Genomic DNA, 106,675 nt, shown 5'->3' with positions numbered 1-106,675 from the left:
GACGCTGTACGTGCACGAGGGTGTGGGGCACTACCCGTGGGTGGAGGACCCGGAGCGGGTGTCGGCGCAGATCGCGGCGTTCCTGGGCCGCTAGAAGATCTGGGCGGTGGCGACGCGGTCGCGGCCGTTGCTCTTGGCCTGGTAGAGCGCTTCGTCGGCGGCGAGCAGCAGGGGGCTGAGCTCGGTGGCGGTGTCGGGGTAGACGGCGGCGCCGACGGAGGCGGTGAGGCCGGCGACGACCTGGCTTTCGCCGAGGCGGTCGAGCACGACGATGTGCAGGCTGGCGATCTCGAAGCGGATGCGTTCGGCGGTGGCGCGGACCTCGCCGTTGCTGACGCCGGGCAGCAGGACGGCGAACTCCTCGCCGCCGAAGCGGCCGACGAGGTCGTAGGAGCGCACGGAGTGTTTGAGCGCGTCGGCGACGGCGCGCAGGACGCGGTCGCCGGCGAGGTGGCCGTAGGTGTCGTTGATGAGCTTGAAGTGGTCGAGGTCGATGATCAGGACGCCGACGGTGGAGGTCAGGCGGCGGGCGCGTTGCAGTTCGCGTTCGGCGACGTCGTGCCAGAAGGTGGCGTCGACCAGGCCGGTCTTGGAGTCGGTGCGGGCGGCGACGCGGAACTGGGGCAGCAGCAGGCCCATGTGCAGGGCCAGGACGGTGAGCAGCAGCATCGGGGTGAGCCAGGGCCGCCAGTTGAGGATGATGGCGACGCCGGAGCCGAGGCCGACGGAGGCGAGCACGATGAGCACGTCGGAGGCGTTGCCCAGGGCGGTGCGGACGGGGTTCTGGCGGTTCGTGAAGTAGATCGCGGTGACGACGAGCGCGTAGTTGATGAACCAGTAGAGGAATCCGGCCGTAACCAGTGCCAGGAGACCGAGTGGTCCGTCAACGTCAACAGCGCGGTCGGGGAACCAGCCGAGGACGAGTTGCGCGGCGGCACTGCCCAGGACGACAGTGGCCGCGGAGAAAACCTTGCGGAACAGGACGGCCCGTCGCTTGTAGACCCGGAACCACGAGTGCGTGTAGCTGATGACGATCAGCGCCACGAGCAGTGGCATCGGTAGTACGAGCACGCCCGCGAACAGCCACACGGACTGCATGTGGGCGTGTGGCGATCCTTCGGCGCCGATTTCGCGGATCCGCTCGATTCCCCGTGCCGCTTCCAGGTGCAGTACGGCACCTCCGGCGAGCAGCAGGAACCAGGTCGGGTTCAAGGCCTCGGCAGGGGTACGCCATGCGGTGGCGAGCGTGACGAGGGTCGCCGAAACAACCACCGTCACGACATAGGCCAGCACCACAGGAGGAAGCGACCATAACTTCCACCGGCGCGGGTCGAGCCAAGGCACGCTGCCACCCCCACACCACCGTCCAGGAACCAACCACTGTAGCTACCGGGTCACGCAAAGTCGTGGCTCCATGTGGGGGACCTCACCGTGAGTAATCCTCACAGTTCGTGCCCTAAGTCCTTTCGCAGTTCCCGCACAACGAACACCCATAGGAGCAGTCATGATCAACCGTGTCTCCGCCGCCGGCCGTCCCGTTCGTCCGACCGACTGGAACCGCCCCACGGACTGGAACCGTCCGACCGACTGGCGTCGCTGAGCCGCCACAGGGTTGCCGCACCGCCTGCCGCGAGCACTCCGAGTGCTCCGGCGGCGGCGACGACCTGGTGGGCGGCGACGGTCTCGGCCGCCAGGCCCGCCAGCGCCACTCCGAGTCCCTGGGACACGCGCAGCGCGGTGACGGCCAGGCCGAACGCCTGTCCTCGTGAGGAGTCCGGTACGGCGCGCACGAACCGCGTGTTGGCGACCAGGTGGTAGGCGCTGGCCGCTCCGGACAGGGCGAACATTCCCACGCTGACGACCAGGCCCGGCCGCAGTGCGGCCGGGACGAGTACCGCGCACGCGGCGATGGCCAGCCACGGCATCATCCGCAGCTGCCGTCGTTCGCTCAGGTGCGCCACCACGAGCATGCCCGCGGCCGCGCCCGCGGCGTAGGCGCCGAAGAGCAGGCCGACGCCGGCCGGTCCGGCGCCCAGCGACGCGGCGTAGGGCACGGCGAGGGCCTCGCCGACGATGTAGAAGCCCGAGACGCAGGCGAGCGCGACCAGTGCGCGCAGCCGCCGGTCGCCCCACACCAGTTTCGTGCCGCCGACGAGGTCGGTGGGCCACGCCCGCACGTGCGCCCGTGCCGGTGCGGGCCGGTCGAGCAGGTAGGTCCCGGCCAGCAGTGCGGAGATCCCGAAGGTCAGGGCGTCGGCGACGAGCACCGGTGCGGGGCCGAGCCAGGCGACCAGGGCGCCGCCGGTGAGGAACCCGGCGACCTGCGCGGCCTGGGTGAGGGTGCTCAGGACCGCCTGGCCCATCGAGTAGCGCTCGTCGGGCAGGATGTGCGGCAGCAGCGCCGCCCGTGCCGCTCCATGCGGTGCCCCGGCGAACTGCACGAGCACGACCAGCGACGCCAACGCCCACAGGGGCAGTCCCGGCACGGCCATGACCAGCAGCAGCGCGGCCCGCACGAGGTCGGCGGCGACCATGACGCGTTTGCGGGCGAACCGGTCGGCGAGCCCCGAGAGCAGGGGCCCGCCGAGCAGGTCGGGCAGGAACGTCAGCGCGTAGGTCATCGCCGTGAGGCCCGCGCTGGCGGTGCGGTCGTAGACGTGCACCGTCAGCGCGACCCTGGCGAACTGGTCTCCGGCCACCGACACCACGTGCGCCACGAGCAGGGCGCGGAACTCGCGATCGCGGGCGAGGTCGCGGTAGCCGGGCATGCGCTACAGGATGGACGACCAGAACCCGCACTGGTGATCTCGGGAGAAATCGGCGGGTCCGATCTTGCCGGCGGCGAGTGACTGCACGCCGGCGCGCCATCCCGGGTGGCCGGTGCGGGCGAAGCGGCCCCACGCGGTGATCATGTAGTCCGACAGCTCCCGCTGACCCGCCGTCAGCGGCACGCCGAAGTCGAACAGCAGCGGCAGCTCCGAGGCGTGGAACGCGCCGTAGCCGCCGGGGAACGGCGGCATGCCGGGCAGGAACATCGGCACGTCGCGGTCGGCGAACTCGTATCCCGACACCGGTGCGTGCCTGCCCAGTTCGCGGCGGGTCACCTGCGAGGTGCACGACCAGGACCTGTCGGTCAGCAGCCGGGCGATCTCGTCGCGCGCGTCGCCGTTGCCGTTGACGGGGTAGCGCGCCGCGACCTCGTCCGCGTTCGGGCCGAACAGGGCCGTCAGGGTCGTCGCGTAGGCCTGTTCGGGTATGGGCTGCGGGAAGATCAGTGGTGCGAACAGCGTCATCTCGTCGTGCGTCGTGCCGACCATCGCCGGGACCCGGTGCATGCGGCCGGTGCGCTGTGCCACGACCGGGTCCACGGGCAGCAGCGCCGTGTCGTAGGCGGGGGAGGAGAACGTGTCGTGCACCGGCAGCAGTTTCTCGACCGGTTGCGCGCGCAGGCACGCGAGGTCGGCACAGCCGGCCGTGCCCACGCCGAGCTGCTCGACCTCGGTGCGCGGTTTCCACAGGTGCTCGAACTCGCCCGGCCGGGTGGACGAGGGCGAGTCGACGCCGCACGGACCGGACTGGATGATCGCCTTGGCGAACAGGCCCGCCGCGCGGGGTGAGGCGAGCTGGGCGCAGATGCTCAGCCCGCCCGCCGACTCGCCGAACACCGTGACGTTGCGGGCGTCGCCGCCGAAGGCCCGCGCGTTGCGCTGCACCCACCGCAGGGCCGCCTGCTGGTCGGCGAGCCCGAACGTGCCGGAGCCGGGCAGGCCGGGGTGGCCGAAGAACCCGAACACGCCCAGCCGGTAGTTGACGGTGACGACCACGGTGTCGTTGCGGGACGCGAGCCACCGGGCGTCGTACATCGACGCGCCTCCGCTGGTGAACGACCCGCCGTGGATCCACACCATCACCGGCCGCGGCTTGCGCGCGGTGCCGGCCGGGGTGGTGACGTTGAGGTACAGGCAGTCCTCGGTCTGCGACGGCGGGGAGCCCAGCCCCGCGGCCTGCGCGCACATCGGCGCGGGTGTCGTCGCGTCCCGCACGCCCTGCCACGGCGTGACCGGCTGCGGGTCGCGCCACCGGTTGTGCCCCACCGGGGCGGCGGCGAACGGGATGCTCCCGAACGTCCGCACCTGCTCGGACACCGTTCCGCGCACGGCGCCCTTGTCCGTGCGCACCACCTCGGCGTCGCCTCCGGCCGTCGCCGCAGGCGCCTGGATGACGGTGAGCGTCATCGCGGCGGCCAGTGCCACCGTTGCGATCTTTGCCATCAGAACCCCCTTCGGACTCGAACGTAGCGAGGCCGGGCAGGCGCGGAAACCGCACAAAGACCACATCTCGGGGCATCGAAAGGCGAACTCGGGGATCACCTGTTGCCGACATACCGACCGGTCGGTACCCTCCGAGTCGTGGGTGACTCAACAGGCAACGACCTCCCCGGCGGCCAGCGGCCCGAGGTCGACGCGCTGATCTTCGACTGGGGCGGCGTCCTGACCGTCTCCGTGCCCGAGTTCGTCGGCGCCTGGCTGCACGCCGAGGCCATCGACCGCGACGTCTACGGCCGCATCATGCGCGACTGGCTGGGCCGCGACGCCCTGCCCGGCAACCCCGTGTACCGCCTGGAGACCGGCGAACTCACCGTGCCCGAGTTCGAACGGCTGCTCGCGGCCGAGCTGATCACCACCAGCGGCGCGGGCATCGACGAGAACGGGCTGCTCAAGCGCATGTTCGGCGGCGCGACCCCCGACCCGGCGATGGTCGAGCTCGTCCGCGGGGCCCGCGCCGCCGGCCTGCACACCGCGCTGCTGTCCAACAGCTGGGGCGAGGGCTACCCGAAGGACCTGCTGCTCGAACTGTTCGACACCGTCGTGATCAGCGGCCGGATCGGCCTGCGCAAACCCGACGAACGCATCTACCACCACACTCTCGAGCAGGTCGGTGTCCCCGCCGCACGATCGGTGTTCTTCGACGACGCCCCCGTCAACGTCGAAGCCGCCCAGGCCGTCGGCATGCACGCCTTCCGCCACACCAGCGCGGACAGCACCCGCGCCCACCTCGCCACCCTCGGAGTGAACCTGTGACCGACCTTCCCGGCCTCGACCTGCAGGCCCTGGCCACGCACCTGGGCACGGGCCCGCTCACCGGCGAGCTGTTCCGCGGCGGCCGCTCCAACCTCACCTACCGCATCAGCGACGGCACCCGCACCTGGGTCCTGCGCCGCCCGCCGCTGGGCCACGTCCTCGCCACCGCCCACGACATGGCCCGCGAGTTCCGCGTCATCTCCGCGCTCGCCGACACCACCGTCCCCGTGCCCGGCGCCCACCAGCTCGTCGAGGACACCTCCGTCATCGGCGCGCCCTTCTACCTCATGCAGGAGATGCCCGGCGCCGCCCTGCGCGAACGCGGCCAGTGCCCGTGGCTCACCCCCTCCGACGCCCGCACCCTGTCCGAACGCCTCGTCGACGTGCTCGCCGACCTGCACTCCGTCGACCCCGCCTCCGTCGGCCTGCAGGACTTCGGCCGCCCGGAGGGGTTCATGGCCCGGCAGGTCAAGCGGTGGGGCAAGCAGCTCGACGCCTCCCGCAGCCGCGACCTGCCCGGCATCGACGAACTGCGCGACAAACTCGCCGACACCGTCCCGGACTCGCCGCGCGCCGCGATCATCCACGGCGACTACCGCCTCGACAACGCCCTGGTGACGCGGGACCCGCTCGCCATCAGCGCCGTCCTGGACTGGGAGATGGCCACCCTCGGCGACCCGCTCGCCGACCTCGGCCTGCTCTACGTCTACTGGGCCGGCCTGGGCGTCGACAACGACCCCATCACCGGCAGCGTGCCGTCCCTGCCCGGCTTCCTCACCGCCGACGAGCTCGTCGCCCGCTACACCGCCCGCACCGGCACCGACACCTCCGGCCTGGGCTGGTACATCGCCTTCGGCTACTTCAAGCTCGCCGTCATCGTCGAAGGCATCCACTTCCGCTTCGCCAGTGGCAAGACCGTCGGCGCCGGCTTCGAAAAGCTCGGCGCGTTCACCGTTCCCCTCGTGCGGCAGGGACTCGCCGCCGCCCACAAGGAGCTCTAATGGACTTCGCCTACGACGCCAAGACCGAGGAACTGCGCACCAAGCTCCTCGCGTTCATGGACTCCCACGTCTACCCGGCCGAAGCGGTCCTCGAACAGCAGCTGCACGACGCCGCCGACCCGTGGGAACGCCAGCCGATCCTCGAGGAGCTCAAGGCCGAGGCCCGCCGCCAAGGCCTGTGGAACCTCTTCCTGCCCGACGCCGAGCACGGCGCGGGCCTGACGAACCTGCAGTACGCGCCGCTGGCCGAGATCACCGGCCGCAGCCCCCACCTCGCCCCCGAGGCGCTCAACTGCGCCGCCCCCGACACCGGGAACATGGAAGTGCTCGCCATGTTCGGCACCGACGAGCAGAAGAAGCAGTGGCTGCAGCCCCTGCTCGACGGCGAGATCCGCTCCGCGTTCTGCATGACCGAACCCGAGGTCGCCTCCTCCGACGCCACCAACATCGCCACCCGCATCGAACGCGACGGCGACGACTACGTCATCAACGGCCGCAAGTGGTGGTCCTCCGGCGCGATGAACCCCAACTGCGCCATCTTCATCGTCATGGGCAAGACCGACCCCGACGCCGAACGCCACCGCCAGCAGGCCATGATCCTCGTCCCGCGCGACACCCCCGGCGTCACCGTCCAGCGCGCCCTGCACGTCTTCGGCTACGGCGACCACGCCCACGGCGGCCACGCAGAGATCCTGTTCGAGGACGTCCGCGTCCCCGCCTCCAACCTCATCGCGGGCGAGGGCGAGGGCTTCGCCGTCGCCCAGGCCCGCCTCGGCCCCGGCCGCATCCACCACTGCATGCGCCTGATCGGCATGGCCGAACGCGCCCTCGAGCTGATGTGCCGCCGCGTGTCCTCGCGCGTCGCGTTCGGCAGGCCCATCGCCACCCAGGGCGTCGTGCACGAGTGGATCGCCGAGTCCCGCGTCCGCATCGAACAGGCCCGGCTGCTCGTGCTCAAGACCGCGTGGCTGATGGACACCGTCGGCAACAAGGGCGCCCACACCGAGATCCAGGCCATCAAGATCGGCGTCCCGTCGATGACCGAATGGGTCCTCGACAAGGCCATCCAGGCCCACGGCGGCGCCGGCGTCAGCCAGGACTTCCCGCTCGCCGAGCTGTGGGCCGCCACCCGCACCCTGCGCCTGGCCGACGGCCCCGACGAGGTCCACCGCATGTCGCTGGCGAAGAGGGAACTCAGGAAGTACGTGTAAGGACAGGAAGACCACGCCAGACAGACCGACGTGCTGGCGATGCTCGACGACACGGGTGGCACCCCGACGCGCTCTTCGCCGAGGGGGTCACCCGTGTCAGAGGTGGCCCGGTCGCCGGGACCCTCGGCCGTTGCTGCCGCCGACGGAACAGCCCAGGTGCGGTGATCACGAGCGTTGTTGACAGGCCTTGATCATGGCCTTCGCGTCCCAGCGCATCTCCCGCGCGACCGCCGACGAGTGGATGCGCCGCTGGCTCACCAAGGGCGAGACAGGACTGCGCGACCGCTCCAGCCGTCCGCTCACGACCCCGAACCGCACCGCCCCACGACTCGAGGCTCAGGTGTGCCGGCTGCGGCAGACCCGCCACCACCGACCGGCGCCGCACTCGCCGGCCAACCACCCATCAGCCGGGTCAACAACCCTGCGGATCAACGCACCTACTCCACGAACAGGCAGAACGGGTGCCCGTCGGGATCGATGAGCACCCGCACGGTCTCCTGAGGCTGGGTCCCGGCGAGCACCGCCCCGCACGCCACCGCGTGCCGCACCGCCGCGTCGAGGTCGTCGACCTGCACGTCGAGGTGCTGCGACGCCGTCTGCTCACCCGCCGCGCTCGGCCACACCGGCCGGCGGAAGTGCCGTTCGCGCTCGAAACCGAGCGAAAGCCCGCCCTCGACGCGCACCAGCGCCCAGCCGTCGTCCGCCGTCTCGACGGTGGCGCCGAGCAGCCGCGCGTAGAACGCGGCGAGCTCGCGGGGCTGCGACGTGCCGACCGTGACCGAGGTGAGGGAGAGGCGCACGCCGCTCACGCTAGTGGTGCGGCCGCCGGTTGTCGGGCGTTCAGTTGTTCAGCGCCTCACGCGCCGCCAGGGCCGCCCGGCAGGCGTGCACGAAGTCCCAGAACACCTCGGTCGTCGTGTGCCGCCGATCCGACCGCGAGTTCTCCTCGAACATCGCCGAGCGCAGGGGAGTCGTCAGCTCCAGCTGCCCGCCCTGCCGCCCGCGGGTGCGGTTCGCGATGTTGGCCCGGTCGTAGCCGCCCAGGACGGGGTGGTCCACCGCGTCGACCGTGTGGAAACCCGCCCGCCGCAGCCGCGTCAGCAGCTCCAGGCGCAGCAACGCGTCGCGGCCGCCGACCAGCACCGCCCGGTCGTGGTCCTCCAGGCCCGCCGCGGCCGCCGTGCACCCGTGCAGGCCCAGCGCGTGCGAGGCACCCGACACCAGCTGCCGCGCCACCCGGTCGTCGCAGTTCGACGACGTCACGTGCAGCTCGTCGTTCGAGGCCGTGCGCAGGCCCTCGAACATCCAGTAGTCGTGGGTCTGGCCGATCGGCACCCTCGTGGAGGGGTGGAATCCCGCGATCGCGAGGCACAGCTCCGAGGTCCCGACCTCGATGCCACCGCCGTGCGGGGCGAGCACGACCGACGGGGTCCGGGGCCGGTGCCGCTTGAAGCGACGCCGGTAATCCACCCGTTCCACCAGTCGGGGATCTGCGTAAAGGTCGGAATTGGACGCGTAGACGTCCAGCGCCGTCCACTGGGGCTGCGGTCTCATGGCGGGCGGAAGCCTACCGGGCGTCACCCGGACGGCCGCCGCCCGCCGGGGGGATCAGGCGTCGATCTGGCGCGGCGCGTCCTCACCCGCGGAGATCGCGATCTTGCGGGGCTTCGCGCGTTCCGCGATCGGAATCCGCAGCGTCAGCACACCCGCGTCGTACTTGGCGTCGATGTGGTCGGTGTCGAGCGAGTCACCCAGGAACAGCTGCCGCGAGAACACGCCCAGCGGCCGCTCCGACACCTGCATCTCGACGTCCTTGCCCACCGGCCGGCGCTCGGCCTTGACGGTCAGCACGTTGCGCTCGACGTCGAGGTCGATCGCGTCCAGTGCCACGCCCGGCAGGTCGAAGGACACCACGAACTCCTCGCCGTCGCGGTAGGCGTCCATCGGCATCGCCGTGGGCCGCGACCACGTCCCCGCGGTCCCCATCACCTGCTGCGTCAGCCGGTCCAGCTCGCGGAACGGGTCAGTGCGCATCAACATCTGACACCTCCAGTCATCACTCGTAGGACTGTCAATGCGCTGCACCACTGTTGTAGCATGTCGTCGGAACGATGACAAGTCCCGAGCGTCATCGGGAGGATGACATGACGAACGACTACGACGCGGTCCGGTCCGCGGCCGCCGCGCCCGGTGACGCCACCGAGGTCCTCGCGGCGTTGATGCTGCTCAGGCAGCTGCGCGACGAGCTGTCCGGCTGGGAGCCCCAGCTCATCGAGGCCGCGCGGGCACTGGGCACGAGCTGGGCCGACCTCGCCCCGGCCCTCGGCGTCGCCAGCCGGCAGGCCGCCGAGAAGCGCTACCTGCGCGTGCGCCGCACCGGCGAGGGCGGCACCGGCGACGAACGCGTGCAGGCCGAACGCGACCGGCGTGCGGGAGACAAGGCCGTCACCGCGTGGGCGCAGAAGAACGCCACCGTGCTGCGCACCCTGGCCGCCCAGGTCGGTCCGCACGACCCCGCCGTGCAACAGGCGCTCGCCGGCGAGGACGCGGCCGGCCTGCTCGGCCCTCTGGCACAGGCGGGGCCCGGACTGCGCGACGGGCAGCCCGGTCTCGCGCAGCAGATCGCCGACATCGGCCGGCACACCGACCAGCTGCGCGCCGACGCCCGGCAGGGCCGTATCCGGTGAGCCGGAGGACGGCCACGGCCGGCAGACCCGGACACGCGTGTCCGGCTGTTCCGGCGGTGCCCGGCTCACCGGGCACCGCCTACAGCAGCGTCAGCCTCGCGGCGGAGGCGTCGAGCTCCGCGGCCACCCCCAGGGGCAACGACCACGAGCCCGCGCAGTGCCCGAACCCGAAGTCACCCAGGATCGGCACCCCCAGCCCCGACAGCCGGTCCGCCAGCACCGCCGACACGTCACCGCAGTCCGTCCACGACCCCAGCACGATGCCCGACACCGGCTCGAACCAGCCCGCCCGCAGCAGCTGCGTCAGGATCCGGTCCAGCCGGTAGGGCTCCTCACCGACGTCCTCCAGCAACGCGATCGCCCCCGGCACCGGCGGCGCCCACCGCGGCCCGCCGATCGAGGCCGCCAGCAACGCCGCGTTCCCGCCCGTGAGCACCCCTCGCGCGGTGCCGCCCACCACCGGCGTTCCCGCCGTCCACGACCGCGTGCCCGCGAACAGCACCTCGCGCAGCCGCGCCTGGGCCAGCGGGTCGTCGACGAAGTCCGAGGTGCCCGGCATCGGCCCGAACACCGTGGACTGCCCCACCGCGTTCAGCTCGGCGTGCAGCACCGTCACGTCCGAGGACCCCACGAACACCCGCGGCGGCAGGTCCTTCCACGGCACCAGGTCCGTCATCCGCAGACACCCGTAGCCGCCGCGCACGCTGAACACCGCCGTCACGTCCGAGCACCACGCCGACACGAACTCCGCCGCCCGCGCCTCGTCCGACCCGGCCAGGTACGGCAACGACCACGGCGCCACCACCGGTGCGGTGACCTCCAGGCCCCACGACCGCAGCACCTCCGCGCCCGCCGTGATCCTCGGAGCCAGGGCCGGACCGGCCGGGGACACCAGCGCGACCCGGTCCCCGGCGCACAGCAGACTCACTCCGACAGGTCCAGCACCGGCACACCCGCGGGCACGAACCCGAACGCCTGCCCGTAGAACGACAGCTCCGCCTCCAGCGCCGCCTTGATGTTCTCGGCCATTCGGAACCCGTGCTGCTCACCCTCGAACCTCAGGTACGCGTGCGGGATGCCCGAGCCGGCCAGGTCCGCGGCGAACCGGTCCGCCTGCTCCGGCGGGCAGATCTCGTCCTCCAGGCCCTGCAGCAGCAGCACCGGACCCGACGCCTGACGCGCCTTCGTCGACGGCGACCGGTCGCGGTAGCGGTCCGCGGCCTCCGGCAGCGTCCCGACCAGGCCCTCGACGTAACGCGACTCGAAGTCGTGCGTCTCGCCGCCCTCCGACGTCCAGCCGGCCAGGTCCAGGATCGGGAACGCGACCATGCCGCACCGGTAGACGTCCGTGGACGTCAGCGACGCCGCCGACGTCCAGCCGCCCGCCGAACCACCGCGGATCCCCAGCCGCTTCGGGTCCGCCGTGCCCTCCGCCGCGAGCTGCTGGGCGACGAACGCGCAGTCCTGCACGTCCACGACACCCCACTGCTCGCGCAGCCGCTCGCGGAACGCCCGCCCGTAGCCGGTCGACCCGCCGTAGTTCACCGCCACCACGCCGATGCCGCGGCTGGTCAGGTAGGCGATGTCGCTGTCGAGCTTGGGCAGCGCACGCCCCGTCGGCCCGCCGTGCACGTGCACCACGTACGGCGGCAGCTCGCCCTCGGGGCCCGCGAAGTCCGGGTTGGACGGCGCGTACACGTACGCCGGGATCTCGCCGAACATCCGCTCCACCGGCACCGGCAGGTACGCGGCCTCCGCGGAAGGCACGGTCTCCGAGCCGGTCAGGTAGGTCAGCTCACCGTTGGACAGGTCCAGGCGCACCACGGCGAAGTCCGACGTCGGCCCCGCCGCCGCGCACACCACGACACCGTCGCGCACCGACAGGTCCGGCGCCCACGTCGGCAGGTCGGTCTGCACGTCGGTCACCGTCGCGGACCGCTCGTCGAGCACCGCCAGGTGCCCCGAGCGCACCACCAGGTAGCGGCCCGGCGAGAGCGTCGCGAACCAGCGGTTGCCCAGCCGCCACATCGGGCCGCCCAGCTCCTCCTCGCACGGCGCCAGGTTCGTGCGGGTGCCGTCGGGGGAGACGCGGAACAGGTTCCACCAGCCGTCCGGGTCGGTCAGCGCCAGCAGCGAGTCGCCCTCCCACTCGAACTGGCACACCGCCTCCGTCGCCGACCCCGAGACCACCTCGTGGGTGGACGAGCCGACGTCGGCGACGCACAGCTCGGTGCCGTCCCACGGCATCTGCGGGTGGTTCCAGCCGATCCACGCGAACCGCGTGCCGTCCGGGCTGATCTTCGGGCCGGTCATGAAGTGGTGCGAGGCGCCCAGCACGCGGACCTCGCCCGCCGCGGTGATCGCCACCAGGTCGCGGCGCACGTCGGTGCGCGCGTCACCGGTGACGGTCTCCCGCACGCACCACACCTCGCCGTCCGGGCCCGCCGACAGGTCGGAGTAGCGCACCCCGTGGTGCCGGTGCGGGGCCTCGGTCAGCGGCTTGGGCTCGGGGGAGTCCGGGTCGAACACGTACACGCGCTGGTCGTCCCAATGCGTGAACGCCACCCGGTCGGGCGCCAGCACCACGAACGGCCGGCCGCCGTACTCGTGCACCCGGTTGCGGGCGTTCCACGGCGCGGGCAGCACCTCCACGCCGTCGCGCACCAGCGCCACCCTGCCGCCCTCGGCAGGCCGGCTCTCCGCCCACCACACCTGCTCGCCGTGCAGGTCGGCCCACTGGAACCCCCCTCCCGGCTTCGAGGTGTCGCCGGCGCTGATCGGCGAGGTCCAGGTCCCGTACGAAGCGATCTTCACCACAGCCCGACCCTATACGCGCGGTGTTTGGTGGGGGAGGACCTGCCGACGATCTCCGCGTGGCCTAGGGTCGTAGGTGCCATGGCTCGCGTCATTCACGTATTCCGCGCACCCGACCGGTTCATCGCAGGAACCGTCGGGCAGCCCGGCGACCGCACCTTCTACCTGCAGGCCTCCGAGCAGAGCAGGTTGATCAGCGTCGCCCTGGAAAAGCAGCAGGTCCAGGTCCTCGCCGAGCGCATCGGCTCGTTGCTCGAGGAGGTGCATCGCCGCTTCGGCACCGACGTGCCCGACGACGCCCCGCCCGACGACCTCGACACCCAGCCCCTCGACGTGCCCGTCGAGGAGGAGTTCCGCGTCGGCACCATGGGACTGGGCTGGGACGCCGAGTCCAAGGCGGTCGTCATCGAGCTCCTCGCGGTCTCCGAGGAGGAGGTCGACGAGGCCGTCGTGCTCGACGACACCGAGGAGGGCCCCGACGCCGTGCGGGTCTTCCTGTCCCCGTCCGCCGCCCGCGCCTTCGCCGAACGCGCCGACCGCGTCGTCAACGCCGGTCGCAAGCCCTGCCCGCTGTGCAACGAACCGCTCGACGCGGACGGCCACATCTGCCCCCGGCAGAACGGCTACCGCCGCACCGAAGAAGACTGACGTGGACACCTCGTCGGCCCTGCGGTTGCTCGAACACGGCCGCATCGAGGTCGAGGGCCGCCTCGTCGACGCCTCCAACGCGACGTTGTTCTGCAAGATCTCGCTGGACGGCGTCGACGCCCAGTGCGTCTACAAGCCCGTGCGGGGCGAGCGGCCGCTGTGGGACTTCCCCGACGGCACGCTCGCCGGCCGCGAGGTGGCCACCTACCTGATCTCCGCCGCGTCGGGCATGGGCATCGTGCCGCCCACCGTGCTGCGCCCCGGCCCGTTCGGCGCCGGCATGGTCCAGCTCTGGGTCGAGACCCGCGAGGAGGACGAGCTCGTCGACATCATCGGCGTCGACGACGTCAAACCCGGCTGGATCCCCGTCTTCCACGCCCACGACCGCTTCGGCGACCCGGCCGTCCTCGTGCACGCCGACCACCCGCGCATCGCCGAGATGTCCGCCTTCGACGTCGTCGTCAACAACGCCGACCGCAAGGGCGGCCACGTCCTGCACGCGCTCGACGGCGCCGTGTACGGCGTCGACCACGGCATCTGCCTGCACACCGAGCCCAAACTCCGCACCGTGCTGTGGGGCTGGGCCCGCGAACCCCTGCCCGAGCAGGTCGTCGAGTCGCTGCGCCGCCTGAGATCCGAGCTCGACGGAGCCCTGGGGGAGTCGCTGCACGACCACCTCACGCGCGCCGAGGTCCGGGCCGTGGGCGAACGGGTCGACAAGCTGCTGGCCGCCGGTGTCTACCCCGAGCCGTCCGGAGACTGGCCCGCCATCCCCTGGCCCGCGTTCTAGATCAGCCCTCGGCGTCGCCACCGCCGGTGCCGTGTGTGATCTGCACGGCGATCCGGCGCCCGGCGCCGGAAAAGGCCGCATCCCGCGCGCGCCGCGTCACTACGCTCGGCGACCATGCAGTTGATCAACCCGCCCAAGCCCCGCCCCGGCGACCGCGTCGCGATCGTGTCCCCGGCCTCCGGTGTGGCAGGCCTGTTCCCCCAGCCCCACGAACTGGGCCTGCGGCGCCTCGAACAGGACTTCGGCCTCATCCCTGTCGAGTACCCGGCGACCCGCAAGATGGGCTCGACCCCGCGGGAACGGGCGGACGACCTGCACGCCGCGTTCGCCGACCCGGACATCAAGGCCGTGATCGCCACGATCGGCGGCGACGACCAGATCACCGTCCTGCCGCACCTGGACGAGGACCTGATCAGGGCCAACCCCAAGCCGTTCTTCGGGCACAGCGACAACACCAACCTGCTGACCTGGCTCGCCAACCGCGGCATCACCGGCTTCTACGGCGGCAGCGTCATGGTCCAGTTCGGCCGGCCCGGCGCGATGCACCCCGTCACCGCGGACTCGCTCCGGGCCGCGCTGTTCACGCCGGGGCGGTACCGGCTGACCGAGACCACCGCCTACGGCGACCAGGAGGGCCCCTGGGACGACCCGCGCACCTTCGACGCCGAACCCGTCCTCGAACCGAGCGGCGGCTGGATCTGGCACCAGCCCCGCGGCGTGGTGCGCGGCCGGTCGTGGGGCGGCAACCTGGAGGTCCTGTCGTGGCTGCTGATGGCAGGCCGGGAGATCCACGCCCCCGAGCGCTACGACGGCGCGGTGCTGTTCTTCGAGACGAGCGAGGAGATGCCGTCCGCGACCGAGGTGTACCGGATCCTGCGCAACGCCGGTGAGCGCGGCCTGCTGGGGCGGTTCGCGGCCGTGCTCGTCGGGCGCGCCAAGGCGTGGTCGTTCACCGACCGGGACACCGGCCGCGCCGCCTACACCACCGCGCAGCGCGAGGCGGTCCTGCGGGCGTTCGCGCAGTACGCGCCCGACACGATGATCGTGTTCGACGTCGACCTCGGCCACACCGACCCGCAGGTCGTCATCCCCGTCGGCGGCACCGTCGAGGTCGACGGCCCGGCCCGCACGATCACCGTCACCTACTGACGGTGGCGGCCATCCGGAAAATATTCCCCGCCCATTGAGATCTTCCAATTGAGACAGTTCTGGGGTTTGACGGCGGATCATCGTGCCCCTATCTTCTGGGAGGCGTTCTGACCTGCATAAACATTCAAAGCTTGAATGCGGGACACGGGTGACATGACCTATTTCGAACGAATCGTCGTGGTGGGTGCCGCCGATCTCGGCGCCTGGGCGGCCACCTGCCTCGCGCGCCGGTTCGGACCCGTTCACCTGATCGGACCCGGCGCCGAGACGCTGGCCGACATCGGCATCCGGCGCTACCCGCACGCGGTCGTGCGCGACCTCGACCTCGACACGCCCGCCGTCATCGTCGACAACGACGGCGGGCGGCTGCAGCGCCTGGTGTGCGACCGGCTGCTCATCGCCGGGTGGCCCGTGCCGCTGCTGCCGGTCAACAGGTGGGTCGTGGACGGCAAGGTCGTCGTCGCCGGCGACGGGGCGGACCTGCGGCTGCTCTCGACGTGCTTCGACGCCAACGCGCTGTGGCGCCCGGCGCTGGCCGACTACCAGTTCCGCCGCGAAACGGGAGCGAACTCGCTAATCTGAGTTGAGTGATCGACGACGAGGCCAGATCCCGGCTGATCCGACGCTTCGGCACCGAGGTGACCGGGTGGATCGACGCCCTGCCCGACCTGGTCGCCACGCTCACCGCCCGCTGGGGCCTCACACTCCTGCACCTCATGCCCGGCGGCACCGGCGCCACGTTCCTGTGCACCGACGCCGTCCTCAAGCTCACCCCCGACCACGACATCGCCCTGCACGAGGTGCGGGCGCTGACCGCCTGGGCCCACACGCCCGCCATGGTCGACCTCCTCGACGCCGACCTCGGCCGCGGCGCGCTGCTGCTGCAGCGCATCCGGCCCGGCACCCCCGCCACCGACCCCGCGACGGTCGTCCCGCACCTGCACGAGGCGAAGCCCGCCGGATTCCCGCCGCTCACGGCACGCGTCGACTTCCTGTTCGAGACCGTGCTCACCCGCCGCACCGGCACCTACTACGCCACCGAACACCACCGCGCCCGCAAACTCGCCGCCGACAACGTCAAACCCGTGCTCCTGCACGGCGACATGCACCCCGGCAACGTCCTGCAGGGCCCGGCCGGCGCGGTCGCGATCGACCCGCGCGCCTGCGTCGGCGACCCGGCGATCGACTGGCTCGACTTCGTGCACGGAGGCCACGACCTGCACGGCGCCGACGTGGACCTCGACCGCGTCCACGAGTGGCTCACCGCCTTCAAGCCGTTCTACGGCTAACCTTGCGAGCCGTGCGTTCCCACGACTACGGCCGCGACGTCCTCTCGACCCCGAAGCGCAAGAAGGTCCCCGAGATCGCGGCCGAACCCGGCCTCGTCGTCGAGGACCCCGCCAGCGGCTTCTGCGGAGCCGTCGTCAAGTTCGAGTACGGCCAGGTCGTCCTGGAGGACCGCCACGGCCGCCACCGCCTGTTCCCGCTGCGCCCCGCCGGGTTCCTCGTCGACGGTCGTCCCGTCACCCTGGTCAAACCCGCACCGCAGGCGCCCAAGCCGAAGATCACCGCGTCCGGCTCGGTCAAGGTCGAGGGCCTGCGCGCCCGCACCGCCAAGGCCAGCCGCATCTGGGTCGAAGGCAAGCACGACGCCGAGCTCGTCGAACGCGTCTGGGGCCACGACCTGCGCGTCGAGGGCATCGTCGTGGAACCCCTGCACGGCGTCGACGAGCTCCCGCAACGCATCGCCGAGTTCGGCACCGCGCCCCACCGCCGCCTCGGCGTCCTGGTCGACCACCTCGTCGCCGGCTCCAAGGAACAGCGCGTCGTCGACCAGATCCGCGACGACAACGTGCTCGTCACCGGCCACCCCTACGTCGACATCTGGCAGGCCGTGAAGCCCCAGGCCGTCAAGATCAAGGCCTGGCCGGTCGTGCCGCGCGGCGCCGACTGGAAGACCGGCGTGTGCGCCCAGCTGGGCTGGGGCGAGCCCTGGGAGGGCTGGCAGCGCGTCCTCGCAGCGGTCTCCAGCTACCGCGACATCGAGTCCGACCTGCTCGGTGCCGTCGAACGGCTCATCGACTTCGTCACCGTCCCCCAGGACTGACCACGCCTCACCGCCGGCCGCACCTCACTCGGGGCGGCGCGGCGGAGTCCACGCGATGAAGCTCGTGCCGAGCGCACCGACCGCCAGCACGCCCAGCATCACGCCCAGCACCCAGAACACCTGGTCGTTGTCGGCCAGCGCCGCGTCCACCACCCGGCCGTCGCGCAGGTCGTACCGCACCGCCACGCGCGTTCCCGGCTGGTGGGCGGACCCGTTCTCCGACAGCGTCGCGACCTGCTTCGAGCCGTCGGGCAGCGGGTACTCGACCTTCACCGAGGCGCTCTTGCCCGACTTCAGCCGCTCCAGCACCGTCCCCTCGGCACTGGCCCAGGACCGCTGCTCGGCCGAGGTCTGGAGCACGATCACCAACCCCACGACCGCGCCCGCGAGCATGAGCCCGGACAGGACCCGGCCCGTGCGGGACTTCACCGACTTCGCCATCACGCCTCCTTCGCCCAGATCATCCGCCGTTGATCGATTTCGTTACGGTCCGGGGCCCAGCACGGTGAATCTCGGCGTCCGGTGCTCCCCGTTGGTGTATGCATGGGGCCATGGCCGCCCTGATCTGGCTGATCGTCGGGATACTGCTCGTCGTCGCCGAGGTTCTCTCCGGTGACTTCGTGCTGGTCATGCTCGGCGCCGCCGCGCTGGCCGCGGCAGGGGCCTCCGCACTGGGTGCCGCCGACCTGGTGAGCGTGCTCGTCTTCGCGGCGTCGTCGGTGGGCCTGATCGTCGCGGCCCGGCCGCTGCTCAAGAAGCGGCTGCAGCTCGGCTCCGGCATCCGGATGCACCACGAGGCGCTGCTGGGCGGCAGGGCCGTCGCGGTGACGAAGGTCGACGAGCACGGCGGGCAGGTCAAGATCGGCGGCGACACCTGGAGCGCGCGCACCCTCGACGGGTCCGTGGTCGAAGAAGGCGAAGCCGTCACCGTTGTCGAGATCTCGGGCGCCGTCGCCGTGGTGATAGCCGCGGTGTGAGCGCCCGCAGGAGGGTGTGAACCGAGTTGGACCCGATCACCGCTGTGATCGCCGCCGTCATCGCGATCTTCGTGCTGACCATCGCCGTCAAATCCGTGCTGGTCATCCCGCAGGCGCAGGCCGCGGTCATCGAACGCCTCGGCCGCTACCGCAACACCGCGGCACCCGGCCTGAACATCATGGTCCCGTTCATCGACAAGGTGCGGGCCCGCATCGACCTGCGTGAGCAGGTCGTGTCGTTCCCGCCCCAGCCGGTGATCACCCAGGACAATCTGACCGTGTCCATCGACACCGTCGTGTACTTCCAGGTCACCGAACCGCGCTCCGCGGTGTACGAGATCTCCAACTACATCGTCGGCGTCGAGCAGCTCACCATCACGACGCTGCGCAACCTCGTCGGTGGCATGAGCCTCGAGGAGACGCTGACCTCGCGCGACCACATCAACGGTCAGCTGCGCGGGGTGCTCGACGAGGCGACCGGCCGCTGGGGCCTGCGCGTCGCCCGTGTCGAGCTCAAGTCCATCGACCCGCCGCCCTCCATCCAGGACTCGATGGAGAAGCAGATGCGCGCCGACCGCGAGAAGCGCGCCATGATCCTCACCGCCGAGGGCCAGCGCGAGTCGTCGATCAAGACCGCGGAAGGCCAGAAGCAGTCGCAGATCCTCGCCGCCGAGGGCGGCAAGCAGGCCGCGATCCTGTCCGCGGAGGGTGAGCGGCAGTCGCAGATCCTGCGGGCGCAGGGTGAACGCGCTGCCCGCTACCTGCAGGCGCAGGGTCAGGCCAAGGCCATCGAGAAGGTGTTCGCCGCGATCAAGGCGGGCAAGCCCACGCCGGAGGTGCTGGCCTACCAGTACCTGCAGACGTTGCCGCAGATGGCTCAGGGCGACGCGAACAAGGTCTGGATGATCCCCTCCGACTACGGCAAGGCCCTCGAGGGGTTCGCCCGCATGCTGGGCGCGCCCGGTGAGGACGGGGTGTTCCGCTACGAGCCGCCGGCCACCGAGGAGGGGCAGACGCCCCGCCCGGAGGACGAGGACGAGTCGGTCGCCGCCTGGTTCGACCTCAAGTCCGACCCGAAGGTCGCCGAAGCCGTCGCCGCCGCGGAGGCGGTGGCGCGCCAGGAGGTGCCCGGTCCGCTCAGCGGCATGCCGCGCCCGGTCGCCGGCACCTCGCCGCTGCCGGAGCTGGCCGGGTCCGACTTCGAGGCCGAGCAGCCCCGGTCGCTGCACCAGCCGGGCGACCAGGTCTGACGAAACGACACGACCGAGCGGCCCATCCCGATCACCGGGGTGGGCCGCTCGGTCGTGTGACCAGCGCGAACAGAAAAGGTTCAAGAATTTCGGCGTCATGTGTCGATCGAACGCCCCGCCTGTTCGACCTGAGCGTGAAAGGGTCCACAACGGACCCGCACGAACCCACTGGGAGAGACCGAAATGAAGTTCATGCTGATCTGGCGCGTGACCTCCGACGAGGCCTGGGGCAACCTCGGTGAGATCGACTTCGACCAGATGCTCGAGACCGTCGGCAGGTTCAACGAGGAGCTCATCGAGGCCGGGGTCCTGCTCGCCGCCGAGGGTCTCGCCCCCGCCGAGGAGGGCGTGGTCGTCGACTTCTCCTCCGAGCCGCCCGTGGTCACCGACGGCCCGTACGGGGAGACCAAGGAGCTGTTCAACGGCTTCTACCTGATCAACGTCCCGACCATCGGGGACGCGGTCGAGTGGGCCAAGCGCATGCCGATGAGCGTGGCCGGGTTCAAGACCGAGATCCGCCGCGTGCCCACGATCGACGAGTTCCCGCAGGACAACGAGTGGATCAAGAAGGAACGGGCCTGGCGCGAGTCCACCGGCCAGCTCTGAGCCCACCGCCCTGATCTATTTTGGGCAGCATGAGCGACCCCACGGGACGCAAGGCAGTGGCGGCGGTGTGGCGCATCGACTCCGCGAGGATCATCGGTGCGCTCACCCGCTACACCGGCGACTTCGCGCTGGCCGAGGACCTGGCGCAGGAGGCGCTGGCCGAGGCGCTGGTGACCTGGCCGCGTGAGGGAGTGCCGAACAACCCGGCGGGCTGGCTGCTCACCGTGGGCCGGCGCCGGGCGATCGACGCGTTCCGCCGCCGCAGCGCCCGCGACGAGAAGTACGCCGCGATGGCGCACCACCTGCCCGAGGGCGGCGCGCTGACCGGCGCCGAGCCCGGACCCGCGCCCGACGACGTGCTGTGGGACCCCGACCAGATCGACGACGACACCCTCGCACTGATGTTCACCTCGTGCCACCCGGTGCTGTCGCGGGAGGCCGGGGTGGCGCTGACGCTGCGCGTGATCGGCGGTCTGACCAGCGACGAGATCGCCCGCGCGTTCCTGGTGCCGACGGCGACCGTGCAGGCCCGCATCACCCGCGCGAAGAAGACCCTCGGCGCGGCCGGTGTGCCGTTCGAGGTGCCGCCGGTGGCGCAACGGCCCGCGCGCCTGGCCCAGGTCCTCAGCGTCGTCTACCTGATCTTCACCGAGGGCTCGTCGGCGAGCTCGGGCGAGGAGGCCATCCGCTTCGACCTGGCCGGAGAGGCGCAACGGCTCGCGCGGATCCTGTCGCGGCTGATGCCGGAGGAACCCGAGGTCCACAGCCTGCTCGCGCTGCTCGAGCTCACCGCCGCCCGCTTCCCGGCGCGCCGCGGCCCCGACGGCGAGATCGTGCTGCTGGAGGACCAGGACCGGCGCCGCTGGGACCGGTCCGCCATCGCCCGCGGCCGCGCCGCGCTCGCGAAGGCCGCCGACGCCGGCCGCGGGTACGGCTACTACGGGCTGCAGGCCGCGATCGCCGAGTGCCACGCGCTGGCGTCGTCGGTCGAGGACACGAACTGGGACCGCATCGTCGCCCTCTACGACGGCCTGGGCCGCCTCGCCCCGTCGCCGGTCGTGGACCTCAACCGGGCCGTCGCCGTCTCGATGGCCCAGGGACCCGCCGCCGCCCTGCCGATCGTCGACGAGCTGGCGTCGGCCGACGCGTTCAAGGACTCGCACCAGCTGCCGGGCGTGCGCGGAGAGTTGCTGCGCCGCCTCGGCCGCCTCGACGAGGCCCGCACCGAGCTTGAGCAGGCCATTCGATTGTGCGGCAATGAACGCGAACGGGCCGTGCTGACGCGGAAGCTGGCGCAACTGCATCCATCTGACCACAGAGGGTGAACCTTAAATCGTTAGGGCGACATCGGTAGCACTCGACCGGGTGACGCGGGAATGATGTTGCGATGGACTCGCTGCCCGCCACCGTGGCCTCCGCGCTCATCGAGGCCGACAGCGAGACCACGGACTGGCCGGCGCGCTGGCAGGCGCTGACCGCCGTGTCGGTCGAACTGCAGTCGCTGCTCGTCACCGACCCCGGACCGCAGCTGGTCGCGTTGATCGAGGAGATCGTCACCCAGCTCGCCGACGGCGTCGCCACCAGCCGCCGCCATCGCGTCGAGCTCGCCGAACTGGCCCACCGCGTCCTGGGCATCCACGCCCGCGCGTGCGCCGAGACCGGCACCGACCCGCGGCGCCTGGCCGACTGGCTGCTCGACCTGCAGCTGCAGCACCCCGACGCCCCCGACGTGAGCCTCGCCGCCTACGCCGGCGCCCTCGACGACGAAGGCCTTGCCCGCTACCGGGAGCGGGCCGTGGCGCTGTTCGAACCGCTGCCGGTGATCGGGTTCGGCGAGACCGGCCGCTACGACCGCGCCCGCTGGGCGTTGCTGCGCGTCATGGAGGAGCTCGCCGAGTACACCGAGGACGTCGACCTGCAGCTGCTCGTGCTGTCCAAGGACCTCTCCTCGGGCTGGCACTACCTGCAGGTCGCGACCGTGCTGCGCGACAACGGCCGCTCGGACGAGGCGTTGGAGTGGGTGGAACGCGGGCTGCGCGCGGTGGGCGGGCGCGGCGCGTCGCTGCGGTTGATCGACCTCGCGGTGGAGGAACACCTGCGCCGGGGCGCGCCGCACCGCGCGCTGGAGGTCTGCCGGGAGGCGTTCTTCGCGCGGCCCAACCTCGACGTGTACCTCAAGATCCGGGCGCTGGTCGTGCACACCGACGAGTGGCCGCCGCTGCGCGCGGAGCTGGTGCGGCACCTGGTGCAGGACGGCAGCCGCCTGGCCGTGGAGGTGTACCGGCGGATCGTGGAGGTCGAGCTCGCCCGGCGGGGCATCGAGGAGCAGGACCTCGTCATGGATCTGCTCGAACAACTACGCGGACTGCAGCCCGACGCGTTCGCCGACTACCTGGACCACATCAAGTCGCGGCACGTGGCCGACCGCGAACTGCTCGACGAGTTGTCCAAGCGCGGATTCTGATAGTTCCCGGCTCGGATAGTCCGTTCTCGTAATATCCTAGTTCGCATGATCGAGGCCGGAGGGGATCCGGTCCGCCCACGGCCGGGCGCGCTCCAGCTGGGCGGACACCGACAGCAGCGTGCACTCGTCGTGCTGGCGGCCCACGAGCTGCACCGCCAGCGGCAGGCCCGCCGACGTGCGACCGGCGGGAACCGAGGCGGCGGGGTTGCCGACGATGTTCCACAGCGGCAGGAACGTCGTGTAGTGCGAGGCCGCGAGCAGCGCCGTGACGACGTTGCGGCCGTCCCACTCGCCCACGCGGATCGGCGGGCGGGTCAGCGCCGGGGTGAGCAGCACGTCGATCGAGGCGAACACCCGGTTCGCGTGCGCGGTGAGCGCCGCGTCGTCCTTGGCCGCCCACCGCACGACGCCGCGCGGCAGGCGCCGGCCCAGCTCGCCGATCGCGCGGGTGCGGGGCTCGAGCAGGTCTGGGAGTTCCATGTCCGTGCGCGCCAGGTAGGCGTTGTGCACGTAGCGGGCGGCGAACTGCGTGGAGGCGGTGACGTCGCGCATCGGCGGGTCGAGCCGCACGACGTCGTGACCGAGGTCGGTGAGCAGCGCGGCGGTGTCCTGCACGACGTCGCGGACCTCGTCGGCGATCGGGATGCCCGGCCCCCACGGCCGCAGCGACACCCCGATCCGCAGCCGGCCCGGATCCGTGCGCGCGGCCTGCGTGAAGCTCATGCGCGGCGGATGCGCGACGTGCGCGTCACCGGGTGCGGCGCCGTGGATCTGGTCGGCGACCAGCGCCCAGTCCAGCACCGTGCGGGTGATCGGCCCCGCCACCACGAGACCGCCCCACACCTGCGGCTCGGGTGCGAGCGAGATGCGGCCGCGCTGGGGCTTGAGCCCGAACAGGCCCGTCACGGCGGACGGGATGCGGATCGACCCGGCGCCGTCGGTGCCGATCGCGGCCGCCGCCAGTCCCGCCGCCACGGCCGCGGCCGACCCGCCGCTGGACCCGCCGGGGGAGTGCGCGAGCGACCACGGGTTGCGCGTCGGGCCTGCCCACGAGCTCTCGGTGAACGGCCACAGGCCCAGCTCCGGCATCCGGGTGCGGCCGATGATCACCGCCCCGGCCGCGCGCAGCCGTGTGACGATCGCGGAGTCCGCCGGCTGCGGGGTGCGCGCGGCGTTCGTGCCCTTGGTGGTGGGCAGGCCGGCCAGCGCGATGTCCTCCTTGACCGCGATCGGCACCCCCAGCAGCGGCAGGTCCTCGCCCGCGGACCTGCGCGCGTCGGCGTGCTCGGCCTGCGCGAGGGCCTGTTCGGCGAAGACCATCCGGAACGCGTTGAGCCGCGGATCGATCCGCTCGATGCGGCGCAGGTGCTCGGCGAGCAGGTCGCGGGCGGTCACCTCACCGGACCGCACGGCGTGTGCCTGCCTGGCCACCCCGGCGAAACACAGCTCCGTCAGCTCCATGAACCGACCCTAAGCGCCCGCAGCTGATCTACGGAATGGGAGTAGCGCACATGAGAGTCCTCGCGATCGCGGCCGCCGCACTCGTCGCCCTGAGCACCCTGGTGTCCCCGGCCTACGCCGCCGGGGCGCCGATCTACCGCTACGAGATCATCGACCGCGCCAACAGCTGGCTGACGGCCAACAACGGCACCCGCGTGCCCTACGACCAGAACCGCAAGTGGACCGACGGCTACCGCATGGACTGCTCCGGCTACGCCTCGATGGCCGCGCGCCTGGACAAGGTCCCGGACGCGCCCAACACCCAGGCGCTCATCACCACCACCTGGACGTCCCCCATCGCGATGAGCGAGCTCAAGCGCGGCGACCTGGTCATCGACGCGATCGGGGACGGCGACAACCGCCACGTCGTGATCTTCGACCGGTGGACCGACTCGACCAGGACCCGCTACTTCGCCTACGAGCAGCGCGGCGGCTGGGGCACCGACTGGCGCAGCCACACCTACGGCCTGGAGGCCAACTCCGAGTACAAGGCCCGCCGCCTGCTCAACGTCATCGACAAGTGAGCCCGCCGGGCCCGGGTCGTGCCGATCACGCGGACTGGGCCCGGCTGCGGTGGTTCGCGACGGCGACGCGGTTGGCGCACTTGGTCGAGCAGAACCGCCGCCTGCCGTTGCGGCTGGTGTCCACGAACACCGTGTCGCAGCCGTCGCGGCCGCACGAGCCGATGCGCCCCGCGTCCTCGCAGAACAACGCCGCCATGCCCGCCGCCGTGTACGCCTTGAGCCGCACGTCGGTCGGTTCGTCCTCGCGGGCGTAGTGCAGGTGCGGGGCGCGTCCGTCGTGCGTGGAGATGTAGTGCGTGGTCGAGGACTGGGCCAGCAGGTCGTTGAGCAGCTCGACCGTGGGGGCGCGGAACACCTCGCGCAGCCGTGCGATCCAGTCTCGTACGTCACGTTCCTGCCGTGCGTCGAGCGAGCCCAGGGGCTTGTAGTCCGACGCTTTCAGCACGTCCAGCAGGTGCGCGGACGGGTCGGCGTTGACCAGGGTCGCGGCGAGCTCGGCAGCCGTCCCGCCGTAAGGGTTGAAATGCACTAGACCATGACATCAGGCTTGGCTCATGATCGCCACCTGCCCCGCCTGCGACTGGCCGTGCACCTCCGCCGTCTCCTCGCACGGCGCCGTCGCCTACGTCCGCTGCGTCTGCGGCCTGTTCCTCGTGCTCGAACGCGGCGTCGTCATCGCGACCGCCGGGACCAGCACGTTCGCCCCGATTCACCACACCTGTGGTGATCTTGCTAGTGTCCCGGACCGTGAGCCGTCGTGATCTGCTGTGCGACACCGCGATCCAGATCCTCGCGGTGGAAGGCGGCCGGGGCCTGACCCACCGCGCGATCGACCGCGAGGCCGGCGTCCCCATCGGCACCACCAAGAACTACTTCCCGACCCGCGAGGCCGTCCTCACCGCCTGCGCCGCCCGCATGACCGCGCTGCACCGCGCCGCCGTGCAACGCCTGCGCGAGACGACCCCGGCCGACATCAGCGCCACCGACGTCGCCGAGCTCTACCCGGCCCTGCTGCGCCGCGCGGTCGCCGACGACCCGACGCAGATGCTCGCGATGGTCGAGCTGTACCTGGAGGCGGTCCGCCGCCCCGGTGTGCGCGAGGCGCTGTCGGGCATGGTCCTCGCGAACGCCGAGGCCGCCGCCGCGCTGCAGCAGGCGGCCGGCCTGCCCTCGACGGTGCGCGACACGGGCCTGCTCGACGCCTACTTCCTGGGTGTGGCGATCTCGCTGCTCGCGCTGCCGGCGGAGACGCTGCAGACCGTCGGCCTGGACGACCCGTACGCGCTGGGCATCGGCGTGTTCTCCGCGACCGCGCCTAGCGCCGGCCCGTCACCAGGACGGCGATCAGCAGAATCAGGCTGATCACCGCCGGCGTCGTGAGCGCCACCGCGGGCTGGGCCATCTCGAGGGGTTCACCGCTCTTCTGCGCGACGATCGCCCAGGTCGCGACACCGCCGCACACGAGCGTGATACCGCCCAGAACGACCGCCGCGCGCCTCTTGTGCCTCCTGCGCACCGGTTCGCGCCGCGCGTGGGGGCAGCGTGTGGTCAGCGCCGCGACGACGGCGCGGCTGTTCTCGGTGCGCCCGCTGACGTGCAGGAGCTGCCCGTCGGTGAACCGGACGGTGCAGTCGGAACCGTCGTAGGAGTACACCTGGGGCTCGGCGATGTCGAGGACCGCCACCTGGTCCCACCTCCACGACCGCCTCACGCCGCCGAGGACGTGCGCGATGCCGTTGTCGTCGAGTTCGAGCAGCTCGGGCTTGCCGGGTGTGCTCAGCAGGAGCACCGCGGAAGGCACGAAGAGCAGCAGCGCGATCACGGCGAGGACCAGCCCGTCCTCAGCGCCGCCGAGGTCCACCACGAACCCCGCGGCCGTCAGCGCGGCGCACGCGAGCGCCATGACCGACAGCACGACGCCCAGGACGCGTCTCCGGTCAGCGGGGACGGTGTGCGTGCTCTGCATCCGATCAACCTACGTCCAGCGCCGCTCTCAGCCTGGCGTAGGTCTGCTCGACCTCACCGGTGGCGTCGAGGACCGTGGCGGCCGGGGTGAGGTAGGCGGTGATGCGCTCGTGGCTGTGCCGGACGACCTCCGCGCCGCCGAGCGCCTCGACGACGTGGTCGATGTGGTGCTCCCGCCGCCGGTACCGGTCCATCGCCGTCTCGGGCGGTGCGAGCAGCACGAACTCCAGGTAGTCCGCGCCCGCGGAGGTGGCCGCGGCGGCGAACCTGTCGCGCTCGCCGCCGCGCATGATCAGCTGCGGCATCACGACGTCGTGGCCCGAGGCCAGGTGGGTGGCCGCCATGCCCAGCACGAGCGGACGCACCAGGTCGACCGCGCCGTGGAAGTCCTCGCGCCAGCCGCCGACGAGCCGGACGATCTCGTCGGCGTCGAGGTCGAGCGTTCCGGGGTGGTCGGCGGCGTAGCGGGCGGCGATCGTGGACTTGCCGACGCCGGTCGGGCCGTTGAGGTGGATCAGCCGGGGCACCCGGCCGAGGCTAGCGGCGCCGCCAGCAACGCCGGCGAGGTGATCCACGCCCAGCAGGACGCCGATCTTCGGGTCACGCCCTCAGCGGCAGACCTTCGCCAGCTCGTCGATCGCCGTCGCCACCAGCGCGATCGCGATGTCCGGCGACTTGCCGCAGCTCGCGGGCCGCGGTGGCACCGGCTGCTCGGTCAGCGCCACCCGCCACTCCCGCCCGTCGGCGTGCCGCACCGTGGCGGAGTCCGGGGTCTCGGCCACGACGGTCAGCACGTCGCGGGTCTCGCTGATCTTCTCGCGCACGGCGACCTCGGCAACCTGCCCTCGCGGGGTGAAGCAGGAGCGGCCGCGGCAGCGGTCGGCGACGATGCCCTCCGTGACGACGCGCTGGGCCAACTGGTGGTCGAGTCGTCCGTACAGGTGACCGGTGGGCAGCAGCACCCCGGTGGGCGCGAAGCGGTGGCCGCCGGTGTGGGTGCACTCCCACAGGTTCAGCGCGGTGGCGATCGGGCGGCCGTACAGGGCGCAGCAGACGTCGCGCTTGCTGTTGGTGCAGATCAGCAGCAACGGGTCGCGGACCGGGGTGCCGAACGCGGTGGAGCGGCCCGCTCCCAGCGCCTCGAAGTCGAGCTCGAGGGCTTCCTCCGGCGTGGCCAGGTCGGCCTGTTCCAGCCAGGAGGCGCCGGGCTTCGCCGAGGCCAGGTACAGGCGGCGGGTCGTGGGGACGTGGTCGTCGGCGTGCCTGCCGGGACGGCGGATCAGCAGGATGCGCACACCGGTGCCGGCGGCGCGGCGCTGCAGCTCGGCGCCCAGTTCGGGGTCGAGGTGGCTCTCCGTCAGGGCGTCGCGGCCCCAGGGGCCCGGCTGTTCCAGGCACAGCCACGCCGTCGCGGTCGCGGCCGTACCGGCCAGCGGTTCGCCCGCGAAGCCGGAGAGTGTCGAGCACCTCATCTGCACACTCTATACGGCCGTTCGGGTGATGACTAAGGCGACCCTTAGTTGATCTGTGAGTTGCGGCATCTCTGGTTGGCCTCCCTGGCGCGGGGCTAGGTTCTCGGTCATGAACGTCGCGGTGTGGATCGTGTCGGGTGTGCTGGCTGCCCTGTACCTGATGGCGGGCTTCACCAAGCTGGTCAAGGCCAAACAGGACCTGCTGGCCGAGCCGAGGATGGCCTGGGCGGGAGATTTCACGTCCGGGCAGGTCAAGGGCATCGGCGCGGTCGAGGTCGCGGGCGCGCTCGGGCTGGTGCTGCCGTGGCTGACCGGTGTCGCGCCGATCCTCACCCCCATCGCGGCGCTCGGCCTGGCGCTGGTGCAGGTGGGTGCCGCGATCACACACATCCGTCGTGGTGAGGGCGCCACGGTGCCGATCAACCTGGTGCTGTGCGCGCTGGCGGTGTTCGTGGCGGTCGTGCGCTTCGGTCAGCTCTGAAACCGCCGCACCCGGTCGCGCATCGACGCCTCGAGCTTGGCGCGGTAGCCGAGGAACAGCTTGTTCGCCAGGTAGGGCGCCCAGTTGCCCTGCCTGGCGATGTTGTAGACGCGGTGGCGCAGGAGCGCGCCCTCGGGATGGGGGTGCAGAGTGTCCTCGCCGCGGTACCACCAGTCGCCCCAGTAGGCGATCACGCCCTGCTCGCGGTCCACGAGCCGGTGCGGCCCGGACTCGCCGGCGTCGGCGAACATCCGCGCGCGCACGTCCTCCAGCGGCGCGTGCACCACGCCGGTCACTTCGAACAGCAGTCTCATCGGTGTCTGTCCTCCCAGTCGTCGTAGCCGCCGACGGTGCCCTCGCGGGTGGCGGTGGCGAACCAGGCCAGCCAGGCGCGTTCGGCGCGCAGCACGGCCATCCGGTAGTCGAGCTCGATCCACGCGAGCTGCGGCAGTCCCATGCCGGCGAGCTTCTCCAGCAGCACCGCCAGCGCGGCGAGCTGCTCACCGACGGCGGCTTCGCGCTGCTGCACCAGTTCCAGCGCGTCGGCCGGGGGCAGCAGGCCGACCAGGGAGATCCCGGCCTCGAAGCGCGGGTACTCCTTGGCGGGCACGGCGATCAGGTCGCGCAGCCAGTCGTGCAGCTCGGCCGTGCCCGCGGCGGTGACGGCGTAGACGGTGCGCTCGGGGCGGTTGCCGGCCTTCTGCACGGCGGAGGCGGTGATCAGCTCGTGGCCGCGCAGTGACTCCACCACCGTGTACAGCGAGCCGTAGTTGAGCTTGATGACCTCCTCCTGGTGGCGTTCCCGCATGGTCTGCGCCATCTCGTAGGGGTGCATGGGCCGCTCCGACAGCAGGGCCAGCACCGCCAGGGCCAGGGGGTTCGTGCGCTTGAACGTCATATCCGCTCCCGTATATCCGGTGCCGAGTATAGGCTGGGCGGCATGACTACGGTGATCACCGGGGGAAGCCGGGGTATCGGGGCCGCGACCGCGCGCAGGCTCGTGCGCGACGGGCACCGGGTCGTGATCAGCTACCGGCGGGCCGAGGACGAGGCGCGGGCGCTGGAGGCCGAGCTCGGCGTGCTCGCCGTCCGGGCGGACACGGCGGACGAGGCCGATGTGGCGCGCCTGTTCGACGCGGCCGGGGACGACATCACCGGCGTGGTGAGCAACGCCGGCATCACCTCCCCGTCCGGGCCGCTCGCGGAGCTGCGGACGGAGGACCTGCGCCGGGTGGTGGACGTCAACCTCGTCGGCGCGATCTTCGTGGCCCGCGAGGCGGCCCGGCGGATGAGCCGCGGCGCGATCGTGAACGTCTCGTCCGGGGCGGCGACGCTGGGCAGTCCGGGGGAGTACGTGCACTACGCCGCCACCAAGGCGGCCGTGGACGCGCTGACGATCGGCCTGGCCAAGGAGCTGGCGCCACGCGGGATCCGGGTCAACTGCGTGCAGCCCGGCACGATCCGCACCGACATCCACCACCTGTCCGGCGACCCCGGCCGCCCCGATCGCGTCGCCGCCCGGATCCCGCTGGGCCGTCCCGGTGAGTCCGGCGAGATCGCGAACGCCATCGCGTGGCTGCTGTCGGAGGAGGCCTCGTACACGACGGGCGCGATCCTGCGGGTGGCCGGCGGCATGTGAACCTGTGGCCTTTCGCCTCTGCGGCCGGTGTTCGCGCTGCCCCTAAGCTTCTCCGTCATGTCCGCGCCCACGCTCACCGACTTCGTGCTCGCCCACACGACGCTGGCCCCCGTGCCGCTGGTGCCCGAGGTGGCGCTGCACAGCGCGGCGGAGGCGATGGGCCTGTGGGAGCTGACCCGGCACGACCAGCCGCCGTTCTGGGCGTTCCCGTGGGCGGGTGGGCAGGCGCTGGCGCGGCACCTGCTCGACAACGCCGGGCTGGTGCGGGACAGGAAGGTCTTCGACCTGGCCTCGGGCTCGGGTCTGGTGGCGATCGCCGCGGCACTGGCCGGGGCGGACGTGGTGACCGCCAACGACATCGACCCGCTGGCGCTCGCGGCGGTGCAGCTCAACGCCGCGGCCAACGGCGTCGCGGTGAGCACGCTGGAGGGCGACCAGCTCGACAGCGACGCGCACGGCGCCGACGTCGTGCTGGCCGGGGACGTGTTCTACGACGCGGAGATCACCGCGCTGGTGCTGCCGTTCCTGAGCAGGGCCGCGGCGCGGGGTGCAGTGGTGCTGCTCGGGGACCCGGACCGCGCGCACCTGCCCCGCGACCGGTTCACCGTGTGCGCCCGCTACGAGGTGCCGGTGCCGCTGACGCTGGAGAGCACCGAGACCCGTTCCGCCACGGTCTGGCGCGCCTAGCTGGTCACCAGGCAGAACGGATGCCCGGCGGGGTCGGCGTAGACGCGGAACCCGGCGTGCCCGGACGAGCCCTCGAGCAGGGTCGCGCCCAGGGCCAGCACGAGCGGCTCGGCGACGTCGAGATCGGCGACCAGGACGTCGAGGTGGATCTGCTGGGGGTGTTCCTGGCCGGGCCAGCGCGGCGGCGAGTAGTCCTCGACGCGCTGGAACGACAGGCGCCGGCCGCCGGCCGTGACGAGCGTGGTCCAGTCGCCGTCGGAGTCGGTGATCTCACCGCCGACGACCTGCCGGTAGAACTCGGCGAGCGCGCCGGGGTCGGGGCAGTCGATCACCACGTCGTAGAACTCACCGATCACCACACCGGGGAATCTAGCCCAGCCGCTCCACCACGAACGCCGTGAGGAAGCCCGCGGTGGTGCACAGCCCGGTGTAGAGGCGGGCCCGCTCGTAGGCCTCGGGGATCATGGTGTCCGCGATCATCGCCAGGATCGCCCCCGCCGCGACCGCGGTGATCACGGCGATGAGCTGCGGTGACGCGCCGTCGAGCAGCAGGTTCCCCAGGGCGGCGGACAGCCCGCTGGCCACGGCGATCGCACCCCACACCCCGAACACGTAACCGGGCCCGCGACCGGCCTGTTTCATGCCGGCGACGCTGGAGAGCCCTTCCGGGACGTTCGAGATGACCACCGCCGCCAGCATCGCCACCCCGACGCCGCCGCCGCTGAGCAGCGACACGCCCAGCACGACCGACTCGGGGACGCCGTCGAGCAGCGCTCCCACGGCGATCGCGGTGCCGCTGCCCGCCTGCTCGTCCTCGGTCGGCTGGTTGCTGCTGCGCTTGCGGTGCCGCGCCCCGCGCCGCGCGAGCACCAGGTTCGCCAGCACGTAGCCGACCGCGCCACCGAGGAACCCGGCGGAGGTGGCGAGCAGACCGCCGGTCTTCTCCGCCTCGTCCATCAGCTCGAACGCCGCCGCCGCGGTCAGCACCCCGGCGCCGAACGCCATCACGACGGCCACGACGTCGCGGGGCACGCGCAGGAACCAGGCGACGAGCGCGCCCGCCACGAGCGCGCCGCCACCGGCCAGTCCCCAGATCCCCGCCTCGATCCACTGCGGCATGGCTACATCTTCGCGAAGAACACCTTCAGGTCGCCCGCCAGCAGTTCCGGCGAGTCGTGCCCGGAGTAGTGCCCGCCGGTCTCGAACTCCGACCAGTGCACGATGTTGCGGTGGTCGCGTTCGGCGAAGCGGCGGATGGTCTGGAAGTCGTCGGGGAAGATCGCGACACCCGTCGGCACCGTCGTCGGCTCCGCGGGCTGGTCCTCGCGGTGCGCGTCCTCGAAGTACAGCCGCGCGCTGGACCCCGCGGTGCCGGTGAACCAGTAGATCGCCACGTTCGCGAGCAGGAAGTCCCTCGTCACGGCCGGTTCGCCCATCAGCTGCATCGTCCAGGCGAGCTGGCCGACGGGGGAGTCCGCGAGCGCGAACGCCACGTTCTGCGGCCGTGACTGCTGCAGCTTCGCGTACCCCGACATGGTCTCCCAGAAGTTCTGCAGCACCCCCAGACGCCGGAAGTCGTCCTCGGTCAGGCCCTCCATCTCCGCCGGGTCACCCGAGGGGAACGAGAAGATCTGCGTGACGTGCACCCCCACCACGTGCTCCGGATCGGCCTGTCCGACCTGGGGCGCGATGATCGCCCCCGCGTCGTTGCCGTGCACCCCGTAGCGCCGGTACCCCAGCCGCGCCATCAGCTCCGCGAACGCCGTAGCGACGCGCCCGGAGTGCCAGCCGATCCGCGTCGTCGGCCCGGAGAACCCGAAGCCCGGGATCGACGGGATCACCAGGTGGTGGTCCTCGCGCAGGTGCTCGACGACGTCGACGAACTCCATGACCGAACCCGGCCAGCCGTGGATCAGCAGCAACGGCAGCGCGTCCGGGTTCGGGCTCGTCACGTGCAGGAAGTGAACGTTCGTGCCGTCGATCTCGGTGACGAACTGCGGGAACGAGTTGAGCCTCGCCTCCACCGCCCGCCAGTCGAACTCCTCGGCCCAGTACCGGGCCGTCTCCCGCACGTCCGCGACGTCGTCGCCGTAGCGCGACCCGGCCCCCGCGACCTGGTCGGTCCACCGCGTCCGCGCCAGACGAGCCCGCAACTCCTCGATGTCGGCGTCGTCGACCGCGATGTGGAATTCCCTGATCTCCGTCATAACCCGAGGCTAACGAGCCTTGCGGCCAGCCTCTGTCCTAAAGTGTCGGTCCATGTTGGAAACCTCGGCGCGCCTGCTGCGCCTGCTCGCCCTGCTGCAGTCACGCCGCGACTGGCAGGGCAGCGAACTGGCCGACGAACTGCAGATCAGCCCCCGCACCGTCCGCCGCGACGTCGACCGACTGCGTGAGCTCGGCTACCCGGTCAACGCCACCACCGGCTCGTTCGGCGGCTACCGCCTCGGCGCCGGCGCCGAGCTCCCACCCCTGCTGCTCGACGACAACGAGGCCGTCGCCGTCGCCGCGGCCCTGCGCACCAACGCCGTCACCGGCCTCGAAGAGGTCTCCCTGCGCGCCCTGCTGAAACTGGAGCAGGTCCTGCCGTCCCGCCTGCGCCACCGCGTCTCCGCCCTCGAACAGGTCGAGTCCGTCCCCCGCGACTCCCCGGCACCCGCACTGGACCCGGAACTGCTCTCGACCCTCGCCGCCGCCTGCCGCGACAGCGACACCCTGCGCTTCGACTACCAGGCCCACGACGGCACCGCGACCCGCCGCCGGGTCGAACCCCACCGCCTCGTCAACTGGGGCCGCCGCTGGTACCTCGTCGCCTGGGACGCCGACAAGCAGGACTGGCGCAGCTTCCGCGTCGACCGCATCACCCCACCGCAGCCCCCGTTCGGCCCCCGCTTCACCCCACGCGACCTCGACGCCACCACCTACGTCGCCTCCCGCGTCACCCAAGCCGCCTGGCGCTTCCAGGCCCGAGTCCGCGTCCACGCCCCGGCCGACGCCGTCGCCGCCCGCATCCACGCCGCCATCGGCACCGTCGAAGCCGTCGACGACACCACCTGCGAACTCGTGACCGGCTCCGACTCCGTCGAAACACTGGCCGTGTGGATCGGCATGCTCGGCTACGACTTCGAAGTCACCTCACCACCCGAACTCGTCGAACACGTTCGCTCTCTTGCGGCCCGCTACGCCCGGGCCGTACAAGACTGAGCATGGCCATCACCGGACGTGACATCGAGCGCCTGCTCTACACCGACACGCCCGACCCGATCCTGGTCGTGCACAACGGGAACACGGAGATCGTGGCCGCGGCGGAGCTGGGCGGCCACACCGGCGCCGTGGTGGTGTGCTCCCGCACCGAGGTGCTGCGCAAGGTGGGGGAGCGCGACCTCAGCGATCAGGACCTGACCGCGATCGCCGGTTCACTGTCGGCGGCCATACGAGACCCAGGTCAACCGCCGCCGCCTTGGCCCGCTTGACCAGATCCGGTCGTTCCGCGAGCCCGTGACCGGAGACGACGGGAAGCAACTCCTCCGTGGAGAGGTAGGCGCGCCCGGCCGGGAACCGGAAGCCGCGCTCGTGCAGCCGCAACCACGCTTCCAGCACCGGGACGCTGCCGTAGTCCCACTCCTCCGCGAAGGCCGAGAGGATCGCCAGGTCGTCGCCACCGACCCCGATGCGAGCACAGGCCTCGCGATGCCGCAAGGAGTCATCGACCAGCCGTCGCAGCACCGGCACACACCTCGACACGGGTGTCGCGGCCAGCTCGACGAGGGTGATCGCGTCATCGATCGAATACGCGGACGTCAAGGGCCGCATCGCGTCCCGCCAGGTCAGGCTGACCTCGTCCAGGGTCACGTACGGCTCCGACATCAGCAGCCAGCCCGGATCCGCCTCGGCTCCTGCTCCCTTGTGCAGGCTCAGGTAGAAGTGCTGCTCGCGGTCCCGCGTCATCCACACGCACCGCACGAAGCTCGCCCACTCCGCGGCGGACAACCGCGACTTCCAGAACAGCGTCGCCCGCCTCCAGTCGTCGACGCTGAACCGCAGATCGGGCGCGTACACCCTGTCCCGCAACACCAACGTCAAGGCCACCAGGTTCGCCGCGTACTTCGCCTCCCTCGCCGAGTCCGGCAGCGGGACCGGCTCGTACGCCGACCGTGCCACGCGGCGGTCGTCTCTCGTCTCCAGCAGCCGCACCAGCATGTCGAACATCCGGTCGTCGTCCGCGAACTCCCGCAGGAAGTCCAGCAGCGGCTTGCTCGTGGTCAGCGCCATGAACGACAGCACCGCGTACAGCTCGGTGTCGTCCACGGTGGTCTTGCGCCGCGACCTGGCCGCGTCCTCGCGCGCCAGCTCCGTCAGCGTCCGCCAGATGAACCGCGCCACCAGGTACTCGCCGAAGGTGGCGTGCAGGAACTCGTAGGTCGCGAGCTTCGTGTCGTCGCCCCGCACCGCCTCCGTCTTCTGCACGAAGAAGAACCGCCCCAGCGCCAGGTCACCGGAGGACAGGGGAGTGCGCGCACCCACGGACCTGTCCGCCGAGCCGACCTCGAGCAGCGCGGCGAGGTCAGCCGTCACCTGGTCCCCGGTCACCCACTGCACGCCGCGGTTGAACATCGCGAGCGCCACCACCGACAACCGGTCCAGCTCGAACTCGACATCGGAGTCCAGGTCCTCCTCGGTGCGCTCGACGGGTGACTTCTCGACCTCACGCCGGGCGAACCGCCCCAGCAGCCGCTCGTAGAGCTGCCCCCGGCTGATCTGCTGGTGGTCGCGCCGCAACGCCCCGTCCACCGCGTCGTACAACGCCAGCATCAGCAACAGCAGCGGCTGCTCGGCCAGCTCCGGGTACTCCAGCGCCACCTCGGCCGGCAGCGGCGAGCCACCCGCGTTCCACACCTCCAGCCACTGGCGCACCTGGTCTTCGGAGAACGGCAGCAACCGCACCACGTGCGACATCGCGGGCAACGCGAGCCCCGCGCACACGCTCAACCTGCTCGTCACCACGAACGCGGCCGGCCGTCGCTTGTCGGCCAGGTCCTGCTGGAGCTCCGCGACCGCGGTCAGGTACCGGTTCTGGCTCACGCCCGTCGCCTGCATCAGCTCGTCCAGACCGTCCAGGACCACCACGGGCACCGAACCCCCGGTGGCGCGGGAGAAGGCGGCCCAGCCGACGGGCTCGTCGAGCAACCGCTGCAGACCGTGCTCGATCTGCTGCCGCACGTCCGAGTCGGCCGGCACGTTCCTCAGCTCCACCCGCACGACGGGCGTTCCCGCGGCCGACAACCGCGCCGCCATCATCTCCGTGAGCACCGACTTGCCCGACCCGGGATCGCCCAGCACCAGCAATGGCGCGAACCAGGCCTCCACCGACGTCAGACGGCCCGCCAGGTAAGCGTAGAGGTCGGTCCGCTCCGGCATGTCGCTCCAGTACTCGGCCGTCGCGGGCACCGTCTCGCGGCCACTGTCCACCAGCAGCTGGAACCGCGGGTCGACGTACGCCTCACCGAGCGCCGGGATCCGGGACCCGCCCCCGGAGGGGACCAGCGGCCGTCGCAACGCCGCGGAGTACACCGCGGCCAGCTCCGTCAGCCGCACGTCCTCGACCCGCACGGCCGTCATCTCGCGCAGCACGTCCTCGAGCCGCGCGAGCGCCAACCTGGTGGCCCTGTGGTCCTCCATCGAGGACCAGAAAGCCACCTCCGGACAGTCGACCGCGAGCTGCCGGAAGAGCTCCTGGTAGCGCCGGACCGCCCGATCGGGCAGCACCCGGTACGACGCGAACGTCCGCTCCTGCTCCGCCGCGGTGAGCCGGTCCCACGTCGCCGATCCCGTCGTGACCCACTCGAGGTCCTGGTTCAACGCCTCGTAGAAGGTGCGGATCGAGACCAGGTTCGCCTCGTGGCTCAGGCCGGCCGACGGCATCGGCAACGGCTTGTCGAACGGGTTCCCGGAGTCCAGGAGGTTCTCGTCGTCCGCGGAGAACGAGAACGGCAGCTCGAGCTCCCGCAGCGCCTCGAAGTACGCGGTCATCACGACGACCGAGTGCGCTGCGTACAGGCGTTGCGTGCGGTCGTAGCGGTTGAGACCACGGCGCTTCTCCGACACCTTCGTGACGAGTTCGGAGAACAGCCGGGCGAAGTCGGGCTTGGCGTCGAACAGGTCCAGCACCTGTCCCAGCCCCAGCGACCCCACCAGCAGCGCGCCGCCGAGCACCTTGTCCATGGCGGCGACCACCGGGTGGTTCTGGCCACCGAGGATCTTCACCGCGTCGACGTAGCTGTAGCTGTAGGTCCTGCTCACCGGAAGTGTCTACCTGATCTTGCGCGTGCTCATCCCGAGAACACCACCAAAAGACCAATCACGACCAGCACGACCGGCAACGCGACGTGGCCCCACCTGGCGAGCGCCTTCGCCACCACCTGACGGGAGGCCAGGAACCACCCCGCCAGGCACCACACGCCGACCAGCAGCAGGAACACCACGACGTAGACCCACAGCGAGTCCGTCACGGTGAAGACCGGCACGTAGACGCCGATGTTGTCGCCGCCGTTGGCCAGGGTCACACCGGCCATCGCGAGAACACCGGGAGCGGCGTCCGGCTCGTCCTCGTGATCCGTGCCCCGCCACAGCGACCACGCGGCCTTGAGGCCGAGCGCCAGGGGGATCAGCCCCAGCCACGGGCGGAAGTGGGCGGGAAGCAGGGACGCCCCCAGCGCGCCGACCACGGCCAGCGCCAGGATGGCGGTGAAGCCCAGGTACTGGGCCGTCACCACCTGCCAGGCCGACCTCGCCCGCGCGAAGAACAGCGCGAGGAGCACCAGGTCGTCGACGTTCGTCACCGCGAACATGCCCGCCGCCTGGCCGATCACCCCGAGATCCACAGCGGCATTCTCGCCCGCGTGAAACGGATAGCTAATCCGCATGTGTGCTAGCGTGGCCACAAAGCGGATCACCTATCCGGATTGGGGAGTGTCATGGCACGCAGAGCAGTGATCACCGCGGGAACCGGAGGCATCGGGCTGGAGACAGCCCTCGGACTCACCGAAGCCGGCTACGCCGTCACCGTCGTCGGCCGCAACCCCGAACGAGGCGCACGAGCCGTCGACACGATCAACGCCAGGGGAGGGGAGCCCGCACGGTACCTGCGTGCCGACCTCTCCAAACTCGACGAAGTACGCGCACTCGCCGCACAGATCGCCGCCGAGGGGCAACTGGACGTACTCGTCAACAACGTCGGCGCCATGTACCCCGACCACACCCGCATCGACGGCGTCGAAGCCTCCTTCGTCGTCAACCACCTCTCGCCCTACCTGCTCACCGAATCCCTGCTGCCGGTGCTGACCGGACGCGTCGTGAACGTGACCTCCGGCGCCGTCACCGCCGCCAAGAAGGTCTTCGACGACACCGAACCACCCGGCGGCTACTACGGCTTCCACTGGTACGGACGAGCCAAGCTCGCCAACCTCGCCTACACCCTCGACCTCGCCCAGCGACAGACCACCGTGACCGTGCTCGCCGCCGACCCCGGCGGCGCCGCCACCGACATGACCGACGGCACCCTGCGCTCACCCAAGATCGTGTCACCCGGCCTGCGACTGCTCTGGCCACTCGTACGCCGCACCTTCGAACGATCGACCTCCGGACCCGCCTCCACCGCCGCACGCCCTTCGATCCGCGCCGCCACCGACGACACACTCGCCACCGGCACCGTCATCGGCCCCCGCGCCACCCCGGTCACCCCCCACCGCGCCGCGGCCGACCCACGCGTCCAGCACGCCGTGCGCCGACTCAGCCAGCGCCACGCACCACTCGGCCACGTACCGGATGGCATATCCAATTAGTCTGGAACACATGACCCCGCAGCGAAAGGACGCCGCCCGCAACTGGGAGCACATCCTCACCGTCGCCAGAGAACTCGTCGACGAAGGCACCCCGCTGCAACTCAACGACGTCGCCCGCCGCGCAGGACTCGGCGTCGGCACGGTCTACCGGCACTTCCCGACCACCGAAGCACTCCTCGAAACCGTCGCCACCCCCTGCCTCGAAGCACTCGCCGGCCGCGGCGAACAAGGCCTCACCCACGACGACCCCTGGACCGCCTTCGCCGACTTCCTCACCAAGGTCGTCGAAGGCCAGGTCACCGACCCCGCACTCGTCAAAGTCGCCGCCGCCACCCAGGACGTGCTCCCACGCACCACCGAACTCAAAGCACAGATCCTCGACACCGGCGCCAAACTGCTCGCCCGCGCACGCGAAGCCGGAGCCGTCCGCCCCGACGTCGACGACGCGGACCTCGTACCGCTCATGTGCGGCATCGCCTACGCCACCTACGTCCACAGCGCCGGCCCCGCCGAACGACTCACCACCGCACGCCGCTACCTCGACACACTGCTCCGAGGCCTACACACCTGAACGCGGGGGACCGGCAGCCACGAACGCCCGCAACTCATCAAGCCCCCGCGCACCACCATCGGTCAGCATCCACGTCACACCGGCCGCCTCGTACTCACCCGCCTCCGGTAACACGGCACCGCCCCACAACACGACATCACCATCGGCCCGACCACCCGACGCCACGAAATCCGCCTTCAACCGGGCGGCATCCGCGGGGGAGAGCACCACCAGACCATCAGGCCCGAACGTCGCCGGCACCACACCCGCCGCATGCTCCGCCGCACGAAACGGCGACGACCGCGGCCAGCTCCCACCCACCCAGATCGGCACCTCCACCGGCGAAAACCGCACCCCCGACACGTCGAACAACGCACCGTGGTGCTCCACCTCGGCACCCGACAACAACGCCCGCACCAACCCCACACCCTCCGACATCGCCTCCGCACGCGACCCGCGCTCGCCGAAGGGGGAGTAGTCCTGCGGCACACCCGCACCCACCCCGAGCACCAGCCGCCCACCCGACAACCGCTGCAACGTCGACGCCTCCAACGCCACCTTCCACGGACGCCGACGCCCCAGCGACGTCACCAACGGCCCCAGCGAAACCCTCGACGTCCGCGCCGCCACAGCACCCAACGTCACCCACACATCCGAGACGACAGGCTCACCCGGCACCACCACGTGGTCCCACAGGAAGAACCCGTCCCACCCCGCCGCCTCCGCCTCCACGGCGAGCGACACCAGCACGGACGGATCACCCAGCGACGAACCGAACGACGGCACATAGATCGCATAGCGCATGACCCGAGTGTGGCAAGCACCCCCGACAAGATCATTTCAACGCGGAGGAGCAGCGGAAACAGCCCTCAACGCCCCTCACCGGTCGCACCGTCGAGCTGCTCCCGCAAGATGTCCGCGTGCCCGGCATGCCGCGCGGTCTCCGTCACCACGTGCACCAGCACGTTGAACAACATCACCTCAGGACGCGGCCACCACGGCACATGACCAGGCGAATCCACCGCAAGCGCAGAAATCGTCGCATCCGAATGCGCCCACACACGCCGATAGCGACCCACGATCTCCTCACGCGACTCCGACTCGTCCGCCCGCATGTCCGACCCGCGCGCCGCCAAGTCGTCCCACCGGGGCAACGGCTCGGGGAACGGCCGGCCGAACACCTCACCGAAGTACCGCGACTCCGACAGCGCCAGGTGCTTCACCAACCCCAGCAAGTTCGTCCCCGAAGCCGTCAAAGGACGCCGCGCGTCCACATCGGGCACGCCCTCGAGCTTCCACAGCATCACCTCGCGCAACTCGCGCAGATCGCCGTGCAGGTAGTCCTTGGCGAACTCATCGATCATGAGCGAGCACCCTGCCATCTATCGCCACGGTGACGTAAGGCCACGAGGTCGCCAGGAGCGGGTGCTCGCGGACACCGGCTCCATGGCTGCCTCGGGAAAACCGGCCATGGAGCGGCGGGCGTCCCGACGACCTGACGACAGCGGGGTGCGGAAGCGCCGTGCGACGGCCGAGGAAGCGGACTTGGGGCGTGAGCGGCGCCGGGGGCGGCGGGAGAGCGTCTCCCGGCGGCCGGATCCACGTTACTTGACATAATGTAGATTATCGGCGAAACGGCGACCTGCGAAGATCGCTCCGGAAGGGGCCGCAACGCCCGTGTTGGCGCGTCTGCAAGTCGCAGCCAACGGGCAGGCCGGCTGCACTTGCAGACGCCACAACATCAGAACCACGGCGATGTCGGAGCGCGGTCGACACCGACGTGTCGTCAGTGAGACGTACGTAGCGAGGCGCCATTACGCTCACGATCCCCGACAAGTGACGCCACCTGGTCCAGCACCGTCCTGACCCGATCAGAACCTGGCGAAACGGACATTTCATGCATAATCGCCATTATCCAGCACAGAACAGGTCTTCAGGCCCGCGTGTGTGCATCGCCGTGCGCGAACCTCGCAACAACGCGTTCCGGTGCTGCCCCTCCGCCGGGACGACGCCCCACGCCACCCCCTGACCTGCGATTCGGAAGCCCTCCACGATCGCTCGTGCGCGACGACCGGCGAGCACTCCCCTCCCCTGTGCCGCCGCCGCGTCCGGGATTGTCGGTGGCGTGCGGTACAAGATCCATATGCACGTGCTCGCCGCTCAGGACGCCTTCTTCCTCGCCCGCCGGACCCGCAAGGACTCGCCGCACACAACGGCCGCCTACCAGCGGGATCTCGCCGGCGTGAACGCGCTCCTGGCCGAGACCCTCTCCTGCCCGGTCGAGGACCTCGTCGTCGCTCAGCTCACCGGGGCCCATCTGCGCAACGCGTTCGGGTTGTTCGCGGACGGCCACGCCAAGAGCTCGGTGCTGCGGGCGTGGTCGACGTGGAACCAGTTCCTGACGTTCTGCGTGGCCGAGGACCTGATCGCCGGCAACCCGATGGGGGCGGTCGCTCGTCCGAAGACGCCTCCGCTGGTGCCGAAGCCGTTGCGGGGTGAGGACACCCCGGAGCAGTTGCTGACGGCCGCGGCGGAGGGTGCGCGCAAGGGTCGTGATCCGTGGCCGGAGCGGGATGTGCTGGTGATCGCGCTGGGGCTGGTGGCGGGGTTGCGCAGTGCGGAGATGCGGACGCTCACGCTGGCGAGCATCGTCGGGCGGGAGGGTGATCAACGGTTGCACGTGAAGGGCAAGGGGAACCGGGATCGCAGTGTGCCGATCGAGCCGCCGATGGAGCGGATCGTCGACGCGTACCTGAAGAGTTGCCGGCGGCGGTTTCCCCAGGGGCGTTTTGATCGGGAGTCGGCGTTGCTGCGGGATCGGCACGGTGAGCCGATCGGGCGTGGTGGGCTGGAGTACCTGGTGAAGTCGTGTTTCCGGTGGGCGGGGTTGAACGACAGGGTGCCGACGGGGGCGAACCTGCACGCGTTGAGGCACACGTTCGCGACGCGGCTGGCTGAGGACGGGGCGTCGGCGAGCGAGATCATGGCGTTGCTGGGGCATGCGAGTCTGGCGACGAGTCAGAACTACATCGAGGCGACGGCGCGGGAGCGTCGGGCGGCGGTGGCGAGCAACAGGACGTATCGGGCGCTCAAGGACATCTAGCGGTGTTCGACCGCGGTGCGGGACCCTCGGTGGTGACGCGTGGGCCGGGGGTCGCCCGGTTGCCGGTTCGTTAGGCCGAGTGGGTGACCTGGTGGTGCGAAAACCGCATTTCAGGGGTACCCAATGAGAATGAGATCCGTGTGGCGTGGGGCCATCTCGTTCGGCTTGGTGACGATCGCCGTGCGCCTTTACACGGCTGTCGAGGAGCACGACTTCCGGTTCAACCAGGTGCACCGGGAGGACGGCGGGCGCATCAAGTACAAGCGCGTCTGTTCGGTGTGTGGTGAAGAGGTGGAGTATTCGGAGATCACCAAGGGCTATGAGCTGGACGACGGCCGGATGGTGATCATGGAGAACGAGGACTTCGAGAAGTTGCCGGTGAAGACCGACAAGTCGATCGACGTCCTGGAGTTCGTGCCTGCGGAGGAGATCGATCCGATCTACTTCCAGAAGACGTACTACCTGGAGCCGGACAAGGCGGCGGCGCGTCCGTACGTGTTGTTGCGGGATGCGCTGGTGAAGACGGGTCAGCTGGCGGTCGTGAAGATCACGATTCGGCAGAAGGAGACGCTGGCGACGATTCGGGCTCGTGATGACGTGCTGGTGATGCACACGATGTTGTGGCCGGACGAGATCCGCAAGGCGGAGTTCGACTTCCTGGACCAGGACGTGGAGGTGCGGCCGCAGGAGTTGAAGATGGCGACGTCGCTGGTGGAGTCGATGGCGGGTGACTTCGATCCGGACACGTTCACCGACGACTACCGGGACGCGCTGGAGAAGGTGATCGCGGCGAAGGCGGAGGGTGCGGAGTTGCCCGAGCAGCCGGAGACCGAGGAGAAGGGCGATGTCATCGATCTGATGACGGCTCTGGAGCGCAGTGTGGAGAAGGCGAAGGCCGGGCGGAAGGGCGCTGAGAAGAAGGCCGCGCCGAAGAAGAAGGCTTCGTCGGCGTAGATGGCCGGGCTCGACGAGTACCGGCGCAAGCGGGATGCGGCGAGGACGCCGGAGCCCGTGCCGGGTGCTGGGGCGTTGCCGTCGGGGAACGATGACACGTTCGTGATTCAGGAGCATCACGCGAGCAGCCTGCATTGGGATGTGCGGTTGGAGCGTGGTGGTGTTCTGGTGTCGTGGGCGGTGCCGAAGGGTTTGCCGCCGACGACGGACGTGGTGAGGCTCGCGGTGCACACCGAGGACCATCCGCTGGAGTACGCGGAGTTCTCCGGGGAGATCCCGAAGGGTGAGTACGGCGGCGGTGAGATGTTCCTCTGGGATCGCGGCCGCTATGAGACGGTGAAGTGGTCGGACCGCGAGGTCGACGTGGTCTTGCACGGTGGTCGTGTGCAGGGTCAGTTCGTGTTCTTCCGTTCGGGGAAGGACGGGAAGAACTGGATGGTGAAGCGCCGGCACGCGCCGGCGCGGCCGGACTGGCAGGTGTTGCCGGAGCTGCTGAAGCCGATGCTCGCGGTTCCTGGTCCTCTCCCCCACGATGATGATGATCAGTGGGCGTACGAGTTCAAGTGGGACGGTGTCCGGGCGATCTTGAGGGTCGAGGGCGGGCGTGTTCAGGCGTGGTCGCGGCTGGGCAACGACATCACGGTCGCTTATCCGGAGTTGCAGGGTGTGGGTGGGCAGCTGGGGTCGACGGAGGCCCTGCTGGACGGGGAGATCGTCGCGTTGCGGGACGGGCGGCCGAGTTTCAGCGCGTTGCAGAACCGGATGCACGTGACGAAGTCGGAGGCGGCGCGGCGGGCGGCGCGGCAGTTCCCGGTGACGTTGTTGTTGTTCGATCTGCTGCACCTGGACGGCAGTTCGACGCTGCAGTTGCCTTTTCGGCGGCGGCGTGAGCTGTTGAGGGGTCTGGAGCTGCGGGGTCCGAACTGGATGACTCCCCCGTCCTACGACGAGGACGGGGCGTCGGTGCTGGCGGCGAGTCGTGAGCAGGGTTTGGAGGGTGTGGTCGCGAAGCGGCTGGATTCGCCTTATCAGCCGGGTGTGCGGTCGCCGGTGTGGCGCAAGATCACGGACCTGATGGCGCAGGAGGTGGTGATCGGTGGCTGGCGGATGGGTGAAGGCAAGCGGGCCGGGGTGATCGGCGCGTTGTTGCTGGGTATTCCGCAGGACGGCGGGCTGGCGTTCGCGGGGTCGGTGGGCACGGGGTTCAACGACGCGGAGCTGGCGGTGCTGACGCCGCGGTTGGAGGCGTTGGCGCGCAGGTCGTCGCCGTTCGTGACGGAGATGCCGCGGGAGCGGTCCAGGGGCGCGAGGTGGGTGGAGCCGGAGCTGGTGGCGGAGGTGGTGTTCCGGCAGTGGACGCCGGACGGTCGGATGCGGTTTCCGGCGTGGCGCGGGTTGCGGCCGGACAAGACGCCGGAGGAGGTGCGTCGGGTTGTCGAGTGACGCGACGGTGCGGGTCGAGGACCGGGTGTTGAAGCTGACGAACCTGGAGAAGGTGTTGTACCCGGGGTTCGGGTTCACCAAGGGTGAGGTGATCGATTACTACACCCGGATCGCGCCGGTGTTGCTGCCTCATCTGAAGGACCGTCCGGTGACGTTGAAGCGGTTCCCGAACGGGGTGGACGGGAAGTGGTTCTTCGAGAAGAACGCGCCGGAGCACCGTCCTGAGTGGGTGCGGACGATGCGGTTGGAGTCTCCGGGCAGTGCGAAGGGCAACGAGACCGTCAACTACGTGATGGTGGACGAGCTGGCGACGTTGGTGTGGCTTGCGAACCTGGCGGCGCTGGAGTTGCACGTGCCGCAGTGGACGGTGGGGCCGCGGGGTGGGAAGCGGGATCCTGATCTGCTGGTGTTCGACCTGGATCCGGGTGCGCCGGCGACGGTGGTGGAGTGTTGCCGGGTCGCGGAGCTGGTGCGGGTGGTGCTGGACGACGACGGTGTGGATTCGTGGGCGAAGACGTCGGGCAACAAGGGGATGCAGGTGTACGCGTACGCACCGGCGAAGGACACCTCGGAGTACGCGAAGGCGGTGGCGCAGCGGTTGGCGCAGGAGCATCCGGCGTTGATCGTGTCGACGATGGCGAAGGCGCAGCGCACGGGGAAGGTGTTCATCGACTGGTCGCAGAACAACCCGGCGAAGACGACGGTGGCGCCGTATTCGTTGCGGGCTCGGGAGCGGCCGGCGGTGTCGACGCCGGTGACGTGGGACGAGGTCGAGGACTGCGAGGTCGTGGAGGATCTGGTGTTCACGGCGGACGAGGTGCTGGAGCGGGTCGAGAGCGCGGGTGACCTGTTCGGGAGTTGATGTTCTGGCCGACTGCCGATCTGGGGGTTTGCCGTGGACATCGAGCTCGCCGAGTACGACTCCGCCTGGCCCGGTCTGTTCGAGCGGGAACGGGTGCGGAGCTGGAGCACGTGGGGTCGACGTCGGTGCCGGGGTTGTGCGCGAAGCCGTTGATCGACTTGATGCTGGTGGTGGACGACCCGCTGGACGATCCGCTGGACGAGGTGCCGGCGCTGCGGGTGTGCCCAGGTGCGGCGGCATCTGCTGTTCCGCGACTGGTTGCGGGGCATTGCCGAGGATCGTGAGTTGTACGCGTCGGCCAAGCGGGAGCTGGCGGGGCGGTCGTGGGGTCGGGTGCAGGACTACGCGGACGCGAAGACGCGTGTGGTGGAGCGGATCATTCTGCGGGCGCTGGGCTGAAGCGGCGCCGGTAGTCCGACGGGGTGAGGCCGGTTTCGCGGCGCATCAGGGCGCGGAGGTTGGCGGCGGTGCCGAGGCCGGTGCGGCGGGCGACGACGTCGAAGCGCCGCTCCCCCAGTTCGATGAGCCGGCACGCGAGGGCGACGCGTTCGCCGGTGAGCCACGCGAGTGGTGTGGTGCCCAGTTGTGCCTGGAAGCGGCGGTGCAGGGTGGCCGGGCTGACGGCGGCGCGGGCGGCGAGGCCGGTGACGGTGAGCGGGGTGTCGAGGTGCTGCTGTGCCCAGGCGAGGACGGGGGCGAGTGACTCGTCGGGCAGGTCGGGTACGGGGCGTTCGACGAACTGGCGCTGGCCGCCGTCGCGGTGGGCGGCGAAGACGAGGCGGCGGCTGACGGAGGTGGCGATCTGGGCGCCGTGGTCGCGGCGGACGAGGTGCAGGCCGAGGTCGAGGGCGGCGGCGCTGCCGGCGGAGGTGAGGATGTCGCCGTCGTCGACGAACAGGACGTCGGGTTCGAGGTGCACGGCCGGGAAGCGGGCGCGGAAGTCGTCGGCCCACTGCCAGTGGGCGGTGGCGCGGCGGCCGTCGAGGACGCCGGCTTCGGCGAGGGTGAAGGCGCCGCTGCAGAACCCGACGAGGCGTGCGCCGCGGGTGTGGGCGCGGCGGATGGCGTCGAGGACGTCGGGGCGCCGGGGTGCGTCGACGTTGGGGCGGTTGGGGACGATGAGGGTGTCGGCGTGGTCGGCGGCGCCGAGGTCCGCGACGCCGGTGAGGGTGAAGAATCCGTCGCGCATGGTGGTCGTGGGTTCGGGTGAGCAGAGGCGGAAGTCGTAGAGGTGGCCGCCGATCTCGGGGCGGTGCAGGCTGAAGATCTCGGTGGCGCAGCCGAGTTCGAAGGGGTTGGAGTTCTCGTCGACGATGACGACGACGCGGTGCGAGGATTCTTGCGGCATGTGCGATTCCTAGCACTCACGTCCGGGTCGTGACAGCGGCGAGGCTGTGAGTGTGACCAATGAACCCATCGCCCTCGACGACGCCTTCGCCTCTTTCGACGCTCTGTGGAGTCCGCGGATCGTGTCCCGTGTCAACGACTACGACGTGCGCGTCACGAAGGTGCGCGGCGAGCACGTCTGGCACGTCCACGACGACACCGACGAGTTCTTCCTCGTGCTGGACGGTGAGCTGCGCATCGGGTTGCGTGAGGCCGGGGGCGAGCGCACGGTCGTGTTGCCGGCGGGTTCGGTGTTCACCGTGCCGCGGGGAACGTTCCACAAGCCGTCGTCGCTCGATGGTGCGCGGATCCTGCTGTTCGAGCCCACCGGAACGCTGACCGTGGGCGATCGGCACGACGAGGTCCCGGCCCACGTGGACGCGACGACGGGGCACGAACTGGGCTGACACGTTCCGGCCTCGCCTCTGTCCGGACTCGGGAACAATCATGTTCTGTGAAGTTCGGGGTGCTCGGTCCGGTGCTGGTCGACGGTGTGGAGGTCGCGGCGCCGCGGCAGCGCGCCCTGCTGGCGATGCTCGTGCTCGACGCCGGGCGGATCGTGGGGCACGACCAGCTGATCGGCGGCGTGTACGACGAGCCGCCCGCCGGTGCGGCGAACGCGCTGCAGTCGCAGATCTCGCGGCTGCGCCGGGCCGTGCCGGGGCTGGTGGTCGAGCACCACCCGGCGGGCTATCGGCTGGTCGCCGAGCCGTCCGACGTCGACCACCTGCGGTGCGTCGAGCTGCTCGAGGCCGGACAGGCGGCGCAGGCGCTGGCGTTGTGGCGCGGACCGGCACTGGCCGACGTCGACGCGCCGTTCGTGCCGGAGGCGAGGCATCGGCTGACCGAGGTGTTCCTCCGCTGCGCGATGTCGGGTGGGACGAGCGAGCAGCTGCGCGGCCTGGTGGCGGAGCAGCCGTTGCGGGAGGACGTGCGGGCGGCGTTGATGCGGTCACTGCACCGCGACGGCCGCCAGAGCGAGGCGCTGGAGGTGTTCGCGCAGGGGCGGGCGCTGCTGGCGGACGAGCTCGGTGTCGATCCCTCCCCCGTGCTCACGGCCGCTCATCTGGAGGTGTTGCGGGCGCAGGCGCCGCACCGGGGTGTGCCCGCGCAGCTCACCAGCTTCGTGGGCCGCGACGAGGACCTGCGGCGGGTGTCGAAGTGGCTGCGCGACAACCGGCTGGTCACGCTCATCGGTCCCGGTGGCACCGGCAAGACGCGGCTCGCCGTCGAGGTCGCGCACCGCGAACCCGGTGAGGTGGCGTTCGTCGACCTCAGCGCCACCGCCGACGTCGCCCGCGCGCTGCTCGACGGTCTCGGGATCCGCGAGGCCGGGCTGCTGTCGGCCGGCCCGCTCAGCGTCGAGGACCGGCTGCGGGCCGCGTTGGCGGCGCGCGAGGTCGTGCTGGTCGTGGACAACTGCGAACACGTCGTCGACGACGCCGCCCGCGTGCTCGGCGACATCCTCGCCGCGTGCCCGGACGTGCGGGTGCTGGCGACGAGCCGGGAACCGCTCGGCATCACCGGCGAGATCCTGAGCCCGGTCACGGCGCTGGACGACGAGGCCGCCACCCGCCTGTTCCTCGACCGCGCCCAGGCGGTCCGGCCGGGGTTTCACGCCGATCCCGGCCTCATCGCCGAGGTGTGCCGGCGACTGGACGGCATCGCGCTCGCCATCGAGCTCGCCGCCGCCCGCGTCCGGTCCCTGCCGCTGGCCGAGATCACCGCCCGCCTCGACGACAGGTTCCGCCTGCTGTCCAAGGGCAGCCGCACCGCCGCGCCCCGCCACCGCACGCTGCACGCCGTCGTGGAGTGGAGCTGGGAGCTGCTGACCGACGCCGAACGCGACCTCGCCGCCCGCTTCACCGTGTTCTGCGGCGGAGCGGGCCTGGACGCCGTCACCGCGGTGTGCGAGTCCGATGTGGACACGCTGACCTCGCTGGTGGACAAGTCGCTCGTCGAGGTCGTCGGCGACCGCTACCGGATGCTCGACACCATCCGCGCGTTCTGCGCCACCCACGCCCCGGACCTCGCGGCCGCCCACGCGCGCTGGTTCCTGCACCGCGCGCAGCACGCCGAACCGCACCTGCGCGCCCACGACCAGATCGAGTGGATCGCCCGCCTCGCCGCCGACCACGACAACCTCGTCGCCGCCGTCACCTGGGCCACCCGCCACGACGTGCGGCTCGCGCTGGAGCTCGTGGCCGCGCTCGCCACCTACTACTGGTTCCGCGGCCTGCGCACCGAGGCCGCCCAGCAGGCCGACGCCGTGCTGCACGCGTGCGGCGAGACCCCGCCGCCCGGTCACGAGCAGGAGTACGCGCTGTGCCTGCTGAGCGCCTGGCCGGTCGCGACCGGGGACCAGAGCGCCCGCATCCGGCAGGCCGACGCGCTGATGGACGGGCTCGCCGCCCCGCCGCGCTACCCGATCATGACCATGATGTGGGGCATGGCGCTCGGCGCGCCCGAAGGCGACTCCCAGGTGTGGCAGCGCCGCAACCGGCTGCTCGGCGACGACCCGTGGAGTGCCGCGCTCGCCCTGGTCGGCGACGGTCTCGTGGCCCGCATGGCAGGCGACTCGGAGAAGGGCGCCGACCTGCTGGCGCGGGGCGCGGAGGCGTTCACGCGGATCGGCGACCGCTGGGGCGCGGCACTCGCGTTCAACCAGCTCGGCGAGATCGCCCTGGCCCGGGGCGACGCCGCGGGCGCCCTGGCGCACGTCGAACGGGGCCGCGGGCTGCTCGACGAGCTCGGCGCCACCGAGGACACCGCCGAAGCCGTCATCGGACGCGCACAGGCCGCCCTGCTCGCCGGCGACCTCGACGGCGCGCGCACGGACTTCGCCCTCGCGCTCACCCTCGCCCGGCGCGCCGGGGCACTCGTGGTGCAGGCCGGCGCCCACCTCGGCCTGGCCGGGCTCGCCCGCGTCACCGGCGACTACGCGATCGCCCGCGCGGAGTGCGACCGGGCGTGGGATCGCTGCCCGGGCGGCTGGTACGGGCCTGACCAGATGCGCTGCCACATCGCCGTGGAACGCGGCCGCGTCGCGAAGGCCGAAGGCGACCCGGTCCTGGCCCGCCGGTACTTCGAGGAGGCACTGCGGCGGGCCGAGGGGCAGCGCGACCGCGTAACCGGGACCGCCGTGCGCGCGGAACTCGCCGCCCTGGCCGTGACCTGATCCGCCGCCACCACAACCACACCGGCAGCCTGTGGTGCGCGACGAACGTCCACAGGTCGTCCTCGGCGACCTCGTCGGGGTGGCGGCGCAGCACCTCCAGGCACTCCCGCGACACCACCCCGTGGATGCGCGCCACGTGCGCGAGCGCCGTCGCACCCTGGCGGCGGACCTCGATGCGGTCGTGGTCGAGCGCGCGGGCCACCCGCCGCGACACCACCGCGGGGTCCGGGTGCGACAGGGCCAGGCCGATCACCGCCACGCCGACCATGTCCTCGCCGCGGTCGAACGCCGCGTCGACCTCCTCGGGGCGGGCGATGCCCATCAGCGCCGAGCAGTCGTGCCAGTTCATGCCCTCGCCGCGCATCGCCCGGTCCAGCAGGAACCGCTGCCGCCCGTCGGAGCGTTCCCCGGTGTGCCCGAAGTCGGCGGCCAAGTAGCGCCACACGGCCGCGGTGTCGGCACGGGAGGTCGAGGCCAGGATCCGGCACAGCTCCAGCACGTGCTCCGGATCGCTCGCCCCGGCGAGCTCGCCCAGGACGCCGGGCGGGCGGCCCAGGTCCCGCCACGCCAGCCGCGCCAGCGCCGGCACCTCGTCCACGGCCACCCAGCCGTCGGCCCCGCCCCGCCCGATCTCGGCGGGCGTCAGCGAGGCCCGGCACCGGGCGTGTTCGAGCGGGATCACCCTCAGACCTGCGGCACCGCGCGCAACAGGGCACGCGTGTACTCGTGAGACGGGGTGAGCAGGACCTGGTCGACTGTGCCTTGTTCCACGATTTTCCCCTGATGCATCACCGCGACCCGGTCGGCGATCTGCCACGCCAGCCCTAGGTCGTGCGTGATGATCAATGAAGCAAGGCCCAGTTCCCGGCGCAACCGGAGCAGCAGCGCCACGATCTCCCCGCGCACCGAGGCGTCCAGCGACGCGACGGGCTCGTCGGCCACCAGCAGACGGGGTTGCAGCACCAGTGCTCCGGCGATCACCACCCGCTGCTGCTGACCCCCCGACAGCTCGTGCGGCAGCGACTCCAGGTACAGGCTCGCCGGACGCAGCTCCGCGCGTTCGACAGCGGCCGTGACCAGGGCTTCCTGCTCGTCGGCCAGGCCGTGCACGCGCAGTCCCTCGGCGACCGCGTCGAACACCGTGTGGCGTGGGTTGAGCGCGCTGGACGGATCTTGGAGCACCAGCTGCACCTGGCGCCGGAAGGCCTTGAGCGCCTTGCCCGTGCGGCCCACCTCGGCCTCGTCGAAGATCACCCGACCGGAGGACGGCTTCCGCAGCCCCATTATGGTACGGGCCAGTGTCGTTTTGCCTGATCCGGACTGGCCGACCAGCGCCACGATCTCGCCCCGCCCGATCGTCAGGTCCACCCCGTCGACCGCGCGGGTGCGCCCGTAGTCGACCACCAGATCCCGCACCTGCAGCAACGGCTCCGGCTCCGGCGCGGGCTCGGCCCAGCGGTGCGCGGGGTCGCCGATCACCGGGAACGCCGCCGTCAGCGCCGCGGTGTGCGGGTGCCGCGGGTTCGCGATCACCTCACGGGTGCGGCCGCGTTCGACCAGCTCGCCGCGATGCATCACGGCGAGGTCCTCACACGTCTCGGCGAGCACCGACAGGTCGTGGCTGATCATCAGCAACCCGAGGTCCTGCTCGGCCACCAGGCGTTTCATCACCGCCAGCACCTGCGCCTGCACCACCACGTCCAGCGCCGTTGTCGGCTCGTCCGCGATCACCAGGCGCGGCCCGCACGCCAGCGCCATCGCGATCATCACCCGCTGCCTCTGCCCGCCCGACAGCTCGTGCGGATACGCCCGCGCCTTCTCCCGCGGCAGCTCCACCTGCTCCAGCAGCTCGGCCACGCTGCCGTGCGTGCCGTGCAGCCGCATCGGCTCGGCGATCTGGTCACCGACGCGGCGCACGGGGTTGAGCGAGTGCATCGCGCCCTGGAACACGATCGACGCCGCCGCCCACCGCACCGCCCGCAGCCGGCCCCACGACATCGTCCGCACGTCGTCGCCGTCGAGCAGGATCTCGCCCTCGACCCGCGCGGTCCTGGGCAGCAGCCGCAGCACCGACATCGCCACCGTCGACTTGCCCGACCCCGACTCGCCCGCCAGACCGAGCGTCTGTCCCGGCGCGAGCGTCAGGTCCACCTCGCTCACGACGCGTTTCGGTCCGTAGTGGACGGAGAGGTTCCTCAACTCCAGCACCGGATTCACCTCCTCGGCGTCACAACGGCTTCCAGCGCCCGCCCCACGAGGGTGAACGCCAGCACGACGGCCACGATCGCCAGGCCCGGCGGCAGCAGGTACCACCACGCCTGCTGCGGCACCGCCCCGTGCAGCTGGGCCTGGTGCAGCATCGCGCCCCACGAGATCCGCGTCGGATCACCCAGCCCCAGAAACGCCAGCGTCGACTCGGCCACGATCGCCGACGCCACCGCCAGCGTCGCGTTGACCAGCACCAGCGGCACCACCGACGGCACCACGTGCCGCCCGATGACGTGCACGTGGCCGCCGCCGAGCGCCCGTGCGCGTTCCACGAACGGCCGGGCCTCGATCGTCAGCGTCTGCGCCCGCACCATCCGCGCCGTCGACGGCCAGCTCGTCAACCCGATCGCCAGCACGATCGTGCCCAGCCCGCGCGGCAGCACCGTCGACAACGCGATCGCCAGCACCAGCGCCGGCAGCACCAGGAAGAAGTCCGTGACCCGCAGCAACGCCCCCGCCAGCAGGCCACCGAAGTGACCGCTCACGATCCCGACGAGCGTGCCGATCCCGACCGACAGCACCGCCGCCGTGAGCCCGACGAACAACGACGTGCCCGTGCCCTGCGCCATCAGCAACGCCACCGACCGTCCCGTGTGGTCGGTGCCCAGCCAGTGCCCCGCGCCGGGTGGTTGCCACGCGTCCGCCGTCACCCGCGTGACGTCCAGCGACTCCGCGTCGATCAGCAGCGGCGCGAGCACCGCGACCAGCGCCGCCGCGGCGAGGACCGCGGCACCCGCGAGACCGGACCTGTCGAACCTGCTCATACGACCTTCACCCGTGGATCGAGGACCCCGTGCAGCAGGTCGGCCAGCAGGTTCATCACCACGACCGCGCCCGCCGTCACCACCAGCAACCCCTGCAGCAGGAAGTAGTCCGGCCCGGTCAGCGCGTCGTAGAACAGCAACCCCAGGCCCGGCCAGGAGAACACCGTCTCCGTCGTGATCGCCCCGGCCACCACCAGGCCGAACCGCAGGAACACCAGCGTGATCGCCGGCAGCACCGCGTTCGGCACGGCGTGGCGGCGCCGCACCAGGTCGTCGCGCAGGCCCTTGGCGCGGGCCGTCGTCAGGTAGGGGGCGTGCATCTCCTCCAGCAACGACGACCGCATCACCAGCGCGTACTCCGCGCACACCACCGCGACCAGCGTCACCGACGGCAGCACCAGGTGATGGCCCACGTCCAGGGCCTGCGACACGAAGTCCGGCGCCGTGTCGGTGTCGCGCATGCCCCGCGACGGGAACAGGTCCCCCGTCACCATCATCAGCAGCATGCCCAGCCAGAACGTCGGCACCGCCCACAACGTCAGCGACACCCCCGTCGTGACCTTGTCGAACGCCGAGTCACGCCGCCACGCCGCCCGCACCCCGAGCCACAGCCCCAGCAGCACCGCGATCAACGTCGCCGTGCCCACCAGCAGCAGCGTCGGCCCCAGCCGCTCCCCGATCACCTCCGCGACCGGGCGGCGGAACGTGAACGACGTGCCCAGGTCACCCTGCAGCAGCGAGGTGAAGTAGCTCCAGAACTGCTCGTGCAGCGGACGGTCCAGGCCGAACTGCGCACGCAGCTCGGCCTGCATCGCCGCCGTGGTCGGACGGCCGCGCGTCATCGAGACCACGGGGTCGCCCGGCACCACCCGGAACAGGAAGAAACCCAGCACCGCCACCATCAGCAGGCTGAGCGCGGCACCACCGAACCGACCGGCCAGACGCACTTACTCGCGCTCCCCCGCCGTCGCCGCACGCCGCCGCGCCAGCACCACGAACGCCAGCACCACCGCCGCGATCGCCGCACCGGCCGCGGCGAACCCGGCCCACCCCATACCGCCGGTCTGCGCGGTGCGCTGCGCCGGTTCGGCGCCGTAGTAGCCCCACATGCCGTTCTGCGCCATGATCACGCCGCCCTGCGCGGGCTGCGTCGTGAACCGCGCGAAGTGGTCGGACCGGTAGCCCTCCAGCGCGTTCTCGTAGGCCAGCACCACGGCGGGCACCTGGTCGTAGAAGCGGGCCTGCATCCGCTTCACGATCTCGACCCGCTTGGCCTCGTCGAACTCCGAGAGCTGCTCGGCGTAGAGCCGGTCGTAGGTCTCGTCGCAGAAGTAGGTGTCGGTGGTGCCGCCCTTGCCGTCCGCGCCCGGCCGTTGCGCGCAGGTGTGCAGGCTCAGCACGAAGTCCGGGTCGATGTTGGTCGACCAGCCCGAGAACGCCAGGTCGTAGGTCGCGGCGGTGGTGGACTCGTTGAGCTGGTTGTCCGACACCAGCCGCACGTCGAGCGGGATGCCGATGTCGCCCAGCGACCGCTTGAGGTACTCGCTGGCCTGCTCGTCGTAGGCCCGTCCGGCACGGCCGACCAGCCGCAACGGGAAGCGGGTCCCGTCGGCCTTGCGCGGGTACCCGGCGGCGTCGAGCGCCGTACCGGCCGCGGCCGGGTCGAACCTGCGCAGCTCGGCCTCGGACGGCTGCCAGTGGTACTTGCCGAACACCGGCGGCACGAGCCCGGCGCCCTTGTCCGCGTAGCCGAGGTTCACCCGCGCCACCAGGGCGTCGAGGTCGATGGCCTGCGCGATCGCCCGCCGCACGCGCACGTCGCGCAGCACCGGGCTGCCGTCACCGATCGGCTCACCGGTGCGGGTCTGCGCGCCTGGGTTGATCATCAGCTCGGTGAAGCGGCGGCCCATCGCCTTGTTGCGGGTGACACCGGCCTTGCCCTCCAGCGAGTCGAACTGCGCCGGCGCCATCCGGTTGACCAGGTCGACCTCGCCCTTGCCCAGCGCCTGCACCGCGGCATCGGAGTTCTGGAAGTACACGAAGTGCAGCTCGTCGTACTTCGGCGCACCGCGCCAGTAGGTCCTGTTCGCCTTGAGCTTGATGAACTGCCCCGGCACGTGCTCGGACAGCACGAACGGCCCGGAGCCCACGACCGGCATCCGGTCGTTGGAGTAGTCCTTGATGCTGCCGACCTTCGACCACACGTGCTCCGGCACGATCGGGACGTCCAGCGCCAGCATCGTCACCTGCGGCGTCTTGGTCCTGATGACGACCTTCTGGTCGGTCGGGGCGCTGACGTGGTCGAAGTTGGTGACGAAGCTGCCGTTGGCGGTCCTGGCGACCTCGTCGGTCAGCATCAGGTTGTAGGTGAAGGCGACGTCGCGGGCCGTGATCGGCACGCCGTCGGACCACTTCTTGCCCTCGGGGACCGTGAACGTCCACGTCAGCCGATCGGGTGAATGTTCCCATCTGTTCGCCAGGCCCTCGGTGACCGACTGGTCGTCCGCGGTGTAGGCGGTCAGGTAGTCGTACATCAGCCGGTTGATCTCGGTGCTCGACTGGAACACCGCGAGGAACGGGTTCATCGAGTCGATCTGCTGCACGATCGCGACCTTCAGGACCACCGGCTGCTGCGCCGGTGCCGGAGACGCCGAAAGGCCCAAAGTCATTGCTGCAGCAAGCAAGGCGCACAACTTCACCCGCACGAAAACCCCTCTTCCCCAGCAGCCCACCGCTAACTTACCGAGATGTGCGGATCATGATCTCGGCGGACATGGAAGGCGCCACCGGAGTCACCTGGACCGGGGACGTCGTTCCCGGTACCGAGCAGTGGCAACGGTTCCGGCGCCTGTTCACGGCGGACGTCAACGCGTGCGTCACCGGCCTCGTGGCGGGCGGAGCGGAGCAGGTGATCGTCAACGAGGCGCATTCCTCGCAACGCAACCTCCTGCTCGAAGACCTCCACGAGTCGGCGCGCCTGCTCACCGGCCGGCACAAACCGTTGTCGATGATGCAAGGTATCGACTCCGATGTGGACGGAGTGGTCTTCCTCGGCTACCACACGGCCGCGGGCACCCGCGGCGTGCTCGCGCACACGTACCTAGAGAACTCGATCACCGGCGTGTGGCTCGACGGCGTGCTCGCCTCCGAAGGCCGCCTCAACGCCGCGCTGGCCGCCGAGCACGGCGTTCCCGTGCTGCTCGTGACCGGTGACGACCTCACGTGCTCCGACGCCGCCTCCTACGCCGCCTCGGCGTGGACCGTGGCCGTCAAGGAGTGCGTGTCGCGGTACGCGGCCGTGTGCCTGCCACCCGCCGTGACTTCTTCACACATCACAGAAGCGGCCACCGCGGCGATGGCCGCGGCAGGGCGTCACGCCGGGGTCGTGGCACCCCATCGCATCGAGGTCGAGTTCGACGCCTCGCACCTGGCCGACGCCGCCGCGGTCGTGCCGACCGTCGACCTGATCGGGGTGCGCCGGGTCGGGTTCGACGCCGCGTCGATGACCGAGGCGATGAAGGCGTTCAAGGTCGTCACACACATCGCGGCCGCCGCGATCGAGGACCTGTACGGCTGACTACAGGTCCGCCAGGAGCAGCAGCAGTTCCATCTGCTCCAGCGGCAGCCACGGTGAGCCGGCCGCGCGGTGAACGGTCCAGTCATCGGTGTCGTCCAGCAACGCGATCAGCGACGACTCCGGGAGGTTGCGGTGCTGGGCGACCGCGCGCCGCACGGTGTGGTCGGGATCCGCCGCCAGCCCGGCGGCGAGTTCGGCGGGCAGGTCGGGGTCGCGCGGGGCGAGGCAGCGCATCCGAGGATCGGCGTCGGTGGCGAACCGGCGCAGCACCTCGGGCGGGAACGCGAGCACGTCGGCCGGCCGCCAGGTCGTGTGCTTGACCGGCCGGAACTCGCGGTCGATGCGTTCCGCCGTCGCCACGTCCACCAGGTGCGGGGCCCGCTGCGCCATCTGGGTGCGCACCTCGCTCTCGTCGTCGGCGAGCAACCGGGCAACGGCCGCGGGTGGCAGTGGTTCACGCGTGGCGGCCGCGGAAGCGCGGAAACACGGGTAAGGCGAGTCGACGTGCGGCAGCGGGTCGGCCATCACCCACTCCAGGCGCATCATGTACAGCTCGGACACCAGGACGCTGCGCATGAGCGCCAGTTCCATCTCCTCGTCGTCCAGATCGGGATCTACGTCGATCGGATGCGGCGCGGCCTCGAACCAGGCGTGGATGGCCGCTCGCAACGGCTCCGGCGTGTCCTGCCGGGCGTAGACGCCGAGCCGGACCCGCGCGCTGGGGTCGGTGCCGAGCACGGCCGCGGCAGTTCTGGCGGCAGCTGGGGGTGACGGGCCAGCTGGGCACGGACCTCCGGGTCAGGATCCGCCGCCAGCCGCGCGGCAGTGGCGGCGTCGAGGCGGAGGTGCCGGACCGCTCCCGCCCTGGTGACCGGATCGGCGATCAGGGCCGGCCGCAGGTCCGGAGGCGGAACCGGATGCGAGAACCGGGAGCGGTAGTTCACGCACGCGGCTGCCCGGACCTCGTCTTCCGCGTCGGTCAGCAGGAGACGCCTCACGTGCTCGGGCGCCTCTGCCCACCAGCGGCCCAGCGCCGCCCGGACCAGCGGGCTCGGGTCGGCCGCGAGGCTTTCGCGCAGGTCGTCCGGCAGGGCGTCGCTCTGTGCCAGGTACACGCGGGTCTGCGGCTCGGGATCGGTGAGCAGCAGCTCGAACACCTCACGCACCGTTCCCCGGTCGCAGCCCTTGACGAGCGCGGACCGGACGGAGGTGTCGGGATCGCGGGCCAGCCGCAGCCGTGCCGGGTCGGGAAGGGCCCGGTTGAGCGCCAACGTGTGCAGCAACCAGTGCCAGCCGGTGTCGATCATCTCGTCGGCCAGCTCGGGCGTCAGGTCCGGCCGCTTCCCGACCTCACCGCATCCCCGGCGCCAGGCGATCAGGCGGCGGACCATGTCCTGCGGCAGCGCCGGGTTGAGCGCGAGACCGTCCAGGGCCATCTGCAGGTGCACCGGTGTTCCCCCATCACGATCGGCACAGGGCCGTCACAATTCCACAGGACGGCGCCGGATACGGTGGCATTCATGCCGCTGGACGTGGCGCAGCTCTGCGCGCAGCTCATCCGGTTCGACACCACCAACCGCGGCGGCGGGGACTCCGCGGGCGAGCGGGAGGCCGCCGAGCACGTCGCGGCGATCCTGCACGACATCGGGGTGCCACCCACGTTGCTCGAACCGGCCCCGCGGCGCACCAACGTCCTCGCGCGCGTGCCCGGCACCGACCCGTCGCTGCCCGCCGTGCTGGTCCAGTGCCACCTCGACGTCGTGCCCGCCGATCCCGCCGAGTGGAGCTTCGACCCGTTCGGCGGCGAGATCCGCGACGGGTTCGTGCACGGCCGGGGCGCGGTGGACATGAAGGACATGGCGGCGATGACGCTGGCCGTGCTGCACCGCTGGCACACCGAGGGCCGCCGTCCGCGCCGTGACGTCGTGCTGGCGTTCGTCGCCGACGAGGAGGACCAGGGCGCCTACGGGGCGCATTGGCTCGTCGAGCACCACGCCGCCCACTTCGCCGGGGTCCAGGCCGCGATCAGCGAGTCCGGCGCGTTCTCCTTCGACGTCGACGGCGTGCGGCTGTACCCGATCGGCACGGCCGAGCGCGGCACGTCGCACATGAAGCTCACCGCCACCGGCCGCGCCGGGCACGGGTCGCGGCGCAACGACCAGAACGCGGTGACGGCACTGGCCACCACCCTGGCGCGGATCGCGGCACACCAGCACCCCGTGCGGCTCACCCCGACCGTCGAGGCGTTCCTCGTCGGCGCCGGCAAGGCACTGGGCGTGGAGGTCGACCTCGACGACGTCGACGCGACGCTGGCTCGGCTCGGTCCCGCCGCGAAACTCGCCGAGAACACCGTGCGCTGCTCGACCACGCCGACGATGCTGCAGGCCGGGTACAAGGTCAACGTCATCCCCGGCACCGCCACCGCGCAGCTCGACGTCCGCACCCTGCCCGGCACCGTCGACGAGCTCGTCGCCACCATCGACTCGCTGCTACCGCCTGGGGTGACCCGCGAGTTCCTCGAGCACCAGCCGCCCGTCGAGGCCCCCGTCGACACACCGTGGTTCACCGCGATGGCCGAGGCCCTGCGCGACGAGGACCCCGCCGCGGCCGTCGTGCCGTACTGCCTGGGCGGCGGCACCGACGCCAAGGCGTTCAGCCGGCTGGGCATCCACAACTACGGCTTCTCGCCGCTGCGGCTGCCCGCGGACTACGACTACCGGGCGATGGCGCACGGCGTCGACGAACGCGTCCCCGTCGCGGGCCTGGAGTTCGGCGTGCGCGTCCTAGACCGCTTCCTGTCGAGCTGAGCGCCGCTCGACGAGCTCCTGCACCGCGCTGGGCAGCGTCGTCTCGAAGTCGATCAGCTTCGCCCACGTCGGCGTCACCACGATCCGCACCATGCCGTCGTAGAGTGAGCGGACCTCGCGCTCCCACTCCACCCGCTGCTCCGCGCTCATCTCGTAGCTGCCGTTCATCCGCAGGTACTCCTGCGGGATGCCGTCGACCTCGTCCAGCTCGACCGTGCCGCGGATCAGCAGGATCTTCGGCGGGTGCACCTCGGTGTCGATCGTCAGCGCCACCACCGGATTGGCCCGCAGCGCGTGCAGCTTCGGCGCGTTCTTCGAGGTGCACAGCACGATCTGCTCGCCGTTCCAGGTGTGCGCGATCGGCACCGCGCGAGGCGTGCCGTCCTTCGCCACGTACGCCATCCTGAGCAGGTCGCGCTGCAGCAGCTCCCTGCTGTACGGGCGGTTCAGGACCTCGGTGATCTCGCTGTGCGTCATCGTCGTCATGTCCGGGGGACGGAGCCGTGACGACGTTCTCGACATCCCCGCCGAGGACACCTCTCAGCGGGGCGGCAGCGGCAGCTCCATCGCGGGCAGGCCGTCGATGCTCGCTATGTTGTACGGCTTCTTGTTCGTGTACTCACGAAACTCCTCGTCGCTCTTGCGGCCGAAGTAGTCCGCGTGCAGCTCCCGCTCCGAGCGGTAGTCCATGAACGGCACCGCGAACCCGCAGGTGTCGCTGATCAGCTCCGCCGTCACGACGATCACCGCCCGCAACGCCGGCCCGTCCGCCTCCCCGAACCCCGCCACCAGCTCGGCGAAGCGCGGGTCGTCGCGGAACACCGGCTCACCCCGGCCGTGCACGCGCACGATGTTCGGCGGCCCCTCGAACGCGCACCACATCAACGTGATGCGCCCGTTCTCCCGCAGATGCGCGATCGTCTCGGCGTGGCTGCCGCCGAAGTCCAGGTAGGCCACCGTGCGGTCGTCGAGGATCCGCAGCGTGCCCTGCCGGCCCTTGGGTGAGAGGTTGACGTGCCCGTCACCCGCCAGCGGGGCGGTGGCCACGAAGAACACCTTCTGGTTCTCGATGAACTCCCACAGCCGCGGCTCGATCCGCTCGTATTCCTTACCCATGCTCAGCAGTATTGAGCGCCTCGCGGGGCCTGTCAGCCACATTCCCAGGTGCTGAACGGGCACGACGCCGGCGTCGCCGTCAGTCCTGGCCTGAGGCCTTGCGCGCCTCCAGCTCGACCCGGTCCCAGTGCGCCTGCCAGTCCTGCTGCGGCAGGTTCGAGTTGCCCGCCCGCAGCCCGGCCACCCCGTCGAGTCCCTCGCGCAGGATGTCCGCGTGCCCGGCGTGCCGGTTCACCTCGGCGATCTCGTGGACCAGCAGCAGGTGCAGGGTCACGTACTTGCGCTCCTCCGGCCACCACGGCACCACACCGGGGGCGTCCAGCGGCAGCTCCTCGATGCTGGTGTCGGCGAACGCCGTCGCCCGCGCGAACAGCCCCAGCACGTCCTCACGCGACTCGTCCGCGGTGGCGAACATGTCCGAGTTCGGGTCGGCGTCCACGTCGAAGGGCAGCTTCTCGGGGAACGGGCGGCCCAGGCAGTCGCCGAAGTAGCCCGCCTCGACACCGGCCAGGTGCTTGGCCAGGCCCAGCAGGTTCGTGCCCGTCGGCGTCAGCGGACGGCGCACGTCGTATTCCGACAGGCCCTCGAGCTTCCACAGGAAGGACTCGCGGGCGGCCTTGAGGTAGCGGTGCAGGTCGGCTTTGGGATCAGAGGCCATGGCCCTCACCCTCGCAGAGCCGGGTCCGCCGCGGCGGCGATTTTCTCCAACCGGGCGTGGTGCGCCCTCCACCAGGCCCGGTCCACCGCGGGCATGTTCGTGTTGCCGTCCTGCATGCCCACCGCGCCGTCGACCAGCTCCCGCACCACGTCCGCGTGCCCGGCGTGGCGGTGCAGCTCGACGATCACGTCCAGCAGAACCTCCCGCAACGTCACGGCACGACGGCTCTCCGACCACCACGGCACCACCCCCGGCGCGTCCACCGGCAACGCCGCGATCGTCTCGTCGGCGAACGCACGCACCCGCCCGTAGAAGCCGACGACCGACTCCCGCGTCTCGTCAGGCGCGGCGTACATGTCCGAGGCGGGTAACGCCTGCGCGGTCGACCACAGCGGAGGGTCGGGGAACGGGCGGTCGAACACGCGGCCGAAGTAGTTGAGCTCCACGCCGGCCGCGTGCTTCACCAGACCCAGCAGGTTCGTGCCCGTCGGCGTCAACGGGCGGCGCACGTCGTACTCCGACAGGCCCTCGAGCTTCCACAGCAACGCCTCGCGCGCCTCGTTCAGATACCGGTGCAGCAGCGTCTTCTCGTCCACACCCCGCAGCGTCTCAGACGGCACCGACAGTTCTGAGGACCAGCAGGTCCAGGTGGTCCACCACCGGCCCGGACTCGACCGCGGCCGCCGCCAGCAACCGCTCCCTGCCCGCCGCGAACTCCTGCGCCGACAGCGACCGCAGCAACGTGTCCGCCTCCTGCCTCAGCGTCGAGGCCTTGTCCGCCAACGACGACGCCGTCACCTGGGGCACCGCCTCCAGCCGCTGCACCGCGAACCCCAATCCATCGGCCACCTCGGTGACCGTCGGAAACCCGGACAGCGCCCTCGCGGCCTCGGGGAAGAACCGGAACAAGCCGATCCCGTGGTGGCGCTCGCGGAACAACGACCGCAGCACCACCACACCGCCCGGCCGCAGCACTCGCCGCAACTCCGCCCCGGCGGCGGCCAGATCGCGGACGTGGTGCACCACAGTCGACATCCACACCACGTCCACCGACGCGTCCGGCAGCGGAACCGCGCCGGCGTCCCCGGTGAGCATCGGCAACCCCGACGCCTGCCTCATGTCCGCGGAGGGTTCCACCGCCACCACGGACACCTCCGAGAACCACGTCCCGAACGCCCGCACGAACAGTCCCGTCCCGGCGCCCAGGTCCAGAACAGTGCGCCCTGGCACGAAATAGGGCGCCACCGCGTCCCGCCACGACGACAGCCCCTCGAGCGAAATCTCACGGGCCACCCGGTACGAGGTGGCCTCCTCAACGTCGTAGCGCGTCATCCCACCAGGTAACCCCATACGTATGGCGGGATGACAGTGAGCCTTCACACGGACTACACATTGCGGAAGCCATGTCCCTGCCGTGGTTCGAAAGGGTTGCCCTGCATGCGAAAGAGCCATCTCAGACCCCTGATCGGGGTCACCGTCGCCGCGAGCGTCGTGTTCGCCATGGGAGGCGTGCCCACCGGCGCGGCCCCCGGCGCCGAGGAGCTGTCGACGAACTACCAGGTCAGCAACGTGCGCACGGTGGAACAGCGCACCAAGCTCGCCAAGTCCGGTGCCGCGATCGACTCGATCGAGGAGCACGGCATCGTCGTGATCACCGCGACGGAGCGCGAGGCCAAGAACCTGAAGGCACAGGGGTTCGAGGTCACCGAGCTGCCCAAGCGGATGGAGGCGAACTCGGCCATCGGCCCGTTCGACTTCCCCGCGGCCGACTCGAACTACCACAACTACGCCGAGATGACGGCCGCGATCAACAACGCGGTCGCGGCGTACCCGAACCTGATCAGCAAGCAGGTCATCGGCAAGTCCTACGAGAACCGCGACATCGTCGCCCTCAAGATCAGCGACAACGTCGGTGTCGACGAGGCCGAGCCGGAGGTGCTGTTCACGCACCACCAGCACGCCCGTGAGCACCTCACCGTCGAGATGGCGCTGTACCTGATCAACCAGTTCACGACCCAGTACGCGAGCGACGCGCGCATCAAGGGCCTCGTGGACACCCGCGAGATCTGGATCATCCCGGACGTCAACCCCGACGGCGGCGAGTACGACATCGCGACCGGCAGCTACCGGTCCTGGCGCAAGAACCGGCAGCCCAACGCCGGCTCGGCCAACGTCGGCACCGACCTCAACCGCAACTGGGCCTACAAGTGGGGCTGCTGCGGCGGTTCCAGCGGCAGCACCGGTTCCGACACCTACCGCGGGCCGAGCGCGGAGTCCGCGCCCGAGGTGAAGGTCGTGGCCGACTTCGTGCGCAGCCGCAACGTCGGTGGCAAGCAGCAGATCGGCGCGTCCATCGACTTCCACACCTACAGCGAGCTCATCCTGTGGCCGTGGGGCTGGACCTACGACGACGTCGCACCGGGCCTGACCCAGGACCAGCGCGACACGTTCGCCACCATCGGCCAGCAGATGGCCGCGACGAACAACTACACGCCCGAGCAGTCCAGCGACCTCTACATCACCGACGGGTCCATCCCCGACTGGCTGTGGGGCACGCAGGGCATCTTCGCCTACACCTTCGAGATGTACCCCGGCAGCGCCGGCGGTGGCGGCTTCTACCCGCCCGACGAGGTGATCCCGGCGCAGACCGCCCGCAACAAGGAAGCCGTGCTGCAGCTGCTGGAACGCGCCGACTGCCCGTACGAGGCCATCGGCAAGGAAGCGCAGTACTGCGGCACCACGCCGCCGCCCACCGGCAAGTACTTCGAGAACGCCGCGGACTTCCAGATCCGCGACAACACCACGATCAACTCCCCGATCGCGGTGGCGGAGGTGGCCGGCAACGCCCCGTCGACGCTCAAGGTCGCCGTGGACATCAAGCACACCTACCAGGGTGACCTGAAGGTGGACCTGGTGGCGCCGGACGGCACCGTCTACGTCCTGCACAACCGCTCCGGCGGCGGCACGGACAACATCAACACCACCTACACCGTCAACGCCTCCAGCGAGGTCGCCAACGGCACCTGGCAGCTGAGGGTCAACGACAACGCCAACCAGGACACCGGGTTCCTCGACAAGTGGAGCCTGCAGTTCTGACCGGCTGAGCGTCAGGGCGCCGCGGTCGCGGTGCCCTGACGCCCGTAGTCCTTCACGCGCATCGAGTCGTGCATCCGCACGCCCTTCGAGTTGAGCTTGGCCAGCGGCCGGATCAGCCACGACGGCAGCGACGTGAGCAGCTGTGCGCCTCTCAGGAGCGCCGACACGCCCAGTCGTGTGGACGGGATCAACGTCTTCGCGGTGCCGAGCGCGAACGCCCTGCTGGTGTGCACGATGTCGCGCATCTCGTCCGCGTAGCGCGTGAACGCCGCCTCGTGGTCCGCGCCGGTGGACAGCTCGCCCGCCAGCACGTACGCCCCCAGCACCGCGAGGCTCGTGCTGCCGCCGATCGCCGGGCCGGGGCAGTAGGCCGCGTCCCCGACCAGCGCCACCCGCCCGCGCGACCACGTGTCCTCGCGCAGCTGGGTGATCGAGTCGAAGTAGAACGCCCCGTCGCCGTCCAGGTGCTCCAGCCACGAGTCGACCTCGCGGTGCATCCCCGCGAACGCCTGCCGCAGCAGCTCCTTCTGCCGCGCCACGTCCCGGTGGTGGTACGCGAGCTCGGGCGAGCGGAACAGGAACACCGCGCGAGCGTCGTCCAGGTGCCGTGCGCCGTACACAGCCGCGGAACGCCCAGGCCCGATGTGCCCGGTCATCTCGCCCGGCACACCCAAATCCCGCGGCACGGACAACACCGCCAGATACGCACCCACGAACGTCTTGCCGACCTCGCCGAACACGAGCCGCCGTACGTTCGAATGCAGCCCGTCCGCGCCGATGACCAGGTCGAACCGCCTCGGCGCACCGACCTCGAAGACCACCTCGTCACCGATGGACGCGATCGAGTCGCCGAACACGTACTCGACGTCCGCGCGCGTGGCGTCGTAGTAGATCTCGCTCAGGTCGTCGCGCATGACCTCGACGTGCCGGTCCGACGCGGCCGCGAACAACTTCGTCACGTCGGCGCTGATCGGCTTGCGCGTGCCCTCGCGCAGGTAGCTCAGCCGCGTGGTCCCGGTCGCCAGCGCCTCGATGCGCGGCAGCACGCCCATGCGTTCGGAGATGTCCATGGCCGGCTTGAACAGGTCGACCGCGTGCCCGCCGGTCTTGCGCAGCGCCGGCGACCGTTCCACCACCGTCACCTCGTGCCCGTGCCGCGTCAGCCAGTAGGCGAGCACAGGACCGGCGATACTGGCCCCGGAGACGAGTATCCGCACGTCACAACCCCTTACTTAACGGTCGGTAAGTCATGTGGCCGACTGTAGCACCGCGACTTACCGATCGTTAAGTAACATTCCTCCCGTGGCACGGCAGAGCGACACCAAGCAGCGGATCATGCAGACCGCCCGGGAACTGTTCGCACACCAGGGCGTGCAGCAGACCAGCCTGCAGGAGATCGCCGACCGCCTCGGCATCACCAAACCCGCGCTCTACTACCACTTCGCCTCGCGCGAGGACCTCGTCCGCAGCATCGTCACCCCGCTGCTCGACGACGGCGAGGGGTTCCTCACGCGCATGGAGCAACGCCAGGACGTGTCACCGGTCGAGCTGATCGAGGGCTTCTTCGACTTCCACCACCGCCACCGCAAGGACATGATGCTGCTGCTCACCGAGCTGACCACGCTCGCGGAGCTGGGCCTGATCGACGTCGTGCTGTCCTGGCGCGCCCGCCTGACCCGGCTCGTGTTCGGCCCCGAGGCGACGCTGGAACAACAGGCGCGCGCGGTGCTGGCGTTCGGCGGCATGCAGGACTGCACCATGCAGTTCCCCGACACCCCCGTCGAGGAGCTGCGCGCGGCCACCGTGACGGCCGCACGCGCCGCCCTGGGCGTATAGCTCCACAAAAGCCGCCGTTCGGTCGCTGTCGGTGGACGCCGTGAAGGACGAACATCACGCGGTGCCCCTCCGCCGTGCATGGGTGCTGCCGCTGACGCCGACCACCGCCGTGCTGCTGATCGCGATCGCCCTCGTGCCGGTCACCGGCTCCCTCGAAGCCTGGCTGCCCGCCGTTCCGGTCACCGCCGCACTGCTCGCGGCCGTGGTCGCGGCCGCCGCCGGCCGCGTGTCCGGCGAACCGGCCGGGCACCCGTGGCCGATGGCCGTCGCCACCGGCGTGATCACCGCGAGCGTGCCGTTCGTGATCAGCGGCCTGCTGGGCGAGCCCGCGCCGGCACTGGTGGTGGTGCCCTGGCTGATCTTCGGCCTCGGCGCCGGGTACTGGCAGCTGCACCTGTGCGAGGGAGCAAGATCACGGCCTCTGCACGCCGCCATAGGATTCAGCAACACCTTCGTTTTCGCCGCCGTGACGCTGCTGTTCGCAGTGGTGTCCGCGCGGCTCGCCGACTAGATGAGAACGGACTCTCGAAACCGCGCTCGGCCCGTCTGAGCGCGAGGTAGGGTCCGGACACCGAATAACCGCCGGGAGAGACATGCGCGCCGTCGAGATCAGACCTGGGGTCCGGATCCGCTGGGTCGAAGTGCCGGGTGCCACACCGGCACGCGTCTACCTGCACGGACTGGGCGCCTCGTCGGCTCCCTACTACGCCGAGGCCGTCGCGCACCCGCTGCTGGCCGGGCGCCGCAGCCTCATGATGGACATGCTCGGCTTCGGCATCAGCGACCGCCCCGCCGGCTTCGCCTACTCGCTGGAAGGCCACGCGGACGCCCTCGCCGTCGCCCTGGCGAAGATCGGGCTGCGCCGCAGCGAGATCATCGGCCACAGCATGGGCGGCGCCGTCGCCATCGTGCTCGCCGCACGCCACCCCGAGATGGTGCGCTCACTCGTGCTCGTCGACCCCCACGTCGACCCCGCCACGCCCGCGCTCGGCGCGCCCGGCAGCCGCGGCATCGCCGCCTACGGCGAGGCGGACTTCCTGAGCCACGGCTTCGACCGCGTGCTGCGCGACGTCGGCCCGCACTGGGCCGCCACCATGCGCATGGCCGGCCGCGAAGCCCTCTACCGCAGCGCCGTCGACCTGGTCCGCGGCACGTCGCCCACGATGCGCAAGCTGTTGCTGGAACTGGAGATCCCGCGGGTCTTCCTGCACCCCGAGGACGCACCGCCCAGCGGCGGCCGCGAACTCGCCGCCTCCGGCGTGCAGCTCGTCTCCGTGCCGAACACCGGCCACAACATCATGATCGACAACGTCGAGGGCTTCGCGCGCGCCGTCGCCCAGCAGCGGCTGTCGGTCTAGCCGAGTTCGCGGACGATCGCGCCGGCCAGCAGCTCACGCACCCGGTGCGAACGCGGTGGGCCGTTCGGCGGCCCTCACTCCGGTTCTTGCTGGGTGGTGCAGTGGATGCCGCCACCGCCCGAGGCGATGCCGTCGATGTCGATCTGCACCACCGCACGTCCAGGGAACAGCCGCTCCATCGTGACCCTCGCCGCGGCGTCGGCCCGCCGGTCGCCGAACTGCGGCCCGATGACCGCACCGTTGCACACGTAGAAGTTGACGTACCCGGCCGCGAAGTCCTCGTCACGCACCCGCGTCGTCTCCGGCCCCTCCAGCACCTCGACCCGCAACGGCCTGCCCGCGGCATCGGTGGCCGACCGCAGGATCTCCAGGTGACGGCGCGTCACGGCGTAGTCGAACGACCCGGGGTCGTTGTCGAGCCCCGCCACCACCACGCCCGGCCCGGCGAACCGCGCGTAGAAGTCGGTGTGACCATCGGTGATGTCGCGCCCGGCGATGCCCGGCAGCCAGATCACCTTCCTGATCCCGAGCAGCCGCGCGAGCTCCCGCTCGACGTCGCTCTTCCGCCAGCCGGGGTTGCGGTTGCCGTTGAGCACGCAGCTCTCGGTGATGATCGCCGTGCCCTCACCGTCGACCTCCAGCGCACCACCCTCCAGCACCAGGTCCGTGCGCACCCGCTCGGCACCGGCCAGACCGGCGACGAACCCGGCGACCTCCGCGTCCCGGCGGTGCTGCTGCTTGCCGCCCCAGCCGGAGAAGTTGAAGTCGACCGCCCCTCCACCGCGCACGAACACCGGCCCGGTGTCGCGCAACCACAGGTCGTCGATCTCCGCGGCCACCAGTTCGACACCCGGCATCAGCGACCGAGCCAGTTCCAGGTCCTCGGCCCGCACCAGCATCGACACCGGCTCGAACCGGGCGATCGTGGTCGCGATCGTCGCCTGGTCACGCCGTACCCGTCCGAGCAGGTCACGGCCCCAGATGCGCTCGCTGGCGGCGAAGGCCATCCACGTCCGGCGATGAGGCTGCCCCTCCTCGGGCATCACCCACGACCCGATACCACCGACGGCTGAGTCCCTGTTCATGCTGTGGAAGGGGTCAGCGGCGCTTGGCGGGCTGCGCCGTCCAGTGCGCGGGCCGCGACAGGGAGGCGGGCAGCTTCGTCTTCGCGTTGCCCCGCGCGGCGTTGACCTGCGGCTGGGTCAGGAACAGGCACGTGCTCAGGTCCGCGCCCGACAAGTCCGCACCGCGCAGGTCGGCGCCGATCATGTCCGCCCGCGACAGGTCGGAGTTCGTGAGGTCCGCGCCGATCAGGTACGCGCCGCGGAAGTCCGCGTTGCTCAGGTTCTTGTTGCGCAGCCGTGCGCCGATCAGGTCCGCACCCCGGTACGACTTCGCGCTGGTCCGCAGCCGTTCACTGGTGCGCAGCAGCAGGACGTTCACCTTCGCCCGGATCTCGGCGACGTCGAGCGCCAGGATGTCGTCCGGCGAGGCGACCGTGTTCCGCTCCACCTCGGCGAAGGCATGCGCGAGGTCGTCGTGCGGGTCGAGGCGGTCCGCCTCGGCGAGGTACCAGAGCAGTTCGTGCAGCTGCCTGACCACCGGGAACACCGCGAACATCTGCTGCCGCCCGGCGGTGCGCCAGTCGACGCCCGCGAACACCGTCTGCGACACCCGCTGACCCGCGCCGAAGCAGTCGTAGACCGTGCAGCCGGCGTAGCCCTTCGGCCGCAGCTGGTCGTGGATGCCGCACCGGTGGTCGGCCAGCAGGTTCTTGCACGGCGTGCCCGCGTCCTTGGTGGCCGCGAAGTCGGCCGACCTCGCGAACGGCAGCGCGACGCAGCACAACCCGAAGCAGTTGGCGCAGTCGCCTTTCAGCTCGTCCATCGCCGATCAGCCTACTGGGTCGCCGTTGAGCAACCGGATCTCCGCCGTGACGGCCACCGCGTTCGCCGGCCGCGTGCCCCGGTCTCGGTAGCGGAACAGCAGCCGCCGGATCGACGCGCCGATCTCCGCCATCTCGTCCGGTGTCACGTGGATGAGCGCGCTGAACGACTCCTCCGGCGCCGGCTCGTCCTCGGTCTCCCACCGCAGCTGCCACGGACGGGCCTTGCCGCCCTGGTGCGGCGCCTCCTCGATCAGACCCAGTTCGGCGAGTTTGCGCAGGTGGAACGAGCACAGCCCCGAGCTCTGCCCGAGCCGGGCGGCGGCCTGGGTGGAGGTCAGCGTGCCGTGCTCGGCCAGCAGGTCGAGCAACGCGATGCGCACGGGGTGGTCCGGAAGCGGCCGTCGAGACATGGACGGCACCCTACCGATAACTTTGCAAAGACTGCTACTTTGCAAAGCATGTCCGACCGAGGCACCCCGCGCCGCATCACCGTCGTGGGCGAAGAGATCCTGACCCGCCGCTGCCGCGAGGCCACCGAGTTCGGCACGCCGGAGCTCACCCGGCTCATCGACGACATGTTCGCCACCAACCACGTCGCCGAAGGCGCCGCGATCGCCGCGAACCAGGTCGGCGTCGACCTGCAGCTGTTCGTGTGGGACATGAGCGACGAGTGGGGCACCCGCCACACCGGCCACATCCTCAACCCCGTGCTCGACGACCTTCCCGCCGAGCAGCGCAAGCTGCTCGAAGAACCGGAGGGCTGCCTGTCCGTGCCGGGCCCGTACCGCGTGGTGGCCCGTCCCGACCGCGCCGTCGTGCGCGGCCTGGACAAGGACGGCAATCCCATCGTCGTCGAGGGCAGGGGCTACTTCGCCCGCTGCCTGCAGCACGAGACCGACCACCTCCACGGCAGGCTCTACCTGGACCGGCTGACCCAGCGCGAACGCAAGTCCGCGCTGCGGGAGATGGCCGCCTCTCAGGACGAGGTCTTCGCCCGCCGCGCCGCCCGGAGCTCCTCCGCCGCCTCGTCCAGCTGACGCTCGGCGCGCTCGGCCCTGGTCAACGTCTGAGCGCGCGCGTCCTCCACGACCGCGAGCGTCTGCCGCACCGCTGCCACCTGCTCAGCACTCTCCTGCCTGAGCTGCGCGAACCGCGTCTCGAACTCGCCGCGTGAGCGCTCCAGCTCGGCCCGTGCGTCCGCGGCGGTCTGCTCAGCGCGTTCCGCCCGCACCACCGCCAGGTCACGAGCCTTCGCAGCCCGGCTGACGGTCTCCGCCGCCTCCGCCCGCGCCTGCTCCACCTGCACCGCGGCATCACTGCGAGCCTGCTCAGCGGCCTGCTTCACGGCAGCGGCCTCGGCCTCAGCCCGTTCGACCGCCGCCTGCGCCTCAGCGCGAGCACGTTCCACCTCGGCCAGCGCCTCGGCCCGAGCTCGCGCAATCTCCGCCTGGGCTTCGGCGTGCGCCTGTTCGATCTCCTTGGCCGCCTGCCGCCGCGCCTGCTCGGCGTGCTTCACGGCGTCGGCCTTGGCCTGTTCCGCCTCGGCCCGGATCTCCTCGATCAGCGCCGCCGCCTGCACCCTGACCTCGGCGATCTCGGCCTCGGCCCGCGCGGCCGCGTCGCGTGCGGCCTGCCGGGCCTCGTCCCGTTCCGTCACCGCCGTGTCGACGGCGTCGTCGGCTTCTTCCGCCGCCCGCACCGCCTGCTCGGTGGTCTCCTCGGCGGCCTTGCGGGCGCGCTCGGCCTCGTGCCGGCGCTGCTCGGCGGACGCCAGTTCCGCCCGGGCCTCCGCGACCCGCCTCGCCGCCTCGGCTTCGGCGGCCTGGACCAGGCTCTCGGCGACACTCGGGTCCGCCATCGCGTTCAGCTCGCCGACGGCCCGGCCGAGGGTCTGCGTCATCTGTTCCGACAACACCCGAAACCGGTCGAGGAGCTCTTCAGCCCTGATCTTGGCGGTACCGGAGACCCTCGGGAGATTCGTCACGGTGACGACCTCCAGGTTTTGCTCGGGGGTTTCCGCCAGCCGCTGCCGCTCCCTCCACGCCCGCCAGCGCGTGTGCTCGGGCAGATCGCAGTACTCCGAGGGCCTGCCAGGCCCGCCACCTCGGAAAACAGGCCGCTCGCAGCCGGGGAAGTTACAGCTCGTCTCCACGAGCGATATCGTAGCAGAATTACGTGTGCACTAACGTTATCCAACGCAACGCTACTCAATGGGCGGGAAAATTCTGACCGCCGATAAGTGAACATTATCGGCGGTCAGATTCGGGAGTCTTGGAGTTCCGTTGGCATGCGCGGTGCCGCGTTCCGCCACGCGCAGCGGAACGCGGCACCAGGTGGTGACTACCGGTGCGAAACCGCACCCCGGAAGACACCGGCGTGGTCAACGAGTTCGACCGCCAACATCAGCAGGATCGAACCCATGAACACCGCCAGCAGAACCTCCGCGGCCGCGGTCTCGGCCAGGAACAGGGTCACGACGCCCAACGCCAGCACCAGAACCGCCAGCCCCGTCTCGGCCATGCCGACACGGTCGAGCGCGTCTCCCCACCGCACCACGAGGAAGGCGGCGACGCCGAGCACGAGCCCGACCGCGGCCATCCCCCTCGGGTCCTTGACGAACGGCATCTCGCCGTTGACCAAGTAACCGATGTACGGAATCGCGATGAGCGCGACGAGAACCGTCGCGACAACGTCCTTCACTCCGAGCCTCATCGATCTCACCTCCTTCCACGGCCCACTCTTCACCGGCGATCGGGCAGCGGGCAGGTGCTCAGGGCTCCCCGTGACGGGGACCAAGGGCACGGGTTCACCGGGGCGGCGAGGACCGGGGGCGCTGTCGGTAGTGGGGACCTATGGCTCTGGAAGCTCCTGCACGGCAGCGGAATCATCGTTCGGTGCGAAACGATGGAGCCGAGAGGAGTGTGAACAGCATGCGGTGGAGACTGCTGCGCACGCGGTGTGGCCGGACAGCGGCGGCGGTGATCATGCTGTCCGCAAGCGTCGTCGGCAGTGCGAACGCAGCCGGCGCGCGCCTGGTCGAACTGTCGCTTCCGCCCGGAGCCACCGGCAGCGGGGCGTTGGCTGTCAACGACGAAGGAACGATCATCGGCACGGTCGGGTTCGCGGACCGCACGTGGCGGTCGGTGAAGTGGGACCGCCGTGGAGCCGTCGTTGTCCTTCCCGGCCTGCCCGGTGCGACCGAGACACTCGCCTGGAAGATCTTCGACGACGGTGTCGTCATCGGCACGGCCCGCGACGAGAACTACACCGCGCACGCCGTGCGGTGGGACCGAGCCGGCCACATCACCGAGTTCCCGTCTCTCGGCAACGGCTCCACCGAAGTCCTGGGACGCAACGCGACGGGCACCTACATCGGCACGAGCGTCGGCTCTGACGGCAGGACGCACGCCGTGCGGTGGGACAGCCGCGGGCGGATCACCGACCTCGGCATCCCCGCCGGCGCAACCGGCAGCGCACCCGCCGACATCAACGACGCCGGAGTCGTCGTCGGGGTCGCCGATCTCGCTCCCGGCGACACACAGCCGGTCATGTGGAATCGCCGGGGTGTCAGTGCGGAACTGGCGCGCTTGCAGGGCTGGAGCACGTTCCCGCAGAGCATCACGAACGACGGCCGCATCGCGGGCACGGCCACGGGTCCCACGCCGCAGGACCGCCTCGCCGTGCGCTGGGACCGGCACGGACGGATCTCGGCACTCGACCTGCCGCCGAACGCGACCGCCAGCGCCCTTGAAGCGACGAACGCGCGCGGCGACCTCGCGGGTACCGCGTTCTTCGGTCCCGATCCGGTCTGGCACGGCACCCGTTGGGATGACCGCGGCCGGGCCGTCGACCTGGGGGTGCTGCCGGGCAGCACATCCAGCTTCGTCCGCGGCATGAACGACCGCGGTCTGGTCATCGGTGACGCGGAAGCGCCGGGAGCCTCTACGCGCGCGGTGTACTGGGATCGGAACAACCGCATCCACGAGCTGGAGGCGTTGCCGGGCAGTACGTGGAGCTCGGCAACAGGCGTGAACAACCACGGTGTGATCGTGGGCTTCTCCAGCATTCCCGCGACGGGCTACGGACGCGCGGTCATGTGGCGCATCCGGTGACATCGGGCCGTCCGCGTCGCCAACCGGTGCGCGATCATGCCCGCATGACGAGCACATCCGAAGACGGCCGTTACCCGCTGAGCGAGCCGTACGAGTCAGGCGTGCTGGAGGTCGGCGACGGTCATTCGCTGTACTGGGAGGTCGTCGGCAACCCCGACGGCAAGCCGGCCGTCGCATTGCACGGCGGGCCCGGATCGGGGAGCTCGCCGAGGATGCGGGGCCTGTTCGACCCGGAGCGCTACCGCGTGGTCCTGTTCGACCAGCGCAACGCCGGGCGCAGCATCCCGTCCGCGGCCGATCCCGTCGTCGACCTGTCGGCGAACACCACCCAGCACCTCATCGCCGACATCGAGGCGCTGCGGGTCCACCTGGGGATCGAGCGCTGGCTGGTCGAGGGCGGCTCGTGGGGTGTCACGCTCGCTCTCGCCTACGCGCAGGCACACCCGGAGCGGGTGACCGAACTGGTGCTCGCGGCCGTGACCGACGGCGACCGCCGCGACACCGACTGGATCACCCGCGACATGGGGCGCGTCTTCCCGCGAGAGTGGGACCGGTTCCGGGACGCCGTGCCCTCCGCCGAGCGCGACGGTGACCTGGCGGCCGCCTACAGCCGGCTGCTGCACGACCCCGACGCGGAGGTCCGCGCCAAGGCCGCGTACGGGTGGTGCCTGTGGGAGGACACGCACATGTCGCTGGCTCCCGACGCGGAGCCGTTCCTGTCGGTCGCCGAGCCGGAGTTCCAGCTGACCTTCGCCCGCCTGGTGACCCACTACTGGTCCCACGGCTGCTTCCTGGAAGAACGGCAGCTGCTGCGTGACATCGAACGGTTGCACGGCATTCCCGCCGTGCTGATCCACGGGCGTTACGACGTCAGCACTCCCCTCGGCACGGCTTGGGCCCTGCACCGGGCCTGGCCCGGCAGCGAGCTCGTGGTCCTCGACGACACCGGACACGGCGGCGGCAGCATGAGCGCGGCGATCATCGCCGCCACCGACCGCTTCGCCCGAGGTCAGAGCATCGGGTAGACCGTCCGCAGAGTGGCCAGCACGAGGGCCTGGGTGACGGTGACGACCTCGCTGACGGACACCTGTTCCTGCGGGCCGTGCGCGAGCCGCACGTCACCGGGCCCGTACTGCAGCGTGGGGATCCCGGCGCCCGCGTACAGGCGCAGGTCGCTGCCGTACGGCGCGCCCTGCTCGGCGGGGCGGGCCGTACGGGTGACGTCCGCGTGCGCGTCGCCGACCAGGGCCGCGAGCGGATGGCCGGCAGGTAACCGGCCGCTGGCGAACTGGCCGCCGGGCCACGTCACGGTGGCGGGATGGGCCCGCAGCCACGGATCCGACGCGCAGGCCTCGGCCACGCACGCTTCGAGGTCCGCGCGCGCCTGGGCCGGGTCCTCCCCCAGCGCCACGCCCAGCCGTCCCTCGGCCACCAGCAGATCCGGCACGCTGCTCGCCCAGTCGCCGGCCTGCAGGGTCCCGACCGACAGCGGGTACGCGACGGTGTAGGCGGCCATGAGCGGATCGACGCCGGCGTTGCGGCGGGCCTCCAGGCGGGCGAGCGCGGCGTGGATCGGCAGGTAGGCGTCGATGGCGCTGACCCCGGCGTACCGGGTGCTGCCGTGCGTGGCCTGGCCGGGGACCTCGATGCGGAACGTCAGCGCGCCGCCGTTGGCGACCATGAGCGCGCCACCGGTCGGTTCGGTGATGATGCAGGCGTCGCCGGTGTGGCCGCGCCGCAGCGTGCCGAACGCTCCGAGCCCGCCGTCCTCCTCGCTGACGACGAAGTGCACGGACACCCGGCCTCGCGGGGTCACGTCGGCCGCGCGGATCGCGGCCAGCGTGGCGAGGATCGCCACCACACCGGCCTTCATGTCGCACGCTCCGCGGCCGTGCACGACGTCTCCCTCGACACGCGGGTGGAAGGGATCGCCCTGCCACTGCGCCAGGTCGCCGGGCGGGACGACGTCGACGTGGCCCTGCAGGATCAACGTCGGCCCGTCGCCCGTTGAAGGTGTGGTGCCCACCAGTCCCCATGCCTCCGTGCGCGGCGCCTCGCCGCCGGGGAAGTCGGGGTGCGCACGGAGTTCGGGAAGGTCCATCGACCAGAGATCGACGTCCAGGTCCAACCGTTCCAGGTGCCCCGCGAGCACGTGCTGCAGGTCGGACTCCGCGGCACTGCCCGTCACGCTCGGCACCGCGAGCAGGTCCAGCAGGAGCCGGCCGATCGCGGCCTCGTCCACCGCGGCCAGCGCCGCCGCCTCGACATCGTTGATGGTCACGAGCCGGAGATTAGGTTCGGTACGAGGGCGCCAACAATCATCAGAAGCGGCATCTAAGCCTGAATTCTTTGCAAAGATCAGACCGCCACGACGAATATTTGGCATGGACTCCATCGACGAAGCGATCATCCGGTGCGTGCTGCGCGACGCCCGTGCCACCTACGCCGAGATCGGCAAGGCGGCCGGGCTGTCCCCGTCCGCCGCGAAGAGACGCCTCGACCGGCTGGTCGCCACCGGAGCGATCCGCGGCTTCAGCGCGCTGGTGGATCCGCAGGCGATGGCGTGGCACACCGAGGCGTTCGTCGAGATCTACTGCAAGGGCAACCCCACCCCGGCGCAGCTGAGCAAGGCGCTCGAGGACATCCCCGAGGTCATCGAGGCGTGCACCGTCTCCGGTGCCGCCGACGCGATGCTCTACATGCTGGCCAGGGACATCCCGCACCTGGAACAGGCCATCCAGCGCGTGCGGTCGACCGCTCCCGTGGACCGCACCGAGAGCGCGATCGTGCTGTCACGGCTGTTGACCCGGCCCCGTCTGTAGCTCGCGGTGTCAGCTGCTCCGGCCCAGACGCAGGTTCGCCTCGTCGGCGGCCGCGGTCATCCTCTCCAGGAACGTCGCGACGGCGCTGAGTTCGGCCGGCGGCGTCGTGCGCAGGACGTGCGCGATCTCGGCGCCGGCGAGGCCGAGGAACTGGCGGGCACGATCGCGGGCGGCCGGTGTGGGGCGGAGAGTGACGCGACGGCGGTCGGCGCTTTCCCGCGTGCGGCGGACGTGGCCGGCGGCCTCCAGGCGGTTGAGCAGGATGGCGGTCGCGCCCGTGGTCATGCCGATCTGACGGGACAGCTGGGCCGGGGAGAGCGGGGTGTCCGCCTCGGCCGCCCAGATGATCTGGCCCAGGGCGTTGGCGTCGGCTCCCGGCAGTCCCATCCAGGTGGCGAGGTGCTGGTTGAGCTCACCGAAGTCGACCACCCAGTCGCGCAGGCGGTGCATCACCGCGATCTGCGCCGGCGTCCAGTCCGCGGTCAGCGGGTCGGTGTCTGTCATGCAGGTGCCTTTGTCTCAAAGTAGCTTTGGTGCAAAGCTACACGGACAGGGGAGTTCCTGATGGTTGAACGACACGCGGTGGTCTCCGGTGCGAGCATCGCGGGCCTCTCGGCCGCTTTCTGGCTGCGGCGCACGGGCTGGCGGGTGACCGTGCTGGAACGAGCCGAGGCGTTCCGCGACGGCGGGCAGAACGTCGACGTCCGCGGCGTCGCCCGCGAGGTGCTCGCCCGCATGGGGCTGACCGAGGCGGTCAAGGCGCAGAACACCACGGAGACGGGCACGGTCTTCGTGGACGAGCAGGGCAGGGTGCTCGCCGAGCTGCCCTCCGACGGCCCGGACGGCGCCACCGCCGAGCTCGAGGTGCTGCGCGGCGACTTCGCCCGCATGATCCTCGACCACCTGCCGGACGGCGTCGAGATCACCTACGGCGACACCATCACCGAGGTGGCCGACGACGCCGACGCGGTCACCGTCACCACCGCCTCGGGACGCGTGCTGAGCGCCGACCTGCTGGTCGTCGCCGAGGGAGTCCGCTCGGCCACCCGTGACCGGCTCTTCGGCGACCTGGTCGAACGCCGCGACCTCGGCATCGCCATGGTCTTCGGCACGATCCCCCGCACGGCCTCCGACGACAGCCGGTGGCGCTGGTACACCACCACCGGAGGCCGGCAGATCCACCTCCGCCCCGACAACCACGGCACCACCCGCGCCATGCTCGCCCACGCCCAGGCCGCGGACCTCACCCGGCTCGACCGCGCGGACGCCCTCGCGAGGTTCCGGGAACGCTTCGCCGACGCGGGGTGGGAAGCCGGTCGCGTGCTCGACGGCTTCGACACCTCCGCGGACGTCTACGTCGACCAGCTCACCCAGATCCGCATGCCCGTGTGGCACCGCGGACGGGTGGTCCTGGCCGGTGACGCCGGTTGGTGCGTGACCCCGATGGGCGGAGGCGGCGCCTCACTCGCGCTGATCAGCGGATACGTCCTGGCAGCGTGCCTGTCCACCACCGCGGACCGGTACCAGGACGGACTCGCGGCCTACGAGAAGTGGATGAGGCCGCTCGTCGACGACGTCCAGAACTTCCCGCGCTGGCTCGTGCCGTTCGCCTACCCCCGCACCCGCCTCGGACTGACGCTGCGCCGCCTCGTCGACAAGGCCATCACCTCGTCGCTGTTGTCTCCCCTGACGGCGAAGCTCACCCAGGTCGCCGACACGACCAGAGCCCTGCCACCCATCGGGGCAGCGCATTCCTGAGGTCAGCGCGTCACGGGGAAGTTGAAGTAGGTGTCCGGGAACGGCTCGTCGTTGAGCGTGAAGTGCCACCACTCCTCGGGCAGGTTGCGGAACCCGGCCCGCGCCATCGCCGCCTTCAGCAGCTGACGGTTCTCCCGCGCCTGACCGGTCACGCGCGGGTCGTCGGTGTGCGACAGCGTGTCGAAGCAGTCGTAGCCGGTGGCCATGTCCACGGTGTTGTCGGGGAAGCGGTCTGGCGCGTCGCAGTGCACCAGCCGCTCCCCCGGCACGTACGGCCGCTGGTACCGCGGAGGCAGCTTCACGATCGTCAGGTCGAGCGTGGACCCGCGGCTGTGCCCGGACTTCTCCGCGATGTACCCGTCCTCGAACAACCGCGTCTTGTCGACCCGCGGGTAGAACTCGGTCTTCATCCGCTGGTCGGCGAGGTCACGGGCCCAGCGCACGAAGTGGTCGACGGCGCGTTGCGGGCGGTAGCAGTCGTAGACCTTGAGCGTGTACCCCTGCCGCAGCATCTCGCGCTGCACACCGCGCAACGCCTTCGCGGCCTGCTTGGTGAGGATGCACAGGGGCGCGCGGTAGCCGTCGATGCGGGTGCCGACGAAGTTGTGCTCGGTGTAGTAGCGGATGTCGTGCCGGATGGTCGGGTCGACGTCGCTCAGCACGACGAACCCGCTGGTGGCGTGGGCGGGGTGGGCGAACGACAGGATCAGGAGCGCGGACAGCAGCAGGGCTCGCATGGATCTCATCCAAGCAGCGCTGCGACCGCGGTTGAAGTGTCGAGGCCGGTCAGCGGAACCTTCCGCAGCGACTCGGCGAGGCGACGTGCCGGGCCAGGTCATCGCCTCGGTTCCGTGACGGCGGCGGTGCAGCGCGCGAGCCGCCATCGGAGCGAAGTAGTTGGAGAGCAGGCCGACGGTGCGAATGTCCCGGTCGTGACCGTGCCGCACGAGGCGCCGGCCGGTGCGCCGGGGTCACTCGTGGAGCACGGACTCGATTCTGTCGATCATGCCCGCGAGGCCAGGCCGTCACCTGCACCGCGAACAACCGACTTCAGGAGTCGCTCGGCGAGTGCCGCGACGAGACCGCGCAGCTCGTCCGGCCTCTCGACCACGAACGGCAGGTCCAGCGACGCGAGCACACCGGGCAGCCAGTCGAGCCGTTCCACCCGCAGTTCGACCCGCGACCAGTCGTCGTCGAGAGGCTCCACCACAGCGACGCTCGCAGGAAGCCGGGTACGGATCTGCGCGACGGTGCCCTGGATGCGCACCGTCACCTCGTGCCGGTGCGGAGCGGTGGCAAGTCCGGTCAGAACCCGCTGCGCGGGATCGAGATCACCGGGCGGCTCGAACGAGCCGGGCAGCGTCCTGGCCGCGGCCATGCGGTCGAGCCGGAACGTCCGGTCCTCGCCGATCGCGGGATCGGCACCGGTCACGTACCACCGGCCCGAGTGCGCGACGAGCCCGTACGGGTGCAGCGTGCGTTCGCTGTGCCGGCCATCAGCGGCGGTGTAGCGGATGGCCACAGGCCGGTGGTGGGTCACCGCGTCGGCGAGTGCGAGCAGGACCGAAGCCTCCGGGACGGCCGGCGAACCGGGCTGGCTGGTGAAGGCGAGCGAGCCGAGCAGGGAGTCGAGCCTGCCGGCGAGCCGGGCGGGCAGCACCCGGCGGACCTTCGCCGCCGCCGTCTCGCTCGCCGTGCCGGTCATCAGGCCCGTGACCAGGCCGATCAGCACCGCCAGCGCCTCGTCGTCGCTGAGCATCAACGGCGGCATCCGGTACCCGGGAGCGAGCCGGTAGCCGCCGTGGCGTCCGCGCACGGACTCGACCGGGATGTCGAGGTCGAGCAGGTGGCCGACGTACCGGCGCACGGTGCGTTCGTCGACTTCAAGCCGCGAGGCGAGCTCCGCCACCGTCCGGACACCTCCGGATTGGAGGAGCTCCAACAGTGACAGCACGCGTGCGATCGGCCGGGCCATGGCCGAAATTCTCGCGCACATACCGGGCGGATTCTGTCCGGTATCGCTCCTAGCGTGCGGTCATGAACTTCGCATCCATCCGTGTCATCACCGCCGACGTCGCCCGCCTCGCGGGCTTCTACGAACGAGCGACGGGAGTGCGGGCGATCTGGGCCAGTGAGGACTTCGCTGAGGTCAGGACCTCGTCCGCCACCCTCGCGATCGGCAGCGTCCGCACCGTGGCGCTGTTCGCCGCCGGGTCGGCCGAGCCGAGTGCCAACCGCAGCGTCATCATCGAGTTCGAGGTCGGCGACGTGGACAGCGTGCACGCGGAGCTGACCGGCGCCGAGGTCGTCCAGGAACCCACCACGATGCCGTGGGGCAACCGGTCGTTGCTGGTCCGCGACCCCGACGGCAACCTGGTCAACTTCTTCAGGAGGGCCACGCTCGCAGCACCGAGTCCAGCGCGTCCAGCGCTCTGAGCCACGACGCCTCGACCCCGCGCGGCTGGCTGTGGAACGCCCCGGAGCGTTCGAGCGAGACGAACCCGTGCAACGTGCTGTGCACCAGCCGCGCGGCATCGGTCAGTTCTGGTTCCCACAGCTCGTAGCCCCGCAGGACCGCGCGGGTCATGTCGGCGTGCTTCAGGGCGCTGTCGGCGGCCGTGTCCGGGTCGAGTGCCATCTGCATCGCCGCGTAGCGGCCGGGGTGCTCGTGGGCGTAGCGGCGGTAGGCGGAGGCGAACGCGACCAGGGCGTCCTTGCCCGCACGGCCGCCGATCGACTCCGCCACGCGGTCCACGAGCTCCGCGAGCGCGAGGACGGCCAGGCGGACCCGCAGGTCCTGGGCGTTGCGGATGTGCGAGTAGAGCGAGGCGTCCTTCACCCCGAAGTGCCGGGCCAAGGCGGACACCGTCACGTTCTCGAAGCCGACCTCGTCCGCCAGGTCCGCCGCCGCCTGTGTCAGGCGGTCGGCCGTGAGCCCCGCACGTGCCATCCGTCACCCTTCCTAGGGTCCTTAATAATTTGCCTAGGACCTCTAGGTAAGCCTAGCGTCCGTGGTCATGAAGCCGCTGACCGAACACGAGATCCGCGCGTCCTTCGTCAATTCCACCAAGGGCGAGGCGAAGCGCATGCACGTACCCAAGGATCTGGGCGAGCGGCCGTGGGACGACCTCGACTTCCTCGGCTGGACCGACCCGGCCGCACCCGACCGCTCGTACCTCGTGATCGAGCTGGACGGACGGCTCACCGGCATCGCGTTGCGCAGGGCGGCGCAGGCCGGGCGGGCGCGCAAGACGATGTGCGCGTGGTGCCTGACCACGCATTCCGGCGACGGCGTGTCGTTGATGAGCGCGCGCAAGGCCGGCAAGTCGGGACAGCTGGGCAACTCGGTCGGCGTCTACGTCTGCGCCGATCTGGCGTGCTCGCTGTACCTGCGTGGCAAGAAGAGCGCGGGACCGGGCTCGCGGTTCCACGAATCGATCACGCTCGACGACCAGGTCGAACGGATGGTGTCCGGGATCAACGCGTTCCTGGACCGGGTGAACTCGTAGGTCTCAGAGCTCGAGCACCAGCTCCGCGGAACACGCGCGGGCACAGGGCCACGGGTCGCCGCACTCGGTGCAGCCGGTTGTCGCGGGCAGGTGCGTGTCGAGCACCTGGACCGCCCTGATCCGGTAGCGCTCCAGGTCGGTCTCCCAGTTGTGGCGGGAGCCCGCGGTCGCACTCGTCATGGTCATCAGTCCTCGGGTTGAGCTGGTGCACACAGCATGCACCTGTGACGGCGCTCACGGGCGGCAATTTCGCGAATCCCGACCTTCGGCGGGTCGGGAAGATCGAGCGATGTGCCGCCCAGGCCCCCTGGACGGCACATCGCTCGTCACACCGCGGACCCGCCGAGCTGCTCGAGGTCAGCCCGCAGGTGGGCGAGCGCGCTGCGGTAGAGCTGCGGCCCCACGGACACGCGGGCGACCCCGGCCGCACGCAGCGCCTCCAGCGACCCGCCCCGCAACGGCAGTCCGGCGTTCACCGGGGCGCCGACCTCGGTGACGACCGCGCGAACGTCCTCGGGTCCCGCTCCCGGCACGAACACGCAGTCCGCGCCGGCCTCCCAGTACGCCCGCGCCCGGTCGAGGGCGTCGGTCAGCCTCTTGTCCCCGGAGAACGGCGAGGCGGGGAAGAAGGAGTCGACCCGCGCGTTGATCACCAACGGCACGCCGATCCGGTTCGCGGCCGCGCGCATCTCCCCGATGTAGGCGGCACGCACATCGGCGTCCACCAGGCCGCCGTGCGCGTGATCGGTGTCCTCGACGTTGCAGCCGACGGCACCGATCCCGGTCAGCAGCTCGACCAGCTCGCCCGGAGCGAGTCCGTACCCGGCTTCGGCGTCGACCGTCACCGGAACGTCGACCGACGCCGCGATGCGCGCCGCGACGAACATCATCTCTTCCCTCGGCGCTCCCTCACCGTCGTCGTGGCCCAGCGCCGCGGCGATCGCGTTGCTCGCCGTCGCGACCACGGGGAAGCCCGCGTCGACGACGGCGCGGGCGCTGCCGACGTCCCAGGCGTTCGGCAGCACGAGCGGGTCGCCCGGGACGTGCAGCGACCGCAGGAGCTCGGCCTTGGCGGCCAGATCGGACATCACGTTCTCCTGTTCCTCGGCCGTCACCACGGATCCGGCAGGCCCTCTCCGGTGGTGACCAGGCTGCGCAGACTGCCGTTGACGTAGTGAAGCCAGGCCGTGGAGCACGCACCGAAGCACTCGACGTCTGGCACCAGACCGACGTGGGTGAACCTCAGCTCCGCACCGCCGCCGGCGGGGACGATGTCGAACACGATCTCGCTGCCGGTCCACTCGGACGGGTCAGAGACGAAGGACAGGAGGCTGTCCGTGACCTGCCAGACCACGCGGCGGCCCGGCGTCAGCTCGGTCACGCGCTGACGGCTGTAGTGCTGCGGAGGATGCCGATAGGTGAACTCGGCGCCCACCTCGTCGGTGCGTCCCTCGACCTCGCCCGTCCACCAGGCACGAACGTCCAGGACGGCCGCGTAGACCTCGTCCGGCGACTGCTCGACGGTGTACGAGGTGGAATAGCCGCGCTCGGTGCGCGGCGCCTGCGTCGTCATGGCTGGTCCGGTCCTGTCTCTCGATCCGCTGTGCCGCGCTGGATCCGCTCGGCGATCCGCTTGATCCGCTGCAGCCGGGCGTCCCAGGTGGTGCCGACCGCGGTCAGCTGGGCGACCGCGCGGGCGAGCTGCGCCTCGTCCACCTCGTAGCGGCGCTCGCGTCCGGCCGGCATCGCGTGCACCAGTCCGACGCGGTCGAGCACGCCGAGATGCTTGGCGACCGCCTGCCGGGTGACCGGGAGCCGCTCGCTCAGCGTGGTCGCGGTGCCGCCCCCGTCGCTCAGCAGCAGGTCGAGCATCCGGCGGCGGGTCGGATCGCCCACCGCGGACCAGAGGTCGTCGTCGATCGCCGCGCTCACGGCCGCGCGACCAGGCTGTCGGCACGCGCGACGAGACGCGGCAGGAAGTGGTCCCAGCCCCGGACGTGATCGGCGTAGGCCTGCTCCAGCACGGCGGCCTCCCAGCCGCGCTCCCGGAACCCGGTCTCCTTGAAGCGCAGCAGTGTGCCGCCGCCGGAGGGCACGAGGTCGATCGTGACGAGCAGCGAGTTGCCCGGCGCCGCCGACGCGCCCCGGTCGTAGATCCAGCGGAACGCGAACCGGCGGGGCGGGTCGGCCTCGACGACCGTGAGGTGTTCGACCTTCGCGTCCGGAGAGGCCGGGTCGCCGAAGGTGATCGTGCCGGTGCCGCCGGGTACGGGGTCGAGCTCGGCTTCGTCGGGCCACCACTCGCGCAGGTGCTCAGGAGAGCTGACCACCTCGTAGACCACCTCAGGGCTGGCGTCGATGCGCAGCTCGCGTTCGATGCTTCCGTGTTCCACGCCGTTCTCCTCGTTCGAAGTGCAACCATCGGTTGCGCTTCAACCTAAACGGCTTACCCATGTAGCGCAACCTTTAGTTGCGCAACCCGTGGGTGGAACGACGTCGCCAGGCATGCAACAGCCCCAGCAACTTGGCGAGGTCGACGTCGCTCACGCCTTCCTTGCTCGGTCTAGGCCGGCGCGACGGCGCGGCGGACGCTGTCGCGCAGGAAGTCCCGGCGGCGGTCGTGGGTCTCGGCGGGCTCGTCGGACGTGGCCGCGTACACGTTGCTGACCGGGGACCACGCCATCGACATGGCGATGACCATGGCCATCAGGTCGAAGGGGTCGCCGTCGCGGACCAGCCCCGCCTGCTGCGCCTCGGCGATCGCCTGGAGCTTGCTCCGGTCCAGGCGATCGACGTCGGCGACCAGGTGACCGGTGGGGCGTCGTTCGAGGCGGGCCCAGGTCGCGAGCCGGATGAGTTCGGGGCGCCCGAGGTACTCGTCGTAGAGGCGCACGGCCCAGTCGGCCAGGTCGGCTGCGTTGATGGGCACGACGTTGACGATCCGCTCCAGCGAGCCGAAGAAGATCGCGTCGAACAGCCCGTCCTTGTTGCCGAAGTAGGCGTAGAGCTGGGCCTTGTTGGTGCGCGCCGCGGCGACGACCCGTTCGATGCGGGCTCCGGCGATGCCGTGCTCGGCGAACTCGCGGGTGGCCACGTCGATGATGCGTTGCCGCGTGGCCGCGCCACGGGCGGTCAGCTGCTGGTCGGACATGGAAGCACTGTATCGACAGACCAGTCGGTTTACTTTTCCGACGTCTCTGCCTACTCTAAAATAGACCGAACAGTCTGTTTAAGGGGAATCATGCGGAGCACCACCGGCTGGCAGGCCGACGGAGACACGTTGCAGCGCGTGGAGCTGTCCCGCCGTGACCTGCGGCGCGACGACATCGCGGTGCGCGTCGACTTCTGCGGGGTCTGCCACACCGACCTGCACTCGCTGCGCGCCCACAACGGCGAGCACGCGCTCGTGCCGGGTCACGAGTTCACCGGCGTGGTCGTGGACGTCGGTCCCGACGTGACCGCCTTCCGGGTCGGCGATCCGGTCGCGGTCGGCAACATCGTCGACTCCTGCGGCGTCTGCTCGATGTGCGCGGCGGGCCAGGAGAACTTCTGCCGCGAGTTCCCGACGCTCACCTACGGCGGGACAGACCGCCACGACGGGACGACGACGCTGGGCGGTTTCTCCCGCGAGTACGTGGTCCGCGACCGGTTCGCCCATCCCCTGCCGTCCGGGCTGGACCCGGCCGCCGCGGCGCCGTTGCTGTGCGCGGGGATCACGGTGTGGGAGCCGTTGCGCGCCCTGGGAGTGGGTCCCGGAACGCGCGTGGCGGTGGCCGGCCTGGGCGGGCTGGGGCACCTCGCGGTCAAGTTCGCCGCCGCGCTGGGTGCGGAGGTGTCGGTCGTGAGCCGGTCGGCCGACCGCGCGAGCGACGCGATCCGGCTCGGCGCCCGTGACGTCGTCGTCTCCAGCGACCCGGACAGCACCGAGGCGGCCCGCGACAGGTTCGACGTCCTCATCGACACCATCCCGGTCCCCCACGACCTCGGCCCCTACCTGCGCCTGGTGGCCGTCGACGGGACGCTCAGCCAGGTCGGCTACCTCGGCGGCGTCACCGTCGAGACGATGGACCTGCTCCTCGGCCGCAAGAAGCTGAGCTCCGGTGGCAGCGGCGGTCTTCCCGCCACCGCCGCCATGCTGGAGTTCTGCGCCACCCGCGGCATCACCGCCGACGTCGAGGTCCTGCCGTCCGCCCGCGTCGGCGAGGCCCTCGACCAGCTCGACCGCGGCGACGTGCGGTACCGGTTCGTCCTCGACCTGTCCGACCTGGACTGACGTGCCGTGGCAGCGCTGGTCACTTCCAGGGCGTCCGGCGACTGACCCGGGGCATGTTGGAGATCTTCACTTCCGCGTGGTCCTCGTCGATGATGCCTGCGGCGGCTCGCCACCGCAGCTTGCCGGCCACGACGTCGGCGAGTGGTGCGTCCGCGAACTTGCGCCAGCGCCTCGACGGGAGACGTTCGCGCTTGAGCTCGGAGTCGATGTCATCGGGAAGGGCCTGCACGAGCACCACGTGCTCGCGTCGCCGGTCCGCCCGCGCGTTGACGCGCTTGCGCCTGGCGATGGCCTTGCGGGAGGCCTTGTCGTTCTGTCCGTAAGAGTTGCGGGCGTCCCTGGCGTAGCTCAGCGCCTTCTTCTCCTGCGGAGATCTCCTGGTCACAAGCCGATCCTAACGACGAGCGCACCTGGTTTTGCTCAGGCGTGCTAACTTTTGCTCATGCGAGCAAAGTCCGTGACCGAGCAGGCTCGGCGGGCGCAGATCGTGGCGGCGGCGATCGCCACGATCGCGGAGCTGGACTACGCGGAGACGTCGTTCAAGGCCATCGCGGCGCGTGCGGGGCTGAGCAGCACAGGGCTGATCTCGTACCACTTCAGGAACAAGCAGGAGCTCGTCGACGTCGTGTTCGCGAACATCTTGGAGCGCTTCCAAGGATTCGTGCGTGCGCGGATGGGCCAGGCGAGCGCTCGCGAGGAGCTGCGGGCGTTCCTGGTCGCCAACATCGCGTTCCTGCGCGAGCACCGCGCGGACATGGTGGCGTTCCTGCGGATCAGGGCACACGCGGCGGTGACGGACGGGGGCATCGCCGACTCCGATCACGTGGCGCTCGCCGACCTGCTCAGGCAGGGCCAGCAGGCCGGCGAGTTCCGCGTGTTCGACCCGGACGTGATGGCGGTGTTCGTCCTCGCGATGCGCAACGGCGTCGTGCTGCGGTCCGGGTCACTCGATCTCGACGTCTGCGAACGGGAGTTGGTCGCGGCCGTCGACCTGGCCACAGGGGGTTGATCATGCGTCGGGGCACGTTGTTGGTCGCCGTATTGCTGCTGCTCAGCGCATGCGGAAAGGGGGAAGCCATGCCGTCGGACGTGGTCATGACCGACGCCGGACTGCTGAAGGGGGAACAGCGCGACGGGCACCTGCGGTTCCAGGGAGTCCCGTACGCCGTGGCGGAGCGGTGGAAGCCGCCGGTGCGCGCCGCGGCCTGGAGCGGGGTGCGGGAGGCCTTCGAGCCTGGCAGTCCGTGTCCGCAGGTCGGGTCCAGCTACTCGGAAACGAAGAGCACGAACGAGGACTGCCTGTTCGCCAACGTCACGACGCCGTCGACCACCGGCCGCAAGCCCGTGCTGGTGTGGGTGCACGGCGACGGCGCGATCGGCGCCGGGCACTACTTCGACGCGGAACGCCTTGCCCGGCAGGGCGATGTCGTCGTGGTGACGTTCAACTACCGCATGGGCGTGTTCGGCGGGTTCGGGCTTCCGGGCCTGGAGCACTCCGGCGAGTTCGGGCTGCTGGACCAGCGCGCGGCGTTGGAGTGGGTCCAACGCACGATCACCGCTTTCGGCGGAGATCCGGGCAACGTGACGCTGTTCGGGGTGTCGTTCGGCGCGACCGCGGTCGGCGCCCACCTGATCGGTCAGCGGCCGCTGTTCCACAAGGCGATCATGCACAGCTCGTTCACGCTGGTCGACGTCCCTCGCGGCGCCTGGTTCCCGGACCTGGAGGCGTTGCCGTCGCTCGCGTGGCGGCCGGTGCCGGAGATCCAGGAGATCGGCGCGATGATCAGCTCCGAACTGGGCTGCGCGGACGTCGAGTGCCTGCGGCGGCTGCCAGTGGAGAAGCTGCTGGCCTACCCGCAGATCATGAACATCTTCCAGTCCACCGGCTACGGCGGTTCAGTCCTGCCGCGGCTCCCGGCCGAGTCGCTGGAGTCGGGTGAGTTCGCCGACGTGCCGATCCTGGCCGGCGCGACGCGCGACGAGCACAACAGCTTCGTCGGCCTGTTCCGGCCGGACCCGATGTCCGCCGAGGACTACTCACGGCTCGTGCGGGAGGCGTTCCCCGACCGCGCGGCCGAGATCGAGCGCGAGTACCCGGCCAGCGCGTTCGCCTCGCCGAAACAGGCGTGGGCGACGCTGCTGACAGACCGCGTGTGGGCGCGTGCGACGTTCCGGCAGAACACGCTCTACGCGAAGAAGGCGCCCGTCTACGCGTTCGAGTTCGCGGACCGCAACGCGGCCACGAACCCCGAGCTGCCGAAAGAGCTGCACGGCGCGAACCACTCGTCGGACATCGACTACCTGTTCCCCGACGGGGACTTCACCAAGGACCGCGGCCTGTCCGACCACATGATCAAGGCGTGGACGGACTTCGCCCGCACCGGGACGCCGGGGTGGCCGCGGTTCTCGGAGGGGCAGTACGTGCAGTCACTGGCTCCGGGCGCGATCGGGCCCGTCGACTACGCGGCCGAGCACCGGCTGGCGTTCTGGAACTAGGCGAGCGACTTGGCGGACTCGGTGATGTGTTCGATCTGGTCACGGGTGAGGCGCCGAGCGTCCCAGACGAGGTCGCCCACGTCCGCCGGGGCGGGGTCCGGCATGATTCCGGTCAGCGTCGCAAGATCGGCGGTGGGGACGTCGAGCAGGGCGGAGAGATCGCCGAGCAGATCAGGCGTGAGTTCCTTGAGGCCGTGGCCGATCCTCGCGTAGGTGGAGGCCGCCCAGAAGCGGCGGCCCGTGGTCACCACGTAGACCGACTTGGCGACGGCGGCCTGGTTCATGTTCCGGTTGCGCAGCAGGCCCAACACGAGCGGGCCGGGGCCTTCGCCGTCGATCCTGGCCAGGATGTTCTCGGGACTCGTGCGGTTCCGCTGAGGAACGGACCGCACGAGTGCGCGCACCTCGGCCTGCGCGCCGGGGCTCAACGGCAGGTAGGCGTGCAGTAGACCGGGAATGCATCCGCCCGCTGTCTTGTCGAGCGGCGCCAGTTCCTCCGGCACCGGCTGGCCGGCGATCACGAGCCTGTCCGATTCGTGCAGCTTCTCCCCCATGTGCGCGAGCCTAGGCGCGACATCGCTACCCTGGATCACGTGCCAGGCACCCGCAGCTCGCGAACCCGCGCGTATCTCGCGCGGGTCCTCGCCGTGCTCGCGCTGGTCGCCGGGATCGCGATGATGCAGGGCACGCCGTGCGAGGCGGAGTTCGCCTGGACCGCCCAGTGCCCGACGTCGAGCACCCACGCGGTCGCCCACTCCACACCTACCGAAGACGGCGGGCTGATCGAGGGCATCCTCGTCGCCGGAGCCTGCCTGGTGGTGGCGCTCGCCGTGCTGATCGGGTTCGCCGTGCTGCGGCGCTCCGGCTCGTTCCAGGTGCTCCTGACGCGCCTGCCCGCTGTCCTGTCCCCTCCTTCACGCCGGCTGGAAGTGCGGCTGACGCAGCTCTGCGTGCTGCGCGCCTAGACCGAACCCGTTCCGCGGGTCCGTCTTCCTTCGCCACACGTGGAGTTCTGCCATGTCCAAGAATGCTCGTCTGTCCCTGATCATCGTCGCCGTCGTGGCGGTCGTGGTCGCCGGTTTCCTCCTGTTCAGCCGCAACGACACCACCGCGGCACCCCCGTCCGCCGACGGCAAGGTGACCGTCGTCGAGTACCTCGACCTCGAATGCCCGTCGTGCCGCGCCGCCTTCCCCAGCGTGGAGAGGTTGAAGACCGAGTACGGCGAGCGCGTGACGTTCGACGTGCGGCACTTCCCCATTCCCAGCCACCGCAACGCCGAACTGGCCGCCGTCGCGGTCGAGGCCGCGGGCGCGCAGGGCAAGCGGGACGAGATGTTCCGGGTGATGTTCGACGCGCAGCAGGAGTGGGGTGGTCAGCAGACCTCGCAGCGCGCGGTGTTCACCGGCTTCGCCCAGGAGCTCGGCCTCGACCAGGCCGCGTTCGACAAGGCGCTGGACGACCCGGCGCTGCGCGACCGCGTGCTCGCCCAGCGCGCCGAGGGCAGCAAGGCCGGCGTCACCGGCACGCCGACGTTCTTCATCAACGGCACCAAGTTCACCGGCGCGCCCACCTACGACGCGCTGAAGGCCGCGATCGAGAAGGTGCGTTCGTGAACCGGATCGTCGCCTGGGTCCTCGCGGTCGGCGGGTTCGTCGGCCTGCTCGCGTCGTTCGTGCTGACGATCGAGAAGATCGCGCTGCTCAAGGACCCGTTCTACGTGCCGACGTGCAGCATCAACCCGGTGCTGAGCTGCGGCTCGATCATGAAGACCGCGCAGGCCGAGCTGTTCGGGTTCCCCAACCCGCTGCTCGGCATCGCGGGCTTCGCGGTGGTGATGACCCTGGGCGTGCTGCTGCTGGCCGGGGTCTCGCTGCCGTCGTGGGTGTGGATCGGGCTGCAGGTCGGCGTGACGTTCGGCGTGCTGTTCGTGCACTGGCTGATCTTCCAGTCGCTGTACGAGATCGGCGCGCTCTGCCCGTACTGCGTGGTCGTGTGGGCGGTGACGATCCCGATCTTCTGGTACACGACGCTGCGCAACATCAGGCCGACGTTCCAGCTCCACAGCGTCGTGCTGATCCTGTGGTACCTGGTGATCGCGGGCGGCGTGCTGCAGGCGTTCTGGTTCTACTGGTCGTCGCTCGTCTAGCGGCAAGGGCCCGGCCTGCGTTCGCGGAGAACGTCAGGCCGGGGCCCTGCTTGGATACCGGTGTGACCGCCTACGACGTCGCCCGCCTGCTGCCCGCCATTCCGGAACTGCGTGCGCTGTGCCGTGCGCTGGCCGTGCTGGACGTCGTGCTCGATCCCGACAGCGACGACCGCCACCACGACTTCGACACGGCTTGGGTGCCTGGTGAGGAACTGGCGTCCATGGACGACGGCTCGGGCAACGAGTACTCCGTCACGTTCACGGCCGCCGGGGCGTACGTGCGCGGTTTCGACCACGAGTCGCCGATGAGCCCCTACGCCACCGATGACGGCGAGCCGTGGCCCGGTGTGCTCGACTCCGTGCCGGACGTGTTCCGGGAGTGCGTGGAGGAACCGGCGTTCTCCGACGAGTTCGGCACGCCGTCCGTCACGGTGTGCCTGTGGCGTGAGCACGGCGACACCGCCTGGCGGCACGGGGACATCGCCTTCCCCGACGGCGACGAGGACGGGGCCGACTGGCTGTTCGCCCTGCTGACCGACCGCACGCCCGAGGCCTTTCAGGACTGGGCGCAGGACTACTACGAGATGCCGGTCGACCTCGGCGCGGTGCGGCACGTCTACGCCGGGCAGCCGTTGACCGAGGACGTCGTGACCGCGCTCAACCCCGCGACCACCCTGGCCGCCGTCGCCGACCAGGTCGTGGCGACCGGGTATCCGATCCGCTGACAGGCCTAGACGTCTTTGACAGCACCGAGCAGCGCGCGCAGCCCGTCGATCCCCGTGAAGTGGTGGCCACGCATCCCGGTCAGCTCCGCGGCCCGCACGTTCTCCAGCCGGTCGTCCACGAACAGGATGTCGTCGCCACCCAGCGCGTCACGGCACCACTCGAAGGCCGCGCGGTCGGGCTTGGCGTGGCCGATCCGGCACGAGAACGCGCGCAGCTCGAACAGGTCGAGCCACGCGTAGGTGCGCTCGAAGTTCCGGGCGTGGTCCTCGGGGATGTTGGACAGCAGGGCGATGCGCCGGCCCGCGTTGTGCAGTTCGTGCAGCAGCGCGACCATCTCGTAGTCGACGCGGTTCCAGCTGGCCACGTCCTTCTCGACCAGCGGCGGGTGGCCCACGAGGGCCCAGTACTCGTCGGCGGTCACGTCACCGCGGTCGTAGGCGGGACGGTGGGCCCAGTAGGCGTCCCAGAACTCCGGCTCGGTGCTCATCGTGGCCATGACCTCGGGCGACTGGTCGCGGGCGATCACGCCGAACATGTCGAACAGCACGATCATGCCGTCACCACCGCGACGCCCGCGGCGGTCAGGCCGTCGTCGCCCTCCGCGTCGGTGACGACGGCGTCCAAAGCCGACACCGGGACGACGTGGGCCAGGGCCGTGCGGGTCAGCTTGGAGGCGTCGACGGCGGCGATGACGCGGCGGGCCGAGGTGATGGCGGCTCGTTTCACCGAGGCGTCCTCCAGGTCGAAGGCGGTCAGGCCGTGTTCTGCGGAGAGGCCGCAGCAGCCGATGACCGCGGTGTCGAAGCGCAACGCCTGCAGCGACGCCAGGGCCAGCGGGCCGGTGAGCGCCAGCTCGCCGGGGCGTGGGCGGCCGCCGGGGACGAGCAACGTCAGGGTGGAAGAAGAAGACAGGGCGTTCACGGCGTGCAGCGACAACGGCATGACGGTCAGGCGCCGGTCGTGCAGCAGGCGGGCCACCTCGAGGCACGTGGTGCCGCTGTCCAGGACGACCGACTCGCCGTCCGCGATCAGGGCCGCCACGGCGGCGGCGATGCGGCGCTTGGCGGCCGTGTTGTCGTCCGAGCGCAGCGCGAACGGGGGTTCGGAACCGCGCAGCAGCAGACTCCTCGCGCCCCCGCGGTAGCGTTCGAGAACGCCCTGAGCTGCGAGGACCTCCAGGTCGCGGCGGATGGTCATCTCGGAGGCGCCGGTGAGCGACGCCAGGTCCGCCACACCGAGCGACCCGGCGTCGCGGACTGCCTCGGTGATCTGCTTCAGTCGGGACACGGTCGTGATTGAACATCAGTGATGTTCGAAACTCAATCTTTCGAACATTCGAATCGTTCGTTAGCGTGACGCAAGTGAACGCTCTCAAGGCCGCGCGGGTCGCCACCTTCACGTACTTCGCCCTCAACGGGTTCCTGCTCGGGCTGTGGCTCGTGCACATCCCGACGGTCGAGGACCGCACGGGCATATCGCACGCCGAGCTCGGCCGGTTGCTGCTCCTGCTCGGGCTGGGCGCGTTCATCGGCATGCGCCTGGGCGGCAAGTTCACCGACCGCGTGGGCGTGAAGCTGGTCGTGCCGCTCGCCGGTGTCGTGTGCAGCGTGACGGCGTTCTTGCCCGGTGCGGCGGTCAACCAGTGGACGCTCGGCGCGGCGCTGCTCATCTTCGGCATCGGCAACGGCCTGATCGACGTCAGCATGAACGCGCACGCCGTGGTGGTGGAGCGGCACTACCAGCGCCCGGTGATGTCGGCGTTCCACGCCACGTGGTCGCTCGGCGGTGTGGCCGCCGCGCTGACCGGTGCCCGCACGCTGAGCTGGGAGCTCTCCCCCGCCACGACCCTCGGTGCCGCGGCCGTACTCGGCGTCGTCGTCAGCCTCGTGACCGCCCGGTTCCTGCTCGACGAGAAGGAGGCGCAGCACGCCACCGAGCAGACCGGCAGGCGCAGGGCTCCGCGGCGGATCTGGATCATGGCGGTGCTCGCCCTGCTGGTGATGCTGAGCGAGGGCGCCGCGAACGACTGGAGCGTGCTGCACCTGCAGGACGTCCTAGGCGCGGCCCCGCAGATCGCCGCGCTCGCCTACGGCGCGTTCGCCACGACGATGACCGTCGGACGGCTGCTCGCGGACCGGGTCACCGCGAAGATCGGTCCGATGGCGGTGCTGCGCTGGGGCTCGGTCATCGGTGCCGCCGGCATCGCGACGGCCGCGCTGTCGCCGTGGATCTGGCTGGCCCTGGTGGGCTGGGCGATCGCCGGGATCGGCCTGTCGGGCACGGTGCCGCAGCTGTTCAGCGCCGCCGGCCACGCAGAACCGGGCGCCGCGGCCGCCAACGTCTCGCGCGTCGCGGGTCTGGGCTACCTCGGCGTGCTGGCCGGACCGGCGGTGATCGGCTGGCTGACCCACGTCGTGCCGCTCAACATCGCGTTCCTGCTCCCGGTCGCGCTGTGCCTGATCGCGGCGCTGTCCGCGGGCGTGTTGCGCACCGATGCCGCCGAGGAGAAGGTCACGGCGTAAGAATGCGCCCATGGATCTCGCCACTCTGGATCTCACCACCGCACACCTCGCCGACGCGTGCATCCGGGCCAACATCCCGGTCCGCACCGTCTCCCTGACGCCGGTCATCCCCGGCTCGAAGACCGGCGGCCGCGTGCTGCCCGCCCGGCACGCGGGCAGCGTCGACGTCTTCCTGGAGGCCGTCGAACGCAGCGAGCCCGGTGACGTGCTCGTCGTCGACAACGACGGCCGCACCGACGAGGCCTGCGTGGGCGACCTGATCGTGCTCGAAGCGCAGAAGGCCGGCCTCGCGGGCGTCGCCATCTGGGGGCTGCACCGCGACACCCAGGACATCAGGGCGATCGGGCTGCCGGTGTTCAGCCTCGGCGCGAACCCGACGGGGCCGTTGAGCCTGCGCGACCGCGCACCGGAGGCCCTCTCGACGGCCGAGATCGGGCAGTGGACCGTCACCTCCGACGACGTCGTGTTCGGCGACGACGACGGCGTGCTGTTCGTGCCGGCGTCCGAGGCAGGCGCGCTCATCGAGAAGGCGCGCGGCATCCGGGACGTCGAACGAGCGCAGGCGGACCGCGTGCGGCAGGGTGAGTCCCTGCGCGGCCAGCTGCGGTTCGGCGAGTACCTGGAGAGCGGTCTGACGTTCCGCGAACACCTGCGCAAGATCGGCGGCGCCGTCGAGGAGTGAGGCCATGACCCCCGAGACTTCGATCTCAGCCAGATACCGGGCCCGCGCGGACGCCTTCGAAGCGAAGGTCGCCCAGGTGGAACCAGACCAGTGGGACAACCCCTCGCCGTGTGCGCAGTGGACGGCGCTGGAGGTCGTGGACCACGTCATCGAGATGCACGGCGTGATGCTCGGCCACCCGATCCCACGCACCGAGGACCCGCTCACGGACTTCCGGGAGGCCCGGAGCCAGGTCCAGCAAGCCCTGGACTCCGACCGCGCGCACGACGAGGTCTCCACGCCCGCCGGCCCGATGGCGCTGGAGGACCACGTCGACCAGGTCGTCAGCGACGACCTGGTGCTGCACGGCTGGGACCTGGCCCGCGCCACCGGCCAGGACGAGACGATCCCGGCGGCCGACGTGGAACGCCTCTGGGCGACGGCGACGTCGGTGCCCGCCGACCTGATGGAACGCTTCCGCACGCCCGGCGCGTTCGGTCCCGGCATCGAGGTCTACGGCGCCGAGATCCCGGTGCCCGGCGACGCTCCGCTGCAGGACAGGCTGCTCGGGTATGTGGGCAGGGACCCCATGTCGAAAAGTCTCTGAGCGCTTCGACGGATGCGTGCAAGGCAGCCGCTGAGAGGAATGACATGGACTGGACCCTGGAAGTCATCGTCGTACCGGTGTCGGACCTCGACCGTTCGAAGCGCTTCTACGAGGAGCAGCTCGGTTTCAAGGTCGACCACGACACGACGTTCAACGAGGACACGCGCGTCCTGCAGCTCACCCCGCCCGGCTCCGGCTGCTCGATCGTCATGGGCAAGGGCATCGTCAAGGGCGAGCCGGGGACGTTGAAGGGCGTGCAACTCGTCGTGTCGGACCTGGAGAAGGCCCGCACTCAGCTCGTCGAGCGCGGCGTCGAGGTCGGCGAGATCGTGCGCATGAACGAGGCGGACGGCGGGTCGTTCATCTTCTTCGACGACCCGGACGGCAACAGCTGGGCCGTGCAGGAGATCAAGGCTCGCGCTACCGGTGGGGAGTGGAAGTGAAGTACATGCTGGTCAGCTACGGCGGCAGCCAGGAGGAGTGGGAGGGTCTCGCCGCCTGGTCCGACGAGGACATGCACCGCATGATCGCCTACATGCGCGACCTGGACGCCGAGCTTCGTGCGTCCGGTGAGTTGCTGCAGTCCGAGGGGCTGAGCGGTCCCGCGCGGGCGTTCGTGGTGCGGGGCAGCGACGACGGACCGGTCGTGGTCGACGGTCCGTTCGCGGAGTCCAAGGAGGTCATCGCCGGGTACTGGGTGGTCGACGTCGCCAGCCGGGAACGGCTGCTGGAGATCGCCCAGAAGGCCTCGGCGTGCCCCGGGCCGGGCGGGAAGCTGCTCAACCAGCCGATCGAGGTGCACCCGGTGATGGGCGCGCCCGACGTGGACGCGGACACGTTGGCGCCGTACCAGAAGTAACGGGATCTCTGTCGGCTTCGATCTGGTCGGCATGCGTTCCCGCTGCGTGGTTCTCGGACTCGGCCTGCTGGTCGGAGCTGGTACCGCAGCTTGTTCGTCTGTCACAACAGGGACAGCTGTGCCTGCGCAGCACACGGTCACCGTGGTGTCCAAGGTGACCGTGACGACCCCTGCGCCCGCTGGTCTTCGGGTGTTCGTGCCCGACGCCGTCGAACGCGGCGTGGTTCAGGTCCTCGAGGACGAGTACAAGATCTCGGACGTCGGCCTGGCGTCGTGTCCCGGTGGCCAGGTGGTTGCTCCGGAGACCTCGTTCTTCTGCACGGTCCGGATCGGCGGCAGGACGAAGTCCGTCAAGATCGTCGTCAAGTCGTTCGACGGCGAGTACGAAGTCGGGCAACCGACATGAACCGGTGTGGGGCCGGGCGAGAAGCCCGGCCCCACACGCGGTCACCTCAGGTCGTACGCGCGGATGATCGTCTGCTGGACGTCACCGCCCGCGTCCGCCGCCCGAGCCTTGAACGACACGTTCTTGGCCCCGTGCGGGTGGATCAGCGTGACCTGCCAGCCCGCCCGCGTCTTGCGCAGCGGCACCGGCTTCCACGTCTTGCCCTCGTCGTAGGACACCTGCACCGCCGGTGCCTTGATGTCGGTGACGGGGCCCGTTCCGTTGCGCTCCACCGTGATCGGCACGGTGACGACGCGACCGGCCTTGTTGTTCTCGTCCAGCGCGGGCGCGAACCGGACCGCCAGCAGCGGCACCGACTCGTACAGGTCGCCGGGCACGTTCTCCGAGTGGAACGACCAGTCCGCGGTCACCTGCGACGAGAACGAGTCCCGGGTCGCCTCGGTGTGGACGGTGTAGCGCTTCCTCTCCGCCGGCACGTTCGGGAGGTAGGCGTACCCGGCCTCCGGCTGGTCGGAGATGACCTTGCCGTCCATCGTGACGGTGGTGCGGCCGGTGGTCGACGCGGAGTACCCGTACATGCCCTGCGCGCTGTGCACGGGCAGGTCGAGGCGCAGCAGGTTGCCGACGCGTCCGGCGAAGCGCACGGTTCCCGGCGCGTGCGGCACGCCTGGGCCGTAGACGGCGCTGTTCCAGTGCTCGGTCGTGGCGCGGCCGAGCTTGAACACGCGCGGTGCGACCGAGAACTGCGAGCCGAGGCTGGGCCACTCGCCGAGCTTCGCGAACTCGGTCAGACCGCCGGACCACTCGACGCCCGGCGTGTAGAACTCCTTGAGCCGCAACGGCAGCGGGCCGGAGGCGCCGTTGTCGCGCTGGCCGATCGAGCCCGGCACGCGGGCGTGCGTGACGGAGTTGACGCGGGCCAGTTCGCGGTCCTTCACCGAACGCTGGACGTCCGCCGGCACGCGGGTCTTCTCGGTGATCCGCACGTGGTACTGGTACGGGCTGCCGTCGAACGTGCCGTTGCCGTCGGGCCTGGCGAGCACGGACTCGGCGTAGAACTCGAACTTCGGCCACGACGTCTTCGACGGGCGGACGCGGATCGAGTCGAAGCTGTTGAGGTACCAGGTTCCGCCGGTCGCGCCCCAGTTGGCCTGCATCAGGAAGCCGAGGCCCGCGGACACCGGCTTGGCCTCTTTCTGCTCGACCGCGATCACCGGCTGGGTGCCCTGCCGCGCGTCGAACACGATCTCGGTGTCGCCGGTGACCTCCAGCGCCGGTTCGGTCAGCGTGGTGATCAGGCCGCCCTTGGTCGGGTCGGGGTCACGCGTGCTGATCGTGCCGTCGAGGAAGAACTTGCCCTTGGGCAGGCGCTGCACGAGCGTGCCGGACGGGTCGTGGCGGAAGTAGGCCTGGGCCTGGTCGAGGTTGACGAACCGGTAGTCGTAGTACTGCGTCGCCGCGCCGTTGTGGTCGAGGAACGTGAGCTTCACGTCGTAGCTCTCGACCTCCTTCACGACGCCGACGGGCACTCGCACGCCGTCGGAGGACAGGACCACCGCGCCGTAGATGCCGTCCGCGACGGCGGCCTTGGTGTCGGCGGTGACCTTGGCGTCGGCCGTGCCGCCGGCGGGGATGGTGAGCTTCGCGGGCGAGACGCTGAACAGGCCGGACGCGGCGGGCTTCACCTCGGCGACGCTGAGGTCGACCGTCACGACGGAGGTGCCGTTGTTGCGGTAGGTCAGTTTCTGCGTGATGGGCTTGTCGTCGTCGTGCGGCCACTGCGCGGTGCCCAGCGTGAGGCTGCCGTGGTTGGTGGAGACCCCGGCGGACACGGCACGGCCGACGTCGAGACGTCCGGCACCCTGGTCGTAGATGGTGAGCGACGGGTTGGGCTTGGCGCTGTTCATGAGCGCCGCCTTGATGTCCTCCGCCTTCCACGCCGGGTTCTTCGCCGCGAGGATCGCCGCGGCTCCCGCCACGTGCGGGGTGGCCATCGACGTGCCGGAGAGCGCGACGTGCCCGTCGCCCACGGGCGTGCCGATCTGGCCGTTCTTGGCCTTCGCGGCCACGATGTCGACGCCCGGCGCGGTGATGTCGGGCTTGACGGCGTTGTTCACCCAGCGCGGGCCGCGGGAGGAGAACTCAGCGAGGGTGTCGTCGCGGTTCACGGCGCCGACGGTGAGGGCTGCGTCGGCGGACGCGGGTGAGCCGATGGTGCCGCCGGAGTTGCCCGCGGCGACGACGAACAGCGCGCCGGTCTGCTCGGTGATGCGGTTGAGCGCGAGCGACATCGGGTCGGTGCCCTCGTCGGGCCACGAGCTGCCGAGGCTCATGTTGACGATCTTGGCCTTGGCCGCGGCCCACTCCATGCCGGCGATGATGTCGCTTTCGCGGCCGCCGCCGTAGTCGCCGAGCACCTTGCCGTTGATGAGCTTCGCGTCGGGGGCGATGCCCTTGTACTTGCCGTCGCCGGTGACGGTGGACGCGACGTGCGTGCCGTGGCCGAGCCGGTCGTCGGTGGTGTCGCTGTCGGAGAAGTTCTTCGACTCCACGACGGCGCCCGCGAGGTCCGGGTGGGTCTCGTCGACGCCGGTGTCGAGGATGGCGACGGTGACGTCCTTGCCGGTGAAGCCCTTCTCCCACGCCTGGGGCGCACCGACCTGCGCGGCGCTGCGGTCCAGTGACGCGGTGACCTTGCCGTCGAGCCAGATCCTGCCGGTGCCCGCCGCCCGAGCGCCGGCCCAGAACGAGCCGTCCTTGCCGACCGTGATCGCCCGCGCGCCGATGCTCGGCAACGACTCGGCGTTCGCCGCGCTGATCCCCTGCCCCTGCACGATCAGCGGGATCGTCTTGCTGGCCGCGTCGTCGTAGCCGGATCTGTGCAGCAGCGAGACGTCGAACAGCCGCTCGTCGAGCTCGCCGGAGTTGAGCCGTGCCTGGGCGTCGAGCGGAACGACGTGCAGGTCGCCGCGCGGGTCCTTGAACGAGCGGAACCCGACGTCCTCCCTGCCCTTGGCGCCCTTGGCCTGGACCTTGCCGTTGTGGACGACGACCTCGTCACCGGTGATGAGCGTGACCTTCGTGGTCAGCCCGTCGGCACGCACCTGCTGGTCCTGCGGTGCCGCTGAAACGGGAACGGCTGCCGTGGCGGCAACCACGACAGCCGTGAGCCCTGCGGCGATGTGTGATCGTTTCAACGCGAACTCCCCTAGTTCACTGAAGAAGGAATAGCCCTCAGTGACTAAGACAGCTCGCAGAGTGGCCGCGTTGCGGCCTGGATCACATCAGTTGTTCACAGAGTTGTCTGGATCGCCCGTTCGACGGCCGCCTCGACGTGCAGGCGGGTGGTCGGGAAAACGGGAAGCAGCACGTCAGCCTGGGTGATCAGCAGCTCGATCTCGGTGCAGCCGAGGATCACGCCCTGCGCGCCTTCGAACCGTGCGATCACGTCTTGATAGGCACGGCGGGACTCGTCGCGGACGACGCCGACGCACAGCTCGTCGTAGATGATCCGGTGCACGGTCGCGCGGTCCTCGGGGGACGGCAGCAGGACTTCCAGGCCGTGGGACTCGAGGCGTTCGCGGTAGAACGGCTGGTCCATGGTGAAGCCGGTGCCGAGCAGGCCGACGGTGGTGAGGCCGGCCTGCTTGATCGCCCGGGCCGTCGTGTCGCCGAGGTGGATGACCGGGATGTCGACGGAGGCTTGGACCTGGTCGAACACCTTGTGCATGGTGTTGGTGCAGATCAGCAGGAAGTCGGCTCCGCCCGCCTGGACCTGCGCCGCGGCCTCGGCGAGCGCCTTGCCCGCGTCGTCCCACCGGCCCTCGACCTGCATGCGCTCGACCTCGGCGAAGTCGACGGAGTGCAGCACGACCTTCGCCGAGTGCAGCCCGCCGAGCCGTTCCCGTACGAGCACGTTCGCGAGACGGTAGTACTCCGCGCTGCTCTCCCAGCTCATCCCGCCCAGCATCCCGATCGTCAGCATGGCGCCAGTCAAGCACTCCAACGCGGGTCGCGGCCGGTGGTGGCCAGCAGCCGCTCGAACGGCGACGCGTCGGCCGGTGCCTCGGCGGGTTCCTTGAAGACCTTCCACTCGACGGCCATCGGTCCCATCTGGGAGACGAGATCGGCGACCTCGGCGAACACCTCGGGGTCGGGCTCGAAGCGCTGGCCGGTGGCCTGGGCGAGGTCGGACGCGTGGACGGTGAGGTCGAGCAGCGCCAGTCCGCCGACCGTCGACGCGGGCATCTGCATGCTGCCGGAGATGCCGTCGGTCGCGCCGGGCTGAGCCCAGGCCTCGACGAGCTTCGCCGTCTCGGCCGGGTACCGGGTGCGCCAGTCCGGGTAGGACGGGGTGTGGCTGAAGTCGGCGTCCTGCTTCGCGGCGAGCTTCTGGAACTCCACGACGACGTGCAGCAGGTGGTCGAGCAGGGCGCGGACGTCGTAGTCGGCGCACGGGGTGGGCTTGGACAGGTCGTCGTCGGTGATGCCGACGACGACGGGCAGTGCGTGGTCACGTGCTCGGTCGAGCAGAACGCTGAGCTTCATGGTTCCGAGCCTATTTCCGGGCGTCTGGTCCCTCTTGAAGAAACGCGCCAACCTAGGATTCGCGCTGTGCAGGGGCCGCGCCGGGACACTCGGGGAATCGTGGACGCGCGCGAGCTGTTCGCCCGCGTGCGGTTCCGCCGCCGGATGCCGTGCGCCGAGCTGCGGCCGTACCTGGAGCACTACTGGCTGATCGACGGACAGCTGGACGAGCCGTACACCGCGCACGTCGTGCCGCACCCGTCCGTGAACGTCGTCTTCGAACGCGGTTTCGCCCAGCCGGAGATCGCGGGCGTGGGGCTCGGGCTGTTCCGCCGGGTGCTCGACGGGCGGATCCGGGTGGCGGGCGTGCAGTTCCGGCCCGGCGGGTTCCGGCCGTTCCGGCCCGAGCCGGTGTCGGAGTGGACCGGGCGGCACGTGCGGCTCGACGTCCCGTCGTCGCTGGTGCTGGACGTCGAGGACGAGGACGAGCGGGTGGCCGCGCTCGACGCGTTCCTGCTGGGGCTCGGACCCGTGGCCGATGCCCAGGCGACGCTCGCGATGGAGCTGGTCCAACGGATCCGGGACGACCGGGAGATCCGGCGGGTGGCGGACTTCGCGCGGGACTGCGGCGTGGCGGTGCGCACGATGCAGCGGCTGTTCGCGGACTACGTCGGGGTGAGCCCGAAGTGGGTCATCCTGCGGTACCGCATCCACGAGGCGCTGGAACGGGCCGAGTCGGACGTCGAGTGGGCGCATCTGGCCGCCGACCTCGGCTACAGCGACCAGGCCCACCTGGTCCGGGACTTCACGCAGACCATCGGTGTCTCCCCCACGGCGTACGCGCGGGCGCTCACCTGAAGTACTGGCACAGCTCGACGAGGACGCCCTCGGGGCCGCGGACGTAGCAGGTCCGCAGCACGTCCTCGTACGTCTCGACGTTCTTGACCAGCTCGGCGCCGTGCGGTTCGAGGCGGGCGAGGGTGTCGTCGAGGTCGTCGACGACGAACGCGACGTGCCGCAGACCCAGGGCGTGGATCGGCGCGCGGGAACCGCCGTCGATGCTGCGCGGGGCCTGGAACTGGCTGAACTCGATCCGGTACCGGTCGTCCGGGGTCTTCATCATGGCGATGTCGCTGCTGGAGCCGTCGAGTCCGACGACGCCGTCGACGAACTCGCCCTCCATGTGCGCCTTGCCCTCCAGCTCCATGCCCAGTGCCTCGAAGAACGCGACGGTGGCCGCGAGGTCGGTGACGGTCATTCCGACGTGGTGCATGCTCTTGATGGTCATGCCCCTGGGACGGAGCCGCGGCCGGGTTCTCGACACCGGAAGTGGTCCAACTTCAAGGGCGGTTTGTGGCTCTGTCAACTGGACCGGTTGCGCGGCAGAGTCACCGGCATGAGCCTCGCATTCCTGATCACGACGTTGATCGCCGTCGCCACCCCCGGCACCGGTGTGCTGTACACGCTGTCCGCCGGTCTCGCGCACGGACGGAAGGCGAGCGTGATCGCCGCGTTCGGCTGCACGCTGGGGATCGTGCCGCACGTGCTGGCGACCGTGACGGGGCTGGCGGCGTTGCTGCACGCGAGCGCGCTGGCGTTCGAGATCGTGAAGTACCTGGGCGTCGCGTACCTCGTCTACCTGGCGTGGTCGACGTTGCGGGACAGGAGCGAACTGGTCGTGGACACCGCGGCGGCACCGGCGTCGGCGCGCAAGGTCGTGGTGTCGGCGGTGCTGATCAACCTGCTCAACCCGAAGCTGACGATCTTCTTCGTGGCGTTCCTGCCGCAGTTCGCCACCGGGTTCGGGCAGATGCTGACGCTGAGCGCGGTGTTCATGGCGCTGACGTTCCTGGTGTTCGCCGTTTACGGCGTGTTCGCGGCGTCGATGCGCGACCGGGTGCTGGCGCGGCCTCGGGTGATGGTGTGGCTGCGGCGGTTCTTCGCGGCCTCGTTCGTCGCGCTGGGCGCGAAGCTCGCGCTGACCTAACAGGCGGCGGCGCGTTCGAGCAGCAGGGTGCGCTCGCGTTCGTTGCGGGTGAGCGCGGCCGCCTTCTCGAACTCCGCCTTGGCCTCGGCGTTGCGCCCGAGCTTCGCCAGGAAGTCGCCGCGCACGCTGGGCAGCAGGTGGTAGCCCTGCAACGCCTTCTCGCCCGCGATCTCGTCGACCAGCGCGAGACCGGCGGCGGGCCCGAAGGCCATCGACAACGCCACGGCGCGGTTGAGCTCGACGATCGGCGACGGCGAGATGCTCGCCAGCACCTGGTAGAGGGTGGCGATGCGTTGCCAGTCGGTGTCTTCCGCCCTGCGCGCACGAGCGTGGCACGCGGCGAGGGCGGCCTGCACGTAGTACGGGCCGGGTGGCTGGTTGAGGGCCTCGGCGCGTTCGAGGGCTTTGAGACCACGGCCGATGAGCAGCCAGTCCCAGCGGCCCCGGTCCTGGTCGAGCAGCAGCACGGGTTCGCCGCCGGGGCCGGTGCGGGCCTTCGTGCGGGAGGCCTGGATCTCCATCAGCGCGACCAGGCCGTGGACCTCGGCCTCCTTGGGCGCGAGCTCGGCGAGCACGCGGCCGAGCCGCAACGCTTCCGCGCACAGCTCGGGTCGCAGCCAGTCGTCGCCCTGGGTGGCGGAGTAGCCCTCGTTGAAGATCAGGTAGATGACCTCCAGGACGCTGGCGAGCCGGGTGGCGAGCTCGGGCCCCTCGGGGACCTCGAACGGCACCCCGGCGTCGGCGAGCGCCTTCTTGGCGCGCACGATGCGCTGGGCCACGGTCGTGTCGCTGACCAGGAACGCGCGGGCGATCTCCTCGGTCTTGAGGCCGCCCAGCATCTTCAGCGTGAGCGCGACGCGGGCCTCGGTGCCGAGGACCGGGTGGCAGGCGGTGAACATGAGGCTCAGCAGGTCGTCGCCGATCTCGTCGTCAATGCCCTCGCTGGCGTCCGGCGTGGTCTCCTGGACTTCGCGGCCGATCTCCTCCACCTTGCGGTTGAGGTTCTCGCGCCGGCGGATCTGGTCGATCGACCGGCGCTTCGCCGTGGTCATCAGCCACGCGCCGGGGTTCTTCGGCACTCCTTCGGCCGGCCACTGCTCCAGGGCCGCGACCAGGGCGTCCTGGGCCATCTCCTCGGCGAGTCCGACGTCGCGGGTGTACCGGGCCAGGGCGGAGATGACCTTCGCCGACTCCATCCGCCAGACCGCGTCGATGGTGCGGTGCACCGAGCTGACCCCCATGGGGGAATCACACCACAGCGACCTGACGTATTTCCACGACGCACGCGGGGAGGGCGATGCGCTTCATCCGCTCGACGGCCTCCTCGCGGTCGCGCACGTCGATCAGCCAGTACCCGGAGACCCCGCACGCGTCCGGGACGAGGTCACCGGCGTCGAGCAACACGCTCGCGCGCGCCAGCGCGTCCCCGTGCAGTGCCGTCAACGGGATCGCGCTCCTGACGAACACCATGAACCGCACCGGACCTCCTCGTTCGCCGTCTGCCAGGACGTCGAACGAGGAGGTGCCGGAATCGACGCGATGATCAGCGTCCGATCAGGTCATCGTGCGGTGAAGTCGGCCGCGTGGTCGCGGGCCCACTGGGCGAACGTCCGGTAGGGCCTGCCGGTGAGCTTCTCGTAGTCGGGCGACACGACGAACTCGTAGTCGGCGAAGTCGTCGGGGTCGCCGCCCTCGTAACCGGCGATGCCGAGGACGTAGCGCGCGATCTCCTCGGGCCAGCCGACGCTCACGTAGTAGGCGAGCGCCTCCTCCACGGTGACGTCGCGGAACGTCAACGAGCGCCCGATCGCGGCACCGATGTCGCGTGCCATGTCCCGCTGGGTGATCTGCGGCGGGCCGGACAGGTTGTAGGCCTGGCCCGCGTGGCCGTCCTCCTGCAGGACCTTGATCGCCACGTCGGCGATGTCGGCCTCGTGGATCGGCTGCCCGTACGCGTCCGGTTCGGGGTGCACGATCGTGCCGTCCTCGCGGATCGACGGTCCCCAGAGGTCGATCTTGTTGACCGCGAACTCGCCCGGCCGCAGGTGGGTCCACTCGACGCCGGACGCCTCGACGGCCTGCTCGACCGGCAGGTGGTGGCTGGTGTCGTAGCCGTAGGTCACCGCGCCCGAGGACAGGGTGACGATCCGGCGGACACCGGCCCGCACGGCGCGGTCGACCACCTCCTGTGCGGTCGGCGGGTGCGCGAACAGGTAGAGCTTGTCGACGCCGTCGAACGGGATGCTGTCCGGGTCGTCGAGGTCCGCCTTCACCGTCTCCACGTGCGTGGGGAAGGCGGCCTTGGCCGGGTCGCGGGTGATGGCCCGGACGTGACCGCCGAGCCCCCGCACCACCAACCTGCCGACGTTGCCCGTCGCGCCGGTGACCAGCGTCGTCATCGCATGCCCCCTTCGATGCCGTCCAGCAACCTGTCGAGTCCGTAGTTCCACGAGCGGTGCATGTTCTCGGCGAGCGTGCCCTCGGTGTCGTAGGCGCCGGCGTTCCACAGCGCCGTCATCGCCGGGTAGCGCTCGACGTCGAAGTAGTCGTCCCAGAACACCTGCCGTGCGCCCCACCAGGAGTCGCCCGACTCACCGGTCGTCGCGGCGAGTTGTTGATCGTCCACTTCGGATGCCGCGGCGCCGTGCACGAAGCCCTCGACCGCCACGTGCGCGACGGTCACCTGCCGCGGTTCCAGTCCGGAGTCGGCGAGTGCGGCCAGCACGAACTCCTGGCCGTCCATGAGTCCAGGACCGAGCGGCGGCCGCACCATCGACACGTCCCGCATCCACGGATGCGCCTGGTAGACCGCACGCGTGCGGTCGGCGTAGTGCTGGACGCGCTCACGCCAGGTGCCCTCGGGCACGAGGTCGCGCTCCTGCAGCACCGCGTCGGCCATGAGGTCGATCAACTCGGCCTTGCCGGGCACGTGCGTGTAGAGCGACATCGTGCCGACGCCCAGTTCCTGCGCGACGCGGGCCATCGACATCGCGCCGAGCCCCTCGCGGTCGGCCACCGCGATCGCCGCGGTGACGATCTGGTCGACGCTCACCTTGGGTTTCCTGCCGACCGGCTTCGGCTCCTGCGGCGTGCGCCAGAGCAGTGCGAGCGTCCTGGCCGGGTCTCCCCCGCCGCTGCGTTCGGCGGCCATCCGTCCACCCCATTTCCGTAGGCCATACGGAAACAATACCGTATGGCCTACGGAAATGAAGCTCAAGCAGCGGACCGGTTGACGTACCAGAGCACCCGGACGCTGGTCGGGGACGTGGGGCGGAGCTCCGCACACACCTCGTGGACCAGAACGAGTCCGGTCTGCCTGCACATGCGCTCGTCGGTGGCCAACGGCGGCCGAGAGGTGAACCCGCCCGACGCGAGTCCCGCGCGAACCACCTCGGCGGCGCGGTCTCCGGTCGCGGTCAGCTCTCGCGCACAGTTGGCGCCATGGCCGGAGCCGCAGCGGCTGCCCTCCTCGGCCACCTCCAGCCCGGACGCGGCCGACACCACGCCCTCGTCGCCGGGCATGCT

Annotated in this window: 127 protein-coding genes and 1 pseudogene (2 of these 128 only partly in view); 63 read left to right on the top strand and 65 right to left on the bottom strand. The window is 70.7% G+C overall.

Features of this window, described 5'->3' with window-relative positions; all coding sequences use genetic code 11:
* Window positions 1-94, top strand: the 3' end of a protein-coding gene (locus tag ORI60_RS18850; protein ID WP_266038820.1) for an alpha/beta fold hydrolase. The gene continues 749 nt to the left of window position 1, outside the view; the window shows 94 of its 843 coding nt (coding positions 750-843); its start codon lies off the left edge, out of view; it ends in the stop codon at window positions 92-94.
* Here ORI60_RS18850 and ORI60_RS18845 read toward each other — a convergent pair.
* The 3 genes from ORI60_RS18845 to ORI60_RS18835 all read right to left on the bottom strand — a co-directional run bounded on the left by ORI60_RS18845 (window position 91) and on the right by ORI60_RS18835 (window position 4,271).
* Window positions 91-1,278 carry a sensor domain-containing diguanylate cyclase gene (locus ORI60_RS18845; protein WP_266038819.1) on the bottom strand — a complete coding sequence of 396 codons (1,188 nt, stop codon included), beginning with the start codon at window positions 1,276-1,278 and terminating at the stop codon, window positions 91-93. The two genes, ORI60_RS18850 and ORI60_RS18845, sit on opposite strands and share 4 nt — an antisense overlap.
* Before the next feature lie 230 nt (window positions 1,279-1,508).
* Window positions 1,509-2,768 carry an MFS transporter gene (locus ORI60_RS18840; protein ID WP_266038818.1) on the bottom strand — a complete coding sequence of 420 codons (1,260 nt, stop codon included), beginning with the start codon at window positions 2,766-2,768 and terminating at the stop codon, window positions 1,509-1,511.
* Between the two features lie 3 nt (window positions 2,769-2,771).
* On the bottom strand, window positions 2,772-4,271 hold the full coding sequence (locus ORI60_RS18835) for a carboxylesterase/lipase family protein (RefSeq protein WP_266038816.1): 1,500 nt from the start codon (window positions 4,269-4,271) through the stop codon (window positions 2,772-2,774).
* 138 nt (window positions 4,272-4,409) lie between these two features.
* Here ORI60_RS18835 and ORI60_RS18830 point away from each other — a divergent pair, with 138 nt between their 5' ends.
* The 4 genes and pseudogenes from ORI60_RS18830 to ORI60_RS18815 form a co-directional block, all read left to right on the top strand.
* Window positions 4,410-5,081: an HAD family hydrolase gene (locus tag ORI60_RS18830; protein WP_266038814.1), complete on the top strand. Its 672-nt coding sequence runs from the start codon at window positions 4,410-4,412 to the stop codon at window positions 5,079-5,081.
* A complete protein-coding gene (locus tag ORI60_RS18825; protein WP_266038812.1) occupies window positions 5,078-6,082 on the top strand; it encodes a phosphotransferase family protein in 1,005 nt (334 codons plus the stop codon). The genes ORI60_RS18830 and ORI60_RS18825 overlap by 4 nt, the downstream gene beginning before the upstream one ends.
* The gene (locus tag ORI60_RS18820) at window positions 6,082-7,293 is read left to right on the top strand and encodes an acyl-CoA dehydrogenase family protein (protein ID WP_266038811.1); all 1,212 of its coding nucleotides are present in this window, start codon (window positions 6,082-6,084) and stop codon (window positions 7,291-7,293) included. Before ORI60_RS18825 ends, ORI60_RS18820 begins: the two co-directional genes overlap by 1 nt.
* A 202-nt stretch (window positions 7,294-7,495) precedes the next feature.
* A pseudogene (locus ORI60_RS18815) lies at window positions 7,496-7,684 on the top strand (leucine zipper domain-containing protein); the annotation flags it as partial.
* A 46-nt stretch (window positions 7,685-7,730) separates the two neighbouring features.
* Here ORI60_RS18815 and ORI60_RS18810 read toward each other — a convergent pair.
* The 3 genes from ORI60_RS18810 to ORI60_RS18800 are packed head-to-tail and all read right to left on the bottom strand — an operon-like array spanning window position 7,731 to window position 9,333.
* Window positions 7,731-8,093: a VOC family protein gene (locus tag ORI60_RS18810; RefSeq protein WP_266038810.1), complete on the bottom strand. Its 363-nt coding sequence runs from the start codon at window positions 8,091-8,093 to the stop codon at window positions 7,731-7,733.
* A 40-nt stretch (window positions 8,094-8,133) separates the two neighbouring features.
* Window positions 8,134-8,847: a poly-gamma-glutamate hydrolase family protein gene (locus ORI60_RS18805; protein WP_266038808.1), complete on the bottom strand. Its 714-nt coding sequence runs from the start codon at window positions 8,845-8,847 to the stop codon at window positions 8,134-8,136.
* 54 nt (window positions 8,848-8,901) lie between these two features.
* The gene (locus ORI60_RS18800) at window positions 8,902-9,333 is read right to left on the bottom strand and encodes an Hsp20/alpha crystallin family protein (protein ID WP_266038807.1); all 432 of its coding nucleotides are present in this window, start codon (window positions 9,331-9,333) and stop codon (window positions 8,902-8,904) included.
* Window positions 9,334-9,437: 104 nt separating this feature from the next.
* On the opposite strand from ORI60_RS18800, the gene ORI60_RS18795 reads away from it, so the two are divergent.
* Window positions 9,438-9,980, top strand: a complete 543-nt coding sequence (locus tag ORI60_RS18795; protein ID WP_266038806.1) for an HSP18 transcriptional regulator — start codon at window positions 9,438-9,440, stop codon at window positions 9,978-9,980.
* 79 nt (window positions 9,981-10,059) lie between these two features.
* Here the strand turns inward: ORI60_RS18795 and ORI60_RS18790 are convergent, their stop codons facing one another.
* On the bottom strand, window positions 10,060-10,908 hold the full coding sequence (locus tag ORI60_RS18790) for a S66 peptidase family protein (protein ID WP_266038805.1): 849 nt from the start codon (window positions 10,906-10,908) through the stop codon (window positions 10,060-10,062).
* Window positions 10,905-12,797, bottom strand: a complete 1,893-nt coding sequence (locus tag ORI60_RS18785) for a prolyl oligopeptidase family serine peptidase (protein ID WP_266038804.1) — start codon at window positions 12,795-12,797, stop codon at window positions 10,905-10,907. The genes ORI60_RS18790 and ORI60_RS18785 overlap by 4 nt, the downstream gene beginning before the upstream one ends.
* A gap of 78 nt (window positions 12,798-12,875) precedes the next feature.
* Here ORI60_RS18785 and ORI60_RS18780 point away from each other — a divergent pair, with 78 nt between their 5' ends.
* The 6 genes from ORI60_RS18780 to ORI60_RS18755 all read left to right on the top strand — a co-directional run bounded on the left by ORI60_RS18780 (window position 12,876) and on the right by ORI60_RS18755 (window position 17,488).
* Complete coding sequence (locus ORI60_RS18780; protein ID WP_266038803.1) at window positions 12,876-13,442, top strand: DUF3090 domain-containing protein; 567 nt, start codon at window positions 12,876-12,878, stop codon at window positions 13,440-13,442.
* Between the two features lies 1 nt (window position 13,443).
* Window positions 13,444-14,232 (top strand): SCO1664 family protein, encoded by a 789-nt coding sequence (locus ORI60_RS18775; RefSeq protein ID WP_266038802.1) that lies wholly within the window; start codon window positions 13,444-13,446, stop codon window positions 14,230-14,232.
* A gap of 114 nt (window positions 14,233-14,346) precedes the next feature.
* Entirely contained in the window at window positions 14,347-15,381 is a 1,035-nt protein-coding gene (locus tag ORI60_RS18770; protein ID WP_266038801.1) for a S66 family peptidase, read from the top strand.
* 153 nt (window positions 15,382-15,534) lie between these two features.
* Window positions 15,535-15,963 carry a hypothetical protein gene (locus ORI60_RS18765; protein ID WP_266038800.1) on the top strand — a complete coding sequence of 143 codons (429 nt, stop codon included), beginning with the start codon at window positions 15,535-15,537 and terminating at the stop codon, window positions 15,961-15,963.
* 5 nt (window positions 15,964-15,968) lie between these two features.
* Window positions 15,969-16,670 carry an aminoglycoside phosphotransferase family protein gene (locus tag ORI60_RS18760; RefSeq protein ID WP_266038799.1) on the top strand — a complete coding sequence of 234 codons (702 nt, stop codon included), beginning with the start codon at window positions 15,969-15,971 and terminating at the stop codon, window positions 16,668-16,670.
* A gap of 11 nt (window positions 16,671-16,681) precedes the next feature.
* A complete protein-coding gene (locus tag ORI60_RS18755; protein ID WP_266038798.1) occupies window positions 16,682-17,488 on the top strand; it encodes a DUF3097 domain-containing protein in 807 nt (268 codons plus the stop codon).
* A 24-nt stretch (window positions 17,489-17,512) separates the two neighbouring features.
* Here ORI60_RS18755 and ORI60_RS18750 read toward each other — a convergent pair whose 3' ends face one another.
* A complete protein-coding gene (locus ORI60_RS18750; RefSeq protein WP_266038797.1) occupies window positions 17,513-17,929 on the bottom strand; it encodes a DUF3592 domain-containing protein in 417 nt (138 codons plus the stop codon).
* A gap of 110 nt (window positions 17,930-18,039) precedes the next feature.
* On the opposite strand from ORI60_RS18750, the gene ORI60_RS18745 reads away from it, so the two are divergent.
* From ORI60_RS18745 to ORI60_RS18725, 5 genes are all read left to right on the top strand, one after another.
* Window positions 18,040-18,465: an NfeD family protein gene (locus ORI60_RS18745; RefSeq protein WP_266038796.1), complete on the top strand. Its 426-nt coding sequence runs from the start codon at window positions 18,040-18,042 to the stop codon at window positions 18,463-18,465.
* Between the two features lie 35 nt (window positions 18,466-18,500).
* Window positions 18,501-19,715, top strand: coding sequence for an SPFH domain-containing protein (locus tag ORI60_RS18740; protein WP_266038904.1), 1,215 nt, complete (start codon window positions 18,501-18,503; stop codon window positions 19,713-19,715).
* Window positions 19,716-19,898: 183 nt separating this feature from the next.
* A complete protein-coding gene (locus ORI60_RS18735; RefSeq protein WP_266038794.1) occupies window positions 19,899-20,321 on the top strand; it encodes a YciI family protein in 423 nt (140 codons plus the stop codon).
* 29 nt (window positions 20,322-20,350) lie between these two features.
* Window positions 20,351-21,646, top strand: a complete 1,296-nt coding sequence (locus ORI60_RS18730; protein ID WP_266038793.1) for an RNA polymerase sigma factor — start codon at window positions 20,351-20,353, stop codon at window positions 21,644-21,646.
* A 62-nt stretch (window positions 21,647-21,708) separates the two neighbouring features.
* Complete coding sequence (locus tag ORI60_RS18725) at window positions 21,709-22,785, top strand: hypothetical protein (protein WP_266038791.1); 1,077 nt, start codon at window positions 21,709-21,711, stop codon at window positions 22,783-22,785.
* 36 nt (window positions 22,786-22,821) lie between these two features.
* On the opposite strand, the gene ORI60_RS18720 is transcribed toward ORI60_RS18725, so the two are convergent.
* Window positions 22,822-24,246: an amidase gene (locus ORI60_RS18720; protein ID WP_266038790.1), complete on the bottom strand. Its 1,425-nt coding sequence runs from the start codon at window positions 24,244-24,246 to the stop codon at window positions 22,822-22,824.
* A gap of 50 nt (window positions 24,247-24,296) precedes the next feature.
* Between ORI60_RS18720 and ORI60_RS18715 the strand changes: the two genes are divergently transcribed.
* Entirely contained in the window at window positions 24,297-24,809 is a 513-nt protein-coding gene (locus ORI60_RS18715) for a hypothetical protein (protein ID WP_266038789.1), read from the top strand.
* A gap of 25 nt (window positions 24,810-24,834) precedes the next feature.
* On the opposite strand, the gene ORI60_RS18710 is transcribed toward ORI60_RS18715, so the two are convergent.
* On the bottom strand, window positions 24,835-25,338 hold the full coding sequence (locus ORI60_RS18710) for a CGNR zinc finger domain-containing protein (protein WP_266038788.1): 504 nt from the start codon (window positions 25,336-25,338) through the stop codon (window positions 24,835-24,837).
* A gap of 25 nt (window positions 25,339-25,363) precedes the next feature.
* Between ORI60_RS18710 and ORI60_RS18705 the strand changes: the two genes are divergently transcribed.
* The gene (locus ORI60_RS18705; RefSeq protein WP_266038787.1) at window positions 25,364-25,570 is read left to right on the top strand and encodes a hypothetical protein; all 207 of its coding nucleotides are present in this window, start codon (window positions 25,364-25,366) and stop codon (window positions 25,568-25,570) included.
* Window positions 25,557-26,171 (top strand): TetR/AcrR family transcriptional regulator, encoded by a 615-nt coding sequence (locus tag ORI60_RS18700; RefSeq protein WP_266038786.1) that lies wholly within the window; start codon window positions 25,557-25,559, stop codon window positions 26,169-26,171. The genes ORI60_RS18705 and ORI60_RS18700 overlap by 14 nt, the downstream gene beginning before the upstream one ends.
* Here ORI60_RS18700 and ORI60_RS18695 read toward each other — a convergent pair.
* From ORI60_RS18695 to ORI60_RS18685, 3 genes are all read right to left on the bottom strand, one after another.
* Window positions 26,125-26,775 carry a hypothetical protein gene (locus ORI60_RS18695; protein WP_266038785.1) on the bottom strand — a complete coding sequence of 217 codons (651 nt, stop codon included), beginning with the start codon at window positions 26,773-26,775 and terminating at the stop codon, window positions 26,125-26,127. The two genes, ORI60_RS18700 and ORI60_RS18695, sit on opposite strands and share 47 nt — an antisense overlap.
* A 4-nt stretch (window positions 26,776-26,779) precedes the next feature.
* On the bottom strand, window positions 26,780-27,301 hold the full coding sequence (locus ORI60_RS18690; protein ID WP_266038784.1) for an AAA family ATPase: 522 nt from the start codon (window positions 27,299-27,301) through the stop codon (window positions 26,780-26,782).
* Between the two features lie 81 nt (window positions 27,302-27,382).
* On the bottom strand, window positions 27,383-28,246 hold the full coding sequence (locus tag ORI60_RS18685) for a sucrase ferredoxin (RefSeq protein ID WP_266038783.1): 864 nt from the start codon (window positions 28,244-28,246) through the stop codon (window positions 27,383-27,385).
* A 109-nt stretch (window positions 28,247-28,355) separates the two neighbouring features.
* Here ORI60_RS18685 and ORI60_RS18680 point away from each other — a divergent pair, with 109 nt between their 5' ends.
* Window positions 28,356-28,727 carry a DoxX family protein gene (locus tag ORI60_RS18680; RefSeq protein ID WP_266038782.1) on the top strand — a complete coding sequence of 124 codons (372 nt, stop codon included), beginning with the start codon at window positions 28,356-28,358 and terminating at the stop codon, window positions 28,725-28,727.
* On the opposite strand, the gene ORI60_RS18675 is transcribed toward ORI60_RS18680, so the two are convergent.
* Complete coding sequence (locus ORI60_RS18675) at window positions 28,718-29,041, bottom strand: hypothetical protein (protein WP_266038780.1); 324 nt, start codon at window positions 29,039-29,041, stop codon at window positions 28,718-28,720. The two genes, ORI60_RS18680 and ORI60_RS18675, sit on opposite strands and share 10 nt — an antisense overlap.
* Entirely contained in the window at window positions 29,038-29,625 is a 588-nt protein-coding gene (locus ORI60_RS18670; protein WP_266038779.1) for a PadR family transcriptional regulator, read from the bottom strand. The genes ORI60_RS18675 and ORI60_RS18670 overlap by 4 nt, the downstream gene beginning before the upstream one ends.
* Window positions 29,626-29,667: 42 nt before the next feature.
* Here ORI60_RS18670 and ORI60_RS18665 point away from each other — a divergent pair, with 42 nt between their 5' ends.
* Window positions 29,668-30,366, top strand: coding sequence for an SDR family oxidoreductase (locus tag ORI60_RS18665; protein WP_266038777.1), 699 nt, complete (start codon window positions 29,668-29,670; stop codon window positions 30,364-30,366).
* A 57-nt stretch (window positions 30,367-30,423) separates the two neighbouring features.
* A complete protein-coding gene (locus ORI60_RS18660) occupies window positions 30,424-31,053 on the top strand; it encodes a class I SAM-dependent methyltransferase (RefSeq protein ID WP_266038775.1) in 630 nt (209 codons plus the stop codon).
* On the opposite strand, the gene ORI60_RS18655 is transcribed toward ORI60_RS18660, so the two are convergent.
* Genes ORI60_RS18655 through ORI60_RS18645 form a run of 3 tightly spaced genes read right to left on the bottom strand, consistent with a single transcriptional unit; the run spans window position 31,050 to window position 33,260 of the window.
* Window positions 31,050-31,412 (bottom strand): VOC family protein, encoded by a 363-nt coding sequence (locus ORI60_RS18655; RefSeq protein WP_266038774.1) that lies wholly within the window; start codon window positions 31,410-31,412, stop codon window positions 31,050-31,052. The genes ORI60_RS18660 and ORI60_RS18655 overlap by 4 nt on opposite strands.
* 10 nt (window positions 31,413-31,422) lie before the next feature.
* The gene (locus tag ORI60_RS18650) at window positions 31,423-32,172 is read right to left on the bottom strand and encodes a ZIP family metal transporter (RefSeq protein ID WP_266038773.1); all 750 of its coding nucleotides are present in this window, start codon (window positions 32,170-32,172) and stop codon (window positions 31,423-31,425) included.
* A gap of 2 nt (window positions 32,173-32,174) precedes the next feature.
* Window positions 32,175-33,260, bottom strand: a complete 1,086-nt coding sequence (locus ORI60_RS18645) for an epoxide hydrolase family protein (RefSeq protein ID WP_266038771.1) — start codon at window positions 33,258-33,260, stop codon at window positions 32,175-32,177.
* A gap of 52 nt (window positions 33,261-33,312) precedes the next feature.
* Here ORI60_RS18645 and ORI60_RS18640 point away from each other — a divergent pair, with 52 nt between their 5' ends.
* Together ORI60_RS18640 and ORI60_RS18635 are read left to right on the top strand one after the other, a co-directional pair.
* Window positions 33,313-34,257: a helix-turn-helix transcriptional regulator gene (locus tag ORI60_RS18640; RefSeq protein WP_266038770.1), complete on the top strand. Its 945-nt coding sequence runs from the start codon at window positions 33,313-33,315 to the stop codon at window positions 34,255-34,257.
* Between the two features lie 2 nt (window positions 34,258-34,259).
* Window positions 34,260-34,526, top strand: coding sequence for a hypothetical protein (locus tag ORI60_RS18635; RefSeq protein WP_266038769.1), 267 nt, complete (start codon window positions 34,260-34,262; stop codon window positions 34,524-34,526).
* On the opposite strand, the gene ORI60_RS18630 is transcribed toward ORI60_RS18635, so the two are convergent.
* Together ORI60_RS18630 and ORI60_RS18625 are read right to left on the bottom strand one after the other, a co-directional pair.
* Complete coding sequence (locus tag ORI60_RS18630; RefSeq protein ID WP_266038767.1) at window positions 34,438-37,353, bottom strand: NACHT domain-containing protein; 2,916 nt, start codon at window positions 37,351-37,353, stop codon at window positions 34,438-34,440. The genes ORI60_RS18635 and ORI60_RS18630 overlap by 89 nt on opposite strands.
* Before the next feature lie 29 nt (window positions 37,354-37,382).
* Window positions 37,383-37,934 carry a cadmium resistance transporter gene (locus tag ORI60_RS18625; protein ID WP_266038765.1) on the bottom strand — a complete coding sequence of 184 codons (552 nt, stop codon included), beginning with the start codon at window positions 37,932-37,934 and terminating at the stop codon, window positions 37,383-37,385.
* Window positions 37,935-38,027: 93 nt separating this feature from the next.
* Between ORI60_RS18625 and ORI60_RS18620 the strand changes: the two genes are divergently transcribed.
* The gene (locus ORI60_RS18620) at window positions 38,028-38,894 is read left to right on the top strand and encodes an SDR family NAD(P)-dependent oxidoreductase (RefSeq protein ID WP_266038764.1); all 867 of its coding nucleotides are present in this window, start codon (window positions 38,028-38,030) and stop codon (window positions 38,892-38,894) included.
* A gap of 10 nt (window positions 38,895-38,904) precedes the next feature.
* Window positions 38,905-39,465 carry a TetR/AcrR family transcriptional regulator gene (locus tag ORI60_RS18615; RefSeq protein ID WP_266038763.1) on the top strand — a complete coding sequence of 187 codons (561 nt, stop codon included), beginning with the start codon at window positions 38,905-38,907 and terminating at the stop codon, window positions 39,463-39,465.
* Here the strand turns inward: ORI60_RS18615 and ORI60_RS18610 are convergent.
* Window positions 39,454-40,248 carry an LLM class flavin-dependent oxidoreductase gene (locus tag ORI60_RS18610; RefSeq protein ID WP_266038762.1) on the bottom strand — a complete coding sequence of 265 codons (795 nt, stop codon included), beginning with the start codon at window positions 40,246-40,248 and terminating at the stop codon, window positions 39,454-39,456. The genes ORI60_RS18615 and ORI60_RS18610 overlap by 12 nt on opposite strands.
* A gap of 65 nt (window positions 40,249-40,313) precedes the next feature.
* The gene (locus tag ORI60_RS18605; RefSeq protein WP_266038761.1) at window positions 40,314-40,808 is read right to left on the bottom strand and encodes a DinB family protein; all 495 of its coding nucleotides are present in this window, start codon (window positions 40,806-40,808) and stop codon (window positions 40,314-40,316) included.
* Between the two features lie 761 nt (window positions 40,809-41,569).
* On the opposite strand from ORI60_RS18605, the gene ORI60_RS18600 reads away from it, so the two are divergent.
* The 6 genes from ORI60_RS18600 to ORI60_RS18575 all read left to right on the top strand — a co-directional run bounded on the left by ORI60_RS18600 (window position 41,570) and on the right by ORI60_RS18575 (window position 46,205).
* On the top strand, window positions 41,570-42,547 hold the full coding sequence (locus ORI60_RS18600) for a tyrosine-type recombinase/integrase (protein ID WP_266038760.1): 978 nt from the start codon (window positions 41,570-41,572) through the stop codon (window positions 42,545-42,547).
* A gap of 129 nt (window positions 42,548-42,676) precedes the next feature.
* Window positions 42,677-43,501, top strand: coding sequence for a Ku protein (locus ORI60_RS18595; RefSeq protein WP_266038759.1), 825 nt, complete (start codon window positions 42,677-42,679; stop codon window positions 43,499-43,501).
* The gene (gene ligD / locus ORI60_RS18590; RefSeq protein WP_266038757.1) at window positions 43,502-44,944 is read left to right on the top strand and encodes a non-homologous end-joining DNA ligase; all 1,443 of its coding nucleotides are present in this window, start codon (window positions 43,502-43,504) and stop codon (window positions 44,942-44,944) included.
* A complete protein-coding gene (ligD, locus tag ORI60_RS18585) occupies window positions 44,934-45,806 on the top strand; it encodes a non-homologous end-joining DNA ligase (protein WP_266038755.1) in 873 nt (290 codons plus the stop codon). Before ligD (ORI60_RS18590) ends, ligD (ORI60_RS18585) begins: the two co-directional genes overlap by 11 nt.
* Window positions 45,806-46,090 (top strand): GrpB family protein, encoded by a 285-nt coding sequence (locus tag ORI60_RS18580; protein ID WP_266038753.1) that lies wholly within the window; start codon window positions 45,806-45,808, stop codon window positions 46,088-46,090. The genes ligD (ORI60_RS18585) and ORI60_RS18580 overlap by 1 nt, the downstream gene beginning before the upstream one ends.
* Window positions 46,035-46,205 carry a GrpB family protein gene (locus ORI60_RS18575; protein WP_266038751.1) on the top strand — a complete coding sequence of 57 codons (171 nt, stop codon included), beginning with the start codon at window positions 46,035-46,037 and terminating at the stop codon, window positions 46,203-46,205. The genes ORI60_RS18580 and ORI60_RS18575 overlap by 56 nt, the downstream gene beginning before the upstream one ends.
* On the opposite strand, the gene ORI60_RS18570 is transcribed toward ORI60_RS18575, so the two are convergent.
* A complete protein-coding gene (locus tag ORI60_RS18570) occupies window positions 46,183-47,154 on the bottom strand; it encodes a GlxA family transcriptional regulator (RefSeq protein ID WP_266038749.1) in 972 nt (323 codons plus the stop codon). The two genes, ORI60_RS18575 and ORI60_RS18570, sit on opposite strands and share 23 nt — an antisense overlap.
* A 52-nt stretch (window positions 47,155-47,206) precedes the next feature.
* On the opposite strand from ORI60_RS18570, the gene ORI60_RS18565 reads away from it, so the two are divergent.
* Together ORI60_RS18565 and ORI60_RS18560 are read left to right on the top strand one after the other, a co-directional pair.
* Window positions 47,207-47,599 (top strand): cupin domain-containing protein, encoded by a 393-nt coding sequence (locus ORI60_RS18565; protein WP_266038748.1) that lies wholly within the window; start codon window positions 47,207-47,209, stop codon window positions 47,597-47,599.
* A 47-nt stretch (window positions 47,600-47,646) separates the two neighbouring features.
* Window positions 47,647-50,370 (top strand): BTAD domain-containing putative transcriptional regulator, encoded by a 2,724-nt coding sequence (locus ORI60_RS18560; RefSeq protein WP_266038746.1) that lies wholly within the window; start codon window positions 47,647-47,649, stop codon window positions 50,368-50,370.
* A gap of 684 nt (window positions 50,371-51,054) precedes the next feature.
* Here ORI60_RS18560 and ORI60_RS18555 read toward each other — a convergent pair.
* Genes ORI60_RS18555 through ORI60_RS18540 form a run of 4 tightly spaced genes read right to left on the bottom strand, consistent with a single transcriptional unit; the run spans window position 51,055 to window position 56,071 of the window.
* Window positions 51,055-52,587: an ATP-binding cassette domain-containing protein gene (locus tag ORI60_RS18555; protein ID WP_266038744.1), complete on the bottom strand. Its 1,533-nt coding sequence runs from the start codon at window positions 52,585-52,587 to the stop codon at window positions 51,055-51,057.
* Window positions 52,584-53,402 carry an ABC transporter permease gene (locus ORI60_RS18550; RefSeq protein WP_266038742.1) on the bottom strand — a complete coding sequence of 273 codons (819 nt, stop codon included), beginning with the start codon at window positions 53,400-53,402 and terminating at the stop codon, window positions 52,584-52,586. The genes ORI60_RS18555 and ORI60_RS18550 overlap by 4 nt, the downstream gene beginning before the upstream one ends.
* Window positions 53,399-54,349 (bottom strand): ABC transporter permease, encoded by a 951-nt coding sequence (locus tag ORI60_RS18545; RefSeq protein WP_266038740.1) that lies wholly within the window; start codon window positions 54,347-54,349, stop codon window positions 53,399-53,401. The genes ORI60_RS18550 and ORI60_RS18545 overlap by 4 nt, the downstream gene beginning before the upstream one ends.
* Window positions 54,350-56,071 carry an ABC transporter substrate-binding protein gene (locus tag ORI60_RS18540; protein ID WP_266038738.1) on the bottom strand — a complete coding sequence of 574 codons (1,722 nt, stop codon included), beginning with the start codon at window positions 56,069-56,071 and terminating at the stop codon, window positions 54,350-54,352.
* A gap of 80 nt (window positions 56,072-56,151) precedes the next feature.
* On the opposite strand from ORI60_RS18540, the gene ORI60_RS18535 reads away from it, so the two are divergent.
* On the top strand, window positions 56,152-56,979 hold the full coding sequence (locus ORI60_RS18535; RefSeq protein WP_266038736.1) for a M55 family metallopeptidase: 828 nt from the start codon (window positions 56,152-56,154) through the stop codon (window positions 56,977-56,979).
* On the opposite strand, the gene ORI60_RS18530 is transcribed toward ORI60_RS18535, so the two are convergent.
* Both ORI60_RS18530 and ORI60_RS18525 read right to left on the bottom strand, forming a co-directional pair.
* Window positions 56,980-57,648 (bottom strand): hypothetical protein, encoded by a 669-nt coding sequence (locus tag ORI60_RS18530; protein ID WP_266038734.1) that lies wholly within the window; start codon window positions 57,646-57,648, stop codon window positions 56,980-56,982.
* A complete protein-coding gene (locus ORI60_RS18525) occupies window positions 57,594-58,427 on the bottom strand; it encodes a hypothetical protein (protein ID WP_266038733.1) in 834 nt (277 codons plus the stop codon). The genes ORI60_RS18530 and ORI60_RS18525 overlap by 55 nt, the downstream gene beginning before the upstream one ends.
* A gap of 72 nt (window positions 58,428-58,499) precedes the next feature.
* Between ORI60_RS18525 and ORI60_RS18520 the strand changes: the two genes are divergently transcribed.
* Window positions 58,500-59,786, top strand: coding sequence for a M20/M25/M40 family metallo-hydrolase (locus ORI60_RS18520; protein ID WP_266038731.1), 1,287 nt, complete (start codon window positions 58,500-58,502; stop codon window positions 59,784-59,786).
* Here ORI60_RS18520 and ORI60_RS18515 read toward each other — a convergent pair.
* The 5 genes from ORI60_RS18515 to ORI60_RS18495 all read right to left on the bottom strand — a co-directional run bounded on the left by ORI60_RS18515 (window position 59,763) and on the right by ORI60_RS18495 (window position 62,892).
* Window positions 59,763-60,263, bottom strand: a complete 501-nt coding sequence (locus ORI60_RS18515) for a pyridoxamine 5'-phosphate oxidase family protein (protein ID WP_266038903.1) — start codon at window positions 60,261-60,263, stop codon at window positions 59,763-59,765. The genes ORI60_RS18520 and ORI60_RS18515 overlap by 24 nt on opposite strands.
* Before the next feature lie 63 nt (window positions 60,264-60,326).
* The gene (locus tag ORI60_RS18510; protein WP_266038729.1) at window positions 60,327-60,902 is read right to left on the bottom strand and encodes a pyridoxamine 5'-phosphate oxidase family protein; all 576 of its coding nucleotides are present in this window, start codon (window positions 60,900-60,902) and stop codon (window positions 60,327-60,329) included.
* A gap of 79 nt (window positions 60,903-60,981) precedes the next feature.
* Complete coding sequence (locus ORI60_RS18505) at window positions 60,982-61,560, bottom strand: DinB family protein (RefSeq protein ID WP_266038728.1); 579 nt, start codon at window positions 61,558-61,560, stop codon at window positions 60,982-60,984.
* A gap of 5 nt (window positions 61,561-61,565) precedes the next feature.
* Window positions 61,566-62,165, bottom strand: a complete 600-nt coding sequence (locus tag ORI60_RS18500; RefSeq protein WP_266038902.1) for a DinB family protein — start codon at window positions 62,163-62,165, stop codon at window positions 61,566-61,568.
* Between the two features lie 4 nt (window positions 62,166-62,169).
* Window positions 62,170-62,892: a class I SAM-dependent methyltransferase gene (locus tag ORI60_RS18495; protein WP_266038727.1), complete on the bottom strand. Its 723-nt coding sequence runs from the start codon at window positions 62,890-62,892 to the stop codon at window positions 62,170-62,172.
* Window positions 62,893-62,997: 105 nt separating this feature from the next.
* Here ORI60_RS18495 and ORI60_RS18490 point away from each other — a divergent pair, with 105 nt between their 5' ends.
* A complete protein-coding gene (locus ORI60_RS18490) occupies window positions 62,998-64,656 on the top strand; it encodes a M14 family metallopeptidase (RefSeq protein ID WP_266038725.1) in 1,659 nt (552 codons plus the stop codon).
* 11 nt (window positions 64,657-64,667) lie between these two features.
* Here ORI60_RS18490 and ORI60_RS18485 read toward each other — a convergent pair whose 3' ends face one another.
* Window positions 64,668-65,873: an FAD-dependent monooxygenase gene (locus ORI60_RS18485; protein ID WP_266038724.1), complete on the bottom strand. Its 1,206-nt coding sequence runs from the start codon at window positions 65,871-65,873 to the stop codon at window positions 64,668-64,670.
* Between the two features lie 85 nt (window positions 65,874-65,958).
* Here ORI60_RS18485 and ORI60_RS18480 point away from each other — a divergent pair, with 85 nt between their 5' ends.
* The 3 genes from ORI60_RS18480 to ORI60_RS18470 all read left to right on the top strand — a co-directional run bounded on the left by ORI60_RS18480 (window position 65,959) and on the right by ORI60_RS18470 (window position 67,850).
* Window positions 65,959-66,492, top strand: coding sequence for a TetR/AcrR family transcriptional regulator (locus tag ORI60_RS18480; protein ID WP_266038723.1), 534 nt, complete (start codon window positions 65,959-65,961; stop codon window positions 66,490-66,492).
* Between the two features lie 40 nt (window positions 66,493-66,532).
* Window positions 66,533-67,003 (top strand): hypothetical protein, encoded by a 471-nt coding sequence (locus ORI60_RS18475; RefSeq protein WP_266038722.1) that lies wholly within the window; start codon window positions 66,533-66,535, stop codon window positions 67,001-67,003.
* 82 nt (window positions 67,004-67,085) lie between these two features.
* Entirely contained in the window at window positions 67,086-67,850 is a 765-nt protein-coding gene (locus tag ORI60_RS18470; RefSeq protein WP_266038720.1) for an alpha/beta fold hydrolase, read from the top strand.
* Between the two features lie 74 nt (window positions 67,851-67,924).
* Here the strand turns inward: ORI60_RS18470 and ORI60_RS18465 are convergent, their stop codons facing one another.
* The 3 genes from ORI60_RS18465 to ORI60_RS18455 are packed head-to-tail and all read right to left on the bottom strand — an operon-like array spanning window position 67,925 to window position 70,148.
* Window positions 67,925-68,935: an agmatine deiminase family protein gene (locus ORI60_RS18465; protein WP_266038719.1), complete on the bottom strand. Its 1,011-nt coding sequence runs from the start codon at window positions 68,933-68,935 to the stop codon at window positions 67,925-67,927.
* Window positions 68,936-68,948: 13 nt separating this feature from the next.
* A complete protein-coding gene (locus ORI60_RS18460) occupies window positions 68,949-69,737 on the bottom strand; it encodes a pentapeptide repeat-containing protein (RefSeq protein WP_266038717.1) in 789 nt (262 codons plus the stop codon).
* Between the two features lie 6 nt (window positions 69,738-69,743).
* A complete protein-coding gene (locus ORI60_RS18455; protein WP_266038715.1) occupies window positions 69,744-70,148 on the bottom strand; it encodes a winged helix-turn-helix domain-containing protein in 405 nt (134 codons plus the stop codon).
* 48 nt (window positions 70,149-70,196) lie between these two features.
* On the opposite strand from ORI60_RS18455, the gene def reads away from it, so the two are divergent.
* Window positions 70,197-70,775, top strand: coding sequence for a peptide deformylase (gene def, locus ORI60_RS18450; RefSeq protein WP_266038714.1), 579 nt, complete (start codon window positions 70,197-70,199; stop codon window positions 70,773-70,775).
* Here the strand turns inward: def and ORI60_RS18445 are convergent.
* Both ORI60_RS18445 and ORI60_RS18440 read right to left on the bottom strand, forming a co-directional pair.
* Window positions 70,715-71,890 (bottom strand): hypothetical protein, encoded by a 1,176-nt coding sequence (locus tag ORI60_RS18445; protein WP_266038713.1) that lies wholly within the window; start codon window positions 71,888-71,890, stop codon window positions 70,715-70,717. The genes def and ORI60_RS18445 overlap by 61 nt on opposite strands.
* Before the next feature lie 188 nt (window positions 71,891-72,078).
* Window positions 72,079-72,450 carry a hypothetical protein gene (locus ORI60_RS18440; protein ID WP_266038712.1) on the bottom strand — a complete coding sequence of 124 codons (372 nt, stop codon included), beginning with the start codon at window positions 72,448-72,450 and terminating at the stop codon, window positions 72,079-72,081.
* A 218-nt stretch (window positions 72,451-72,668) separates the two neighbouring features.
* Here ORI60_RS18440 and ORI60_RS18435 point away from each other — a divergent pair, with 218 nt between their 5' ends.
* Window positions 72,669-73,850, top strand: a complete 1,182-nt coding sequence (locus tag ORI60_RS18435; protein WP_266038711.1) for a hypothetical protein — start codon at window positions 72,669-72,671, stop codon at window positions 73,848-73,850.
* A gap of 44 nt (window positions 73,851-73,894) precedes the next feature.
* Entirely contained in the window at window positions 73,895-74,875 is a 981-nt protein-coding gene (gene pip / locus ORI60_RS18430; protein WP_266038710.1) for a prolyl aminopeptidase, read from the top strand.
* Here pip and ORI60_RS18425 read toward each other — a convergent pair.
* Window positions 74,860-76,131 (bottom strand): ArgE/DapE family deacylase, encoded by a 1,272-nt coding sequence (locus tag ORI60_RS18425; RefSeq protein ID WP_266038709.1) that lies wholly within the window; start codon window positions 76,129-76,131, stop codon window positions 74,860-74,862. The two genes, pip and ORI60_RS18425, sit on opposite strands and share 16 nt — an antisense overlap.
* A 103-nt stretch (window positions 76,132-76,234) precedes the next feature.
* On the opposite strand from ORI60_RS18425, the gene ORI60_RS18420 reads away from it, so the two are divergent.
* Window positions 76,235-76,672 (top strand): Lrp/AsnC family transcriptional regulator, encoded by a 438-nt coding sequence (locus ORI60_RS18420; protein ID WP_266038708.1) that lies wholly within the window; start codon window positions 76,235-76,237, stop codon window positions 76,670-76,672.
* A 9-nt stretch (window positions 76,673-76,681) separates the two neighbouring features.
* On the opposite strand, the gene ORI60_RS18415 is transcribed toward ORI60_RS18420, so the two are convergent.
* Window positions 76,682-77,176, bottom strand: coding sequence for a MarR family winged helix-turn-helix transcriptional regulator (locus ORI60_RS18415; RefSeq protein ID WP_266038706.1), 495 nt, complete (start codon window positions 77,174-77,176; stop codon window positions 76,682-76,684).
* Between the two features lie 60 nt (window positions 77,177-77,236).
* On the opposite strand from ORI60_RS18415, the gene ORI60_RS18410 reads away from it, so the two are divergent.
* On the top strand, window positions 77,237-78,430 hold the full coding sequence (locus ORI60_RS18410) for an FAD-dependent monooxygenase (RefSeq protein WP_266038705.1): 1,194 nt from the start codon (window positions 77,237-77,239) through the stop codon (window positions 78,428-78,430).
* A 2-nt stretch (window positions 78,431-78,432) separates the two neighbouring features.
* Here ORI60_RS18410 and ORI60_RS18405 read toward each other — a convergent pair whose 3' ends face one another.
* Both ORI60_RS18405 and ORI60_RS18400 read right to left on the bottom strand, forming a co-directional pair.
* Window positions 78,433-79,176 (bottom strand): M15 family metallopeptidase, encoded by a 744-nt coding sequence (locus tag ORI60_RS18405; RefSeq protein WP_266038704.1) that lies wholly within the window; start codon window positions 79,174-79,176, stop codon window positions 78,433-78,435.
* A 257-nt stretch (window positions 79,177-79,433) separates the two neighbouring features.
* Window positions 79,434-80,405 carry a helix-turn-helix transcriptional regulator gene (locus tag ORI60_RS18400; protein ID WP_266038703.1) on the bottom strand — a complete coding sequence of 324 codons (972 nt, stop codon included), beginning with the start codon at window positions 80,403-80,405 and terminating at the stop codon, window positions 79,434-79,436.
* A 62-nt stretch (window positions 80,406-80,467) separates the two neighbouring features.
* On the opposite strand from ORI60_RS18400, the gene ORI60_RS18395 reads away from it, so the two are divergent.
* On the top strand, window positions 80,468-80,866 hold the full coding sequence (locus ORI60_RS18395) for a VOC family protein (protein WP_266038702.1): 399 nt from the start codon (window positions 80,468-80,470) through the stop codon (window positions 80,864-80,866).
* Here the strand turns inward: ORI60_RS18395 and ORI60_RS18390 are convergent.
* Window positions 80,817-81,380, bottom strand: coding sequence for a TetR/AcrR family transcriptional regulator (locus tag ORI60_RS18390; RefSeq protein ID WP_266038700.1), 564 nt, complete (start codon window positions 81,378-81,380; stop codon window positions 80,817-80,819). The two genes, ORI60_RS18395 and ORI60_RS18390, sit on opposite strands and share 50 nt — an antisense overlap.
* A 67-nt stretch (window positions 81,381-81,447) precedes the next feature.
* Between ORI60_RS18390 and ORI60_RS18385 the strand changes: the two genes are divergently transcribed.
* Complete coding sequence (locus tag ORI60_RS18385) at window positions 81,448-81,939, top strand: FBP domain-containing protein (protein WP_266038699.1); 492 nt, start codon at window positions 81,448-81,450, stop codon at window positions 81,937-81,939.
* Window positions 81,940-81,942: 3 nt separating this feature from the next.
* Here the strand turns inward: ORI60_RS18385 and ORI60_RS18380 are convergent, their stop codons facing one another.
* The 6 genes from ORI60_RS18380 to ORI60_RS18355 form a co-directional block, all read right to left on the bottom strand.
* On the bottom strand, window positions 81,943-82,119 hold the full coding sequence (locus ORI60_RS18380) for a hypothetical protein (RefSeq protein WP_266038697.1): 177 nt from the start codon (window positions 82,117-82,119) through the stop codon (window positions 81,943-81,945).
* Between the two features lie 146 nt (window positions 82,120-82,265).
* Complete coding sequence (locus ORI60_RS18375) at window positions 82,266-83,027, bottom strand: isocitrate lyase/PEP mutase family protein (RefSeq protein ID WP_266038696.1); 762 nt, start codon at window positions 83,025-83,027, stop codon at window positions 82,266-82,268.
* 23 nt (window positions 83,028-83,050) lie between these two features.
* A complete protein-coding gene (locus tag ORI60_RS18370; RefSeq protein ID WP_266038695.1) occupies window positions 83,051-83,512 on the bottom strand; it encodes an SRPBCC family protein in 462 nt (153 codons plus the stop codon).
* Complete coding sequence (locus tag ORI60_RS18365; RefSeq protein ID WP_266038693.1) at window positions 83,509-83,871, bottom strand: ArsR/SmtB family transcription factor; 363 nt, start codon at window positions 83,869-83,871, stop codon at window positions 83,509-83,511. Before ORI60_RS18365 ends, ORI60_RS18370 begins: the two co-directional genes overlap by 4 nt.
* Window positions 83,868-84,332, bottom strand: coding sequence for an SRPBCC domain-containing protein (locus tag ORI60_RS18360; RefSeq protein WP_266038692.1), 465 nt, complete (start codon window positions 84,330-84,332; stop codon window positions 83,868-83,870). Before ORI60_RS18360 ends, ORI60_RS18365 begins: the two co-directional genes overlap by 4 nt.
* Window positions 84,333-84,502: 170 nt before the next feature.
* Window positions 84,503-85,090 (bottom strand): TetR family transcriptional regulator, encoded by a 588-nt coding sequence (locus ORI60_RS18355; protein ID WP_266038690.1) that lies wholly within the window; start codon window positions 85,088-85,090, stop codon window positions 84,503-84,505.
* Between the two features lie 90 nt (window positions 85,091-85,180).
* On the opposite strand from ORI60_RS18355, the gene ORI60_RS18350 reads away from it, so the two are divergent.
* Window positions 85,181-86,212, top strand: a complete 1,032-nt coding sequence (locus ORI60_RS18350) for an NAD(P)-dependent alcohol dehydrogenase (protein ID WP_266038688.1) — start codon at window positions 85,181-85,183, stop codon at window positions 86,210-86,212.
* 19 nt (window positions 86,213-86,231) lie between these two features.
* Here the strand turns inward: ORI60_RS18350 and ORI60_RS18345 are convergent, their stop codons facing one another.
* Window positions 86,232-86,597 (bottom strand): hypothetical protein, encoded by a 366-nt coding sequence (locus ORI60_RS18345; protein ID WP_266038687.1) that lies wholly within the window; start codon window positions 86,595-86,597, stop codon window positions 86,232-86,234.
* A gap of 57 nt (window positions 86,598-86,654) precedes the next feature.
* Here ORI60_RS18345 and ORI60_RS18340 point away from each other — a divergent pair, with 57 nt between their 5' ends.
* On the top strand, window positions 86,655-87,221 hold the full coding sequence (locus ORI60_RS18340; protein ID WP_266038686.1) for a TetR/AcrR family transcriptional regulator: 567 nt from the start codon (window positions 86,655-86,657) through the stop codon (window positions 87,219-87,221).
* Window positions 87,222-87,289: 68 nt separating this feature from the next.
* Window positions 87,290-88,708 carry a carboxylesterase/lipase family protein gene (locus tag ORI60_RS18335; RefSeq protein WP_266038685.1) on the top strand — a complete coding sequence of 473 codons (1,419 nt, stop codon included), beginning with the start codon at window positions 87,290-87,292 and terminating at the stop codon, window positions 88,706-88,708.
* On the opposite strand, the gene ORI60_RS18330 is transcribed toward ORI60_RS18335, so the two are convergent.
* Window positions 88,705-89,262 (bottom strand): hypothetical protein, encoded by a 558-nt coding sequence (locus tag ORI60_RS18330; RefSeq protein WP_266038684.1) that lies wholly within the window; start codon window positions 89,260-89,262, stop codon window positions 88,705-88,707. The two genes, ORI60_RS18335 and ORI60_RS18330, sit on opposite strands and share 4 nt — an antisense overlap.
* Window positions 89,263-89,301: 39 nt before the next feature.
* Between ORI60_RS18330 and ORI60_RS18325 the strand changes: the two genes are divergently transcribed.
* The 4 genes from ORI60_RS18325 (at window position 89,302) to ORI60_RS18310 (ending at window position 91,580) form a co-directional block, all read left to right on the top strand.
* Window positions 89,302-89,673 (top strand): hypothetical protein, encoded by a 372-nt coding sequence (locus tag ORI60_RS18325; protein ID WP_266038683.1) that lies wholly within the window; start codon window positions 89,302-89,304, stop codon window positions 89,671-89,673.
* Window positions 89,674-89,725: 52 nt separating this feature from the next.
* A complete protein-coding gene (locus ORI60_RS18320; RefSeq protein WP_266038682.1) occupies window positions 89,726-90,322 on the top strand; it encodes a DsbA family protein in 597 nt (198 codons plus the stop codon).
* Window positions 90,319-90,855, top strand: coding sequence for a vitamin K epoxide reductase family protein (locus ORI60_RS18315; RefSeq protein WP_266038680.1), 537 nt, complete (start codon window positions 90,319-90,321; stop codon window positions 90,853-90,855). Before ORI60_RS18320 ends, ORI60_RS18315 begins: the two co-directional genes overlap by 4 nt.
* 62 nt (window positions 90,856-90,917) lie before the next feature.
* Window positions 90,918-91,580: a hypothetical protein gene (locus tag ORI60_RS18310; protein WP_266038678.1), complete on the top strand. Its 663-nt coding sequence runs from the start codon at window positions 90,918-90,920 to the stop codon at window positions 91,578-91,580.
* 5 nt (window positions 91,581-91,585) lie between these two features.
* On the opposite strand, the gene ORI60_RS18305 is transcribed toward ORI60_RS18310, so the two are convergent.
* Both ORI60_RS18305 and ORI60_RS18300 read right to left on the bottom strand, forming a co-directional pair.
* A complete protein-coding gene (locus tag ORI60_RS18305) occupies window positions 91,586-92,134 on the bottom strand; it encodes an HAD family hydrolase (protein WP_266038676.1) in 549 nt (182 codons plus the stop codon).
* A complete protein-coding gene (locus tag ORI60_RS18300) occupies window positions 92,131-92,868 on the bottom strand; it encodes a DeoR/GlpR family DNA-binding transcription regulator (RefSeq protein ID WP_266038675.1) in 738 nt (245 codons plus the stop codon). Before ORI60_RS18300 ends, ORI60_RS18305 begins: the two co-directional genes overlap by 4 nt.
* Window positions 92,869-92,942: 74 nt before the next feature.
* On the opposite strand from ORI60_RS18300, the gene ORI60_RS18295 reads away from it, so the two are divergent.
* The 6 genes from ORI60_RS18295 (at window position 92,943) to ORI60_RS18270 (ending at window position 96,636) form a co-directional block, all read left to right on the top strand.
* A complete protein-coding gene (locus ORI60_RS18295; protein WP_266038674.1) occupies window positions 92,943-94,103 on the top strand; it encodes an MFS transporter in 1,161 nt (386 codons plus the stop codon).
* Window positions 94,104-94,113: 10 nt separating this feature from the next.
* Window positions 94,114-94,785, top strand: a complete 672-nt coding sequence (locus ORI60_RS18290; RefSeq protein ID WP_266038673.1) for an RraA family protein — start codon at window positions 94,114-94,116, stop codon at window positions 94,783-94,785.
* Between the two features lie 4 nt (window positions 94,786-94,789).
* Entirely contained in the window at window positions 94,790-95,371 is a 582-nt protein-coding gene (locus ORI60_RS18285) for a TIGR03086 family metal-binding protein (RefSeq protein ID WP_266038672.1), read from the top strand.
* 44 nt (window positions 95,372-95,415) lie between these two features.
* A complete protein-coding gene (locus tag ORI60_RS18280; RefSeq protein ID WP_266038671.1) occupies window positions 95,416-95,814 on the top strand; it encodes a VOC family protein in 399 nt (132 codons plus the stop codon).
* Between the two features lie 5 nt (window positions 95,815-95,819).
* Window positions 95,820-96,230, top strand: coding sequence for a YciI family protein (locus ORI60_RS18275; protein ID WP_266038901.1), 411 nt, complete (start codon window positions 95,820-95,822; stop codon window positions 96,228-96,230).
* A 118-nt stretch (window positions 96,231-96,348) separates the two neighbouring features.
* Window positions 96,349-96,636 (top strand): DUF4333 domain-containing protein, encoded by a 288-nt coding sequence (locus tag ORI60_RS18270; RefSeq protein ID WP_266038670.1) that lies wholly within the window; start codon window positions 96,349-96,351, stop codon window positions 96,634-96,636.
* Between the two features lie 41 nt (window positions 96,637-96,677).
* On the opposite strand, the gene ORI60_RS18265 is transcribed toward ORI60_RS18270, so the two are convergent.
* The 3 genes from ORI60_RS18265 to ORI60_RS18255 all read right to left on the bottom strand — a co-directional run bounded on the left by ORI60_RS18265 (window position 96,678) and on the right by ORI60_RS18255 (window position 101,184).
* Complete coding sequence (locus ORI60_RS18265; RefSeq protein WP_266038669.1) at window positions 96,678-99,833, bottom strand: S8 family serine peptidase; 3,156 nt, start codon at window positions 99,831-99,833, stop codon at window positions 96,678-96,680.
* A gap of 95 nt (window positions 99,834-99,928) precedes the next feature.
* Window positions 99,929-100,621, bottom strand: coding sequence for an aspartate/glutamate racemase family protein (locus ORI60_RS18260; RefSeq protein ID WP_266038668.1), 693 nt, complete (start codon window positions 100,619-100,621; stop codon window positions 99,929-99,931).
* Between the two features lie 8 nt (window positions 100,622-100,629).
* Window positions 100,630-101,184, bottom strand: a complete 555-nt coding sequence (locus ORI60_RS18255; RefSeq protein ID WP_266038667.1) for a TIGR03086 family metal-binding protein — start codon at window positions 101,182-101,184, stop codon at window positions 100,630-100,632.
* 99 nt (window positions 101,185-101,283) lie between these two features.
* Between ORI60_RS18255 and ORI60_RS18250 the strand changes: the two genes are divergently transcribed.
* Window positions 101,284-102,021, top strand: coding sequence for a helix-turn-helix domain-containing protein (locus tag ORI60_RS18250; RefSeq protein WP_266038665.1), 738 nt, complete (start codon window positions 101,284-101,286; stop codon window positions 102,019-102,021).
* Here ORI60_RS18250 and ORI60_RS18245 read toward each other — a convergent pair.
* Window positions 102,014-102,436, bottom strand: coding sequence for a VOC family protein (locus ORI60_RS18245; protein ID WP_266038664.1), 423 nt, complete (start codon window positions 102,434-102,436; stop codon window positions 102,014-102,016). The two genes, ORI60_RS18250 and ORI60_RS18245, sit on opposite strands and share 8 nt — an antisense overlap.
* A gap of 123 nt (window positions 102,437-102,559) precedes the next feature.
* Here ORI60_RS18245 and ORI60_RS18240 point away from each other — a divergent pair, with 123 nt between their 5' ends.
* Window positions 102,560-103,150, top strand: a complete 591-nt coding sequence (locus ORI60_RS18240; RefSeq protein ID WP_266038662.1) for a LysE family translocator — start codon at window positions 102,560-102,562, stop codon at window positions 103,148-103,150.
* On the opposite strand, the gene ORI60_RS18235 is transcribed toward ORI60_RS18240, so the two are convergent.
* The 5 genes from ORI60_RS18235 to ORI60_RS18215 form a co-directional block, all read right to left on the bottom strand.
* Complete coding sequence (locus ORI60_RS18235) at window positions 103,147-104,391, bottom strand: RNA polymerase sigma factor (protein WP_266038660.1); 1,245 nt, start codon at window positions 104,389-104,391, stop codon at window positions 103,147-103,149. The genes ORI60_RS18240 and ORI60_RS18235 overlap by 4 nt on opposite strands.
* A gap of 7 nt (window positions 104,392-104,398) precedes the next feature.
* Window positions 104,399-104,629 carry a hypothetical protein gene (locus ORI60_RS18230; RefSeq protein WP_266038658.1) on the bottom strand — a complete coding sequence of 77 codons (231 nt, stop codon included), beginning with the start codon at window positions 104,627-104,629 and terminating at the stop codon, window positions 104,399-104,401.
* Between the two features lie 80 nt (window positions 104,630-104,709).
* Window positions 104,710-105,549 (bottom strand): NAD(P)H-binding protein, encoded by an 840-nt coding sequence (locus ORI60_RS18225; RefSeq protein ID WP_266038656.1) that lies wholly within the window; start codon window positions 105,547-105,549, stop codon window positions 104,710-104,712.
* Window positions 105,546-106,301 carry a TetR/AcrR family transcriptional regulator gene (locus ORI60_RS18220; RefSeq protein WP_266038655.1) on the bottom strand — a complete coding sequence of 252 codons (756 nt, stop codon included), beginning with the start codon at window positions 106,299-106,301 and terminating at the stop codon, window positions 105,546-105,548. The genes ORI60_RS18225 and ORI60_RS18220 overlap by 4 nt, the downstream gene beginning before the upstream one ends.
* A 62-nt stretch (window positions 106,302-106,363) precedes the next feature.
* Window positions 106,364-106,675 carry the final stretch of a hypothetical protein gene (locus ORI60_RS18215; protein ID WP_266038653.1) on the bottom strand. The gene runs 387 nt beyond the window's last position, so the window shows 312 of its 699 coding nt (coding positions 388-699); its start codon lies beyond the right edge, outside the window; it ends in the stop codon at window positions 106,364-106,366.

Origin of the sequence: Lentzea sp. NEAU-D7 (assembly GCF_026242055.1) — a bacterium.
Taxonomy (GTDB): domain Bacteria; phylum Actinomycetota; class Actinomycetes; order Mycobacteriales; family Pseudonocardiaceae; genus Lentzea.
This window is presented reverse-complemented; position numbering and strand designations above follow the sequence as displayed.

Excerpts from the sequence above, each read along its gene's own strand:
- ORI60_RS18840 (WP_266038818.1), bottom strand. The coding sequence starts at position 2,768 with ATGCCCGGCTACCGCGACCTCGCCCGCGATCGCGAGTTCCGCGCCCTG.
- ORI60_RS18835 (WP_266038816.1), bottom strand. The coding sequence starts at position 4,271 with ATGGCAAAGATCGCAACGGTGGCACTGGCCGCCGCGATGACGCTCACC.
- ORI60_RS18820 (WP_266038811.1), top strand. The coding sequence starts at position 6,082 with ATGGACTTCGCCTACGACGCCAAGACCGAGGAACTGCGCACCAAGCTC.
- ORI60_RS18805 (WP_266038808.1), bottom strand. The coding sequence starts at position 8,847 with ATGAGACCGCAGCCCCAGTGGACGGCGCTGGACGTCTACGCGTCCAAT.
- ORI60_RS18800 (WP_266038807.1), bottom strand. The coding sequence starts at position 9,333 with ATGTTGATGCGCACTGACCCGTTCCGCGAGCTGGACCGGCTGACGCAG.
- ORI60_RS18795 (WP_266038806.1), top strand. The coding sequence starts at position 9,438 with ATGACGAACGACTACGACGCGGTCCGGTCCGCGGCCGCCGCGCCCGGT.
- ORI60_RS18780 (WP_266038803.1), top strand. The coding sequence starts at position 12,876 with ATGGCTCGCGTCATTCACGTATTCCGCGCACCCGACCGGTTCATCGCA.
- ORI60_RS18770 (WP_266038801.1), top strand. The coding sequence starts at position 14,347 with ATGCAGTTGATCAACCCGCCCAAGCCCCGCCCCGGCGACCGCGTCGCG.
- ORI60_RS18765 (WP_266038800.1), top strand. The coding sequence starts at position 15,535 with ATGACCTATTTCGAACGAATCGTCGTGGTGGGTGCCGCCGATCTCGGC.
- ORI60_RS18750 (WP_266038797.1), bottom strand. The coding sequence starts at position 17,929 with ATGGCGAAGTCGGTGAAGTCCCGCACGGGCCGGGTCCTGTCCGGGCTC.
- ORI60_RS18745 (WP_266038796.1), top strand. The coding sequence starts at position 18,040 with ATGGCCGCCCTGATCTGGCTGATCGTCGGGATACTGCTCGTCGTCGCC.
- ORI60_RS18735 (WP_266038794.1), top strand. The coding sequence starts at position 19,899 with ATGAAGTTCATGCTGATCTGGCGCGTGACCTCCGACGAGGCCTGGGGC.
- ORI60_RS18730 (WP_266038793.1), top strand. The coding sequence starts at position 20,351 with ATGAGCGACCCCACGGGACGCAAGGCAGTGGCGGCGGTGTGGCGCATC.
- ORI60_RS18725 (WP_266038791.1), top strand. The coding sequence starts at position 21,709 with ATGGACTCGCTGCCCGCCACCGTGGCCTCCGCGCTCATCGAGGCCGAC.
- ORI60_RS18720 (WP_266038790.1), bottom strand. The coding sequence starts at position 24,246 with ATGGAGCTGACGGAGCTGTGTTTCGCCGGGGTGGCCAGGCAGGCACAC.
- ORI60_RS18715 (WP_266038789.1), top strand. The coding sequence starts at position 24,297 with ATGAGAGTCCTCGCGATCGCGGCCGCCGCACTCGTCGCCCTGAGCACC.
- ORI60_RS18705 (WP_266038787.1), top strand. The coding sequence starts at position 25,364 with ATGATCGCCACCTGCCCCGCCTGCGACTGGCCGTGCACCTCCGCCGTC.
- ORI60_RS18695 (WP_266038785.1), bottom strand. The coding sequence starts at position 26,775 with ATGCAGAGCACGCACACCGTCCCCGCTGACCGGAGACGCGTCCTGGGC.
- ORI60_RS18685 (WP_266038783.1), bottom strand. The coding sequence starts at position 28,246 with ATGAGGTGCTCGACACTCTCCGGCTTCGCGGGCGAACCGCTGGCCGGT.
- ORI60_RS18680 (WP_266038782.1), top strand. The coding sequence starts at position 28,356 with ATGAACGTCGCGGTGTGGATCGTGTCGGGTGTGCTGGCTGCCCTGTAC.
- ORI60_RS18675 (WP_266038780.1), bottom strand. The coding sequence starts at position 29,041 with ATGAGACTGCTGTTCGAAGTGACCGGCGTGGTGCACGCGCCGCTGGAG.
- ORI60_RS18670 (WP_266038779.1), bottom strand. The coding sequence starts at position 29,625 with ATGACGTTCAAGCGCACGAACCCCCTGGCCCTGGCGGTGCTGGCCCTG.
- ORI60_RS18665 (WP_266038777.1), top strand. The coding sequence starts at position 29,668 with ATGACTACGGTGATCACCGGGGGAAGCCGGGGTATCGGGGCCGCGACC.
- ORI60_RS18660 (WP_266038775.1), top strand. The coding sequence starts at position 30,424 with ATGTCCGCGCCCACGCTCACCGACTTCGTGCTCGCCCACACGACGCTG.
- ORI60_RS18650 (WP_266038773.1), bottom strand. The coding sequence starts at position 32,172 with ATGCCGCAGTGGATCGAGGCGGGGATCTGGGGACTGGCCGGTGGCGGC.
- ORI60_RS18645 (WP_266038771.1), bottom strand. The coding sequence starts at position 33,260 with ATGACGGAGATCAGGGAATTCCACATCGCGGTCGACGACGCCGACATC.
- ORI60_RS18640 (WP_266038770.1), top strand. The coding sequence starts at position 33,313 with ATGTTGGAAACCTCGGCGCGCCTGCTGCGCCTGCTCGCCCTGCTGCAG.
- ORI60_RS18635 (WP_266038769.1), top strand. The coding sequence starts at position 34,260 with ATGGCCATCACCGGACGTGACATCGAGCGCCTGCTCTACACCGACACG.
- ORI60_RS18620 (WP_266038764.1), top strand. The coding sequence starts at position 38,028 with ATGGCACGCAGAGCAGTGATCACCGCGGGAACCGGAGGCATCGGGCTG.
- ORI60_RS18615 (WP_266038763.1), top strand. The coding sequence starts at position 38,905 with ATGACCCCGCAGCGAAAGGACGCCGCCCGCAACTGGGAGCACATCCTC.
- ORI60_RS18610 (WP_266038762.1), bottom strand. The coding sequence starts at position 40,248 with ATGCGCTATGCGATCTATGTGCCGTCGTTCGGTTCGTCGCTGGGTGAT.
- ORI60_RS18605 (WP_266038761.1), bottom strand. The coding sequence starts at position 40,808 with ATGATCGATGAGTTCGCCAAGGACTACCTGCACGGCGATCTGCGCGAG.
- ORI60_RS18595 (WP_266038759.1), top strand. The coding sequence starts at position 42,677 with ATGAGATCCGTGTGGCGTGGGGCCATCTCGTTCGGCTTGGTGACGATC.
- ligD (WP_266038757.1), top strand. The coding sequence starts at position 43,502 with ATGGCCGGGCTCGACGAGTACCGGCGCAAGCGGGATGCGGCGAGGACG.
- ORI60_RS18580 (WP_266038753.1), top strand. The coding sequence starts at position 45,806 with ATGTTCTGGCCGACTGCCGATCTGGGGGTTTGCCGTGGACATCGAGCT.
- ORI60_RS18570 (WP_266038749.1), bottom strand. The coding sequence starts at position 47,154 with ATGCCGCAAGAATCCTCGCACCGCGTCGTCGTCATCGTCGACGAGAAC.
- ORI60_RS18550 (WP_266038742.1), bottom strand. The coding sequence starts at position 53,402 with ATGAGCAGGTTCGACAGGTCCGGTCTCGCGGGTGCCGCGGTCCTCGCC.
- ORI60_RS18540 (WP_266038738.1), bottom strand. The coding sequence starts at position 56,071 with ATGACTTTGGGCCTTTCGGCGTCTCCGGCACCGGCGCAGCAGCCGGTG.
- ORI60_RS18520 (WP_266038731.1), top strand. The coding sequence starts at position 58,500 with ATGCCGCTGGACGTGGCGCAGCTCTGCGCGCAGCTCATCCGGTTCGAC.
- ORI60_RS18515 (WP_266038903.1), bottom strand. The coding sequence starts at position 60,263 with ATGACGCACAGCGAGATCACCGAGGTCCTGAACCGCCCGTACAGCAGG.
- ORI60_RS18510 (WP_266038729.1), bottom strand. The coding sequence starts at position 60,902 with ATGGGTAAGGAATACGAGCGGATCGAGCCGCGGCTGTGGGAGTTCATC.
- ORI60_RS18505 (WP_266038728.1), bottom strand. The coding sequence starts at position 61,560 with ATGGCCTCTGATCCCAAAGCCGACCTGCACCGCTACCTCAAGGCCGCC.
- ORI60_RS18495 (WP_266038727.1), bottom strand. The coding sequence starts at position 62,892 with ATGACGCGCTACGACGTTGAGGAGGCCACCTCGTACCGGGTGGCCCGT.
- ORI60_RS18490 (WP_266038725.1), top strand. The coding sequence starts at position 62,998 with ATGCGAAAGAGCCATCTCAGACCCCTGATCGGGGTCACCGTCGCCGCG.
- ORI60_RS18470 (WP_266038720.1), top strand. The coding sequence starts at position 67,086 with ATGCGCGCCGTCGAGATCAGACCTGGGGTCCGGATCCGCTGGGTCGAA.
- ORI60_RS18465 (WP_266038719.1), bottom strand. The coding sequence starts at position 68,935 with ATGAACAGGGACTCAGCCGTCGGTGGTATCGGGTCGTGGGTGATGCCC.
- ORI60_RS18460 (WP_266038717.1), bottom strand. The coding sequence starts at position 69,737 with ATGGACGAGCTGAAAGGCGACTGCGCCAACTGCTTCGGGTTGTGCTGC.
- ORI60_RS18455 (WP_266038715.1), bottom strand. The coding sequence starts at position 70,148 with ATGTCTCGACGGCCGCTTCCGGACCACCCCGTGCGCATCGCGTTGCTC.
- def (WP_266038714.1), top strand. The coding sequence starts at position 70,197 with ATGTCCGACCGAGGCACCCCGCGCCGCATCACCGTCGTGGGCGAAGAG.
- ORI60_RS18440 (WP_266038712.1), bottom strand. The coding sequence starts at position 72,450 with ATGAGGCTCGGAGTGAAGGACGTTGTCGCGACGGTTCTCGTCGCGCTC.
- ORI60_RS18435 (WP_266038711.1), top strand. The coding sequence starts at position 72,669 with ATGCGGTGGAGACTGCTGCGCACGCGGTGTGGCCGGACAGCGGCGGCG.
- pip (WP_266038710.1), top strand. The coding sequence starts at position 73,895 with ATGACGAGCACATCCGAAGACGGCCGTTACCCGCTGAGCGAGCCGTAC.
- ORI60_RS18420 (WP_266038708.1), top strand. The coding sequence starts at position 76,235 with ATGGACTCCATCGACGAAGCGATCATCCGGTGCGTGCTGCGCGACGCC.
- ORI60_RS18415 (WP_266038706.1), bottom strand. The coding sequence starts at position 77,176 with ATGACAGACACCGACCCGCTGACCGCGGACTGGACGCCGGCGCAGATC.
- ORI60_RS18410 (WP_266038705.1), top strand. The coding sequence starts at position 77,237 with ATGGTTGAACGACACGCGGTGGTCTCCGGTGCGAGCATCGCGGGCCTC.
- ORI60_RS18405 (WP_266038704.1), bottom strand. The coding sequence starts at position 79,176 with ATGAGATCCATGCGAGCCCTGCTGCTGTCCGCGCTCCTGATCCTGTCG.
- ORI60_RS18400 (WP_266038703.1), bottom strand. The coding sequence starts at position 80,405 with ATGGCCCGGCCGATCGCACGCGTGCTGTCACTGTTGGAGCTCCTCCAA.
- ORI60_RS18395 (WP_266038702.1), top strand. The coding sequence starts at position 80,468 with ATGAACTTCGCATCCATCCGTGTCATCACCGCCGACGTCGCCCGCCTC.
- ORI60_RS18390 (WP_266038700.1), bottom strand. The coding sequence starts at position 81,380 with ATGGCACGTGCGGGGCTCACGGCCGACCGCCTGACACAGGCGGCGGCG.
- ORI60_RS18385 (WP_266038699.1), top strand. The coding sequence starts at position 81,448 with ATGAAGCCGCTGACCGAACACGAGATCCGCGCGTCCTTCGTCAATTCC.
- ORI60_RS18380 (WP_266038697.1), bottom strand. The coding sequence starts at position 82,119 with ATGACGAGTGCGACCGCGGGCTCCCGCCACAACTGGGAGACCGACCTG.
- ORI60_RS18375 (WP_266038696.1), bottom strand. The coding sequence starts at position 83,027 with ATGTCCGATCTGGCCGCCAAGGCCGAGCTCCTGCGGTCGCTGCACGTC.
- ORI60_RS18370 (WP_266038695.1), bottom strand. The coding sequence starts at position 83,512 with ATGACGACGCAGGCGCCGCGCACCGAGCGCGGCTATTCCACCTCGTAC.
- ORI60_RS18355 (WP_266038690.1), bottom strand. The coding sequence starts at position 85,090 with ATGTCCGACCAGCAGCTGACCGCCCGTGGCGCGGCCACGCGGCAACGC.
- ORI60_RS18350 (WP_266038688.1), top strand. The coding sequence starts at position 85,181 with ATGCGGAGCACCACCGGCTGGCAGGCCGACGGAGACACGTTGCAGCGC.
- ORI60_RS18340 (WP_266038686.1), top strand. The coding sequence starts at position 86,655 with ATGCGAGCAAAGTCCGTGACCGAGCAGGCTCGGCGGGCGCAGATCGTG.
- ORI60_RS18335 (WP_266038685.1), top strand. The coding sequence starts at position 87,290 with ATGCCGTCGGACGTGGTCATGACCGACGCCGGACTGCTGAAGGGGGAA.
- ORI60_RS18330 (WP_266038684.1), bottom strand. The coding sequence starts at position 89,262 with ATGGGGGAGAAGCTGCACGAATCGGACAGGCTCGTGATCGCCGGCCAG.
- ORI60_RS18320 (WP_266038682.1), top strand. The coding sequence starts at position 89,726 with ATGTCCAAGAATGCTCGTCTGTCCCTGATCATCGTCGCCGTCGTGGCG.
- ORI60_RS18305 (WP_266038676.1), bottom strand. The coding sequence starts at position 92,134 with ATGATCGTGCTGTTCGACATGTTCGGCGTGATCGCCCGCGACCAGTCG.
- ORI60_RS18290 (WP_266038673.1), top strand. The coding sequence starts at position 94,114 with ATGGATCTCGCCACTCTGGATCTCACCACCGCACACCTCGCCGACGCG.
- ORI60_RS18285 (WP_266038672.1), top strand. The coding sequence starts at position 94,790 with ATGACCCCCGAGACTTCGATCTCAGCCAGATACCGGGCCCGCGCGGAC.
- ORI60_RS18280 (WP_266038671.1), top strand. The coding sequence starts at position 95,416 with ATGGACTGGACCCTGGAAGTCATCGTCGTACCGGTGTCGGACCTCGAC.
- ORI60_RS18275 (WP_266038901.1), top strand. The coding sequence starts at position 95,820 with ATGCTGGTCAGCTACGGCGGCAGCCAGGAGGAGTGGGAGGGTCTCGCC.
- ORI60_RS18260 (WP_266038668.1), bottom strand. The coding sequence starts at position 100,621 with ATGCTGACGATCGGGATGCTGGGCGGGATGAGCTGGGAGAGCAGCGCG.
- ORI60_RS18255 (WP_266038667.1), bottom strand. The coding sequence starts at position 101,184 with ATGAAGCTCAGCGTTCTGCTCGACCGAGCACGTGACCACGCACTGCCC.
- ORI60_RS18245 (WP_266038664.1), bottom strand. The coding sequence starts at position 102,436 with ATGCACCACGTCGGAATGACCGTCACCGACCTCGCGGCCACCGTCGCG.
- ORI60_RS18240 (WP_266038662.1), top strand. The coding sequence starts at position 102,560 with ATGAGCCTCGCATTCCTGATCACGACGTTGATCGCCGTCGCCACCCCC.
- ORI60_RS18235 (WP_266038660.1), bottom strand. The coding sequence starts at position 104,391 with ATGGGGGTCAGCTCGGTGCACCGCACCATCGACGCGGTCTGGCGGATG.
- ORI60_RS18225 (WP_266038656.1), bottom strand. The coding sequence starts at position 105,549 with ATGACGACGCTGGTCACCGGCGCGACGGGCAACGTCGGCAGGTTGGTG.
- ORI60_RS18220 (WP_266038655.1), bottom strand. The coding sequence starts at position 106,301 with ATGGCCGCCGAACGCAGCGGCGGGGGAGACCCGGCCAGGACGCTCGCA.